This window comes from Prosthecobacter sp. (genome assembly GCF_044222565.1).
Lineage (GTDB): Bacteria > Verrucomicrobiota > Verrucomicrobiia > Verrucomicrobiales > Verrucomicrobiaceae > Prosthecobacter.
Window position 1 is genome coordinate 115,034 of record NZ_JBGANA010000010.1, and the last position, 113,281, is coordinate 228,314.

Annotated in this window: 101 protein-coding genes and 2 pseudogenes (2 of these 103 cut by a window edge); 47 read left to right on the forward strand and 56 right to left on the reverse strand. The window is 60.0% G+C overall.

The genetic code is table 11. From position 1 onward, the window contains the following. Positions 1 to 128 carry the 5' portion of an ABC transporter ATP-binding protein gene (locus ACILSR_RS16140; protein WP_395750820.1) on the reverse strand. It extends 2,092 nt beyond the left edge of the window, so 128 of the gene's 2,220 nt are visible here — the first part of the coding sequence; it begins with the start codon at positions 126 to 128; its stop codon lies beyond the left edge, outside the window. A 180-nt stretch (positions 129 to 308) separates the two neighbouring features. Between ACILSR_RS16140 and cphA the strand changes: the two genes are divergently transcribed. The 6 genes from cphA (at position 309) to ACILSR_RS16170 (ending at position 7,424) form a co-directional block, all read left to right on the forward strand. Beyond that, positions 309 to 2,915, forward strand: a complete 2,607-nt coding sequence (gene cphA, locus ACILSR_RS16145; protein WP_395750821.1) for a cyanophycin synthetase — start codon at positions 309 to 311, stop codon at positions 2,913 to 2,915. 74 nt (positions 2,916 to 2,989) lie between these two features. Further along, entirely contained in the window at positions 2,990 to 3,640 is a 651-nt protein-coding gene (gene plsY / locus ACILSR_RS16150) for a glycerol-3-phosphate 1-O-acyltransferase PlsY (protein ID WP_395750822.1), read from the forward strand. Further along, the gene (locus tag ACILSR_RS16155) at positions 3,637 to 4,638 is read left to right on the forward strand and encodes an NAD(P)H-dependent glycerol-3-phosphate dehydrogenase (protein ID WP_395750823.1); all 1,002 of its coding nucleotides are present in this window, start codon (positions 3,637 to 3,639) and stop codon (positions 4,636 to 4,638) included. Before plsY ends, ACILSR_RS16155 begins: the two co-directional genes overlap by 4 nt. A 7-nt stretch (positions 4,639 to 4,645) precedes the next feature. Beyond that, positions 4,646 to 5,503, forward strand: coding sequence for a class I SAM-dependent methyltransferase (locus ACILSR_RS16160; RefSeq protein WP_395750824.1), 858 nt, complete (start codon positions 4,646 to 4,648; stop codon positions 5,501 to 5,503). 42 nt (positions 5,504 to 5,545) lie between these two features. Next, positions 5,546 to 6,466 (forward strand): ABC transporter permease, encoded by a 921-nt coding sequence (locus ACILSR_RS16165; RefSeq protein ID WP_395750825.1) that lies wholly within the window; start codon positions 5,546 to 5,548, stop codon positions 6,464 to 6,466. Further along, complete coding sequence (locus ACILSR_RS16170; RefSeq protein ID WP_395750826.1) at positions 6,459 to 7,424, forward strand: ABC transporter permease; 966 nt, start codon at positions 6,459 to 6,461, stop codon at positions 7,422 to 7,424. Before ACILSR_RS16165 ends, ACILSR_RS16170 begins: the two co-directional genes overlap by 8 nt. A 27-nt stretch (positions 7,425 to 7,451) precedes the next feature. Here ACILSR_RS16170 and ACILSR_RS16175 read toward each other — a convergent pair whose 3' ends face one another. The 3 genes from ACILSR_RS16175 to ACILSR_RS16185 are packed head-to-tail and all read right to left on the reverse strand — an operon-like array spanning position 7,452 to position 12,627. Continuing rightward, on the reverse strand, positions 7,452 to 8,015 hold the full coding sequence (locus ACILSR_RS16175; RefSeq protein ID WP_395750827.1) for a hypothetical protein: 564 nt from the start codon (positions 8,013 to 8,015) through the stop codon (positions 7,452 to 7,454). Between the two features lie 60 nt (positions 8,016 to 8,075). Beyond that, complete coding sequence (polA, locus tag ACILSR_RS16180) at positions 8,076 to 10,889, reverse strand: DNA polymerase I (protein ID WP_395750828.1); 2,814 nt, start codon at positions 10,887 to 10,889, stop codon at positions 8,076 to 8,078. Between the two features lie 43 nt (positions 10,890 to 10,932). Beyond that, positions 10,933 to 12,627, reverse strand: a complete 1,695-nt coding sequence (locus ACILSR_RS16185; protein ID WP_395750829.1) for a cation:proton antiporter — start codon at positions 12,625 to 12,627, stop codon at positions 10,933 to 10,935. 118 nt (positions 12,628 to 12,745) lie between these two features. On the opposite strand from ACILSR_RS16185, the pseudogene ACILSR_RS16190 reads away from it, so the two are divergent. Further along, positions 12,746 to 13,501, forward strand: a pseudogene (locus ACILSR_RS16190) (class I SAM-dependent methyltransferase); the annotation flags it as partial. Between the two features lie 4 nt (positions 13,502 to 13,505). Here ACILSR_RS16190 and ACILSR_RS16195 read toward each other — a convergent pair. Together ACILSR_RS16195 and ACILSR_RS16200 are read right to left on the reverse strand one after the other, a co-directional pair. Next, positions 13,506 to 15,413 carry an ABC transporter ATP-binding protein gene (locus ACILSR_RS16195; protein ID WP_395750830.1) on the reverse strand — a complete coding sequence of 636 codons (1,908 nt, stop codon included), beginning with the start codon at positions 15,411 to 15,413 and terminating at the stop codon, positions 13,506 to 13,508. Between the two features lie 58 nt (positions 15,414 to 15,471). Then, positions 15,472 to 16,593, reverse strand: a complete 1,122-nt coding sequence (locus ACILSR_RS16200; protein ID WP_395750831.1) for a glycosyltransferase — start codon at positions 16,591 to 16,593, stop codon at positions 15,472 to 15,474. Positions 16,594 to 16,977: 384 nt separating this feature from the next. Between ACILSR_RS16200 and ACILSR_RS16205 the strand changes: the two genes are divergently transcribed. From ACILSR_RS16205 to ACILSR_RS16220, 4 genes are read left to right on the forward strand one after another with little or no spacing between them, the layout of a single operon-like run. After that, entirely contained in the window at positions 16,978 to 18,273 is a 1,296-nt protein-coding gene (locus ACILSR_RS16205) for a nucleotide sugar dehydrogenase (RefSeq protein WP_395750832.1), read from the forward strand. Continuing rightward, on the forward strand, positions 18,270 to 19,220 hold the full coding sequence (locus ACILSR_RS16210) for an SDR family oxidoreductase (protein WP_395750833.1): 951 nt from the start codon (positions 18,270 to 18,272) through the stop codon (positions 19,218 to 19,220). The genes ACILSR_RS16205 and ACILSR_RS16210 overlap by 4 nt, the downstream gene beginning before the upstream one ends. Before the next feature lie 21 nt (positions 19,221 to 19,241). Continuing rightward, a complete protein-coding gene (locus tag ACILSR_RS16215; protein WP_395750834.1) occupies positions 19,242 to 20,288 on the forward strand; it encodes an N-acetylneuraminate synthase family protein in 1,047 nt (348 codons plus the stop codon). Then, positions 20,288 to 21,670 carry a hypothetical protein gene (locus ACILSR_RS16220; protein WP_395750835.1) on the forward strand — a complete coding sequence of 461 codons (1,383 nt, stop codon included), beginning with the start codon at positions 20,288 to 20,290 and terminating at the stop codon, positions 21,668 to 21,670. Before ACILSR_RS16215 ends, ACILSR_RS16220 begins: the two co-directional genes overlap by 1 nt. Here ACILSR_RS16220 and ACILSR_RS16225 read toward each other — a convergent pair. The 17 genes from ACILSR_RS16225 to ACILSR_RS16305 all read right to left on the reverse strand — a co-directional run bounded on the left by ACILSR_RS16225 (position 21,667) and on the right by ACILSR_RS16305 (position 42,001). Next, complete coding sequence (locus ACILSR_RS16225; RefSeq protein WP_395750836.1) at positions 21,667 to 22,551, reverse strand: class I SAM-dependent methyltransferase; 885 nt, start codon at positions 22,549 to 22,551, stop codon at positions 21,667 to 21,669. The two genes, ACILSR_RS16220 and ACILSR_RS16225, sit on opposite strands and share 4 nt — an antisense overlap. Further along, entirely contained in the window at positions 22,548 to 23,708 is a 1,161-nt protein-coding gene (neuC, locus tag ACILSR_RS16230; RefSeq protein ID WP_395750837.1) for a UDP-N-acetylglucosamine 2-epimerase, read from the reverse strand. The genes ACILSR_RS16225 and neuC overlap by 4 nt, the downstream gene beginning before the upstream one ends. After that, on the reverse strand, positions 23,705 to 24,448 hold the full coding sequence (locus ACILSR_RS16235; protein ID WP_395750838.1) for a cytidylyltransferase domain-containing protein: 744 nt from the start codon (positions 24,446 to 24,448) through the stop codon (positions 23,705 to 23,707). Before ACILSR_RS16235 ends, neuC begins: the two co-directional genes overlap by 4 nt. Beyond that, positions 24,445 to 25,443 carry a Gfo/Idh/MocA family protein gene (locus ACILSR_RS16240; protein WP_395750839.1) on the reverse strand — a complete coding sequence of 333 codons (999 nt, stop codon included), beginning with the start codon at positions 25,441 to 25,443 and terminating at the stop codon, positions 24,445 to 24,447. The genes ACILSR_RS16235 and ACILSR_RS16240 overlap by 4 nt, the downstream gene beginning before the upstream one ends. Further along, a complete protein-coding gene (locus ACILSR_RS16245) occupies positions 25,440 to 26,996 on the reverse strand; it encodes a thiamine pyrophosphate-binding protein (protein ID WP_395750840.1) in 1,557 nt (518 codons plus the stop codon). Before ACILSR_RS16245 ends, ACILSR_RS16240 begins: the two co-directional genes overlap by 4 nt. Positions 26,997 to 27,419: 423 nt before the next feature. Then, positions 27,420 to 28,277: a hypothetical protein gene (locus ACILSR_RS16250; RefSeq protein WP_395750841.1), complete on the reverse strand. Its 858-nt coding sequence runs from the start codon at positions 28,275 to 28,277 to the stop codon at positions 27,420 to 27,422. Beyond that, positions 28,267 to 31,386 carry a TIGR02597 family protein gene (locus ACILSR_RS16255; protein ID WP_395750842.1) on the reverse strand — a complete coding sequence of 1,040 codons (3,120 nt, stop codon included), beginning with the start codon at positions 31,384 to 31,386 and terminating at the stop codon, positions 28,267 to 28,269. The genes ACILSR_RS16250 and ACILSR_RS16255 overlap by 11 nt, the downstream gene beginning before the upstream one ends. Before the next feature lie 283 nt (positions 31,387 to 31,669). Continuing rightward, the gene (locus ACILSR_RS16260) at positions 31,670 to 32,629 is read right to left on the reverse strand and encodes an NAD(P)-dependent oxidoreductase (RefSeq protein WP_395750843.1); all 960 of its coding nucleotides are present in this window, start codon (positions 32,627 to 32,629) and stop codon (positions 31,670 to 31,672) included. Positions 32,630 to 33,286: 657 nt separating this feature from the next. After that, positions 33,287 to 34,102 carry a hypothetical protein gene (locus ACILSR_RS16265; RefSeq protein ID WP_395750844.1) on the reverse strand — a complete coding sequence of 272 codons (816 nt, stop codon included), beginning with the start codon at positions 34,100 to 34,102 and terminating at the stop codon, positions 33,287 to 33,289. 15 nt (positions 34,103 to 34,117) lie between these two features. Further along, entirely contained in the window at positions 34,118 to 34,873 is a 756-nt protein-coding gene (locus ACILSR_RS16270; protein ID WP_395750845.1) for a crotonobetainyl-CoA--carnitine CoA-transferase, read from the reverse strand. Positions 34,874 to 34,994: 121 nt separating this feature from the next. Further along, a complete protein-coding gene (locus ACILSR_RS16275; RefSeq protein WP_395750846.1) occupies positions 34,995 to 35,921 on the reverse strand; it encodes a hypothetical protein in 927 nt (308 codons plus the stop codon). Then, positions 35,918 to 36,841 (reverse strand): GDP-L-fucose synthase family protein, encoded by a 924-nt coding sequence (locus tag ACILSR_RS16280; RefSeq protein WP_395750847.1) that lies wholly within the window; start codon positions 36,839 to 36,841, stop codon positions 35,918 to 35,920. The genes ACILSR_RS16275 and ACILSR_RS16280 overlap by 4 nt, the downstream gene beginning before the upstream one ends. 7 nt (positions 36,842 to 36,848) lie before the next feature. Further along, positions 36,849 to 37,877: an NAD-dependent epimerase/dehydratase family protein gene (locus ACILSR_RS16285; RefSeq protein ID WP_395750848.1), complete on the reverse strand. Its 1,029-nt coding sequence runs from the start codon at positions 37,875 to 37,877 to the stop codon at positions 36,849 to 36,851. Continuing rightward, entirely contained in the window at positions 37,870 to 38,751 is an 882-nt protein-coding gene (locus ACILSR_RS16290; RefSeq protein WP_395750849.1) for a transketolase family protein, read from the reverse strand. Before ACILSR_RS16290 ends, ACILSR_RS16285 begins: the two co-directional genes overlap by 8 nt. Then, positions 38,748 to 39,536: a transketolase gene (locus ACILSR_RS16295; protein WP_395750850.1), complete on the reverse strand. Its 789-nt coding sequence runs from the start codon at positions 39,534 to 39,536 to the stop codon at positions 38,748 to 38,750. The genes ACILSR_RS16290 and ACILSR_RS16295 overlap by 4 nt, the downstream gene beginning before the upstream one ends. A gap of 243 nt (positions 39,537 to 39,779) precedes the next feature. Then, on the reverse strand, positions 39,780 to 40,862 hold the full coding sequence (locus ACILSR_RS16300) for a glycosyltransferase family 9 protein (RefSeq protein ID WP_395750851.1): 1,083 nt from the start codon (positions 40,860 to 40,862) through the stop codon (positions 39,780 to 39,782). Further along, on the reverse strand, positions 40,859 to 42,001 hold the full coding sequence (locus tag ACILSR_RS16305; RefSeq protein WP_395750852.1) for a glycosyltransferase family 61 protein: 1,143 nt from the start codon (positions 41,999 to 42,001) through the stop codon (positions 40,859 to 40,861). The genes ACILSR_RS16300 and ACILSR_RS16305 overlap by 4 nt, the downstream gene beginning before the upstream one ends. Positions 42,002 to 42,130: 129 nt before the next feature. Here ACILSR_RS16305 and ACILSR_RS16310 point away from each other — a divergent pair, with 129 nt between their 5' ends. Then, complete coding sequence (locus ACILSR_RS16310; RefSeq protein WP_395750853.1) at positions 42,131 to 43,249, forward strand: glycosyltransferase; 1,119 nt, start codon at positions 42,131 to 42,133, stop codon at positions 43,247 to 43,249. Positions 43,250 to 43,519: 270 nt separating this feature from the next. On the opposite strand, the gene ACILSR_RS16315 is transcribed toward ACILSR_RS16310, so the two are convergent. The 5 genes from ACILSR_RS16315 to ACILSR_RS16335 form a co-directional block, all read right to left on the reverse strand. After that, the gene (locus ACILSR_RS16315; RefSeq protein ID WP_395750854.1) at positions 43,520 to 44,944 is read right to left on the reverse strand and encodes a glycosyltransferase; all 1,425 of its coding nucleotides are present in this window, start codon (positions 44,942 to 44,944) and stop codon (positions 43,520 to 43,522) included. After that, the gene (locus ACILSR_RS16320; RefSeq protein WP_395750855.1) at positions 44,941 to 45,900 is read right to left on the reverse strand and encodes a GDP-mannose 4,6-dehydratase; all 960 of its coding nucleotides are present in this window, start codon (positions 45,898 to 45,900) and stop codon (positions 44,941 to 44,943) included. The genes ACILSR_RS16315 and ACILSR_RS16320 overlap by 4 nt, the downstream gene beginning before the upstream one ends. Positions 45,901 to 46,302: 402 nt before the next feature. Further along, entirely contained in the window at positions 46,303 to 48,339 is a 2,037-nt protein-coding gene (locus ACILSR_RS16325) for a hypothetical protein (RefSeq protein ID WP_395750856.1), read from the reverse strand. A gap of 126 nt (positions 48,340 to 48,465) precedes the next feature. Beyond that, the gene (locus tag ACILSR_RS16330) at positions 48,466 to 49,005 is read right to left on the reverse strand and encodes an acyltransferase (protein ID WP_395750857.1); all 540 of its coding nucleotides are present in this window, start codon (positions 49,003 to 49,005) and stop codon (positions 48,466 to 48,468) included. Between the two features lie 19 nt (positions 49,006 to 49,024). Beyond that, positions 49,025 to 50,041 (reverse strand): NAD-dependent epimerase/dehydratase family protein, encoded by a 1,017-nt coding sequence (locus ACILSR_RS16335; protein WP_395750858.1) that lies wholly within the window; start codon positions 50,039 to 50,041, stop codon positions 49,025 to 49,027. A 221-nt stretch (positions 50,042 to 50,262) separates the two neighbouring features. Here ACILSR_RS16335 and ACILSR_RS16340 point away from each other — a divergent pair, with 221 nt between their 5' ends. The 3 genes from ACILSR_RS16340 (at position 50,263) to ACILSR_RS16350 (ending at position 53,786) form a co-directional block, all read left to right on the forward strand. Next, positions 50,263 to 51,129 carry a class I SAM-dependent methyltransferase gene (locus ACILSR_RS16340; RefSeq protein ID WP_395750859.1) on the forward strand — a complete coding sequence of 289 codons (867 nt, stop codon included), beginning with the start codon at positions 50,263 to 50,265 and terminating at the stop codon, positions 51,127 to 51,129. Between the two features lie 136 nt (positions 51,130 to 51,265). Next, positions 51,266 to 51,670, forward strand: a complete 405-nt coding sequence (locus ACILSR_RS16345; protein WP_395750860.1) for a type II secretion system protein — start codon at positions 51,266 to 51,268, stop codon at positions 51,668 to 51,670. 58 nt (positions 51,671 to 51,728) lie between these two features. Further along, entirely contained in the window at positions 51,729 to 53,786 is a 2,058-nt protein-coding gene (locus tag ACILSR_RS16350) for a prolyl oligopeptidase family serine peptidase (protein WP_395750861.1), read from the forward strand. A gap of 15 nt (positions 53,787 to 53,801) precedes the next feature. On the opposite strand, the gene ACILSR_RS16355 is transcribed toward ACILSR_RS16350, so the two are convergent. Both ACILSR_RS16355 and ACILSR_RS16360 read right to left on the reverse strand, forming a co-directional pair. Beyond that, entirely contained in the window at positions 53,802 to 54,020 is a 219-nt protein-coding gene (locus tag ACILSR_RS16355; RefSeq protein WP_395750862.1) for a transposase, read from the reverse strand. A gap of 284 nt (positions 54,021 to 54,304) precedes the next feature. Next, positions 54,305 to 54,826, reverse strand: a complete 522-nt coding sequence (locus ACILSR_RS16360; RefSeq protein WP_395750863.1) for a pentapeptide repeat-containing protein — start codon at positions 54,824 to 54,826, stop codon at positions 54,305 to 54,307. A 177-nt stretch (positions 54,827 to 55,003) separates the two neighbouring features. On the opposite strand from ACILSR_RS16360, the gene ACILSR_RS16365 reads away from it, so the two are divergent. The 8 genes from ACILSR_RS16365 to ACILSR_RS16400 all read left to right on the forward strand — a co-directional run bounded on the left by ACILSR_RS16365 (position 55,004) and on the right by ACILSR_RS16400 (position 61,317). Continuing rightward, positions 55,004 to 55,978: a hypothetical protein gene (locus ACILSR_RS16365; protein WP_395750864.1), complete on the forward strand. Its 975-nt coding sequence runs from the start codon at positions 55,004 to 55,006 to the stop codon at positions 55,976 to 55,978. A gap of 9 nt (positions 55,979 to 55,987) precedes the next feature. Beyond that, positions 55,988 to 56,224 (forward strand): hypothetical protein, encoded by a 237-nt coding sequence (locus ACILSR_RS16370; protein WP_395750865.1) that lies wholly within the window; start codon positions 55,988 to 55,990, stop codon positions 56,222 to 56,224. A gap of 109 nt (positions 56,225 to 56,333) precedes the next feature. Beyond that, complete coding sequence (locus tag ACILSR_RS16375; protein WP_395750866.1) at positions 56,334 to 56,648, forward strand: hypothetical protein; 315 nt, start codon at positions 56,334 to 56,336, stop codon at positions 56,646 to 56,648. 144 nt (positions 56,649 to 56,792) lie between these two features. Next, positions 56,793 to 57,248 carry a CARDB domain-containing protein gene (locus ACILSR_RS16380; RefSeq protein ID WP_395750867.1) on the forward strand — a complete coding sequence of 152 codons (456 nt, stop codon included), beginning with the start codon at positions 56,793 to 56,795 and terminating at the stop codon, positions 57,246 to 57,248. An 895-nt stretch (positions 57,249 to 58,143) separates the two neighbouring features. Beyond that, positions 58,144 to 58,572 (forward strand): hypothetical protein, encoded by a 429-nt coding sequence (locus ACILSR_RS16385; RefSeq protein ID WP_395750868.1) that lies wholly within the window; start codon positions 58,144 to 58,146, stop codon positions 58,570 to 58,572. Positions 58,573 to 58,715: 143 nt separating this feature from the next. Beyond that, complete coding sequence (locus tag ACILSR_RS16390) at positions 58,716 to 59,153, forward strand: SMI1/KNR4 family protein (protein WP_395750869.1); 438 nt, start codon at positions 58,716 to 58,718, stop codon at positions 59,151 to 59,153. 54 nt (positions 59,154 to 59,207) lie between these two features. Then, the gene (locus ACILSR_RS16395) at positions 59,208 to 59,564 is read left to right on the forward strand and encodes a hypothetical protein (protein ID WP_395750870.1); all 357 of its coding nucleotides are present in this window, start codon (positions 59,208 to 59,210) and stop codon (positions 59,562 to 59,564) included. 937 nt (positions 59,565 to 60,501) lie between these two features. Next, positions 60,502 to 61,317, forward strand: a complete 816-nt coding sequence (locus ACILSR_RS16400; protein WP_395750871.1) for a hypothetical protein — start codon at positions 60,502 to 60,504, stop codon at positions 61,315 to 61,317. 212 nt (positions 61,318 to 61,529) lie between these two features. Here the strand turns inward: ACILSR_RS16400 and ACILSR_RS16405 are convergent, their stop codons facing one another. Both ACILSR_RS16405 and ACILSR_RS16410 read right to left on the reverse strand, forming a co-directional pair. Continuing rightward, a complete protein-coding gene (locus tag ACILSR_RS16405; RefSeq protein WP_395750872.1) occupies positions 61,530 to 62,090 on the reverse strand; it encodes a J domain-containing protein in 561 nt (186 codons plus the stop codon). A 5-nt stretch (positions 62,091 to 62,095) separates the two neighbouring features. Beyond that, entirely contained in the window at positions 62,096 to 62,464 is a 369-nt protein-coding gene (locus ACILSR_RS16410; RefSeq protein ID WP_395750873.1) for a HesB/IscA family protein, read from the reverse strand. A gap of 133 nt (positions 62,465 to 62,597) precedes the next feature. On the opposite strand from ACILSR_RS16410, the gene ACILSR_RS16415 reads away from it, so the two are divergent. From ACILSR_RS16415 to ACILSR_RS16425, 3 genes are all read left to right on the forward strand, one after another. Further along, complete coding sequence (locus ACILSR_RS16415) at positions 62,598 to 62,918, forward strand: hypothetical protein (protein WP_395750874.1); 321 nt, start codon at positions 62,598 to 62,600, stop codon at positions 62,916 to 62,918. A 5-nt stretch (positions 62,919 to 62,923) separates the two neighbouring features. Further along, complete coding sequence (locus tag ACILSR_RS16420; RefSeq protein WP_395750875.1) at positions 62,924 to 63,430, forward strand: hypothetical protein; 507 nt, start codon at positions 62,924 to 62,926, stop codon at positions 63,428 to 63,430. A 111-nt stretch (positions 63,431 to 63,541) separates the two neighbouring features. Next, positions 63,542 to 64,915 (forward strand): Gfo/Idh/MocA family protein, encoded by a 1,374-nt coding sequence (locus ACILSR_RS16425; RefSeq protein ID WP_395750876.1) that lies wholly within the window; start codon positions 63,542 to 63,544, stop codon positions 64,913 to 64,915. A 15-nt stretch (positions 64,916 to 64,930) separates the two neighbouring features. On the opposite strand, the gene ACILSR_RS16430 is transcribed toward ACILSR_RS16425, so the two are convergent. The 3 genes from ACILSR_RS16430 to ACILSR_RS16440 all read right to left on the reverse strand — a co-directional run bounded on the left by ACILSR_RS16430 (position 64,931) and on the right by ACILSR_RS16440 (position 67,482). Continuing rightward, entirely contained in the window at positions 64,931 to 65,185 is a 255-nt protein-coding gene (locus ACILSR_RS16430; RefSeq protein ID WP_395750877.1) for a chaperone modulator CbpM, read from the reverse strand. A 1-nt stretch (position 65,186) separates the two neighbouring features. After that, positions 65,187 to 66,149 (reverse strand): DnaJ C-terminal domain-containing protein, encoded by a 963-nt coding sequence (locus tag ACILSR_RS16435; RefSeq protein WP_395750878.1) that lies wholly within the window; start codon positions 66,147 to 66,149, stop codon positions 65,187 to 65,189. Between the two features lie 76 nt (positions 66,150 to 66,225). Next, entirely contained in the window at positions 66,226 to 67,482 is a 1,257-nt protein-coding gene (locus ACILSR_RS16440) for an MgtC/SapB family protein (RefSeq protein WP_395750879.1), read from the reverse strand. Between the two features lie 89 nt (positions 67,483 to 67,571). Here ACILSR_RS16440 and hisC point away from each other — a divergent pair, with 89 nt between their 5' ends. The 3 genes from hisC to ACILSR_RS16455 all read left to right on the forward strand — a co-directional run bounded on the left by hisC (position 67,572) and on the right by ACILSR_RS16455 (position 70,835). After that, entirely contained in the window at positions 67,572 to 68,666 is a 1,095-nt protein-coding gene (gene hisC / locus ACILSR_RS16445) for a histidinol-phosphate transaminase (protein WP_395750880.1), read from the forward strand. A gap of 39 nt (positions 68,667 to 68,705) precedes the next feature. After that, positions 68,706 to 69,194: a Uma2 family endonuclease gene (locus ACILSR_RS16450; protein WP_395750881.1), complete on the forward strand. Its 489-nt coding sequence runs from the start codon at positions 68,706 to 68,708 to the stop codon at positions 69,192 to 69,194. A gap of 162 nt (positions 69,195 to 69,356) precedes the next feature. Continuing rightward, complete coding sequence (locus ACILSR_RS16455) at positions 69,357 to 70,835, forward strand: LysM peptidoglycan-binding domain-containing protein (RefSeq protein ID WP_395750882.1); 1,479 nt, start codon at positions 69,357 to 69,359, stop codon at positions 70,833 to 70,835. A gap of 25 nt (positions 70,836 to 70,860) precedes the next feature. Here the strand turns inward: ACILSR_RS16455 and ACILSR_RS16460 are convergent, their stop codons facing one another. Continuing rightward, complete coding sequence (locus ACILSR_RS16460; protein WP_395750883.1) at positions 70,861 to 71,637, reverse strand: glycosyltransferase; 777 nt, start codon at positions 71,635 to 71,637, stop codon at positions 70,861 to 70,863. Between the two features lie 140 nt (positions 71,638 to 71,777). Between ACILSR_RS16460 and ACILSR_RS16465 the strand changes: the two genes are divergently transcribed. After that, complete coding sequence (locus tag ACILSR_RS16465; protein WP_395750884.1) at positions 71,778 to 72,539, forward strand: DUF3313 family protein; 762 nt, start codon at positions 71,778 to 71,780, stop codon at positions 72,537 to 72,539. Positions 72,540 to 72,547: 8 nt separating this feature from the next. Here ACILSR_RS16465 and ACILSR_RS16470 read toward each other — a convergent pair whose 3' ends face one another. The 6 genes and pseudogenes from ACILSR_RS16470 to ACILSR_RS16495 all read right to left on the reverse strand — a co-directional run bounded on the left by ACILSR_RS16470 (position 72,548) and on the right by ACILSR_RS16495 (position 78,273). Then, positions 72,548 to 73,627: a L,D-transpeptidase gene (locus ACILSR_RS16470; protein ID WP_395750885.1), complete on the reverse strand. Its 1,080-nt coding sequence runs from the start codon at positions 73,625 to 73,627 to the stop codon at positions 72,548 to 72,550. A gap of 320 nt (positions 73,628 to 73,947) precedes the next feature. Further along, positions 73,948 to 74,730, reverse strand: a complete 783-nt coding sequence (locus tag ACILSR_RS16475; protein ID WP_395750974.1) for a YhcG family protein — start codon at positions 74,728 to 74,730, stop codon at positions 73,948 to 73,950. A 186-nt stretch (positions 74,731 to 74,916) separates the two neighbouring features. Next, positions 74,917 to 75,243 (reverse strand): annotated as a pseudogene (locus ACILSR_RS16480) (DUF1016 N-terminal domain-containing protein); the annotation flags it as partial. 180 nt (positions 75,244 to 75,423) lie between these two features. Further along, complete coding sequence (locus ACILSR_RS16485; protein WP_395750886.1) at positions 75,424 to 75,942, reverse strand: hypothetical protein; 519 nt, start codon at positions 75,940 to 75,942, stop codon at positions 75,424 to 75,426. A gap of 95 nt (positions 75,943 to 76,037) precedes the next feature. Then, positions 76,038 to 77,306 carry a glutamate-5-semialdehyde dehydrogenase gene (locus ACILSR_RS16490; protein WP_395750887.1) on the reverse strand — a complete coding sequence of 423 codons (1,269 nt, stop codon included), beginning with the start codon at positions 77,304 to 77,306 and terminating at the stop codon, positions 76,038 to 76,040. A gap of 43 nt (positions 77,307 to 77,349) precedes the next feature. Beyond that, the gene (locus ACILSR_RS16495; RefSeq protein WP_395750888.1) at positions 77,350 to 78,273 is read right to left on the reverse strand and encodes an alpha/beta hydrolase fold domain-containing protein; all 924 of its coding nucleotides are present in this window, start codon (positions 78,271 to 78,273) and stop codon (positions 77,350 to 77,352) included. A 112-nt stretch (positions 78,274 to 78,385) separates the two neighbouring features. Between ACILSR_RS16495 and ACILSR_RS16500 the strand changes: the two genes are divergently transcribed. The 5 genes from ACILSR_RS16500 (at position 78,386) to ACILSR_RS16520 (ending at position 84,494) form a co-directional block, all read left to right on the forward strand. Further along, positions 78,386 to 79,729, forward strand: coding sequence for a tetratricopeptide repeat protein (locus tag ACILSR_RS16500; RefSeq protein WP_395750889.1), 1,344 nt, complete (start codon positions 78,386 to 78,388; stop codon positions 79,727 to 79,729). 57 nt (positions 79,730 to 79,786) lie between these two features. Beyond that, on the forward strand, positions 79,787 to 80,296 hold the full coding sequence (lptE, locus tag ACILSR_RS16505) for an LPS assembly lipoprotein LptE (RefSeq protein WP_395750890.1): 510 nt from the start codon (positions 79,787 to 79,789) through the stop codon (positions 80,294 to 80,296). Between the two features lie 119 nt (positions 80,297 to 80,415). Then, entirely contained in the window at positions 80,416 to 81,090 is a 675-nt protein-coding gene (gene rsmI, locus ACILSR_RS16510; RefSeq protein ID WP_395750891.1) for a 16S rRNA (cytidine(1402)-2'-O)-methyltransferase, read from the forward strand. Between the two features lie 26 nt (positions 81,091 to 81,116). Next, positions 81,117 to 83,576, forward strand: a complete 2,460-nt coding sequence (locus ACILSR_RS16515; protein ID WP_395750892.1) for a glycogen/starch/alpha-glucan phosphorylase — start codon at positions 81,117 to 81,119, stop codon at positions 83,574 to 83,576. Between the two features lie 132 nt (positions 83,577 to 83,708). Further along, positions 83,709 to 84,494 carry a nucleotide excision repair endonuclease gene (locus ACILSR_RS16520; protein WP_395750893.1) on the forward strand — a complete coding sequence of 262 codons (786 nt, stop codon included), beginning with the start codon at positions 83,709 to 83,711 and terminating at the stop codon, positions 84,492 to 84,494. Position 84,495: 1 nt separating this feature from the next. Here the strand turns inward: ACILSR_RS16520 and lpxB are convergent, their stop codons facing one another. From lpxB to ACILSR_RS16555, 7 genes are all read right to left on the reverse strand, one after another. Then, entirely contained in the window at positions 84,496 to 85,626 is a 1,131-nt protein-coding gene (lpxB, locus tag ACILSR_RS16525) for a lipid-A-disaccharide synthase (RefSeq protein ID WP_395750894.1), read from the reverse strand. Further along, positions 85,623 to 86,576: a Gfo/Idh/MocA family oxidoreductase gene (locus ACILSR_RS16530; protein WP_395750895.1), complete on the reverse strand. Its 954-nt coding sequence runs from the start codon at positions 86,574 to 86,576 to the stop codon at positions 85,623 to 85,625. Before ACILSR_RS16530 ends, lpxB begins: the two co-directional genes overlap by 4 nt. A gap of 28 nt (positions 86,577 to 86,604) precedes the next feature. Further along, on the reverse strand, positions 86,605 to 88,038 hold the full coding sequence (gene ffh / locus ACILSR_RS16535) for a signal recognition particle protein (protein ID WP_395750896.1): 1,434 nt from the start codon (positions 88,036 to 88,038) through the stop codon (positions 86,605 to 86,607). Between the two features lie 92 nt (positions 88,039 to 88,130). Then, a complete protein-coding gene (locus ACILSR_RS16540; RefSeq protein WP_395750897.1) occupies positions 88,131 to 89,447 on the reverse strand; it encodes a polysaccharide deacetylase family protein in 1,317 nt (438 codons plus the stop codon). Positions 89,448 to 89,451: 4 nt separating this feature from the next. After that, complete coding sequence (locus ACILSR_RS16545) at positions 89,452 to 90,204, reverse strand: hypothetical protein (RefSeq protein ID WP_395750898.1); 753 nt, start codon at positions 90,202 to 90,204, stop codon at positions 89,452 to 89,454. An 11-nt stretch (positions 90,205 to 90,215) separates the two neighbouring features. Next, entirely contained in the window at positions 90,216 to 91,712 is a 1,497-nt protein-coding gene (locus ACILSR_RS16550; protein ID WP_395750899.1) for a thermonuclease family protein, read from the reverse strand. After that, positions 91,709 to 92,371, reverse strand: coding sequence for a hypothetical protein (locus ACILSR_RS16555; RefSeq protein ID WP_395750900.1), 663 nt, complete (start codon positions 92,369 to 92,371; stop codon positions 91,709 to 91,711). The genes ACILSR_RS16550 and ACILSR_RS16555 overlap by 4 nt, the downstream gene beginning before the upstream one ends. A 667-nt stretch (positions 92,372 to 93,038) precedes the next feature. Between ACILSR_RS16555 and ACILSR_RS16560 the strand changes: the two genes are divergently transcribed. The 7 genes from ACILSR_RS16560 (at position 93,039) to ACILSR_RS16590 (ending at position 101,132) form a co-directional block, all read left to right on the forward strand. Beyond that, positions 93,039 to 94,184 carry a hypothetical protein gene (locus ACILSR_RS16560; protein WP_395750901.1) on the forward strand — a complete coding sequence of 382 codons (1,146 nt, stop codon included), beginning with the start codon at positions 93,039 to 93,041 and terminating at the stop codon, positions 94,182 to 94,184. A 93-nt stretch (positions 94,185 to 94,277) separates the two neighbouring features. Further along, entirely contained in the window at positions 94,278 to 94,514 is a 237-nt protein-coding gene (locus tag ACILSR_RS16565; protein ID WP_395750902.1) for a hypothetical protein, read from the forward strand. 22 nt (positions 94,515 to 94,536) lie between these two features. Beyond that, positions 94,537 to 96,132, forward strand: coding sequence for an arylsulfatase (locus tag ACILSR_RS16570; RefSeq protein WP_395750903.1), 1,596 nt, complete (start codon positions 94,537 to 94,539; stop codon positions 96,130 to 96,132). 163 nt (positions 96,133 to 96,295) lie between these two features. Then, positions 96,296 to 97,936: a DUF1800 domain-containing protein gene (locus tag ACILSR_RS16575; RefSeq protein WP_395750904.1), complete on the forward strand. Its 1,641-nt coding sequence runs from the start codon at positions 96,296 to 96,298 to the stop codon at positions 97,934 to 97,936. A 15-nt stretch (positions 97,937 to 97,951) separates the two neighbouring features. Continuing rightward, complete coding sequence (locus ACILSR_RS16580; protein WP_395750905.1) at positions 97,952 to 99,220, forward strand: DUF1501 domain-containing protein; 1,269 nt, start codon at positions 97,952 to 97,954, stop codon at positions 99,218 to 99,220. 90 nt (positions 99,221 to 99,310) lie between these two features. Then, complete coding sequence (locus ACILSR_RS16585) at positions 99,311 to 100,339, forward strand: sugar phosphate isomerase/epimerase family protein (RefSeq protein WP_395739787.1); 1,029 nt, start codon at positions 99,311 to 99,313, stop codon at positions 100,337 to 100,339. A 67-nt stretch (positions 100,340 to 100,406) separates the two neighbouring features. Next, a complete protein-coding gene (locus ACILSR_RS16590; RefSeq protein WP_395750906.1) occupies positions 100,407 to 101,132 on the forward strand; it encodes a L,D-transpeptidase in 726 nt (241 codons plus the stop codon). On the opposite strand, the gene ACILSR_RS16595 is transcribed toward ACILSR_RS16590, so the two are convergent. Genes ACILSR_RS16595 through ACILSR_RS16605 form a run of 3 tightly spaced genes read right to left on the reverse strand, consistent with a single transcriptional unit; the run spans position 101,116 to position 103,424 of the window. After that, on the reverse strand, positions 101,116 to 101,748 hold the full coding sequence (locus tag ACILSR_RS16595) for an NAD(P)H-dependent oxidoreductase (protein ID WP_395750907.1): 633 nt from the start codon (positions 101,746 to 101,748) through the stop codon (positions 101,116 to 101,118). The genes ACILSR_RS16590 and ACILSR_RS16595 overlap by 17 nt on opposite strands. A 58-nt stretch (positions 101,749 to 101,806) precedes the next feature. After that, positions 101,807 to 102,193, reverse strand: a complete 387-nt coding sequence (locus ACILSR_RS16600; RefSeq protein ID WP_395750908.1) for a DUF2237 family protein — start codon at positions 102,191 to 102,193, stop codon at positions 101,807 to 101,809. A gap of 7 nt (positions 102,194 to 102,200) precedes the next feature. After that, positions 102,201 to 103,424: a polysaccharide lyase 6 family protein gene (locus tag ACILSR_RS16605; RefSeq protein ID WP_395750909.1), complete on the reverse strand. Its 1,224-nt coding sequence runs from the start codon at positions 103,422 to 103,424 to the stop codon at positions 102,201 to 102,203. A gap of 234 nt (positions 103,425 to 103,658) precedes the next feature. On the opposite strand from ACILSR_RS16605, the gene ACILSR_RS16610 reads away from it, so the two are divergent. Beyond that, positions 103,659 to 104,030 carry a VOC family protein gene (locus ACILSR_RS16610; RefSeq protein ID WP_395750910.1) on the forward strand — a complete coding sequence of 124 codons (372 nt, stop codon included), beginning with the start codon at positions 103,659 to 103,661 and terminating at the stop codon, positions 104,028 to 104,030. Positions 104,031 to 104,033: 3 nt separating this feature from the next. On the opposite strand, the gene ruvA is transcribed toward ACILSR_RS16610, so the two are convergent. Beyond that, positions 104,034 to 104,639 carry a Holliday junction branch migration protein RuvA gene (gene ruvA, locus ACILSR_RS16615; RefSeq protein WP_395750911.1) on the reverse strand — a complete coding sequence of 202 codons (606 nt, stop codon included), beginning with the start codon at positions 104,637 to 104,639 and terminating at the stop codon, positions 104,034 to 104,036. Positions 104,640 to 104,998: 359 nt separating this feature from the next. Further along, positions 104,999 to 106,837, reverse strand: coding sequence for a molecular chaperone HtpG (htpG, locus tag ACILSR_RS16620; RefSeq protein WP_395750912.1), 1,839 nt, complete (start codon positions 106,835 to 106,837; stop codon positions 104,999 to 105,001). Between the two features lie 156 nt (positions 106,838 to 106,993). Between htpG and ACILSR_RS16625 the strand changes: the two genes are divergently transcribed. Genes ACILSR_RS16625 through ACILSR_RS16640 form a run of 4 tightly spaced genes read left to right on the forward strand, consistent with a single transcriptional unit; the run spans position 106,994 to position 109,397 of the window. Beyond that, positions 106,994 to 107,470 carry a YidB family protein gene (locus tag ACILSR_RS16625; RefSeq protein WP_395750913.1) on the forward strand — a complete coding sequence of 159 codons (477 nt, stop codon included), beginning with the start codon at positions 106,994 to 106,996 and terminating at the stop codon, positions 107,468 to 107,470. Between the two features lie 51 nt (positions 107,471 to 107,521). After that, entirely contained in the window at positions 107,522 to 107,776 is a 255-nt protein-coding gene (locus ACILSR_RS16630; RefSeq protein WP_395750914.1) for a hypothetical protein, read from the forward strand. After that, a complete protein-coding gene (locus tag ACILSR_RS16635) occupies positions 107,773 to 108,183 on the forward strand; it encodes a type II toxin-antitoxin system VapC family toxin (RefSeq protein WP_395750915.1) in 411 nt (136 codons plus the stop codon). The genes ACILSR_RS16630 and ACILSR_RS16635 overlap by 4 nt, the downstream gene beginning before the upstream one ends. 23 nt (positions 108,184 to 108,206) lie before the next feature. After that, positions 108,207 to 109,397: an ABC transporter permease gene (locus ACILSR_RS16640; RefSeq protein ID WP_395750916.1), complete on the forward strand. Its 1,191-nt coding sequence runs from the start codon at positions 108,207 to 108,209 to the stop codon at positions 109,395 to 109,397. A 185-nt stretch (positions 109,398 to 109,582) separates the two neighbouring features. Here the strand turns inward: ACILSR_RS16640 and ACILSR_RS16645 are convergent, their stop codons facing one another. After that, positions 109,583 to 111,364, reverse strand: coding sequence for an ABC transporter ATP-binding protein (locus ACILSR_RS16645; protein ID WP_395750917.1), 1,782 nt, complete (start codon positions 111,362 to 111,364; stop codon positions 109,583 to 109,585). Between the two features lie 12 nt (positions 111,365 to 111,376). Continuing rightward, a protein-coding gene (locus ACILSR_RS16650) for a hypothetical protein (protein WP_395750918.1) crosses the window boundary here: on the reverse strand, positions 111,377 to 113,281 show its 3' portion. 291 nt of this gene lie beyond the right edge of the window; 1,905 of the gene's 2,196 nt are visible here — the last part of the coding sequence; its start codon lies beyond the right edge, outside the window; it ends in the stop codon at positions 111,377 to 111,379.

Consider the following 113,281-nt stretch of genomic DNA (forward strand, 5'->3'; position numbering starts at 1 on the left):
TGGCGGAAATGCAGCGCGGAGTCCAGGTCCGTCATCAGGCGGGCGACCGTACGCTCACCAGACACCAGCTTGGATTCAGCATGCTGCAGCAGGCGGTCAGGAGGGGCTTGGATGGGTGGACGCGGCAAAGTGGGGGAGGTCGGAACGTGTAATCAGCTGAAACTCCAATGTTACCGAAGGTTGTCAAACTTGTGCAATCAATTCGCCAAGGGCGGGCGCAAGAAGCGATACGCCCCCTCGTTTCACGCCCATGTTTCCCTTGACCTCCTGCCGGTCTGGGGACTATTCCGCGCTTTCTTTACTCCTGCGTGCCCTCATCAGCTACATCCTGCGAACTCCGCTCCACCATCGTTCGTAAAATTCTTGCTCTGCGCGGTCCGAATCTCTGGGCGCGCGAAACCGTCCTCGAATGCAAGGTGGAGTTTCCCGAATTGACGGACCACGTCGCCAACTGGCGCTCCTGGCTCCTGTCCTGGCTTCCAGGACTGGAGCAGCAGCTCAGCGAGACCAGTGTCACTCCCCAGCCAGAGTCCCTTGCGGCCCTGCTGCAGTCGATCACCCTGCATCTGCAAAGCCGCTCTGATCTCCAGGTCAGCTTTGGCAAGGTCATGCCCACTTCTGAGCCGCTGACTCTCCGCATCATCACCCAGTTTGATGAGGAAATCGTCGCCCGCGCCGCCTTTGAGCTCGCCCGGCGCTTGATCGATGCCGCCCTGTTTGGCCAGACCATGGACGTAAATGCAGCGATCACGGAGCTCAGCGAGCTGGCCCAGGACGTCTGTCTCGGTCCCAGCACTCGTGCCATGGTGGATGCCGCGCGCCTGCGTGGCATCCCCGTCCTGCGTCTCAATGAGGGCAGCCTGGTGCAGCTCGGCTGGGGTTCGAAGCAAAAGAAAATCCTCGCCGCAGCCACCAGTCAGACCAGCGCGATCGCCGAGGACATTGTGCAGGACAAGGACTTTACCCGTCGGATGCTCAACAAGATCGGCCTCCCGGTCCCCCAGGGCCGCCCGGTGAAAGATGCGGATGACGCCTGGGCCGCCGCCAATGAGATCGGCCTGCCCGTCGTCGTAAAGCCGCTGGACGGGAATCAAGGCCGCGGTGTCGCCTTGAACTTGTACACGAAGGAGCAGGTGGCCGTCGCCTATGCGGCGGCGCGAGAGGAAAGCCGCTCCGTCATCGTGGAACAGTTTGCGGAGGGCGAGGACTATCGTGTTCTCGTCATCGGCCGCGAACTCATCGCCGCCTCCCGCCGCTACCCCGCGCATGTGGTTGGCGATGGGGAGCACACCATTCAGGAGCTGATTGCCGAAAAAAATCGTGACCCGCGCCGCGCCGCCGACCATGCCGCTGCTCTGAGCCGCATCCGCATTGACGCCGTGGCCATGGCCGTGCTCGCGGAGCAGGGCGTCACCCCGGAGTCCATCCCCGAAAAGGACCGCATGATCCTGATTCGCCGCAATGCCAACCTCAGCACCGGCGGCACCGCCGTGGACTGCACTGCCGAGGTGCATCCCACCATTTGCGCCGCCGCCGTCGAAGCCGCGCAGATGGTCGGCCTCGACATCTGCGGCCTGGACATGATCGCGCCGGACATCACCCAGCCGCTGAGTCCGCGCAATGGCGTCATCATTGAGCTCAATGCACGCCCCGGGCTGCGCATGCACCTCTATCCTTCGGAAGGGGAGCCGCGCCCTGTGGGCAAAGCAGTGATCGACACCATGTTTGCCCCCGGGTGCCGTGGCCGCATCCCCATCGTCGCCGTGACCGGAGTGAACGGCAAGACCACCACCACACGCTTTATTGCCCATCTGCTTGCTCAAAACAAATGGCGTGTGGGCATGACGAGCACGGACGGTGTCTTCGTCGGTTCACGCATGATCGACAGCGGAGACTGCAGCGGGCCGAAGAGTGCCCGCAGCATCCTCTCCTACCCGCTGTGCGACGCCGCTGTTCTGGAAACCGCCCGTGGTGGCATCTTGCGCGAGGGGCTTGCCTTCGATCACTGCGATGTCGCGGTGGTCACGAACATCGGCTGTGGCGATCACCTCGGCATCAATGAAATCCACACGGTGGAGCAGCTGGCGGAAGTGAAGCAGTGCATCGTCGCCGCCGTTTCCGCAGAAGGCAGCGCCGTGCTGAACGCCGCCGACCCCTTGGTCGTGAAGATGTCGGAGACCTACCCGCGCAAGACGATCTTCTTCGCCCAGGATGGTGAAAACGCCGTCATCGTCCGCCACCGCATCAAAGGTGAGCGTGCCATTTTCGTTCGCAATGGCATTATCATTCGCGCATCCGGCCCGAATGAGGATGCCTTCATGCCCCTGAGCGAGGTCCCTCTTACCCATGGCGGCCGCATCGGCTTCCAGGTGGAAAACACCCTCGCAGCCGTCGCCGCGGCCTGGGCCCTGGGCATCGACGACGAGATCATCCGCCAGGGCGCGCGCTCCTTTGTGCCCAGCCTCGATCAAAACGCCGGCCGCTTCAATGTGCTCGACCTGAAGGGCATCACCGTCATCGTCGATTACGGCCACAATGTGGACGCCCTTCGTGCGCTGCTTGACGGCTTGCGCCAGTTTGAGAATGCGCGCCGTATCGTCGTCTATAGCTCCGCCGGCGACCGCCGCGACAGCGACATCATCGAGCAGGGCCGCATGCTCGGCACCGAATTTGACGAAGCCTGGCTTTACGAAGGCGACTACGTGCGCGGCCGCGACTCCGGAGAAATCATGAAACTCCTCGCCAACGGGCTGGAAAACGCCCCCCGCACCCGTCGTGTGGAGTCCATTCTGGGGCACCTGAAATCGGTCGATCTCGCCCTCGAATCGGCGCAGGCTGGCGATCTTCTCATGATCCAGGCGGACACTGCTGATGAAACGGTTCAGTATCTGAAGCAAAAGTACGGCGCGAAATGAGGGCGTGCGGTTTCGGACCGATGAAATGCTTGCCAGAGCATGCTTGATTCGGCTACTAGGAGACTGCTCAAGCCATGAACACCACCACCGCCACTCTCCTCAGCATCGCCTGCGGCTATCTTTGCGGCTCCGTGCCCTTCGGCTATCTTGCGGGCCGCCTGAAAGGCATCGACATCCGCCAGCACGGCAGCGGCAATATCGGCGCCACCAACGCCATCCGCGTTCTGGGGAAGGGGATCGGCATTCCCGTTTTCATTTGTGACATGATCAAAGGCTGGCTGCCCGTCTGGCTGGCCGCAGGCTGGATCGCGCAAACAGGCGCCGCGCCTGAAATGATCTCGCTGGGCAAAGTGCTGGCGGGCTTTGCCGCAGTGATCGGCCACATGTTTACCTTCTGGCTCGGCTTCAAAGGCGGCAAAGGCATCGCCACCACCGGCGGCGTGCTGTATGGCATCTCAAAGGCCGGCATGCTCGGCGGGTGGATTGGTTTTCTGACCTTCCTCTTTGCCTTCCGTTATGTCTCACTCGGCTCCCTTGCGGCTGCCATCGGAGTGCCCACGGCGATGGCCATTCAGATGTGGCGTGAAGGTCACTGGGATTTCGTCCTTCTCACCTTTGGCATTGTGGTGATGATCCTCGCTTTTGTCCGCCATAGCTCGAACATCAAGCGTCTGATTGCTGGAACCGAGAGCAAAGCCTTCACCAAAAAGAAGCCGCAGCCATGATGCAGTCCGCCACAGTCTTCGGTGCCGGCAGCTGGGGCACCGCCTTAGCCGCATTGCTGTCCTGGCGCGGACTCAACGTACAGTTCTGGGGCCGCGATTCCGAACTGATGGCGCAGATCCGTGACACCCGCCGCAACGCTCGCTATCTTCCCGATTTGGAGCTGCCCTCGCAGATCACCGTCACTTCCGACCTGAATGCATTGCAGCCCGCAGACATGCTGGTGTTTGTGATCCCATCCAAGGCCATGCGCTCCACAGCAGAACTCGTCGCTAAGTGCGGCGCTGCTTCCAAGGCCCGCGTGCTCGTCTCCTGCTCCAAAGGCATTGAACTCGAAACAGGCCGCCGCATGAGCGAGATCGTCGGTGAATCCATTCCCGGCATTCCGCTGGCAGTATTGACTGGCCCCAACCACGCCGAGGAAGTGGCGCGCAAACTGGCCACTGCCGCTGTGGTGGCCTGTGCCGACGACGAGATCGCCAAGGCCGTGCAATCCTGCTTCACGCTACCCTTTTTCCGCACCTACACCACGGACGACATCGTCGGTGCCGAGTGGGCTGGCGCCATGAAGAACCCCTACGCCATCGCCTCCGGCATCACGCATGGACTGAAGCTCGGGGACAATACTTTGGCGGCTCTCGTCACCCGGGCGCTGGCAGAAATGGTGCGTCTCGGTGTTGCTGAAGGCGGCAAGGTGGAAACCTTTTACGGTCTGAGTGGGGTGGGAGATCTCATAGGCACCTGCTATTCAGAGCACAGCCGCAATCACCGCGTCGGCGTCATGCTCGGCCAGGGGCTTCCGCTGGATGAAATCATCGCCAGCACACGCATGGTGGCCGAAGGCGTGCTGAACACGGCCAGCCTGCACCGCGCTGCCAAGGCAAGAGGTGTGCGCATGCCGCTGCTGGATGAAATCAATGCCGTGCTGCATCAGGGCAAATCCCCCAAGGAGGGAATGAAAGCCCTTCTGTCGCGCGACCCACGGCCCGAAGCTGATTAATATTCCCATGTCTGAAACCCACGGCTACGAACTCCTCGACAGCGGCTCCTTTCAAAAGTTGGAGCGCTTTGGCAGCGTCGTGCTCTCACGCCCCTGCGCCCAGGCCGTCTGGCAGCAGACTCTTCCCAAGGCTGCCTGGCAGAAAGTCACCGCCACCTTCTTCCGCGATGGCGGCAACCAGTGGCGCGGACGCGACAACCTGCCCGAGACCTGGGCCATCGAAGTCGATGGCACCAAGTTCCAGCTCAGCTCCACCGACTTCGGTCACCTCGGGATTTTCCCGGAGCAGCGCGACCAGTGGCGGCGCATCCGTGAAGTCTGCACCGAATACGCTAAAAAACACAACCGTCCGGTCCGTGTCCTAAATCTCTTCGCCTACTCCGGCGGCAGCACCTTGGCCGCGGCGCATGCTGGCGCGGAAGTCTGCCACGTAGACGCTTCCAAGGGCATGGTCGACTGGGCCCGCAAAAACGCTGCGCTGAACGGCCTCGAAGAAAAGCCCGTGCGCTGGATCGTGGATGATGTGACCAAATTCCTGGAGCGCGAGCTCCGCCGCGACCGCCAGTACGACCTCCTCATCCTCGATCCGCCGAGCTATGGCCGTGGCGCCAAAGGAGAGGTTTTCAAAATCGAAAACGACCTGCCGCCTTTGCTCTCGCTGCTCGGCAAACTGATGTCCGACCAGCCTCTCGGAGTGCTGCTCTCCTGCCACACTCCCGAACTGACCCCCATCTCTCTTCACCACCTGCTGGTTCAGCAGTTTGGTCAAAAGGGTGGCAAAGTGGAGCATGGCGAAATGCAGCTCCGAGGCGCCGCAAATGTCCTGCCGGTCCCCAGCGGCAGCTTTGCCTGGTGGCTGGCGTGATGTCATTCGACATTCTGCATTCGTCATTCGACATTTGCACCCATGCTCCCGTTCCTTCTTCGCCGCGCGTTTAGCAGCGTGATCGTGATCTTTTGCGTGATCTCGATTACGTTCCTGCTGGCACGCATCACGCCGGGCGGACCGTTTGACCGAGAAAAGGAACCTCCCCCTCACGTCAAAGAGGCCCTGGAGAAAAAGTACAAGCTCAGCGGTACCCTCTGGCAGCAGTACACTTCCTATGTTTCCTCGCTGGCGCATTTCGATCTCGGTCTGTCCACCAAGTATCGCGACTGGAGTGTTGCGGAGCTGCTGCGGCAAAAAATGCCCAACTCGTTTGCGCTGGGAGCGCTGGCCTTCGCCATCGCGAGCTGCACGGGTGTTTTCCTCGGCACTCTCGCTGCTATGAAGAAGGACACCTGGATCGATCACTCGTCCATGATCGGCGCGCTGCTGGCTATTTCCATTCCATCCTTCATCAGTGGCCCGTTCTTGATCGCGGTCTTCGCCCTTTGGCTCGGCTGGCTGCCGGTAGGCGGCTGGGGCACAGCGTGGCAGATGGTTCTGCCTGCCATCTGCCTTGCCGCGCCTTACATCGCCTACGTTGCACGCTTGATGCGCAACAGCCTTCTGGATGTGCTGAAGAGCGATTTCCTGCGCACCGCACGCGCCAAAGGCCTTTCGGATTATCAGGCCGTGACCAGGCACGCCGCCAAAGTCGCGATCCTGCCCGTCATCACTTTCCTCGGCCCCCTGGCGGCAAATTTGCTCACGGGCTCGATGATCGTTGAAGTCGTCTTCAACATCTCCGGGGCGGGCATGATTTTCGTGAACTCCATCCAGAACCGCGATGTGTTCCTGCTCGGCGGAGCCGTCATCGTGTACTGCGTGCTGCTCGTGCTCTTCAACCTTCTCGTGGACGTGATCTACACGCTGCTGGACAAACGCATCAAGCTCTATGCCTGAAGCCGCCGCTCCAGCCGCCATCGCCCGGCCGGACGGCTGGCAGATTCTGAAGCGCAATCGGGCTGCGCTCTTCGCACTCGGCTTTCTGGCGGCCTTGCTGCTCGTCGCCATCGTGGTGCCAATGCTGTTGCCCGAGGCGCTGAAACTCACCAGCAGCGAATCCTTCGTGCCGCCTTCAAAGGCACACCTTCTGGGGACGGACGTGAATGGCCAGGACATGCTCTACCGCCTGCTCTCCGGTGCGCGTGTCTCCCTCGGGGTGGGGTTGGTGGGCGCGCTGATCAGTCTCGGCATCGGCACCCTTTACGGCATGATCAGCGGCTATGCCGGCGGACGTGTGGATGGCGTGATGATGCGCACGGTCGAGGTCCTGCAATCCGTGCCGCGTATCCTCTTTATCATGATCCTCATCGCTGCGTTGGATGAATACGTGAAGGAGTGGTTCGACGGCTGGCGGCTCTCAGCGGAAAAACGCGAGTGGAATGAGCTGGCCAAACTCATGAACGATTTGAAAGCCTACACCAAGGTGTTGGTGATGGTCGTTTCGCTCGGCCTCGTCGAGTGGCTCACCATGGCGCGCATCGTGCGCGGTCAGGTGCTGGTGCTGCGGGAGATGACCTTCGTCACCGCATCACGCGCCATGGGCCAGGATGCGAAGGGCGTGCTGCTCCGGCATCTGCTGCCAAACCTGAGCACCATCATCCTCACCTACCTCACGCTCACCATTCCCGCGGTCATTCTCGACGAATCCTTTCTCAGTTTCCTCGGCCTCGGCATCGAAGACCCCGCCGCAAGCTGGGGTTCCCTCCTCAAAGACGGCGCCCAGGTCATCAATCCGCTCGAAAGCAAATGGTGGCTCCTCGTTTTCCCAGCCCTTCTCATGGCCGCCAGTCTTCTCGCCCTCAACTTCCTCGGCGATGGCCTGCGCGATGCGTTTGATCCGAAGAGCGGGGAGTAGAAACGAAGCGAAACGCCCTGCGGAAAATCAAGGCTCGTCTTTGGCCTCATCCTCATCCTCGAAATTCTGCTGGTCGAGGGCTTTTCCCAAGTTCTCCATATACGTGCCCATGTCCGCCTCATTGATCGCCTGCTGCGCGGCATGCTCGTCGGGATCCAGCACCCAAAGGCGCTCGGAGGCTGTAATCTCGCAGTCTGTCGTCTGGATCACCACTCGACCGTTGAAGTCGCTGTACCACTCCAGGTAGAGAGCGTTCGCCCACACCCAGGGGATCTCATGAAACCGGTCCTCCTTGATTGCCAGCATCCATTCCTCATCGGGCACCAGCAGCTTCTTCACCCTCTGCGAGGCCGTGATGTCTCCCACCGATCCCGTCTGATTCACGCGCAGCCCTTCATACTCCGGCTGCGCCACGGGGTTGGGATTCACAAACGTAAGCTTCGAACCCGCCACATCCGGCCACGCATCGCCGCTCAGATCAAGCACCAGCGGCTCCGCAAGCCCCAGCAGCCAGATGCGCCCGGTCACACGTCCTCTCACTGTGTTGTCAATTTCGCCACAAACGATGCATTTGCTGGGTCGCCAGGCCATACGGAAAAGTAAAACGGAAGATTAATGGACGATATTTTCAGTATTGTGGATCGAAGGACATCAATGCGCCTGCAGCCAGTTCAAGCCGGTGCCCGCTTCGACCTCCGAGGGAACACCCTCCAGCGGCAGGGCATTCTGCATGGCTTCCAGAATGATGGCCTTTGCCTGCTCGACCTCGCTTTCGGGCATTTCAAAAAGCAGTTCGTCATGCACCTGCAGGAGCATGCGGGTTTGCAGGCCTGCTTTCGTCAGCGCGGCGTCCACGTTGACCATGGCAAGCTTGATCATGTCTGCAGCAGTACCTTGGATCGGCGTGTTCATGGCCACTCGCTCAGCGGCGCCACGTACAGTGGCGTTGCCACTGGTGATGTCCCGGATGAGGCGGCGGCGGCCCGTGAGAGTTTTGACGTATCCATGCTCCTTGGCATCGACGATGATCTGCTCCATGAAGCGCTTCACACCGGGGAACTGCTTGAAGTAGTTTTCAATGATGGTGGCCGCCTCGCCACGTGGAATGCCGAGACGCTGGCTCAGTCCAAAGGCGGAGATGCCGTAGATGATGCCAAAGTTCACCATCTTGGCGGTCCGGCGCATCTCCGGCAGCACACCATCAAGTTCCACACCATAGACTCTCGCGGCGGTGGCCTGATGAATGTCCAGCCCGCTGGCAAAGGCCTCTATCATGGCTTTGTCCTTGCTAAGCGCGGCCATGACGCGGAGCTCGATCTGCGAATAGTCGGCGCTCATGAGCACCCAGCCTTCAAATCCGGGCACGAAGGCCTTGCGAATCTCACGCCCGAGATCGCTGCGAATCGGGATGTTTTGCAAATTCGGATTCGTCGATGCCATTCGACCGGTGGCGGCCATGAGTTGATGGAAGGTGGTATGCACACGTCCGGTGACTTTGGAAACTGCATGCGGCAGCGCCTCCACATAAGTGCTGTTCAGCTTGGTCACCTCACGGTAGTCGAGAATGTCCTGAATGATGGGATGCAGACCCATCAGCGACTGCAGCACCTGCTCATTGGTCTGATACTGCCCGGTGGCGGTCTTCTTCGGCTTCTCGAGCAGCTTGAGACGTTCAAAGAGCACCTCGCCGAGCTGCTTGGGACTGTTGAGATTGAAAGGTCCGCCCGCGTTTTCTTGAATGCGCTTTTGCAGTTCAGCCGCTTTCCGGTCCAGTTCGAGTCCATACTCGCGCAGCGCCTGCACATCGATCTTCACCCCGTAGTTCTCCATCTTGGTGAGCACGGGTAGCAGCGGGCATTCGATCTTGTCGAAAACGTATTGCTGCTCCTTGAGTTCAGGACGCATCCTGGCGGCGAGCTGCCACGTCACATCCGCGTCTTCGGCGGCATAATCCGTTACTTTGCGTATGTCTTGTTCAGCCACGTCAGCCATCGTCGCCTGGCTGAAGAGATCATTTTTCTCTGTGCCAATCAGGTTGGTGATCGGCACCGGAGTGTAGTGCAGGTAGGACTCCGCAAGGTAGTCCATGCCATGGCGTTGCTCGGGATCGATAAGCGAATGCGCCAGCATGGAATCAAAGAACGGCCCCTTGACCTCGACGCCATGCGCCAGCAGCACGCTGAGATCGAACTTCAGATTGTGGCCGACCTTTTCGACGCCTTCCTTCGTCAACACTGCACGGAACTCTTCCAGCACCGCCTTGGCGGCAGCTTTTTCGCGCGGGAAATGGGCGAACCAGCCTTCATGCTCCTGCCATGAAAGCGCTATTCCGACGATTTCCGTGTCGCGTGGATCGAGCCCGGTGGTTTCCAGGTCAAAGCAGAACGACTTCAGCGTCGCGAGCTGCGCGATGAGCTTCTGCCGGTCCTCCGCCGTCTGCACCAGATGATACACATGCGGTGTGTCCGTGATGGTGCTGAGCTTTGCGGGAGCCACAGGCGCAGGGGCGGCAAAAAGATCATCTGCACCCGCCCCCGTTTCAGCCGACGGAGCGGCCCCTTGCTCTGCCTTCCGGCCCCGCCCCGCTTTGAAATCGTCGCCAAACAGCCGGCGGCCAAGCGCATTGAACTCGAACTCGGTGAAGAAAGCTTTCAGCGCATCATCGTTGTGCGGCTTGATGACCAGGTCGGTCACCTGCGGTTCATAAGGCGCATCGTGAAAGATGGTGGCCAGCTTCTTTGACATGAGGGCGTCTTCTCGGCTGGCCTCGAGTTTTTCCTTCTGTTTGCCTTTGAGCTGTGCCGTGTTGGCCAGCAGATTTTCCACGCTGCCAAACTGCTGAATCAGCGCGGTGGCGGTTTTTTCACCAAAGCCTTTCACTCCAGGGATGTTATCGACGGCATCTCCCATGAGCGCGAGAATGTCGATCACCTGCTCCGGGCGCTCGATGCCCCAGCGCTCGCAGACTTCCTTCACGCCGAGGATTTCCACGTCGCTGCCCTGGCGGCCAGGCTTGTAGATTTTCACGTGCTCAGAGACGAGCTGGCCGAAGTCTTTGTCCGGCGTGACCATGAATGTTTCGATCCCTTCTTTCTCAGCTCTCTTGGCCATGATGCCGATGATGTCATCCGCCTCATAGCCATCACGCACGAGGATGGGAATGTTCATCGCCTCCATCAGGCGCTTGATCTGCGGAATGGCCATGCTGATGTCCTCAGGCATCTCCTCGCGCTGGGCCTTGTAGGCTGGAAACATCTCGTGGCGGGGAGTCGGCGCAGAGGTGTCCAGCGCCACCGCCAGGTGGGTCGGCTGCTGGTTTTTGATGATGTCGAGCAGCGTGTTGGCAAAGCCGTAGAGCGCGGAAGTGTTCACGCCATCGCTGGTGCGGATGGGGGCTTTGATGAAGGCAAAGTGCGCGCGGTAGAGCAGCGCCATGCCGTCGAGGAGAAAAAGGCGTTGGGACATTTGCCCTCAGCCTAGGCGGCAAGCAGTCGGGCGCAAACGATGCTCATGCTCCTTGCAAAGTGATCGCCGCATCCTCCATGGCGCGGCTGGCCTCCGTCTCGTCATTCACCACCTGCGTGGCGCCCAGGCGCTTCAGCCGCTCCACGTCTGAGTTAAACCGGGCGCGGGCCAGCACGGAAATGTCCGGACGGTGTTCGCGGATCATCGCGAGAGCCTGCGCATTGACCGTGGCGTCCGGGAAGGTCAGGGCGACCATGCGCGCATGCTTCAGCTGCGTGAGCTCCCAGGTTTCCTGATGGCTCGCGTCCGCAAACAGCACGGCCTGGCCCTGCCGCTTGAGTTTTTGCACAGTCTCGGCGTTCAGTTCGACGACAAGCGTGCGCACACCGGAGTCTAACAGCGCTTTGTTGAGCTTCTCACCCACAGGGCCATGGCCGCAGATGATGGCATGGTCCGTGAGGCCGCTGATTCTCTGGCGCAGATTGCCGGCATCCATCTTGACCGGCTTGCCGCGGCCCCAGCCGCGCTTCACCAGCCAGTCGCCGAGAGGAATGCCAAACTTCAGCAGAGCGGGCAGCAGTCCCATGGAAAGCGCACTCGCGGCCAGCAGCGTCTGCTGCGTGGCGTTGCTCCAAAGATGTGCGCCGCCCGCGTTTTGCAGCAGCACGAGCGAAAACTCCCCCGCGCTGCACAGGCCTATCCCCGCCATGAGCGCCTGCTTCTGCGCCAGACCGAGACGCCTTGCGATGGCCGTGATCATCCCTGCCTTCACGAGCATCAGCGCCGCCGTGATCAGGCAGATGGGCAGCCACAGAACCATGGCGGCTTTAACGTCAATCATGAGGCCCACAGACACAAAGAACAGCGTGAGAAAGAGGTCTTTGAGCGGCATCACATCCGCCAGAATGCGGTGCTTGAAAATGGATTCGCTGACGGCCAGTCCCGCAACAAAGGCGCCCAGGGCAAGCCCGAGGCCGAGCAGCCCCCCGATGAAGGCCAGTCCAACACAGCTGCCGATGACTGTCAGTGTGAAAAGTTCTCGGCTGCGTGTCCTCGTCACCGCGTTCAGGAGCCACGGGATGATCCATCGCGCGGCCACTCCCGCCAGAATCACAAAAGCACCGCCGCGCAAAACCAGAGAGCCCAGCCGCGGCATCAGCGCTGTGGCTTCTCCCTCATGTGGCAGCAGCAGCGGCAGAAACAGGAAGAAGACGATGATGAAAAGGTCCTGAAAAATCGCCACGGCCAGAGCCATGCGGGCTCCCGGACTTGCCTCGAGTTCGAGATCCTGAAAGCTCTTCAAGCTGACTGCGGTGGAGCTCAGTGAAAGCGCGACCGCAAGAATGACCGCTCCCTGCCACGAAGTGGAATGCAACGCGCTTGAAACCGCCGCCACCACGAGCGCGCACAATCCCATCTGCCAGCCTCCACCCACAAAGGCGAGGCGGCGCAGAAAGCGCAGCTCTCCCAGGGAAAACTCGAGTCCCAGGGTGAACATGAGCAGCACCACTCCAAACTCCGCCATCTGCGAGACCTGCACGTGCGACTCACCCCCGCCCAGCCATCCCAAGATTCCTGAATTCGCAATCAGCACTCCACAGATGAAATACCCTGCCAGCATTGACTGCCGCAGCTTCAGCAGCAGAAGCGAAACCAGCACCACGCCGGCAAGCATCAGCGCCAGCAGCGCAAACAGCGGCGGAATGGCGGACGCGGCGATGGTGACGGTTTGAAGCATGCAGGAGTTTTCCTTCGGCCCTTAGTTTTCATAGATCAAGCGCCTGCTGCCTGCATGATCCGATTTTGTGGCGGCGCCATGACAAAAAAATCAGGTTGCCCATGCTTCCTGCTACGATAACCAGCCATACTTCATGTCTGTTGATCGCATTCATAAAAAAGCTTTGGAATTGGTTCTTTCTGAACCCCGCTGCCACCAGTGGAAACATCATCTGGACATCGGCGCAGGTCATGGCGGGCTGATCAAGCGGGTCAAAGCGGCCTTGAAGGTCCAGTCGAGTGTCTGCGACTACACCGATGCCCTGATGAAACTGCCCGATCAAAAGGTGGACATCGCCAATCTCAACGTTGAGCCGCTGCCCTATCCCGACGCCACCTTTGACCTCGTCACGGCCACGGAGGTGATCGAGCATTTGGAAGACTACCGCCAGGTATTGCGGGAGATTTACCGCGTGCTGAAACCCGGTGGCGTTTGTATTTTGAGCACCCCAAACATCTTAAATCTCAATTCGCGCCTGCGGTTTCTCTGGTTTGGGTTTTGGAATCTGTTCGGTCCGCTGCCAGTGAAAAACAGCGCGCTTTATTCCACCGGCGGTCACATCAACCCGGTCTCTTGGTTTTATGTGGCGCACTCCCTGCTGGATGCCGGTTTTGCAGACGTGTCTCCGCACATTGACCACCGTCAGCGCTCCGGCATGGCGAAGCTTGTCTTTTGGTATCCTCTGATCATGCTCATGGGTGGCCGGGCCTTATACAAGGAGCGCCATCGCGTTAAAACTTTAGACGAGGCCAATGAACCCTTGGTCCGTGCCATGAACAGCATGGACCTGCTGCTCGGCCGCACCATCATCACCTTGTCTCACAAGGCGGCGTAGGGCTTCAGGCCTGCCGCTGCTCTTCGCTGCTGAACTGCAGGTTGTAGAGGTTTTGGTAGATCGCATTGCGGCTCAGAAGCTCTGCATGCGGGCCGCGGTCCACGATGCGGCCCTGATCCATGACGACGATCTGGTCTGCTTCGAGGATGGTGGAGAGACGATGTGCGATGGCCACCACCGTCTTGCCTTCGGAAAGGGTGTGGATGGCATCCTGCACGATCTTTTCGCTCTCGGTGTCGAGCGCGGAGTAGGCTTCATCCAGCAGCAGAACCGGAGCGTCACGCAGGACGGCGCGCGCGATGGAAATACGCTGACGCTGCCCGCCGGAAAGATTGCAGCCCCCCTCGCCAACCACGGCATCGTAGCCGTTGCTGATCTGTTCGATGAATTCATGCGCATGCGCCTTTTTCGCTGCGGCGATGATCTCGGCCTCGGTGGCGTCCAGCCTGCCGTAGCGGATGTTTTCGCGGATGGTGTCGTGGAAGAGGAAGGTGTCCTGGCTGACCATGCCGATGTTCGCACGGAGGGAGTGCTGCGTGCAGGTACGGATGTCCTTGCCGTCCAGCAGCACGGCGCCCTGGTCCGGATCGTAGAAGCGCAGCAGCAGGGAGAAGAGCGTGCTCTTGCCCGCGCCGCTTCGGCCCACGAAGGCATAGAATTTGCCCGGTTCGAGCTGGAGATTGATGTTCTGCACGGCGGGCACGTCTTTTTTGACGTCGTCCTTGTCGCGGTAAAAGAATGTGATGTCTTTGAAGGTCACCGCGCCAGATGTCCTGCCGAGAGCGGTGGCGCCCGGCGCATCCTGGATGTCTGGCTGGCGGTCAAGGATTTCAAACACCATGCCGGCGGCGACGGTGGTCTTTTGGAGAAAGAGCTGCACCTTGCTGAGTTCCTTCAGCGGCGGATAGATCTGCGTGAGCGCCATCACCAGCAGGAAGAACGTCTGGGCTTCGATGCCACGGTCCCAGGCATAGATCAGCCCCGCGGCGATGCCCAGTGAGGCCACAGTTTCCACGATCGGGCCGATGAGTTCCAGCGCCTTGGCCCATTTGACCATGTTCTTGGTCATGCTTGCGTTGGAGCGGTCAAAGCGCTGCATCTCGTGGTCCTCGCGCCCATAGGCCTTTACCAGACGGATTCCGGCGAAGGACTCCTGCATGGAGGCCATTAGGGCGCGGGAGTCATATTCCTCCTTGGCACCCACCTTGCGCACGCGTTTGCCCAGCCGGATGATCGGGTACAGGCACGCGGGAAAAATGACCAGGGACATCAGGGTGAAAAACCAGTCCATGGCAAACAGAGGAATCAGAGTGCCCAGGATCGCCACCGGGCGCTGCGCCAGCGTCTGGATCAGCAGCATGGCATTGCGCTGCACCACTCCCGTCTGGCTGATCACGGTCTGCATGAGCTCACCGGTGCGGGCGTTGTTAAAATAGCCCGGTGACTGACGGATGATGCTGCGGAAAGCGTCGTTGCGGATCTGATACACCACCTTGCTGGTGACCCAGGCCTGCATGTAACTGGAGAGATACCCCAGAAAACCACGAATAAAGATAAGCGCCGGAATGAAGGCGCAGGCAAAGGCGACTCCCGTCATGCCCACCGGCGTGTCTGAGGACACACCGAGGATTTGCGCTGGATTGATCGCGCCGATGACCGGCAGGGGGATGTCTTCGCCCAGAGTGGTGGTTTTACCCTTGAGAACCAGTGAGAAAATGAGCTGAAAGCCAATGATCATCACCCCATAAAACAGGCCGCTCAGGATGCCCAGCACCGTGCTCAGGATGAAGCGCCCTTTGTAAGGAAGCACGTACTTCCAGATGGCCCTGAGAGTTTGCACCACCATCGCTCGCAGTTCGGGATCGGCGAGATTGATTTTGGCTGGAGGTTTGGGAGCGGAAGGTTGGGACATGAAAATGACGGAACCCGATCAGTGCCGCAGCATCACCATTCTCACAACTGGGAAGTCATCAACCCAGGTGCTGATGATAGATGGCCTCCAGGCGGTCCAGCATGTTTTCCAGGCTGTGCTCGCGTTCGATGAAGCGGCGTCCCTCGGCGCACAAGGCCTGCGTTTTTTCACGCTGCTCCAGAGTGTCGCGGATGGCCTGCGCCAGAGCGGCAGGATCCTTCATGGGGACCAGGCGGCCGGTCTCCCCGTCTTTGATGATGCTGGGAATGCCGCCAATGTTGCTGGCCACCACAGGCACGCCGGTTGCCAGGGCCTGCAGTCCCGACTGCGGGATGGCTTCATGAAAGGAGGGGATTGCCACGATGTCGAACGCACGCATGATGTCAGGCACATCCTCGCGGTGTCCGGTAAGGGTGAAAAGATCCTGCACCCCAAGCTTTTGAACCGCCTCCTCCAGATGGGCGCGCCAGGGGCCGTCCCCGACAATGACGCAGTGGATGCGTAGCCCCTGCTCCCGCAGCAGCCCTGCGGCTTCAGCGAGAATTTGCGTCCCCTTGGCGTAGCGGATGACAGTGATCATGCCGACGAGCGGCGTACCAGCAGGAAGTGCCGGCAGCGGCAGCGCCGCCCGGGGCCCGTCTGGTCGGAAGCGCTGCAGATCCACCCCGGTGGGAATTGTGCATACCTCCGAAGGGTCGAGGTCAAAGGTGGTCACCAGCGTGTCGGTGATCTTTGGACTGGTGGTGATGATGTGGTGGCTCCACTCCTTGTACATCAGGCGGCTGAGCGACTTGTTGGGAATCGGCACGTCAAAATGGCGGCTGCGGATGATCAGCGGCACCCGTGCGATGCGCGCTGCCAAAGTCAGCAGCCACCCGTCCCGCGAGCTGTGCGGGTTGACGATCTCAATCCGGTGCTTTTTCAGCCACCTCGCCATTCGCATCACGTGAAGCGGCAGCAGATAGCGCTGATTGAAGTACTGGGCCCGTACTGGAATCCCCGCCTCTGCGGCGCGCTGATAAAGCTGGCTGTTTGGAGGAGCCACCAGCCAGACCTCGCTGCCCCGGCCGCGAAATCCCTTCATCTCGGCCAGAATGCGGTGCTCCTGCCCTCCCCAGCCGAGGGAGGCTTCAGAGTGGGCGATGCGCCAGATGCGTTTGGTGGGGATAGAGTCTGCCATGGAGTCCGCACTGCTCTATTGGCCCAAGCAGCGCCGAACTAAACCTTTTTTTGACCGCAAGTTTAAGGGCCGCCGCCCGACGGTGGAGGTTGCGGGTTAGATTTATTTGAAATGGAGCAGGGTATCGGCGGCGACGCGCCAGATCCCTAACCGGGTGTCTTGTTAAGTCGGGAGGCTCCCGATCAAGATTTCCCGGTCAGTGGCCACGGCACATTCCACCTCACGACCTTTTAACATATATAATATCTAAAAATAAGTTGCATATAATTGTAGCGGAGGATTCTTCATTCATTGGGACGAAGCTCCTTTTATGGAAAAAAGTTCTGGCAAGGCTCCTGCCTTGCCGTCATATCCAATTTTTTCTTCACACCTCCGACCCTTTACATGACGTCATCGACCATCGGTATCATTGGCTTGGGCTATGTGGGCCTGCCCTTGAGCCTTCAGTTTGCCCGCACGGGCAGCACCGTGCTGGGATTCGACATCGATCCTGCCAAAATCAACAGCCTGGAAGCGGGAGAAAGCTACATTCTGCACATCACGGCTGAGTCTGTGAAGGCACAGCGGGATGCTGGACGCTTCTCCGCCACCACAGATTTCGCACGGGTGAAGGAATGCGAGGCCATCATCATCTGCGTGCCCACCCCGCTGGCAAAGCACCGTGACCCCGACCTGACTTACGTTCTGAACACCGGCAAGGCTATCGCCCCTCATCTGCAGAGCGGGCAGCTCGTAGTGCTGGAGTCCACCACCTATCCGGGCACCACGGACACCGAGCTCCGTGAGGTGCTTGAGGCGGGTTCGAACCTCAAGGCGGGTGTGGATTTCCACCTGGCATTCTCTCCTGAGCGCGAAGACCCCGGCAATCCGCAGAGCGATGTGGCGCTGATTCCAAAAGTCGTGGGCGGTCTCACGCCGGAATGCCGGAAGCACGCCATGGAGGTTTACGGACGTGCAATTAAGACTTTGGTTCCGGTGGAGTCCTGCCGTGTGGCCGAGGCCGTGAAGCTGACCGAAAACATCTTCCGTGCGGTGAACATCGCCATGGTGAACGAACTCAAGGTCGTCTATGCCGCCATGGGAATCGACATCTGGGATGTCATCGAGGCGGCGAAGACCAAGCCCTTCGGCTTCATGCCCTTCTATCCTGGACCCGGCCTCGGCGGACATTGCATCCCCATCGATCCTTTCTACCTCACCTGGAAGGCGCGCGAGTACGGCCAGGAGACGCGTTTCATCGAGCTTGCTGGAGAGGTGAACACCGCCATGCCCTCCTACGTGATCAAACGTGTCGGCGAGGCGCTTTCCTCCCTCCATCTGACCATCAGGGACAGCCGCATCCTCATGATCGGCATCGCCTACAAGTCCAATGTGGACGATGACCGCGAAAGCCCTGCCTACGTGCTCTGGGAGCTTCTGGAGCAGCAGGGCGCGGAAGTGGACTACCATGATCCCCACGTTCCCGTGATCCGCCCCTCGCGCGAGCACGCGCACTTTGCCGGAAGGAAAAGCGTGGCGCTCACCGCGGCCGCTCTTTCTGAATACGATCTCGTTCTGGTGGCCACCAATCACAAGGCGGTGGATGTGGCCCTCGTGGCCGAGCATTCCCGGCTGGTGGTGGACTCCCGCAATGCGCTCAGTGCCTTGATGAAGGGCAAACCCAATTATTTCAAAGCATGAAGGCTCTCGTTACTGGTGGTGCAGGTTTTATCGGTTCCCATATCACGGAGGCCCTCTGCCGCAAAGGCGCGGAGGTCATCGTGCTGGACAACCTCTCGCTCGGCAATCCGAAGAACCTCGATTGGAAAAAGCCCGGAGACAAAGTCGATCTCGTCGAGGGAGACATTCGCGACTGCGAATTGCTGGCCAGGCTGATGCCCGGCGTTGACTGGGTCTTCCACCAAGGCGCTTTGCCTTCGGTGCCTCGCTCCGTGGCCGAGCCTCTGGAAAGCAATGCGCAAAACCTCGACGGCACTCTGAATGTCCTGCTCGCCGCCCGGGATGCCGGCGTGAAACGCCTGATGTTTGCCTCTTCGTCCTCCATTTACGGCAACTCCGACGCGCCATCAAAATCCGAAGGACTGCCCGTGCAGCCGCTGTCTCCTTACGCGCTGCAAAAGTACGGTGGCGAGCGTTACTGCCAGCTCTTCTACCAGCTTTACGGCTTTGAAGCCATCGCGCTGCGCTACTTCAACATCTTCGGCCCCCGGCAGGCCTTTGATTCGCCGTATTCCGGCGTGATCGCGAAGTTCTGCACCTTCATGCTCGAAGGCAAAGCCCCCGTCATTTTCGGCGATGGCAGCCAGGCGCGTGATTTCACCTTTGTGGACAACGCTGTCTCCGCCAATTTGCTGGCCGCCGAAGCCCCTGCTGAGAAGGCTGCGGGCAAAGTCTTCAACGTGGCCACCGGGCACTCGATCGACCTCATCCGCTTGGTGAAGGACATCAACAAGCTCACCGGCCAGGATCTGCAGCCGCGCTTTGAGCCTGCACGCGTCGGGGATGTGCTGAACTCGCTGGCAGACATCAGCGCTGCGCGCGAAGGCCTGGGTTACGAGGTGAAAGTCTCCTGGGAAGAAGGACTGCGCCAGACGCTGGAGTTTTACCGCCAAGGCCAGGCTGGGTGATCGCAGCCGCTGTTTTCTTTCATGCCCCAACCTCGCGACATCAACGACCTCTGGCAGAATCCCGCTGCGCCAAGCTTCATCATCGCTGAAGTCGCCCAGGCCCACGATGGCAGCCTGGGAACGGCGCACGCCTACATCGATGCCGTGGCCGCCACGGGGGCGGATGCAGTCAAATTTCAGACCCACATCGCCGCAGAGGAAAGCTCCGAGCTGGACACCTGGCGCGTGAAATTCAGCAAGCAGGACGCCACCCGCTACGACTACTGGAAGCGCATGGAGTTCACCGAACCGCAGTGGATCGAACTCAAGCAGCATGCCGAAGAAAAAGGCCTCGTGTTTCTCTCTTCGCCTTTCTCGCTCGCCGCCATCCGCATGCTGGAGCGCCTCGGCATGTCCGCGTGGAAGGTCGCATCTGGTGAAGTGACCAACCGCCTGTTTCTCGATGCCATGATCGATACGGGCAAGCCCGTGCTCGTTTCCAGCGGAATGAGCTATTTGGAGGAAATGGACGCCACCGTAGCGCATTTGAAGGCAGCAGGATCCTCCGTGGCGGTGTTTCAGTGCACCACTGCCTATCCATGCCCCCCTGAGAAAATCGGACTCAATCAGATCACCGAACTGGCACAGCGCTACGGCTGTCCGGTCGGTTTGTCCGATCACTCCGGCACGCCATACCCTTCGTTGGCCGCAGTCACGCTTGGAGCAAAACTGATCGAAGTGCACATCACCTTCAGCCGCGAGATGTTCGGGCCGGATGTGTCTGCCTCGCTTACGACCGACGAGTTTAAGCAAATGGTGGCAGGCGTGCGCAGCATCGAGATGATGAAGGCGAATCCTTTTCCCAAAGACTCGGTCGCGGAAGCGCTGGAACCGCTGCGCCGCATGTTCGGCCAGAGCCTTGTGGCCGCGACAGATCTCTCGGCAGGCACGCTGATCACGCGCGAAAACCTCTCCTGCCGCAAACCGTGTCACGGCATCCCGGCAGCTGATTACACTTCAATTCTCGGCAAGAAGCTCAAGCATGCCGTCAAGTCCGCCCAATTCCTGCAGCTGGAAGACTTCGAGTGATGAACCTGATTCTAATTGTCGATACGGTGCAGTTTTACCGGGATGTGTTTCGCAGCCGGTTGCTTGAAGAACTGCTCGCAGACGGCACCACACGCCTGACCGTCTATTGCACCTTTAATCTGGAAGCGACGGCGAAGGAGTTTCATCATGAGCGCATGCGCATCGTTGCGCTGAAACGCAAAAAACCGACCTGGTTTTCCTCGCTGCTCTTTTCCTGGGCCAAGGATTTGTGGACCGTCGAGCAGCCGGACAGCAGCTTCACGCAGAAGCGCATGGTGGAAGCGCTGGCCAGAAAAAGGAAGAACCTGGACTTTCGTCTCGGCATCGCACGCCTGGCGGTGAAAATGGGCCTCACCTCCCAAGGCATCATCCGCTTCATGGAACGCTTTGGTCATGACGCCGATTTTGAGAAGCTCATTCGCGAAGTGAAGCCGGATGCCGTGGTGTTTGCCAACATGATTCCCTCCGACTTGGAGTGCCTTAAGGAAGCACGACGGCACAAAATTCCGCTCATTCTCGCCGTGGCCAGCTGGGACAACCCCACCTCCAAAGGGCCGCTCACCGTCATTCCGGACTACACACTGGTCTGGTCCACCGAGATGAAGGGGGAGATGGCACAGTGCCATGGCATGCCGGCGGACAGCATGTCCATCGTGGGCGTCATCTATTTTGAAAACTACTTCTCACCCGAGAAGCTGATGCCGCGTGAGAAATTCTGTGAACAACTTGGCATTTCGCCGCAGACGAAGATCATCCAGTTTGCCACCGGGGACAGCGCCGTCATCCGCTGCAACCAGCCCTTTGTGCGCTTATTGCAGCACATTGTTGGAGAACAGCCCTTTGAGCATCCCTGTCACCTTCTGGTGCGGGTGAGTCCGAAAGACATCTACACTCTGTACAAAGAGTTTGAAGGACTGCCGCATACCACGATTCAATACCCATTGGGGGAAGGGGCTGCCTACGGACGCCATTCTTGGATTCCCTTGGCAGAAGAAGACTACGAACGGGCTTCTACCTTGAAAAATACGGATGTGCTGCTGACGAGCGGTTCATCCATCATTCTTGATGCGGCTTGCTTCGACGTGCCGGTGGTGAACCTCGCGTATGATTGCGGCCTTGATCTGCCGCCGTGGTTGTCGGTGGTGCGGTTTTTCAAGTATGTGCATGCACAGCCGGTCATCCAGGAAGATGCGACGTGGATGGTGCATAATGACGAAGATCTGCGCGAAGCGTTGAAGGAATGCGTCAATCATCCCGAAAAACGCAGGGAAGAGCGCCGCCGCTTATTGGAACGCGCGGTGACGCATACGGATGGGCAGACCTGCAAAAGGTGGCGAGAAGCTGTCACAGGTTACCTGGCGGCGGGTGCGCCGAGGCGTTAGGCCGGCTTCTTGAGGGTGGCGTAGAGGTAGTCGCTGGCGCCCTGGGAGATGAGGGATTCGCGCCAGGCGGCGTTCAGGGCGGGGTCGAAGGGGATCTTGGCGTTGCCGGTGGGGCGTTTGTCGCGCATCCAGACCATGGCGTTTGAGAGGTCAAAACGGTGGTCAAAAACGACGACTTGTGTGTCGAATCCGGCAATGGAGGCGAGTTTTTGAAGGGCGGTGGCGGTGAAGTACCAGAGGTGGACTTTGCGGTAAAAGAAGGCGGCGTAGTCGGGGCTGTTGGCGACCATCCAGTCGTCGGCATTCGGGGTGCTCAGGGACAGGGTGCCGCCGGGTTTGAGGAGGCGGTGGATGTCCTGGAGGAATTTGAGCGGGTCTTCGACGTGCTCGAGGACGCTGTAACTGACGGCGGCATCGACGGTGGTTTCGGCGGGGACATCCTGGGCCCAGGTATAGACTTCATGGCCGCGCTGGCGGAGGGAGTCGTGGTAGCATTGATTGGGTTCAATGGCGATGGTCTTGGTGGCGATGCCTTTGACGAGATCGAGGAAGGGGCCGGCTCCGCAGCCGATGTCGGCGACGGTTTTGCCGCGCAGGTTGTGCATGCCAATGAGATCGAGGCGGTGGGGCTGGTCGTTGTCGTTGACTTTGAAGTAGGCGTCTGCGGCGTTGCCCTGACTGAGATCGTCGCGGTATTCGCCGGACTTGTAGTAGGCCTCGATGTCGGCCATCACGGGGGGCAGATGGCGGGCGCCACAGCCGGCGCATTCCCAGATGTCGAGGTCTTCGGGAGACTTCTTGCCAAAGGAGCCCATGCGGATGGAGCCGTGATAGCAGCTGCTCCATGAGGTGGCGTTGCAGATGGGGCAGGGGGTGTTCATGCTTGGCGTTTGACGTAGTGAAGCTGCTTCTGGGCGTAGGGTGTGAGCTTGGCGACCTGGGCGGCGATGCGTGCGGCCACGCCGGGGCCACCATAGAGATCGGAGGCTTCGTAGCGGCCGTGGGCGAGTTGATTGCGCGTGGCGGCTTCGATTTCGGGCTGCAATGGCTCCACGCGGATGACGGAGGGGGACCACTCGCGGCCGTCCTGGCGGGAGCCGACGAGGACGACGGGGGTGCCGAAGAAGGAGGTCTCGCGAACGAAGGAGGAGGAGTTGCCGATGCAGCAGGCGGCGTGGTTGAGCAGCGGGATGTAGATGTCCGGCGGCAGGTTCTTGTAGGCATGCAGCGGGAACTCGTGATGGAATTCGCGGAAGCGGCGGATTGCCTGAGAGACGAGGTCGGAACCGGCGTCGATGTTGGGCCAGAGGAGGACGGTCTGGATGTTGAGGCGGCGGACGGTTTCGAGAACGGCCTCCATCTGCTCTTCCTGGTGGCCGATGTCGGTGGTCACGGGATGGAAAAGGACGAGGAGGTAGGGCTTGGAGAAATCAATCGAGGTACCGACGCCGAGACGGCCGAGCACGTCCTGCGGGAGATCGTTGGATGCGGCCAATACCACGTCGCTGGTGGGGCAGCCGAGGGGGAAGACGGTGTCCGGGTCTTCACCCATGGCGACGATGTAATCCGCGGCGCGCTTGGTGGCGGGGAAGTGGTAGTGCGCCAGCTTGGTGATGGCGTGGCGGGTGGATTCGTCGATGGAGCCGGAGATTTCGCCACCTTGAAGGTGGATGAGGCAGATGTTTTGATAGGCAGCGGCGATGGCGGCGGCCATGGCTTCGTAGCGGTCGCCGATCATGAGCACGAAGTCGGGCTTCATGCGGTTGAACTCGGAGGCGAACTCGATGACGGCGAGGCCGATGGATTTCACCATCGTGATGGGCACGGAGCCTTCGAGCTGGAGATAGACTTCGGCATCGATGGGGAAGCCGTCGGCCTCCACCACATTGCGGGCGCAGCCGTAGCGGTCCAGCAGCATGGATCCGGCGCAGATGGTCTGCATGTCCACGTCAGGCTCCTGCTTCAACGCCTGCATGACGGGCTTCATGCGCGCGTAGTTTGCGCGGTTGACCAGGACGACGGCGATTTTCTTTTTCATGCAGATGCGTGTTTATAGCCGACGGGCAGGTGGCGTGTCTCGGCATAATAACGGGCCAGTTCGATTTCCTCCGGCTCGTCGATGTTGATGAGCAGGCGCTCCACCAAGTGGGCGCGGGTGCCTGTGGTGAAGATCTTCTGCTCATCCATGAGGCAGGAGCGGCTGAGGGCGTAGGCGGCGCCGTTGCGGTAGAACAAAGGCTCCAAAGACTGGCGCTGTTTGACGCCAGCACCGGCTTCATTGTAGAAGGTGATGACGTCGTCGCTGCTGACACGCAGGACTTTGTGCGGATGGAATTTGGTATCCACACGGCTCACGGTTACAGCGGAGCCTGCATCTGTTTCTGCCAGCAGGTCCATGACGCCATTGACGTCTTCAGGCTGGCGGAAGGGGCAGGTGGGTTCGACGATGAGGACGACGTCGTAGGTGACGCCGTCGATGCGCTCCATTTCAGTGACGGCATGGCAGAGGGTTTCGACGGCACCGGCGGTGTCGGAGCTGAGTTCGGGGGGACGGAGGAATGGGGCATGGAGTCCGTGTTTGCGGCCTTCTTCGGCGTAGCGTTCGGAGTCGGTGGAAATGATGCGGCGGTCGATCCAGTCGCAGGCGGGTGAGTTGAGCACTTCGCCGACAAGGGCGATAAGCGACCTGCCTGCGATCTGTTGCATGTTTTTGTCCGGGATGCCCTTGCTGCCTGCACGGGCGGGCACCACGGCGAGGATGCGACGTCCGTGTTTCATGGGAGAACTCGGATGGACTGGCCGCTGGCGGAGCTTTGACGGCAGGCGTCCACGACTTCGAGGGCGGCGATGCCATCCTCAAGGGAGCAGGACGGGGCGTTGCGGATGCCACGGATGAGATCCAGCAGTTCGATGGCGGCACCGATGAACATTTCATTGCGCTCGCAGGTGAAGACCTGGTCTGCCCAATTCAATTCGCCGGTGCGTGAGAGCTTCACGGCGTTCTCTTCGTAGGACCACATCAGCGTACCGGTCTCGCCCACGGCGATGATGTGGCGCTGATGCGGACGGCCGATGAGGTCGAGGTGGAGATTGGCCTTCATGCCATTGCTGAAGGAGGCGATGACATCGACGTTGTCATCGGCGCTGATGTCGAGATCGGAGATCTTATCGACGGAGGCCATGACGGACTGTGGTTTGCCGGAGATCCAGAGGAGGAGGTCGAGGAAGTGGCTTTCATCGAGCAATGCGCCGCCGCCTTGCTCCTTGTTGGCCATGAAGAAGTCCTGGTAGCGCTCCCAAGGGTGCCAGTCGGCGAGATGGGCGCTCATGACGAAACGGATGTGACGCACCGCGCCGATTTCACCGCTTTGCAGACGGCGGCGGAACTCCGCCACTGGGGGCCACCAGCGGTAAGTGTAGCCGAGCAGGACTTTGGCACCGGCGGCTTCAAGACGGCGGCAGCTTGCGGCATTAATGCTCAGCGGCTTTTCGCAGAGAATCCAACGCCCCGTGGCACCTGCGGCGATGATTTGATCGACGTGAAAGGATGGAGGCGAGGCGATGACAAAGCCGTCATAGACGGTGGCTGCGAGTGCTTCGTTGAGATCGCTGAAAGTGGACTCAAGCGGGCCTTCGGCGGCTGCTTCTTCCTGGCGGTCGGCGCGCGGATCGAAGCCGCTGACGGTGCAGCCGAGGGCGCGCAGATTGCGGGCATGGCGTTTCCCGGCGGAGCCGAGACCAATGACGAGAAGGTGAAGGTTGGGGGCGCTCATCGAAGCTGTTCAGTCATATCCACGTAAATGTCCGGCGCGAGGTGATACTCGATCAGGGCGGGTGGGTTGCCTGCGTGCTGCCATTGCTGGATGGCAGAGTCAAGCGCGACTGTGGTCGGTGCGTCCCAGGTGGCGAGGCCCATGGCCTCGGCGACGCGGAGGAGACGATGATCTGGCAGGGTCAGGGGCTGCTGGGACCAGCCCAGCTTGCGCGCACGACCGCGAATGCTGCCCAGGTAGCCATCGCGCATGACGAGGACGAGGAGAGGCAGCTTTAAATCCACCGCGAGGGAGAGTTCCGCGAGGTTGGCGCGGATGCCGCCATCGCCGATCCACAACACGGAGGCTTTGGGCACACGTGCCAGGGCAGTGCCGAGGGCGTAGCCGACGCCTGCGCCGAGGTATCGGCCATTGGGGGTGCCGGTGAGATCGAGGTGATGCTGCACGCGGAGGAAGTGCTCGGCCCAGACGGTGAAGTTGCCGGTATCGACGATGTGGGCCGCGTCTGGCAGGCGTTCGGAGACTGCACGCATGGCGGTGCGTGGGGAGTCGTCCCAGCCGGCCATGGCGTTGTCCAGCACGGCATGGGCGGTGATGGTCGCTTCGATGCCCCAGCTTTTTTGCCGCAAGGCACCGAAGAGTTCGGTGGCATCGGCATCGCTCAAAGCGCTGGCACGGGTGCCGAAGACATTGTCAGGGAAGACGCGGGACTCATGGAGACCGGGGGCGTCAAACCAGAGGGTGTTGGCATGCGGCGGGGAAGGGGAGAGCATCTCGCCGCTGCGGACGCCGAGGCAGATCAGAAGATCGGCCTGCGGGAGGAGCGTTTTTTCGGGCGTGTTGGGTTTGCCATCGCCGGTGCAGATGCCTGCGCAGTGAGGCAGGTGCTCGGACAGTGCTCCTTTGGCGGCGGCGGTGGTGAAGACGGGGATTTGCAACGCGGCAAGGCGTGCGCTCCAGGCGCTGCGCGTGGCCCAGGTGCCCACGAGCAGCGCAGGGCACGAGGCGGCAGCGAGCTGCTTGCGCCAGTCGGGCTGCGTGGGGTTCACCATGCTGCGTGGCAATTCTTGAACGGATTCGGTGCGCGGGACCAGATCTGTATGCACCGGGCCGGGGCATTCTTGGGTGGCTTCGGACCACAAGGACTCCACCGCACCGTGGATTTCGCTGAAGCCATGGATGCCGCGCAGAAAGGAGGAGGCGACGTCGAGATGGTTCAGCCATTTGTGCCTGCGACCGGTGGATTCATCCGGCGGATAGGCCTCGGAGATGGAGAGGCAGGGATAGCCCTCGTAGCTGTTGCACAGCAGGCCGGGGGAGAGGTTCATGAAGCCCGGGCCTTTGATGGTGACGCAGGCGGCGGGCTTGCCTGTCTGCCGTGCATGAGCACCGGCCATCAAGGCGGCGACGGCTTCGTGACCCGTGGCGAGGAACGAGCCTCCGGCGGCTTCGATCTGAGTGATCAGCTCCAGGCTGGGGCCGCCACCGGGCACGCCAAAGACACGACGACCGCCAAGCGCGGCGAACTGCTGAGCAAAGGATTCATAGGCCATGCGGGGTCTGGGGGGCGGGGAAGGCGGAGGGTGAAAAGGGTGGGGGGACGTGATTCTTAATGGGGGGGCAAGAGGCTGTAAAGGGGGCTTGTGAGGGGCGTCGAGGTGCCGCGCCGCCGATTGCCCGAGTGCCACGTGATCGAGGATTTGTGGGGCTGCGAAGGTTGGCGGCAGCGATGGTGCGATGCAACCGCTGCTGGTGGGTGCGGTGGGTGTCGAAGGTGCCCGTTCTTCGCTAAAGCTTCGATGGGCAAATTGGGTTTGACCCGGATTGTTATGTCTTACCCATGGCGGCATCGCTTAGGCTCGGCAGACCCTGGCCTGCGATAGTACGCATCTTTGGTGCTGAGATGGCGACAGCAACCTCAACCAAACATCAGCATAACCGAATGCCATTCATTACAGGCACTTTTTGCGCCACGTTCACGAGCGCCGCTTGAGCAGCAACAACAGCAGCGCAATCAATGACATGACCAAGATCACAAGCACACTCCACGGCATTGATGAAGATGGTTCTTCGCTCGGTGTCGATGTCGTCGGCTTGGTTTCTGGCGCCTTCTTCGGTGCGGGTGGTTGCAAAACTGGAGTCGGCTCTGTAGATGAACCCTCTTGTGGAGGGGCAGCGCTGCTGCCAGCAAATCGCACCGAGTCCAGCGCCCCAGCACTTCGCTCGAACCAGGTGTAAATAGTTTCAAATCCGGGTATTGGCGGGGGCAGTTCCTCGCCCATTTGAGCAGCCAGCTCCCTTCTGAGTCTGTTTGCTGCCGGACTGATTTCAGACTTCTCCTCCTCAAGTCTCAGCAACACGGCTTTGGCCATTGTGGGGTCAATTGCGCAAAGAGCTTTAGCGGCCGCAATCCTAGAGTAAGGATTGGAATCGGTTGCCAGCTTTTGCCATTCAGCAGCACGTTCGCTAGGTTTGGCAGTCGCAAGCTCAGACTTAACCTGTCCTGTCTTGAGTACTGAGTCCACGATCAAGCTTCGCCTAGTGTCCGAGGCAACCAATTTGACAAGTAATGCTCGTGACTGTTCGCTGTTGATTCGCTGTAGGAAAAGTGTTGCAACTGCCACGGAAACATCATCGCCCGACGCCAGCGATTTCTCGATCACCGCCCATTGCTCGGCCGACAAAAGATTAGAACGATCTATAACGGAACTAATCTTTTCCAATTCCAAGAGACGCTGTGCCGCATCAGAATCGATAGGCTTTGAACTGCAATCCAGGCCCAAACCGATTAATAGCATTAAAAGCGAGATTTTCCGCAGAATTCTAGTCATCATATTTGTCGAGAGTTTTGTGCTGCATGCCAGGATTCGCCCAGTCATTGGAATGGTTTCCCTTTACTGTTGTGTGTCTCTTGCATGTGTAGTCTTCCGCATCATCGAGAATATTCGAGGGAGTTCCTGGTAAGTTGCTCAAACCGTTCGACCAGTCGTATCGATCACCAGCATCAAATATTTTGTTTAGATTCAAGTCCTCAATGTAGTTTGGCAGGTAATCACTTCCATTTCTTGAGGTTGTCTGAGGATCCTTGTTGTCGCTAGGACCGTCTTGCCCATAAGCAGCCTGCCACTTCGTTATTCCCTGTGTTTCGACATTCCAATAATCACACCAGTCTTTGTAGTGTTGGGATTCGTGTCTGGCTGTCCATGCAAAGTTGTCGATGCCTTGCAATGGATTGTTTGCTCCATAAGGAGCGTTGTAACTCAGCCTATCTCCATCGCTGAGTGCAAACTTATTTGTATTCGGGTTGTAGACGCTTCCACTCGTTGAATACTCGACCACCGGATTCGGTCCCAACAAGGTTACTGTTTGGAGCCAATAGTAAAACCAGTTAGGATCAGTTCCGGAACCTTTGCCGGGGTGATTTTTTTCGTCCCTCATAAAGAACACCTCGAACTTTGCGTCTTCCACCACATAGCCGTCAAAGTTGAGGCGGACGGTCTTCGTGCCAAAATCGGAGTTGTTCTGCGGCAGACCGGTGAAAATGGCGGTTGCGATAAGGTATTCGCCGCTAACAGCGGCCTTGCCCCCGGCGTTACCAGGCGCCCAAGTGAGCACCGAATTGCCAATCGCATCCACGTCAAAGGTGTATTTGGCCTGCTCTGCGGCGGATTGATCAACGATGCCGGGCATGTGAACTTTGAGATTCAGGGTCAGTACTCCTGCTGAGGCATTTGAAAAGGTAAATTCATTGGCACCGTCCGGAGTGTTGGTGGGATCTGTGCCAGCATCCACAGGAAGCTTCACGGGATCACCTGCTGGGGTGATGAATAGGACCGTCGCGACTTTGGCGGTAGTCAGGAAGTTATCGTCGGCTTCATCCGGCTGTAGAATCGTTACCGCCGTCTCTTTTGCATTGGCTGGCAGCGTTAGGGTTCTGACCTGGCTGCTCGTGACCACCGGATTCCCATTTCCACGGTATCCTGCGAGGGCTAGCTCATAAATGATGGGTTGCTTGATCCTCTGCTCCACCACCTTCACGGTGCGGGCATTGCGCGAAGGGAAACTCACCTTGAGCTTGTATTTGGCTGCGGTACCGTTGAGCCAGCTGGCGTGCCCGATGACCGTTGCGCCTGTGAAAAAACCTGGCCCGGTGGTATCTGCATTCACAAGCCTCTGAAGAGTAGTGCTTTGAGAAAGGCCCGAAAGGTAGTAGGTGCTCCAGGTGTTAAGGCTCGAATCGGCGTCTGGTCTGGCGGGCAATGCAGGTACACTTGGCATGTTGCCCGATGCTACGTAACTGCTGGTATAAAAGCTGCCCGGCATGACGCTGGTTTCCGTAACCAGCCAGTCGGTAGGGTTGTACTCAGACTGGAGCACCTTGTTGCCAGCACTGTAATACGGGACAGAGGGGCTGGTGAGCAGGAACGCTGACAGTATGATAGGTGGATCATACCAGGCCGCTCCGGGATTGTCCGTGGCGGACTTGGGATCCGTGCCAGCCAAGGCCTCGACGCCATCGCTGAAACCATCGCCATCTGTGTCGGGATTGAAAGGATCGGCTCCTGCATCCAGTTCCTGCTGGTTGGCAAGTCCATCACCATCAAAATCTGCCGCCGCAGCTCCCGAAAAACCGTTGGTGCTCGCATCGGTGTATTTCAGCCGCCAGAACTGGCGGCTGTCTGTGCTGGCGAAGTTCAGGCTGTCCGGGCTGCCCGCACCGTCACGCACAACGGGCACGTAGTTCCAATCAACCAGATTGCAGGACTGCTGAACAAAGTAACTGCGCCCTGGCGTCCCATACCATGTAAGCACTTGCGCGCCTGGGGAGGCGTCTGCCGTCACACGCACACCTTCGTTCGGGTCAGTGGCGGTTTGCGCTTGCGTACCTGCGGGAAGGACGTTCAGGGCAGGGTGCTGGGGAGCAACCCAATCGAAACCACTCCCACTAACTCGATTGATAAACATAGCGGTTCCTGGAGGAATCGAAGTGGTAGCCGCATCCATAAACGACGAAGATGTTGATCTCCATCCCGTCCCACCCAGACCCGGTGTGTTTTTGTAATAGTAAGTGTCGTATCCGGACACCGCAGGATTCCAGATAAGGATCTGGTCCGCCGTGGTCGAAGTGCCGGGGGCCACGCCGGTAGAGGCGTTTCCCGTATAAAGACCTGAACTCTGCAAGGTCATTGGTGCAGCATAGACATTGCCCAGCAAGGTGTAGCCACTGAAGGCAGGAATGGAGGTCTGGCCAGTCTTGACCGCGCCAGCAACCGTGAGGGTGAAATCGGCGGATTGATTGCGCACAATGATAAAACCATCATCAGGATAGATCACTGATGCGCTTGCATCCACTGTGGGGGCGCCGAAGTTTCGCCAGCCAGTGCCTCCAGCGCCAGACGTCTTGTAGTAGTAAGTGGCATATCCTTGAATGGCCGGATTCCAAACAAGGATTTGGTCCGCAGTAGATGAATTGCCACCCGCGAGTCCGTTTTGATTGGTGGCACCAAAGACGCTGGCGATGGTCCAGTGAGGACGGATTTTGTAGGAGTCACCGGAGGCGACGCCTGTGGCAAGCGCTTGAGTGAGGGTGAGGGACTGGCTTGCGGCGGAAGTGGCTGTGATGTCATAGGTAGTCCCCATGCGAGCGCCAGAGGTGATCTCGACATAGTAGGAAATGGCGCCTCCAGCACCATTGTAAGCGTTGTCAGCCCAGGTGGCATTCGGATCGACCAACGTGGTGGAGCCTGCGGTGGATGTCGTGGTGGACTGATAGGCGACGAAATTAGTCATGCCGAGGGTTGCGAAGGTGTACTTGGGCTGGCCTGAGCCACCGTTGCCGCTGACAGCGATGGTGGTATAGCCAACGGGATCCGTCGTTTCCTGGGCCTCGGCAATACTAGCAAGCAGGAACAACGAAATTAGAGTGCGATAGGAGATTTTCATTGCTGTGAAAGACGGAAATTAACAGGTCTAAGTAAAATAGGTAGTACAAAATGCCTGCAACGTGCAAGTTTTAAGGTGAGTGTGCCTGAACAAGGTACTTACGCCATCCAGTTCTTGTCCCTAACGACCGTCCAAGGACCCATGGATGAATGGGGATAGATGACAGTTGGCATGGAAATAAGATTTAAGAAAAATACCTAAAACAGGTGGGCATGAAATCCAAACATATGTTTTAGCGTCGCTGTAGGGCGGCGAGGATTGGAGCTGCCGGGGGAGAGGGAGCTCAGCTTTGCGAAGCGAAGAAGTCGCGGATGCGGGTGGCGGCGAATTTGAGGACGATGTCAACGGCGTCGGGGCTGAAGCCGCCGATGTGGGGGGTGATGAGGCAGTTGTCGTGGGTCTGGGCGTACTGCCAGATGCGGCTGGTCTGGATGGCGGGCTCGCCTTCGAGGACGTCGGTGCCGTAGCCGGCGAGGTGGTTGGTTTCGAGTGCCTGCAGGAGGGCGTCTTCATCGCAGATGGCACCGCGGGAGGTGTTGATGAGGATGGCGCCGGGGCGGAGGAGGGCGAACTCGCGGGGGCCGACGAGGCCGCGGGTTTCATCGCTCAAGTGGACGTGGATGGAGACGGCGTGAGCGTTTTGCAGCAGGGTGTCGAGATCGGTGCGCTCGATGGTGGCGGGCCATTCGGACTCTGGAAGATAGGGGTCATGGCCGATGACGCGCATGCCGAAGGCGGTGGCGTAGCGGGCCATCCAGCCACCGATGCGGCCGCAGCCGATGAGGCCGAGGGTGCGGCCTTTGAGGAGCATGCCGGGGAATTGTTCGCGGTCCCAGAGGCCGGCTTCGACGTGGCGATTGGCGGCGCGGAGATGGCGGGCGCAGGCCATGAGGAGCATCCAGCTCAGCTCGGCGGCGGGGGTGAGTTCGTTGAGCACCTGCTTCTGGCCTTTGAGGGTGAGCAGGGGGATGTTGCGCGCGGCGAGGGCCTTGGAGTCGATGTGATCGGCGCCGGTGGTGGCGGTGGCGATGAGTTTGAGGTGCGTGGCGGTGTCGAGGTCTGCTTGGCGCAGCGGGACCTTCATGGAGGCATCGAGAATGGCGTGGACCTGGGGGAGGAGGGGCAGGACGGCCTCGGGGATGGTGGCGGGTGAGAGGACCTGGTAGCCGCTGCCGAGGGTGGTGGTGACGGCGGCGATGCCGGAGGCGGGGCCGAGGTAGAGGATGGGGAGGGCGGCGGACATGGTGTTATTCAGGCGAGATGAACGCGATTTGAGTTTTAGGGAGACCCTGATTTACAACGCAAGAGATTAGAAGACCGCAGAGAACCTGAATTCAAGGTGGCTTGATTGAGGAACGGGGAGTAACTGCGGAGGCTATTCGGGAAAGGGTGCGCTGTTTTTTGGCAAAGGAATGAAGGGCAACGTGAATGGCCGGAAATTTGCACCGCAAAGATTTGGAGAACGCAGAGATTCCAGATTTGAGTGCCTACGGAACACGCGGAATACACGGAAGGAGGATCAGACGGAATGCAACTGTGAAAAGCGGGCGCTGTTTTTTGGCGGAGAATGACCGGAGATCTGATTGGTGGGAGGCTGGTGAGAACGCAGAGAGGGCCGGAAATTGGAACCACGGATGGCACGGATTGACACGGATGCCGGAACGGATTTGAGGCTGGGGCGAGAAAAGGTGCTGTTTTTTTGCGGGGGATGGCCGGAGATTTTCCAGAATGGGTTCAGAGCCGGTTTGCGATGTCGTTACTCAGGAGGTTTTACCAAGCCGCCGCTTGTTGCTCCTCAAACTCAGGATCCACAACGCGAATGGGCGCGAATATCCGCGAATTTTTAGGAATTAAGAGTCCAAGCAATGGTGTTGAAGTGTCTTAATTTAACGGCGTTGATTTAACTCAGCGGTTTGACCACGGTGGTGCCTTCGCTGGACATTTTTTCGGAGCGCTTGCGGAGCCAGTTTCGGAAGCTGCGTTTTTTCCAGCTGCGGATGAATTTGGAAATGGGGTCCTGGCCTTGGGGGGGGCAGGGGCGGGGGGTGGCGCTGAGGGGGACTTTTTCTTTTTTGAAGAAGTCGAGCGTGGAGGGTTTCCAGAAGAGGCCTTTGATGGATTCCTGGTAGGTCATGAGGGCCTTGCCTTCCGGGCCAATGTAGAAGTGGCCGGTCTGATCCTCGCGGGCGAGCTGCTTGGCGCGGTTTTCGGCCTGCCAGATGTTCATGCCGGGGGAGTTGGCGACGGCTTGCAATTGAGCGGCGCTCCAGATCGTGGCATTGAGGCCGACGCAGGGGGGCTCGGGCAGGATGGCGTGCCAGGTGGTGCCGGGAATGGGCGTGCCCTGCTTTTTGAAATGATCGATGCCGAGGTAGCGGCCGTTCATCTGGCGGAAGCGCTGCACGGCCTCCTTCACGTCTTTGGTGATGACGGGCTGGTTGAGGAAGAAGTCGTCCAGCAGCATGAGGAGGACATCGCCGGGGACTTGGGGGAGGGCGGCGCGGAGGTTGTCGCCCCACTGGTGGTCATCGCCCACTTTGATGGTGTGGACGCGCGGGTCGTCATAGCTGAGGTGGTTGGACAGGAGGTAGATGGGCGCGGGGATGTCGGGCCAGTACTTGAACAGGAAGTGGAAGAAGTAGGGCCAGGTGTCCGAATAGAAATCGCACGAAGGCACGACGAGCGTGAAGGCGCTGTCCGGCTGGGAGTCCGTCATGGTGGCGAAGAGGGTTTACTCGATGACGCAGTAGCTCGTGCGCGAGGTGTAGGGCAGGCGGCGCAACGCGATATTCCCCAAGCCGAGAGCCTCCATGACGGCGAGTGTTTCACCGGGAGTGGCGTGCTCATTGAGTTCATCGAAGCCGAGGACGCTGCCTTTGGTGAGGCGGGGCTTGAGGAGTTCGAGGCACTTCTTGGTGGGTGCGTAGAGATCGAGATCGAAGTAGGCGAGGGCGACGATGGTCTCCTGGTGCTGTTCGAGATAGACGGGAAGGGTTTCGCAGACGTCTCCCTGAACGAGTTCGAATTTGCGGATGTGGCCGAGGGGATTTTCCGCCTCATGGAATTCCATGATCTTGGTGAGGTACTCTTTGTAACCGTCGGTCACGGAGTAGCCGCCCTGACGCATGATGCCGCCGTCGCCGTCCTGATTGGCGGTGTGGGGGAAGCCTTCGAAGGTATCGAAGGCGATGATCTTGCGATGACGATGGAAGGGCTCGTAGATGCCGCGCAGTGCGGCGAAGGTGGCGATGTTCTGGCCCCAGCGGGTGCCGAACTCCATGATGACGCCGGGGAGTTCGACGATCTTCTGGTACATGAAGTCCATGAACTTGAGGCGTGCCCAGGTCTTGGAGCTGAGGAAGAGGCCCATGTTGTCCATGCGCTCCTCGGGAGGAATGGGGCAGTTTTCGATGAGGCTGGTCATCGCCTTGCGGCGCTCGCGCTCATCGGGGGAGGCAAAATTAACGACGTTGAATGAATCGCTCATGAGATGGCTTTAGGGGAACTCGGATTTAACAACGCGAGAGATTAGAAGACCGCAGAGAAAACATTCAGAGTCTGAGTTTTGGGATGTTCAATTCTGTGCAGCGAGATTGGTTCAGGCTTTCCTAGCGGTTGGGGGACCAGACGATGAGCGAATGCCCTTCGATGAAGAAGCTGCCGCTGTGGACGCGCTGCTTGCGGTGGATGGTGAGCTTGCCTTCGCGTTCGAGTTCTTCGAGGCGGGGGAGGTAGCCGCGGAGGTAGTTGCGCTTGTTTGAGTACAAGACGGAGAGCTGGTCGTGCAGGTCGTCTTTTTCGAGGACTTCGTCGATGGGCTCAAAGTGGACGATGAGGCCCGGCTTCTTGCGCAGCATGAACTGGATGAACTCCTCGTGGCGGGGGCCGATCTGCTCCAGCGCGGCGACGCTGTAGGCGACGCTGTTGGGGAGGAACTCCAGCGTTTCGTCGGGGTGGTAGAAGTCGAAGTTGCGGCCTTCGAGATTGGGATCGATGCCGCTCGCTGCCATGCCGTTGAGGATTTTCTGCGAGGCGGTGGTCCAGTCGAGGCCGACGAGATGGGCGGTGGGATTGATCTTGCGGGCGCGCAGGAGGTGGTAGCCGGGGCCGCAGCCGAACTCGTAGATGCCGGCGGCGTCCTTCATGTAACGCTCCATGGCGTACTCGACGAGGAGGCAGATGATGCGGTAGTCGAAGGATTCGGAGACCGGGCGCACCCAGCGGCGGCGGAAGCGGACGATGGGGTGCTTGCCAAAGTAAAGGGGCACAGCGGCGTCGGGATTGCCGGTTTTGCAGAAGATGTCGAAGTTCTCGCCCCAGCCTTTTTCCCAGTCGCCGATGCGGTGCTCGCCTGCGACTTTGAGCTCGGGGTTTACCAATGCGCGCACGGCTTCCAGGATGTACTGGTCGCGCTCCTCGGGGGTGATCTCGGTGAAGCGCAGATCGAATTCGGCGAGACGCTTGGTGAGGCGCTCGGTGATCGGCTCGCCCAGGATGGCTTCGAGGTCGGCGGGCTGGATGGTTTGGACGGTCATTGGCGGATGTTGGGATAGTTGGCCTTGAACCACGCGACGCTTTTTTCGATGCCTTCGTCGAGGGGGGTGAACTGGAAGTCGGGGAGGTAGGTGCTGAGCTTGGTGGTGTCCGAGGGCTTGCGGAACTGGCCGTCGGGCTTGGTGGAGTCCCAGACGATTTTGCCGGTGAACTTCATCTTGTCGGCGACGATTTCGACGAGTTCCTTGATGCTGCGCTCGATGCCGGAGGAGAAGATGATGGGCTCCTCTTCGCGGTAGTTTTCCAAGGCCCAGAGGGTGAGGCGGGCGATGTCATCGACATACACAAACTCGCGCAGGGGGGAGCCGCTGCCCCAGGCGGGGAGGTCGGCGCCCTCCTGCTGGCGTAGGTAGCAGCGGTGGATGAGGGAGGGGATGACGTGGCCGCCTTCCATGGCGAAGTCATCGCCGGGGCCGTACATGTTGGTGGGGATGGCGACGATGAAGTCGCAGTTCCACTCCTTGCGGTAGGCGGAGCTTTGCACATCGAGCATGCGTTTGGCGTAGGCGTAGCCGAAATTGGACGGGTGCGGGGGGCCGTTGTGGAGGTCCTTTTCCTTGAGCGGGTATTCCGTTTTGTCCGGGAACACGCAGGTGGACATGAAGGAGATGAGGCGCTTCACGCCGGTCTGACGCGCGGCTTCCAGCACGTTCAGATTGATCAGGATATTGTGCCGGAAGTACTCGCCGGAGTGGATGCTGTTGCTGCCGATGCCGCCGACGACGGCGGCGCAGTGGATGACGAACTCGGGCTTGTGAATGCGAAAGAGGGCCATGGTGGCCTCAAAACTGGTCAGGTCTGCATCCTCCCGTGTCAGATACACCGCACCTTCTTCGCCCAGCAGACGGCGAAGCGAGGAACCCAACATGCCGGCGCTGCCGGTAACGAGATAACGAGCCATAGATCAATCAAGCACCGGCCGGTTTTTCCCGGCGGTGCCATGCGATGGTTCTACGAAGTCCCTCGTCAAAGTCAACGTATTTGAGGGGGCCGAACTCCCGCTCGTACAAGCCCATGTCGATGCCCACTTCCGCGGGGGCTCCTTCGAGTGGTTTGGCGGTCTCCGGCAGGCGCACGGGCACGCCGAGCTGGGCACCGATTTTCTCGGCGACTTCGCGGATGAGGAGGACGCCACGGCCACCGACATTGTAGATGGGTTCGCGGCCTTCCAGCACGGCGCGGAGCATGATGCGGACGGCGTCCGGGGCGTAGCAGTAGATGCGGCGGGCCTCGCCGTGATCCATCATGGCGATCTCGCCCTGATGGAGCGCTTTTTCGATGAAGGTGTAGAGGACGCGGCGGTCATGCGCATGCGCGCCGGGGCCGTAGGCGAGAGCGAGGCGGGCGGACACGGCCTGGATGCCACTGGAGCGGGCGGCGTTGCAGGCGGCTTCACCACAGCGCTTGCCCTCGATGTAGCAGGCGCGTGGATGGGTGGTGTTGGTGGTGCCGATGCGGTCTTCGCTGTTGGGTTCACCGGCGGGCAGGCCGACGTAGAGCTCGCTGGTGCTGACGAAGAGGAAGCGGCCGCCGGTGGGGACTTTTTCCAGAAGGTCCAAGGTGGCCTCGGTGTTGAGGCGGATGGTTTTGCCGGGGTTTTCCAGGAAGCGACCGGGCTGGCCGTAGCCGGCGGCGTGCAGGATGAGGTCGGCTTGATCGAGGCTGCGGCGGAAGGTGGGATCGGTCAGGTCGCCGCGACGGATGGAGATCTGCGGGTGATCGAGCATCTCGGCGATGACGCCGGTGACGGGGCTTTGAAAAGTGACCTGCAGGCGGAGTTTGGAGCCTTCGTCGATCAGGCGGCGAAAGGCGGCGGCCATGTGGATGCCGACGACGCCGGAGGCGCCGGTGAGGAGTACGCGGGCATCCTGCAAGGGTTCGCGAGGGACGCCGTCGAGGGCGATGCCGGCATCGGCGTGGAAGTAGGAACTAGACATGGAGAAGCTCGTCGTAGCGGGCGCGGATGTCCGCTGGGAGGAGGCCGCAGGCTTGATCGTGGTAGGCGGCGGGGCCGTAGGCGGTGAGGAACTCGCGAGGCACGCCCATGCTGCTGAGGGCGATGCGTTTGCCACGCAGGGCCTGGGTCACGCTGGCGGCGAGGGTGCCTTCGTAGAAGGGCTCGACGCAGAGGATGCGGCCATCGCCGGCATGCTGCTGGAGCGTGGCGGCGTCGAAGGGGGTGATGGTGGTGTAGTAGAGGATGGTGGCGTCGGTGCCTGCGAGGGCTTCCGTGACGCGATCCAGAAACGGACCGACCGTTACAACGGTGGGGCCCTTGCCGGTGTGAATAACTTTTGCGCTACCGAATGTAACGTCTTGAGCGCTACGATTGGAGCGCTCGGAGAGACGGTAGTAGGTGGGGTGGCCGCTGGCGTAGGTCTTCGACATCAGGGCGTCGAGTTCCGCGGGATGGCCGGGGACGATGATCTCGACGCCGGGGATGGCCTGCATGAGCGAGACATCGCCGGGGCAGTGGTGGGAGCAGCCGAGGGCGGCGTAGTCGTAGGAGCCGCCGACGGAGACGAAATTGCCGCCAAGGGACTGGTAGCCGAAGTCCACCTTGATCTGCTCGAAGGCGCGCTCGACGACGAAGGGGGCGATGCTGTGGAAGAGGGGGATGAAGCCCTCCTTTGCCAGACCGGCGGCGACGCTGACGGTGGCCTGCTCAAGGATGCCGATATTGATGATGCGCTGCGGGTGCTTTTTGAAGGCGTTGCGGAAGGCGAAGACGCCGATGTCGCCGAGGAGGACGACGACGCGCTCGTCTTCATCGAGCAGGCGCTCGGTGGTGGTGACAAACTGCTTTCTCATGTCAGTTGGGCGAGCAAAGCCTCCAGTTCGTCCGCCTTGGGGGCCTTGTGATGCCACGCGGGATTGTGTTCCATGTCTTTGCAGCCGTGGCCTTTGATGGTGTTGGCGATGACGGCGCGGGGGATGTCGCCGCCGTTCGGTGCGAGTGCGGCCTGAAGCTGCTCGTGGTTGTGGCCATCGACCTCGGTGGTGGCCCAGCCGAAGGAACGGAACTTGGCGACGATGTCGCCGAGCATCAGGGCGCGGTCGCCGGAGTGATTGTAATCGACGACGCAGGTGAAGTTGCCGAGCTTGTGATGGGCGGCGAGGAGGGCGCCTTCCCAGACTGCGCCTTCATTGCATTCGCCATCGCCGACGATGCAGACGACGCGGGAGGCGGAGGATTTGATTTTCAAGCCGAGGGCCATGCCTGCGGCCATGGGCATGCCGTGGCCGAGGGAGCCGGTGGAGGCCTCGACGCCGGGGACTTTGCGGGAGTCGGGGTGGCCGCCGAGTCGGCCGCTGGAGGAGGCGAAGGTATTGAGCTCTTCCTTGGGGAAAAAGCCGCGCTCAGCGAGGATGCCGTAGATGCCGAGGGAGGCGTGGCCCTTGCTCAGAACAAAGCGGTCGCGCTGCGGGTCCTGCGGCTGCTGGGGGTCATTGCGCAGGATGTTGTGATAGAGCACATACAGGATGTCGAGGATGGAGAAGGCGCTGGCAATATGCCCCTCTCCCGCGACGCTGGCTGCGCGGATGATGTTCTCTCGGATGCCCCGGATTTGGGCCTCTGTTTCGGGTTGATTCACTGGGCGGATACAAAGCCAGCAGGCAGGGTGCAGCAAGATGAAATCGTGAGAGAGGGTGGAATGGGAAATGGCGGGGGATTTATGATTTACGATTTATGATTTATGATTTGAGAGTGCCTGAAGTTGAGGGGGAGCTCGATTGTGAAAAGGAGATTCAGGGATGGTTCTCAGTTCGAGACTGACTCATAAAAGTGGTGAAAGCTATCGATGTAGCCTTTGCCTGGGCGGCGCTCTTGAGGGCTTTCAGCTTTGAGACCTGATTGATGAGTCCGAGGCTGGGAATCGTGACTGAATGGCGGCAGTCACTTCAGCGGTGGTGATGGCGCTCATGCATTTGACGATTTGCGTTTTGTCGCAGGCGAGTTCGGCGCCGCGGGCGGCGATGCAGGGGCAGTCGCGGTGGAGGATGATGTGCTGGTCGCCGAAGGGGCGCCAGCGTTTGACTTGGGAGGGGCCGAAGAGGATGACGGCGGGGAGGCCCACGGCGGAGGCCATGTGGGAGGGGGCGGAGTCCATGCCGAAGAAGAAGCGTGCCTGGCGCATGAAGGAGGCGAGGTGGCGGAGGCTCATGTCGCCGAGGCGGGAAAGGCAGGGCTGTTTCACGAGGCTGACGATGTTGCGGGCGCGTTTGAGTTCGTCGGCGGAAGGGCCGCAGGTGACGACGGGCTGCCAGCCCTGGGTGGTGAGCCAGTCGATGACTTCGGCCACGCGTTCGTCGTGCCAGCATTTGAAGAGCCAGCGGGAGGTGGGATGCACGACGACGAGTTTGTCGCGTTGGACGTTGTGCGTGGCGAGCCAGTCGCGTGCTTCTTGATCTTCGGAGGGTGTGGGCGGGAAATCCGGATGGATGTCGTAGTACGGAATACCCATGCGCATGAGGAACTCGCGCTCGTGCTCCATGACGTGGTGGCTGCGGTCGGGCTTGCCGCCGTAGCCGTTGAAGATGTGCGGCTTGAGCTTGGAGCCTGCGGTGACTTGAATGGCCCAGCGGCGGCTGGCGCGGCTGAGAGCGGCGTACCACATGGCGCGGTCGCTCCAGGTGAAGTCCACAACGAGATCGTAGCCGCCGGTGGCGACGGCGTGCGCGACGCGCAGTTCATCGCGCACGCGGGCGAGGCCTTTGAGTTTGCGGGGGGATTCGATGACGGCGTGAATCCAGTCGAAGCCGGCGATGAGATCGCGGCTGCCGGGGGAGACGATGACGTCTAGCTCCGCGTTTGGGAAAGCATTGTGCAGAGCACGGAATGCGGGCACGCCGCAGATGACATCGCCGAGATGCTTGTTTTTGATCGCGAGGATGCGTCGAGGCTGCCAGGGTTTGCTCACGTTGCGGCGGGTTTGATCCGGGCGGCTTCGGGTTGCTGCAGCAGGCGATCGAGCAGTGTGATGAAGCGCTCTTCAGGGAAGGTCCAGTCGCCACGCGAGGGGGCGGGTTCGTTGGAGAGGAAGGTGAGGGCTTCGTTGCCGCAGATGCGGGCAAGCTGGGCACCGTGGGAGGTGGTGTAGACCTGCTTGTCGGGCGTGCCGGGGGCGAGCATGACGAGCAGGGTGGTCTTGCAGAAGAGGACGTTGCAGATGCCCTGGCCGATGGCGCCCATGACAAGCGGCGCGGCGCGGAACATGCCGATTTGGTCGGGCAGGGGATGTTCGCCGAGTCGGATGAGATCGACGGGGCCGATCTTACTGCGGAGGATTTCGACGATGCGCTCCTCGTTCATGAGCTGCTTGTCGGGAGCGTCGCGGCGGGTGATGAAGAGGGGGCGGCCGGGGCCGTCGGGGACGGGGTAGCTGGCGGCGCAGTCGGAGAGTTCGTTGTAGAAGGGCGGCGGGCAGAGGGAGGACTTGCCGTAGAGATTGGGGATGAAGATGAGGTCATCCACCTGCATGGTGCCGCGGGTGCCTTCAACGAGCTTGGAGGGATCGAGTCCGGCCCAGGCGATGTAGCGGCCCTGCCAGCGCGAATGGCCGGGAGCGACGAGGATGCGGTAGTCTGGCAGTGACTTGAGGTAGTCGCGAGCGGCCATGAGGCGCGGCAGATGCTGGAGCATGAAGTGGCCGCGGTTTTCGTGGTTGCGGCCGGTGAGGTGGAAGACGGGTCCCTTGATCTGGGTAGCGCCGAGTTTCAGCGGCTGCGAGATTTTGAGCTTCGCTAGATTGTAGGGCCGCACCCACGGTTCGAAGAGGCTGCCGTCCTCGAGGAAGACCTGGCCTTGATCGCCGGTGAGCCAGACGTCGCGGAGCCGGAAGAGTTCGGCGGTGGGCCAGTCGAAATCGAAGGTGGCGGTCTCGGGGCCGTTGACTTTGATCTCAAGGGGATTGGTGTCGCTGCGGCTGCCGCCGGAGACGACGGTGCGGCGCTCCTGGAGGCCCACGGCTTTGTCAGCTTCCGACACTCGCAGGCGGCGGCCGCAAAGCCGGAGCAGGCGGTTGTAGGCGTCCAGGATGCTGCGGGCGTGGGACTTCATGAAAGAGGTGAAAACGTGCCTCTAATCCGCGTGGGGCGGGTGTGCAAATCAAATGCCGGACCGGTGGTTGCGCCACCATTTCACCGCGCTACGAGTAATCACCCGATACCCTCCCGACACACCCCATTCATGAGAGCAGCCCACGTATTCATCAGCATGCCAGTCGGCGGCGCTGAGGATATTGTGCTTTCGCTGGCATCTGCGGGAGTGCCGGGCGTGGAGATCCTGCCCGTGTGCCTGCGGGAACTGGGTGTGGCCGGTGCGGAGGCCAGCGAGGCGGGCGTGCCGGTGCAACTGCTGCGTGCCGCACGCAGCCGCCGCTTCAGTCTCTTGGGTGTGTGGCGTCTCTCACGCTGGCTGCGGGAGCGGCGGATCGATGTGGTGCACTCGCATGTCTACAATGCGCATGTGTATGCCGTGTTGGCGGCGAGGCTGGCGGGTCTGCCGGCAGTGATGCATCATCATAAGACTTTTAATCGGGAGCGGCGCAGGCGCTGGTTTACCCTGCGCATGCTGTCGAAGATCACGGCCGCGCAGATCACGCTTTCTGAGCAGACGCGGGACGACATCATCCTTGCCTTGAAGGTGCCGCGTGAGATCACTCACGTGATGGCGAACACGGTGGACACGCGTGTGTTTGCTCCGGTGAAGAACCGGGCTGCCTTGCGTGAATCGCTGGGGCTGGATGCGCAGGGGCAGATCGTTGGTGGCATCGCCTCGCTTTCTTCGCAAAAGAATCATTCGGCCACGGTGCGCATGATGACGGGCCTAAAAAAGGCGCTGCCGGCGTGTCGGGGGCTTATTTTTGGGGAGGGCATGATGCGTCCCACGCTTGAGAGTGAGATCGCGGCTGCGGGTGTGGGAGATGTGCTCAAGCTTGTGGGGAACAAGCGGCCGATCGCCCCGTGGTTGCAATCGCTTGATGTGCTGCTGCTGCCTTCGACGTGGGAGGGCCAGCCGATGGTGCTGCTGCAGGGGATGGCGTGTGGCGTGCCCATCGTGGCCAGCCGAATCGAGGGGAATGTGGCCGCGCTGGGTGCGGAGCATCCGGGGCTGTTTGATTTGAATGATGATGCGGACTATTTGCGCAAAGTGCAGCTGTGTCTGACGGATGGTGAGTTCCGCGGACGGCTGATGGCGTATCAAAACGAGCAGTGGGCGCGACAGGCGCGCATGGAGGATTATATTGAGGCGTTGCGGAGGCTGTATGAGGGCCTTTGCAACCCGGGAGCGAAGGCTGCGACGTAACGCGGGCAATCCTGCCCTGGGCCACGCGTTGTACACGGGCAGGATTGCCCGTGCTACTTTCAAGCGTATCAAAACGAGCAGTGGGCGAGGACGCTCTTACGCCACAGTGCTTGCGATGCGCTCTTAGACGGGCGGGCTGTTGCCACACCCATCCTACGGTCCAGCATGCGTCCGCTGTTTGAAATTTGTATCCGAGAACAACGCGACAGTTGCGGTGTCAGGCGAAGTGTTTGTGGGTGATCATAGACCCTTTTTCAACAGATCGTGGTATTAAGCAGGTTTCTGCCCGACGACGACGGCCTGGATGAAGATGTCGCGAGGGCCGAATTCGTAGCTCACGAATTTGTAGCCGGTGCGTTCGAGGAAGCCGCGGGCCTGGCTTTCGGACTCCACGAGGGAGGGTTCGGGCGGATGGAATTCGCCGGGCTTTTTGAGGATGTTGTCCAGAATGTAACGCCAGACTTTGAGGACGAAGACGCTGGTGGCCTTGCGATGAGGCCAGAAGATGACGATTTTGCCGCCGGGCTTGAGCACGCGATAAAACTCACGGCAGATGGTTTCGATCTGCTCGTGGGAGAAATGCTCCACGACGCCGAGATTGTACACGCCATCGAAGGTGCCGTCCGGATGGTGCAGGGCCAGCGCGCTGCCCTGCTCGAGGCGGTGCACCTGAGGATTGTAGCGCGAGTAAAGTTCAAGCGCCGCCAGCGAGATGTCGAGGGCGGTGATCTGATAGCTGGCGTGGAGGCTCACGTCGATCTGGCCGCTGCCGCAGCCGGCGTGCAGGAGGGCGGAGCCGGGACGGAACTCGCGGCGGATGGCGCGCTCGAGATTTCGGCGAATGATGAGACGGCGGTAAACTGTGGCAATCACCTCATAGACGAAGGCGCTGAGGCGGCTCTTTTGGCGCCAGTAGGGCTCCCAGTTTTGCGGATCGCTGAGGCCGGGCTCGATGCGGTCGGGATCGCGGGAAGGGTGGAAGCGGCCTGGGTTGACGATGTTTTCCAGGCAGAGGCGCACGAGGAAGGTGGCGCTGCGAGCCGCTTCACGCAGGCTCATCTTGGAGTGGCCGTAAGTGCGTGCGGAAAGGGTGATGGGCAGTTCACTGACCTTGTAGCCCTGTTTGATGAGGACATACAGGCTCTCAAAGAAGAACGAATAGCTGCGTGACTGGATGGGGCCGAAGGCGTGGTGGTTGATCCGCTTCAGATCGTAGGCGCGGAGGCCGCCACTGGCATCCTGCGGCAGGCCCAGCAGGTTGGAGGTGAGGAAGTGGCCGAAATGCGTGAGCATTTTGCGCGGCAGACTCCAGCCCTGGAGGCTGTCGGGGTTGCAGTAGCGGGAGCCAACAGCGATGTCATAACCCGAGAGTTTTTCGAGCAGGCGGGGGATGTCTGCGGGATTGTGCGTGAAGTCACAGTCCATGGTGACGAGGACATCGTAGCCCTGCTCGCACGCATGGCGGATGGCGGTGAAGTGAGCACTGCCGATGCCCAGCTTGCCCTCGCGGTGGATGACCTTCATGCGGGGGTCTCTGGCCGCCATGTCATCGAGAATTTTTCCGGTGCCGTCCGGTGAGCCGTCATCCATGAACAGAATGTCAAAGTCCAGCGGCAGCTTGCGCAGTTCCGCATGCAGCGGACCGACGTTTTCGTGTTCGTTGTACGTGGGAATAAAAACCAGCAGCCTGTTCATTGAATGTGTTCCTGAAGTGCGTGTTGAACCATGTTCTCAATCATTTGCGCGAAACTGGTTTCGGGCTTCCAGCCCGTGGCGCGTGTGAGACGGGAGGAGTCTCCTGCCATGGCGCAGCGCGAGCGGGTCAGCACCTGCCCTGCCTGGGCCTGGCTGACGTGGTTGCGGGAGTCCAGCCCGAGAGCGCCGAAGGCGGCGTCCACAAACTCCTGCACGGTGTGCAGCGTGCCGGTGGCGATGACGAAGTCATCCCCCTGCGGCAGGGCGCAGATGGCGCGCATGGCCTTCACGTAGTCCGGCGCGTAGCCCCAGTCCACCTGGGCGGAAAGGTTCCCCAGCACGAGATGATCCTGGCGGCCCTGCTTGATGCGCACGGCGGCATTGATGATCTTTTTGGAAACGAACTTCTCCTGCCGCAAATGGCACTCGTGGTTGAAGAGGATGCCGGCGGAGGCCGGCAGGCCGTCTTTTTCCCGATGCTTCTGGCAGAGGTGGATGCCAGCGGTCTTGGTGATGCCGTAGATGCAGCGCGGGCGCAGGGGCGTGTTCTCATCCTGCAGCACGGAGCCGTTGCCATCGCCAAAGACGAGTGCGGAAGCTGCGTAAAAGACGTGGCAGCCGGGGGCCTCGTGCTTGAGCGCGTCCAGAAAATGCAGCAGGCCAGTCACATGCACTTCCAGACTGGGTGTCATCAGCGCGGAGGCATCTGTCAGCGCATTTTCCTGCGAGGAATGGTGAAAGGAGGCGAGATAGTAGAGGGCAGAGGGCCTGGTCTCGCGCACGAGATCGCGCACGGATTTTGCATCGGCAATGCCGTGGAAAGGCGGGACTTCGCAGCCGTGCGACCTGACGCCGCCGCGGCCGATGCCCACCACGCTTTCTCCCGCCGCGACGAGCTGGTCATACAGCAGCCGGCCATCCTGGCCTTCGCTGCCAATGATGACGCTTAGGCTCATTGTACGGTCTTTCCTGGGTTGGGGCTGCTGATTTTCGCCACCCTGGCTTTAAATTTCAAAATGGGTGGGCCGCCGGAGATCCAATCACCTGAGACCGCTGCCGTCACCGAATTGAGTTCTCCGCCGCAAAAGCACGGCTTTGCCCATGGAGTCAATTCGGTTGCGTCACTCTGCATATATATAGGTGGGAGGCGAGCCGGGTGTATGGGGCATGCTCCCAAGCTGGATCGCACAAAAGAGCAAATGGCTTGGCCTCGTTGACATTGCAATGTTTTTCTGCCCCCGAAAAACAAGGGTTTGGCGGGATGGTTCCATCTCTTTGCATTCGAGTCGATTAAGACGCCCAAATCGCTGCAGCCGCGCAGGGGGAATGGCGGCGGAACGGTCCTTCTTCAGCTGCCGTCAGCGGGGTGTCTGACGCTGGTAAAAAATCAGGCCGGCCGAGTCATCCAGTGGAGTGATCGCAAATGGAGGTGGCGGCAGATTCACCGAGGCCTGAAGTTTAAGCGCGTGGTGCAGGTTGAAATCGACCGTGTACATTGGCGAGGCCCGCACATTGCGGGCTGCATAGCGCATGTTGAGCCCCGAATTCCAAGGCCAGTGAAGGCCGGCATTTGTGGCGGGCTCCCGGAGTCCCACCAGCCAGTTGCTTCCCTCCGGCAGCATGATGTCCAGGCGGTGGACGCCACTTCCCGACACGGTCCATTCAAGCCCTGAACTGCTTTGTTTGATGGTCAATACATCGATCGTCATCCTGCCGCCTTCATTGTCATAAGGGACAAAAAGAACCTGGCTCAGCTCCTCAGCGGAAAGGAATGTCAAGGTGAGGGCCGGCAGGGCACGGTGATCCTGGGCTTCGACCTGGATGGCGGAGCAGGCATCGAACGACACGCCCAACCGCATGCGTGAAAATCCCTGTGGGCGGATCATGGCCAGGCAGTTCAGTTCGCGCGGCGGAGCCACGATTCCCAACCAGTCACTCTGTTCCATCGCCACCTTCCACGGCTGCGGCTCTTTGGCATAGGCGGGCATCCAAATGACCTCCCGGTTTTCGCCGCCAGCCAGCATCGCCGCCTGCAGTGACTGTTCGCCTTCCACGACGAGGAGTTTTTCCGCTGGCTTATGCTGTTTGAGAACTTCGCCGGTACGGTTGAGATCAAATGCGTACCAGTTGAAATGCATCTGCTCTCCCATCTGCGTTCCCACCCATCGGGTGACCTGCATGGCGAAAAAAGCGCACACCGCCGCGCGCAGCCACCATGGATGGGACCGGTGGAACCATGCGCGCGCAGCCACTCCGCAGAGCACAAATGCTGAAATGACCAGCACACGTCCGAACAAATCCGCCTTATAGCCCGGCAGGTGATGAAGGAAGGTGGCGAGTGATGCCAGTCCCCAGGCCATGAGCACCCAGCACACACGCGGGGTGAAAAAGCGCCGCCGCAAACTGCCCGCCGCCACAAGCAGCAACAGCAGGACCGCGAGATTCTTTCTCAGCATATCATAGATAAAGCGGACCGATCTTTCGGCGTTCTCACCGACGTGGCTCAGCGTATGAGCCGCGCTGTGATATTCATTGGCGATGTTCATTCCAGGCACCAGCTTGTAAGCAATCAGCCTGAGCCCCACGGCGATGGCGGCGATGACGGCGAAGCAGGCGGCCCGCCCCTTCAAAAGAGGCTCGCGCCGGCGCCAGGAAATGACTGCGGCGAGCGCACCCAGGTAGGCCAGGAAAACAATGCCAATGGCGTGCACCAAAGAAAGGCAGATCGCGCCTGTGGCAATCCATCCCCAGGAGGGGCGTCCCACCCGCAGCAAGGCTCCGGACATCCACAACGTCAGTCCAGTCGCCGCCAGCGAGGCGATCATCGTGTCAATGCCCTGGCGCGGCAATATGATGACCGACATGGCGAGGAGTGCCAGCCCCGCGGCTCGCCGGCCAGCCAGGCGTCTGAGGACGCAGCCGGCGCCCGCCGCCACGATCAAGGCGGTGAGAGTCTCCACCAAGGCGTAGGCCAGCCCGTCATCCCGCACCAGCGCATGCATGCTGCCCAGCACCAGGTCAAACAGCGGCGTCGCCGAACCTTGAAGACGCGCATGAATGAACAGGGGAAACTCTCCATCGACGCCGAACTGCGAGTGATTTTCCGCAAGCTGCTGTTTGGCGGACTGCACCGAAGGCAGGTTGGTCGGATAGCCGAGCATGCAGTTGCGTGCATGCCACAGGTAGGTCATGGCATCGCCTCCGTTTCTGGCGGTTTCTCCGGTGAAATAGCCGCCCCAGATGCCGAGAAATCTCGACAAGAGGAAAATCACCAGCCCGCCGCCGTAAATGCGCTTCAACCAAGCCCTGCGCCAGGCAAATGTACCAGCACCCGCAGTGGCTGGGCTCTGGCCTTTACCCAAAGGGGGGCTGGCCGTTTCTGAATTCTGATTCATAGGGTTCCGGTGAATTGGAGACCGCTTTGTCTTGGTCGGATGCCCTTGCAAAGTCAAGCTTCAAAAATGCCGCAGGGACCGGGGCTGGATGAACCCTGCACACGCGCGAGGTGCGCAGGGGATGCATCAGTGCATCGCTTTGAGCAGCTTCGCGGGAACGCCACCGTAAACACTGTTGTCGGGGACATCCCGGGTGACCACGCTGCCGGCGCCGATGATGACGTTATTGCCGATGGTGACTCCGACTTTGATGAAAGAGTTGGCACCAATCCAGACATTGTTGCCGACTTTGACTTTGCCGTATTTGACCGGCTGCGCGGACATTGGCTTGGTCGGGTCGATGTAGCTGTGTTCGCGGCTCGAAATCACGCAGTTCGGGCCGATCATGATGTCATCGCCGAACTCCAACCCGCCGCCGCCGTCGAGATAACTGTTAACATTGATGGCGAAGCGGTTGCCAACGATGATCTTATGCGAAAAGGAGATGTGAACCTGCGAATAAATGATGGGCGACTTGCCACATTTGGCAAACAGCATGCGATAGAGCCAGGCGCGCAGCAAAAATCCCTCGGGGCCAGGGAGCAGCTTGAAAAGCCCGCCCACGTAAATTTCCGCCAGCATGACGAAGCAGCTTTTCAGGCCGTTGCGCTTCACAAATTGGAGCATTTCACCTATCAGCGACATCTTATGGGAGTCTTACCAGGAGTTCCTTGCAGGTGTCGGCAAATTTGCGTGGTTTAAAGTCAGGAAACAGTTCCGGCACCTTTTCCGATTCGCAATAATAAGCGTTGCTGGTCAGGAGGTACAGCTGCCACATCTTGTTGTACAAAAAGTGGGGAGCTACTTTTTCGAGTTTAAAAAACGCCCGGATGCCAACGCGGGCGAGCTGCCAGACAAAGGAGGGGACAACAATCCGCTTTCTCTTCACGCCAAGCGCGTCTGAAAAAGTCTGGGATATTTCATCGATGGAGAGGTTTTCCGCCACCGGATGCAGGAGCTCGACTTTTTTGCTCATCGGCATTTTTGCAGCGCGGATCAGCAGGTCGCTCAGATCATTGACATAAATGATTGCAACCTTGCCCGGGAAGTTGATGCGACCGAGCAAAGCCCCGTTTTTGGCCATGCTCGCAAACTGCCCGTAAAATCCTTTAAGGTTGTTATTGGCGCCAAACACCGCGCAAAAGCGAAACAGCACGAGTTCAAACCCAAGCTTTTCGCTTTGTTCGCGCAGGATCGCTTCGGTGTCTCGCTTCGCCCGTCCGTAAGTGTGAAACGGCCTTAACAAATCCGTGCTTTCGACCGCGGCGGCATTCATGTCGCGGCGGTTGTCGATCGTGGACACGGTGCTGGCAAAAATAAAGCGAGTGTGGGCGCCGACTGCCGTGCCGAGCAGCCTCAACAAATTGGCTGTGCCGATTTGGTTGATCGTGTGATCGGGGTCGCCAGTGTTGGTGATTGCCGCCAGATGGAAAATCGAGTGAACTGGTTCTGGCAAAACTAACGGTGCGCTGACGGTGTGCATCAAATCGACGAACCGGTATTCAACGCCTAAATCGTCCAGAATTTTCCGTCCGCTGCTTTCGAGCTCCGTTCCGTCATCCGGTTTGACCAGGCAGAGAACTTTCTGACCTGCCATTTTGTTTAGAATGTCAGCGATCAAAACGCGCCCAATAAACCCCGTTGCCCCAGTTACTATTATCATGACGTGCCTGTAAAAATTGCCACCTAAAAAATAAAAACCCAAGCAGTCATTTGCTGGGAATGCCGTCAATCATAGGTGATATGAAGGGGGTGTAAAGTTTGTTCTGTGGAAGGCTTCAGCTCTGCTGTGCGCGGCTCTTTTGGGACTGCCGCGGACAGTGGCGAGGGAGCAGCACTACGGATGCGGCGGGCGGCCACTTTGATCAATGGCATGAATCCTCCTTGTCTGCCACTCGCAGCCGTCCAAAGTCGGGCATGGCCGAAACCGAATCCGACCCAGAATCATATGCTCTCCTCGACAGCGGCGGCGGGCGCGTGCTCGAAAAACTGGGCACCCTCGTCTCCTCCCGCGCGAGTCATGCGGCGTGGTGGCGGCGCAAGCTGCCGGGCGGTGAATGGCGCAAGGCCGTGGATCTGAAGCGAGATGTGAAAGAGCCGATGAAGCTGCGCATTGGCAGCGTGCGCTTTATTCTTTCTCCCCAGGGCGGTGTGCGCGGCCTGGCCCCGGAACTGGAGGAGGAGTGGGAGCGTGTGAGCGCCGCGTGCGTGACCTTTGCCGAGCAGCAGCGGCGTCCGGCGCGGGTGCTGAATCTCTTTGGCGGAGCCGGTGGCTTCACTCTCGCGGCGGCGCAGGCCGGTGCGGCGGTGGCGCATGTGGATGCCTCGGCAGATGCCATCAAACGGGCACGCGATCATGCCGCGATCAACACGCTGGCGAATCGCGACATCCGCTGGGTGGTGGATGATCCGGTGAAGTTTGCCCAGCGGGAACGCACGCAGACGACGCGCTATGATTTGATCGTGATCGATCCGCATACGCCGAAGGACGCGAAGCGGGGATTTGAGATCGAGCGGGATCTTGGCGCACTGCTCGGCACGGTGAGCGGCCTGCTTTCGGACAAGCCGATTGGAGTCATCGTTTGCTGCCGGCAGGGGGTGGTTTCTCCCACCACGCTGCAGCATCTCATGCGGCAGGAGTTCAGCGTCTTTGGCGGCAGAGTCGAGAGCGGGGAGATTTTGCTCACGGGTGAGGCAGGGGTGCCGGAGGTTCCCTTTGGGACTCTGGCGCGCTGGCTTAAAATGGTGTGAATTAAAGGGGCTGATCATCAGCCGCGGTTAACGAGGTTTGAATATTCATGCAATGGTGGGCGCGTGGAACGAGGGGACCTTTGGGGGATTAAACTGTTGAAATGCAGTTGATTCCCCGAGCCACCTCCTCCTGCTCATGAAAACCACCCAGCCTGATCGTCGCCAGTCGGGGTTCAGCTTGATTGAACTCCTGACGGTGATGGTCATCATTGGTCTGCTGGCTGCGATTGTGATCCCGAACCTGAGTTTTCTCTCGGGCACGGCTGACAAGGTGAAGGACAAGCGCAATGCGCAGAACATCCTGCTGGCCTACACCACAGGCGCCGCGGCGGGGGTGAAATGGCCTGGGGGAGATGTGGCCACCCAGGTGGCGGCGGTGCTGGCAGGCCGGAAACCGAATGGTGGTTCGCTCGCCAACATGAATTTTCAATCGACGGTGAGCGCAGACCAGGTGGAGGGCACCTACATCTACATCGGGGTGCGTGCGACAGGCGAGCTGTTCTTTGATGCGCAAGGCGGGCAACCTGCCAGCGGACATTGATGTGTGTGGCTGCATCTGTTGGTTAAATTTGCCGGGAGACTGCGTTTAAGCTTCTCCCATGAAGCGTCTTCTTTTTCTCTCCCTGCTTGCTGTGACTGCCCAGGCGCAGCTCAGCCCGAATGGTGCCACGGCCTCCTTCAAAGGCAGTCTGCCGCCGAAACCCGCGGCGGCGCTTTCCGCAGAGCAGGAAGCGGGCATCGCCAAAGAACTGGCGGCAGTCACGAAATCTTTTCAGGCGGTGAAGAAACATCCGCGTGCGGCGGATGCGGACATTTTCCTCAAAGCAGTGCGCTATGCGCTGGAGTTCCATGAATGGTATGACAAGAAGCCGGAGGATGGCATCAAAAAGGCCACGCTTCTCCTCGACGAAGCGAAGAAGCGCATCGCATCGCTCGGTAAAAATGAAACGCCTTGGATGAATGGCAGCGGGCAGAAAGTGCTGGGTTTCTACTCAAAGATCGACGACTCGCCGCAGCCCTATGGCGTGGAGGTGCCGGAGGGGCTGGAGTTTGGTGCAGGGAAGAAGCCCGTGCCGATGTGGATCTGGCTGCATGGCCGTGGAGACACCGCCACGGACCTGCCGTTTGTGTATTCCAAGCTGACGGCAAAGAAGCCGGGGCAGTTTCAGCCTGCGGGCACGATAGTGATTCATCCCTTTGGCCGTTACTGCAATGGCTGGAAGAGCGCGGGTGAGACGGATGTGTTTGAATGCCGTGATGATGCGATGAAACGCTTCAACGTGGACAGCAATCGCGTGGCTCTGGCGGGTTTCAGCATGGGCGGCGCGGGCGCGTGGCATCTGGGCGCACATTTTGCAGACCAGTGGGCCTGTGTGCATACGGGTGCGGGATTTGCGGATGTGAAGCGCTACCAGAAGCTCACACCGGACAAATATCCCGTGGCGTATGAACAGACGCTGTGGGGTGTGTATGACGTGCCGGATTACGCGCGGAATTTCTTCAACGTGCCGCTGATCAGCTACAGCGGCGAGGTGGATGCGCAGCGTGACTCAGCGGAGTACATGATGGAGGTGCTGGCCAAGCAGGACATCCATCCGCCGCATCTCATCGGCCCCGGCATGCCGCACAAATACCATCCGGAAACGATCAAGGAGGTGCAGGCGTGGATTGAAAAGGCGGTGGCCAAAGGGCGCGATCTTTTCCCGAACGAAGTCCACATCCAGACGAAAACGCCTTTCTATGGCCGCATGAAGTGGCTGAACCTGCACGGGATGGAGGAAAGCTGGAAGGAGGCAAGGCTGGATGCGAAGGTGGTGGACGGGCAGACGCTGGAGATCAAAACGCAGAACGTGACGCGGATCGTCTTCTACCCGCCGCCGCAGCTTCGGCAGGGCGGGGGATCGCTGACGCTGAAGATCGACGGTGCGACGCTGACGCTGAAGACCGGCCCTGTGGCGCCGCAGTTTGAGACCTTCATGACGCCCGGGCCGAAGGTGGCCGGCGCCTTCTGCCGCCTGATCAAGGAGAACGGTCAGTGGCGTGACTTTGGCAATGCGGAGCCGTTTCAGCATGACACGCCCGCCGGCGGCAAGCCGGGGGCGCACCCCGGCCCGATGGACGCGAGTTTCCTGAAGCGCTTCCTCGTGGTGCTGCCCGATGGCAAATCCTCTTCGGCGGAAGTGGATGCCTGGGTGAAGGCAGAGTCCGAACACTTCATCCAGCGTTGGAGAGGCCTCATGCGGGGTGATGTGCGGGTGGTGAAAGCTGGGGATGTGGGAGATGTTTACGAGGCGGGCAAAACGCAGAGCCTCATCCTGTGGGGCACACCGGAGTCGAACTCCTGCATCAAGCAACTCGCCAAATCTCTCCCGGTGCAATGGAGTGCGGAGAAGGTGACCATGGCCGGACAGTCGTTCGATGCGAAGACGCATGTCCCGCTGCTGACTTATCCCTGCCTGAAGTCACCGGGATTTGAAGTGGTGATCAATTCCGGCCTCACCTTCCGGGAGGCGCATGACAAGACCAACTCGCTGCAAAATCCGAAGCTGCCCGACTGGGCCATCCTGGACATCACCCAGCCACCGAGCGCGGAAGCCGCCGGCAAGGTCGTGGCCGCCGACTTTTTCGATGACCACTGGCAGGTGAAGAGCAAGTAGCCTGCCTGCCAAACCTCACTGCGGGCATGCCGAGCGATTGCGCGGCATGCAGGGCGGCAGAGGCGGATAGAGCATGTCCAGCGTCGATTCACGAAGCCAGCCGCGCAGGGAGGGCTGGTTCACGCCCAGCTGATGGGCGATCTCCTTGCAGCTTTCTCCAAGGCGAATGCGGGAGCGGGCAGCGGCCACGATGGCGGCCTTTTCAGCGGGTGAGTAACGTGAGGCGCGGGGCATGATGTGGGGAAGAGAGGGGTGAGATGATGTGCGTAAAACCGAGCCCGGCTCTAATGTCCCCACCCGTCTGGAGACGAGGGCTGCCTTGTTCCATGATGTTGACGGGCGAGGTGCATGCGGGGGCCGATTTACCGCCCTTACGCTGAGCATATCCCAGCCCATCCATTCGATTTCGCAGACGCTAAATCGCGCAAAGAAGACGCTGTTTGTGCATGGGCGAAAAGCAGCCGAACTGGTGCGTTGCCCAGTCTGTCCAGAACTCCAGTTGCGGCGCAACTGGACAACTAAGCAGCGGTGCGGACGGTCTCCGGCCTGCTCTCCACCATTTCCACGCCCGTCAGATCCGCGCCACCGAGATCGGCACCCGCGAGGTTGGCGCGGATCAGGCGCGTGCCGCCCAGGTCAGCGCCGCAAAGAATCGCGTTGGCAAAATTGGCGCGACGCAGGTCGGTGTCATGAAAGTTGGCACGGCGCAGGTCCGCGCCCAGAAGCCGCACTCCGGTGCATTTAGCCCCGCGCAGGTCGGCACCTTCGAGGTTGGCAAGGCTGAGGTCCGCTCCGTTGAGGTTGGCACCGCGGAGATCGGCCAGGCTGAGGTCGGCGCCTTGCAGGTTGGCCAGACTGAGGTCTGCGCCATTGAGGTTGGCCAGATGAAGATCCGCCTGCGCCAGATTTACACGGCGGAGGTCTGCGCCCTTGAGATAAGCTTCGCTGAGGCAGGCCGTTTGCAGACCTTCGTCCAGAAGAAAGGTGTTCCAAGCGTAGGAACCCTGTTTCAGAATTTCCAGGCATGTCGTCTTTTCCATAGGGTAATTTTCACATCGCTCAGGCCCGGGTAAAGGCAGGTATTGTAATGTGTTTGTTTGAAATTTGTCTGCCCGTTCCCGGCTGATCACAGGGGGAGCGCCTACAAAATCAGTCGCGTTTCGTAGCTTTCCGGTGCGTATTTATGGCTGAGACTACTCCCGCCAACTTTTCCCATCATGACCACACTCCCACGCCTTTTATCCTTTCCCGTGCTTGCTGCCACGCTGCTGCTTGGCACCTCCGCTGTCCGCGCAGCCGGCGGCATCCAAGATGACGGCGCCTTTTTCTCCGAGTTCGCCAAGGTGAACGCCTCGGGGACGATCAAGGATGTCTCCACCCGGCTGCACAAGGACATCTCTGTGCAGACCTTTGCCGTAGTGCCTGAGGACATGAGGGCCAAGGTGCTGCTGGGCGACAAAGCGGCCATGAATCGCGGCTTTTCCCAGTGGGCCGAGCAGCTCGCCCGCTCCAAGGGCGTGAACGGTGTATTCATTCTCCTCGTCAAACAGCCCGCGCACCTGCAGGTCGTCGTGGGCAATGACACGCAGAGGCAGGCCTTCACGCTGCTGGATCGTGAGACACTGGTGCAGCGCATGATCAAGCAACTGCGGGACAAGAAGAACGATGAGGCGCTGATTGATGGTGTGAATTTCATCTCCACCACGATGACCTCGCATCGCGGTGGCAGCGCTGCTCCGACTACCTCCCATTCCAGGTCGGCTGCGGTTCAGCCACAGACGGGTTCTTCGTGGCTGGGCCCCATTCTTGCCATTGTGGCCATCATCGTGGTCTTCAATGTCATTCGCAGCCTCTTCCGCGCCATGTCCGGCGGTGGTGGCGGCACGATCAATGGTGGTATGGGCCAGCCTGGTGTGGGTGGTGGCGGCTTTTTGCAAAACATGATGGGCAGCATGTTTGGCGCTGCCGCGGGCATGTGGATGTATGACCACTTTTTCGGTGGCCACAGCAATGCCGCCACTTTCAATGATCAGCACCATTCAGACTTTAATCAAAACGACGGCGGCGGATTCTCCGGCACCGACACCGACTACTCCAGCTCTGGCGACAGTTTCGGCGGTGGAGATTCCGGTGGCGGATTTGGCGGCGGCGACTTTGGCGGTGGTGACAGTGGTGGCGGCGGAGATTTCTAAGTCGCTGCCATGGCCCGTTATGCCAGTAACCAGGACGTGGTGCGCTTCTTTGCCAGCCATGGCATCGAGGTGAGCCACGTCCGCCGCGAAGGCCCAGTGCGCCACTTGCAGGCCGCTCACAAGGCGATCACGCTGCCCATGGATGCGAGTCCTGAGGAGTGTTTGAGGATTGTGCGGGATGCGGTGGCGGGTGCGGCAATGCAGTTGCCTGTGACGCACGTTTGCGCGAAAAGCGAAGAGCCATGAGGCGCAACGTCTTTGGCACCCTGCAAATCTGTCGTCCATGTCGCAGATAAGGTACTCGACAAGACTGTCGGTCATCAAATAGTTCGGACAAATTCGAGAGTCATTCGCCATGCCAGGAAAGCCACTGAAGAAGATCATCGAGAGCTATTGCACAGCCCGTGGCATTGCTGTTCCTGCCGGTTTTGGCCGCCATCCGGCCTCGCGCTATGTTGTCATAAGGCGAGATGGAAATACCCCCAAGCTTGTCGCCAAGACGTGGTTCGCCCTGGAAGATGTCGTTTACTACCTTGAGCACCTTTTGCTACCCGAGCTTGGTGGCCAGACCGATGCTTTCGATGTCCTTGACTTCACCGACCTCAGGAGATTGCACTACAGAGGCAGTTCTCGGCTTGAGGTCGTTGGTTCATTCACCTTGGAGCCATGAGCAGTCACTTTCAACAACCAAGGACGAACAAAACGGATTCAGGCAACGGCTCGTATTGCATCCGTCGTATTAACAACGCTTCCCGCTCGCCGTCGCCTGATCCGGGGCGTTGGCCAAAATACCAAATCAACCAGTCACCTCACTATGAACATCAACATTCATCATGTCGTCCTTTCATTGGGAGTGCTTTTGCAGGCGGCCTGTTCACGATCATCTTCCTCAGCCCGATTGTCGTCCACACCCCCGGGTAACTACGATCTGGTGGCGGCCTCTGTGGACATGATGCCAGCCACGGTTCGTGTCGGCGATTCAATCACGGGTGAGCACATCATCCGTAATGCCGGAAGAGACATTATTCCGGGCGGGACGCACACGGTTCATTTCTACCTGGATGGCAAGTTGGTTTCCTTTGATCATGCGACGGGAGCTCGCCAGCCGGGAACATTCTCGAAGTATGGATGCTCGCCAGGGCATGAATACATGAAGGCGACCAAGCCGGGCAGGATCGCCTACCGCCTAGTTGTGGATGAAGAAAACAACGTTCCTGAGACAGACGAAACCAACAATGAAATCAAGGGTGAGATCGAAGTCATCCCCTAGCCATGAACTCGAGTGAACCACAAGAGGCCGAACAAAACGGATGCAGGCAACGGCTCGTATGGCACCTGTCGTGTCATCGACGCTTTCCGCTCGCCGTCGCCTGATCCGAAACGTTCGCTCAACTAAAACCACATGGCTGAGCCGTCTCCAGTGATTCCTGGCCTCGAGGAGTTCGATCCAAGGCGCAGAATGCCGTTCCCCGAGAACATCACGGGAGCGCGTGTCGAGATTTCGACTGAGCGAGACATTTACATGGGCATCGTCCCATTTTCGGATGCTGCCAAGGCTCCACTTCGCCATACTGAACTGACGCCTGAGCATCAACTGTGGGAGGAGGCGCAAGGGCTGGTGACCGCGAGACATCTGATGAGAGACTCTCAGTCTGTGTTTTGGGGATGCCCGCAAGGCACATTCTCATTAGCAGTCTCTGAGGAATCGTGCGAGGAATTGGAGTCCTATTCCCGCTGTTTTTCGGCCCGCCTCAACCTTAAGGGGAGAGTTTGCCTCACTCGGTCAAGCAACGTTGCAATTGTGTGTTCATATCCGAACACATTCTCCCATCCCGTAATGTCGGCTGTGCCTTCTTCCTATGACGACACTCCTCTTGCAGTTACAGCGGGCAGTTACGTGGTGACCGTGTCGCAGATGTTTCGGTGGCAAAAAGCTCAATTTGCCCAGACCAATCCAATGTTTCTACATTACCACATCGCGTTCCGTTCTATTTCCGCAGATTCAACTCCGTTGACGAGTGATATTCCATGGCTGAGCCTGCCACTACCAACATGAGCGAACAAAACGGATGCAGGCAACGGCGCGAAGCTGATCTGTCGTGTCAGCAACGTCTTGCGCTCGCCGTCTCCTGATCCGAGACGCCTAACTCCGGAAACCACACGCCATGACAGCCAAAGAAGAAGCCCAGCGACTGGTCGATGAGTCGCTCCCGTACGCTGAGGAACTACTCACGAAGTATAGCGAGTTCTTCCCATTCGGCAGAGTTATCGAGGTTGGCGGTGCTGTTGGGCATCATGCAGGTTATCCTGGCGGTGAGCAGCCGCCATCCAGTGAGGTGATTGACGTTCTTCAAAAGGCTTGGAGACAGATGGCGGCAGATGGCAGTATTAGGGCCACTGCCCTTACATACGACATTCGGACCATTCCACCGGGACGCTCAGAGAAGCAGGATGCGGTTTGCATCGCTATCGACCACCGAGATAGCTATTCAGTGCAGGTTATCTTCCCGTATCGGATAGTTGATGGAGTGCCGGACATTGAACCACCATTTGCAGTCGAGGGCAGCTATTCCATTTTCGGCACTCCAGCATGAGCAGTTGCCACGGACCAACGAAGGCGAACAAAACGGATGCAGGCAACGGCTCGAAGGCTATCTGTCGTGTCAGCAAAGTCTTGCGCTCGCCGTCGCCTGATCCGAGACTTTCGCCCAACCACTGAGCGCCCTCCTCATTCGTTATGAATTGGAAGTCACATCTTGCGAATCACCACCCAAAGCTCGACACTCGTCCAGCAACATCGAGTCAACGGGTGGCGGATGCATCGTCGCGGCTACGAGCAGCCTTTCCCGATGAGTTGGTTTCGTTGCTCACCACGACGGATGGACTTACTGGCGACTATGGGCTGGAGTTGATCTGGCCTCTGGAGGAGATCGTCAGCCGGAACGAGCACTTCCGGACATTCCCCGAGTTCCGTTCTCTTTACATGCCATTCGACTGCCTGCTCTTTTTCGGTGACGCTGGGAACGGAGATCAGTTTGGCTACAGTCTATGTGGTGGGGCGATTACGAGGACGGATATTTTCTGTTGGAACCATGAGGATGACAGTCGGACGTGGATAGCTCCTTGTCTTCCGACCTATCTCGATTGGTGGTTATCAGGGAAGATCAAGATATGAGCGGCAACCACACCCAACCAAGGGCGAACAAAACGGATGCAGGCAAAGGCTCTTATGGCATCTGTCCTGTCATCGACGCTTTCTGCTCGCCGTCGCCTGATGCGAAGCGTTAGGCGTCACCACAACACGAACACCACTATGCTACTAGAAAAGAAATCCAAAACGAACATTGGCGTTGGCCTCGGCATCATTCTTCAGATTGCTGGCCGCGCGATCATCTCCCCCGGCGATTCCGGGTCGATCCTCGGACTCATGCTGGTGTTGGCTGGAGCAGTGTTATTTATCTGGGGTTGTATGAATTACGCAGAAGGTAAAGGGCATTCAAAGTGGCTCGGACTGCTCGGGCTCCTCAGTTGCCTTGGCCTCATCATCTTGGTGGTCATGCCCGACCATCACAAAGAAAGCAAGTGACAAAGGCACCTGACGATGCGCTGCAGCGAACGGCCTCTCCGCCGTCTGTTCAAGCGTCGCGGGAGTTCGCGAGCGCACCGTGCGCTCCACCCGCGACGCCGAGGCCGTCGCTGAGCCTGGGTCGTTTGCCCAACTATCGATCACTACTCGCATGAAGAAGAGCCACGTTTCTGCAGCCTTGCTGGTGGCTGGAAGTATTTTGTTGGCGAGTTGCGTTCCATTTCCTTCGAATACGCCGGTTTTTCCTCGTTTATCGGGTTCAGTTGTTGATGCTCAGAGCAGGAGACCGATACCCTCAGCCGCCGTGTACGCAGTCCGAGCAGGATACACTCGTCGTACCTCGACATCGGTTTCGGGACTGTTCACCTTGCCTCCAGTATCGCAGTGGCATTATCTTCTCTACATCGGCAGTCCAGGCGTGGCGCCTGTGCCTTGGCACTTGCGGGATGTCCCAGCTTCATTGACGATCAAAGCATCTGCGCCGGGCTACCAGTCTTCATCACTGACGTTCGACGCCCGAGAAGAACATCGTCTCTTCCTGAAGCTTCCCGACCGTATTGAGATACCACTTCGGAGAAATGAGATCCGTCTATAATCAAAAAAGACCAACCAAAACGGAGGCAGGCAACGGCTCGAATAGCATCTGTGGTGTCATCGACGTTTTCCGCTCGTTGACGCATGATCTGGGAAGTCAGGCCAAATCACCTACATGCCTGAGAATCGTCCTGGTTTTTGAAGGTTTTTAGCGTGGTGCCCACGAAATGGACGACAAAGCGCAAAGGGGATTCGTCTCCTTTCTGGAGTGCTTTGTTTTACAAGCGGGTCGATAGATGGGGGGCTCTTGATATCGTTTTTATGACAAGCCCGCCAAGGCAGGGCTATAAAATTGCGACACGATCCGCTGATTCCATTTGCCCAAGTGAGGAAGGATAAATCAATGAAACTCGTCAGAACCGCTACGTTTGCCGCCGGATTGTTGAGCGTTTGTCTGTGGCCCCGCGTCGGGCTTGGCGACGAGGCGGCGGCGCGGCGCATGCCTGGGGAAACCTTCACGATCCCGTTCCCGGAGATGCCGCCGACCTACTGGTCAGTAGCGACCTCGAATCAAGGGCCGGCGCGATTGTCGATTTCGCTCCCCAAGAACTATACGCCGGGCGGCAAGTTTCCGCTCCTCGTCTTCCTGCACGGCGGCAGCGGTGGCAATGGGGGGCCCAAGACGGCCATCGTGTCTGCGATGACCGGGGATCAGGACTTTGTCTGCGCCTCCATGCCCTTCTTCAAGAAGATCGCTCCGAAGGACCCCGGCGGCAATGTCGTCATGCGGGATGAGGATGCCCGGCTCATGTGGCCTTTCTTCCGTACCATGCTCGCCAAACTCTTCGAGGTCGTTCCGAACATCGACAAAAGCCGCATGGTCATCGGCGGCTCCTCGAATGGTGCTCATGCCACCCAGGGCCTGATCGATGAGTCAGACGGGGAAATCACCAGACAGTTCTCCGCCTTTTTCTTCATCGAGGGCGGCGGCCGACTGAGGCATTACGAACTGCTGAAAGGGAAGCCGTATCTCATGGTCTCCAGCCAGGCTGCCTCTAAGCGTCGGGCGCAGGAGATCATCGACCAGGCCACGGCTGCCGGTGCCGCGACCACGTTTATCTTTGAGGATGCCGGCGGCCATACGATCCCGATGAAGGCAGCCCCCGCCATCCGTGCCTGGCTGATCGGACAGGCGACAAAGACCGCTTCACCGAAATGAGCCATCATCCCACAACCAAGGCGAAGCAAACGGATGCAGGCAGGGGGATTTAGGAGGCATCACGCGTTTGGCACTCCAGTGGGTCAAAATCATCGAGTCGGGACACCGGAGTACGTTAGTCCTGTGAGCTGGCGCATCAGGATTACGAGGCTGCAATGAAAATGTTGACGGGGGCGAGCCTTATCAAATGGACAGCGGACAGGAGAGCTGAGCTACATCAAACTCAGCAGCGCCTCACGCACCTGCGCCTGCCATTTGCCAAAGTAGGCCAGCCGCGCCTGCAGGATTTGCAGATCGGACAGTGCAGTGGTGTCGCCTGCGCTGAGTCGCGCATCCAATGCGGGCAGGTTTTCCAGCAGCGCTGTGCGGCTGGTATCGAGCGTGGTGCCGAGGGCTTCAAGATCCTCCCGCAGGCGCATCTCATCGGGGGCGAGGAGGGCTTTGGCGAGGGCGGAGGTGGCGGCCTGTTTGCGCTTGAGGAAAGCAGCGACGTTTTGCAGTGCCGGGCCCATCTTGCCGAAGAGCGACATCATCGCATCATCGATGGGAACGGTGCGCCAGGGAACCTCGTGAAGCTCCAGCAGATGCTTCAGGCGCTTCTCGGGGGCCTGCAGGGTTTCGTAGGCGGTGTTGATCTCGGCGGCGCGGGTGGCATCGCCTCCGGGCTGGTCGGGGTGGGCACTGCGGCTGGCGGCCAGCCAGGCCTGCTGCAGCGCCTCGTCATCGAGGGCGGCGATGCGTGGCAGTCCGAGGAGGGCAAAGGCGTTCGGCATTGGGCTCAGGCGGAGAAGCTTTCGCCACAGGAGCAGGTGACGACGGCATTGGGATTTTTCACCTTGAAGCCGCCGCTCTGGATGTCGTCGCTGTAGTCCAGCTCGGAGCCGGAGACGAAGAGGGCGCTCTTGGGGTCGATGACCACACGCACTTCGCAGGAGGTGACCATGATGTCGCGGTTGGCCGGGCCATCGACGAGGTCCATTTTGTACTGCAAACCGGAGCAGCCACCGCCGACGACGGCGACGCGCAGGGCGCCGTTTTCCGCGCGGCCCTGCTTTTTGAGCAGGCCGAGAAGACGGTTGGCGGCATTTGGCAGCACCTTGATGAGTTTTTCGTTGCCGATTTTGAAACTGGGAGCGACGGCGGTCATGGGGGGAGGGACAGATAATCCAAGGATGGAACGAAGGAAAGGGGCAGGGGGCCTCTATTTTGATGGGTGCGTGGATTCTGCTTGCCTCAGCAAGGTATTTTTGAGACGAAAGAGGCACAACACCCTTATCTCCATGAGCGAATCCGAGGTCTTACCTCTACCCCTGCAACTCTTCACCCTGAAAGATGGCGTCGTGGCCAGTGACAGCGGTCAGGAAGCCGTGAACAACTACGCCGCCGATTTCCAAGGACTGCGGCATTTTGGTCTGAAAGTGGGCGAGTGCCTCGAACTCGGCGCGCCCTGGATGGGATCGCTGCAGGAGGAGGACTTCACCCTGAACTTCGCGTATTTCGATGCTGGCACGGATGCCAAGGATCCTGGTGCCGGCGCGCTCATCGGAGAACGGGTGCCGATGTTTGAACTGCTCACCCGGGCCAACGCATTGGAGGCATAAACACCATGGCTGCATCCATCACTCCTTCTCTCCGCTCTGCTCTCGAACGTCTGAAGCACGCGGGTTCCGTGAATGGCCTGCTGCTGTGCTGGCGGCGGCAGATTTTGATCAATCTCCTACCCTTTGAGGAGTTCCGTGCCGAGCGTCTGCTGCAGGCGCTGCATGATGCGCGCGCGCACTTTGCCAGCGGTGGTGACCGGGACGTGAAAACATTCTGGTTCGGGTATGAGGGCGTGTTTGTGCTGGCCCTGTTTCAGGGGGAATGCCTCCTGATCACGCTTCACTCGCATGCTTCGGAGGTGGATTTCCTCCGTCGCGTGGGACTGACCTTTTTGGAAGACACCCAGCTCCTCGTGCAAACGCTGCTGCAGCCTTCACCGGATGACGAGATCAGCCGTGAAGAAACACAGCCGCTGGGAGCGCTGGACGATGACGGGCTTCCGCCGCATGCCTCCGGGCCGACGAACATCATCCATCGCCACGGCAGAGCAGAGCCTGGTTCGATTCATTAGCGGCTTCCTAACGCCGGCCCCGTCATCTTGGTTCGAATCTGGCCTTTCGCTGAAAGGTTTGGCGTCCCCATGCCGAATCACACTTCTGTTATTCAACCACCCTCCGCTCCCATGTCTGATCCAGCTGTTTCCGCCTTTTCGCGCCGCCGTTTCCTCAATGCCAGCGGAGGAGCTATCCTCGCCCCTGCCGTTCTCACTTCCGCAGGGAGTCTGCTGGCAGCAAAAAAAGCGGATTCAAACGAGACTTTGAAGATCGGCCTCATCGGTTGCGGCGGTCGTGGCACCGGCGCGGCGGCTCAGGCTCTGGGCGCGGATTACAATTCGAAGATTGTGGCCATGGCCGATGCCTTCGACACGCAGATCGAGAGCAGCATCAAGAACCTTTCCACCCAGTTTCCGGACCGCGTGGATGTGCAGCCGGACAAGAAGTTCACCGGGCTCGATGCTTACCAGAAGCTCATCGACTGCGGCGTGGACGTGGTGCTGCTCGCCACGCCCCCCGGATTCCGCCCGCTGCACCTGACGGCAGCAGTGGAGGCCGGAAAGCACATCTTCTGCGAGAAGCCGATGGCGGTGGATGCCGCCGGCTATCGCGTGGCCCAGGCCGCCGTGGAAAAGGCCAAGGAGAAGAAGCTCAATCTCGTGGCCGGCTTCTGCTGGCGCTACGCCACCAGCCGCATCGAGTGCTACAAGCGACTCCATGATGGTGACATCGGCGACATCACCGGCATCCTCGCGACCTACTACTCCGGACCAGTGAAGGTCATGCCTCCGGCCGCTGGCCGTCCCGCCGGCATGGGGGATGTGGAGTGGCAGGTGCGCAACTGGTACAACTTCTCCTGGCTCAGCGGCGACAGCCTCGTGGAGCAGGCCGTGCACAGCCTGGACAAGATCTGCTGGGCCATGAAGGACACTCCGCCGATCAGCGTCATCGGCACCGGCGGCCGCCAGATCCCTGCGGAAGACGGCAACATCTTTGATCATTTCCACTGCGCTTACGAATGGGACAACGGGCTCATCTGCCAGATCACCAACCGCCAGATCACCGGCTGCCACAATGAAGTCGCGGACGTCATCCATGGCACCAAGGGCCGTCTGGTCATTGGCAAGGGCCCCGCGCCTTACATCGACGGCGAGAAGCGCTGGCGCTGGCGTGGCGAGGAAAAGAACATGTACGATCTGGAGCATCAGGCGCTCTTCAATGCGATCCGCAAAGGCGAGGTCATCAATGACGGCGACCGCATGATGAGCAGCACCCTCATTGCCATCATGGGGCGCGAGGCCGCCTACACCGGGCAGAAAATCATGTGGCAGGAAGCCGCCGCCGAAGGTGGTGACAAGGATGCGAAGAAGGACAAGAAGTCCGACCGTGCTCCCCTCGCCATCCTTTCCTCCCAGCAGGATCTCGCTCCGGACAACCTCAAGTATGGCGACAAGTTTGTGCCGACGCCGATGCCACGCCCCGGCGTGACGAAGTTCGTCTGAGGCATCTGACGGATTTCAGCGTTTCGTGCGCAGTTCCTGCCGCAGCTGTTCGACTTCATCGAGCAGCTGTGTCAGCAGCTTGAGTCCATTGAGGTTCATCTCGCAGGTCTCTCGCAGATGCTCGATGCGGCGCAGGGCACGAACGGTTTCGTCGTTGTATTGAGGGCGGATGATGCCGTGCTCCTGGTAGGTGACGATCGTCTGAGTCGAGACACCGGTGGTCTCGGAGAGAATTTCCAGTGTGTAGGCTTGGGAAGAGGAGTCGCTCATATCAGGCGCGTGGGTTGAAGGTTGAGGCACTGCGCAGCTGTTCCCATAGCTTGCGCTCGGCATCGCTGGTCTTGTCTGGCAGCACGACTTGCAGCTTCACAAAGAAGTCGCCGCGTTCGCCGGTCTTGCCTTTTGGCAGTCCGCGGCTGCGCACTCGGAGTGTCTGGCCGTTTTCCGCCCCCGCCGGGATGCGCAGCTTGATGGAGCCATCCAGCGTCGGAACGATGACCTCCGCACCGAGCACCGCCTCCCACGGCGCCACATCCAGCTCATGATACACGTCCGCCTCCACGGTGGTGAAGTCTGGGTGTGCGGCATGGCGCACGCGCAGGAAAAGGTCTCCTGCTGCGCCTCCGTTCTGGCCGGGCTCTCCCTGGCCGGGCACACGGATGCGCCGGCCATCGGTCGCTCCGGGTGGTATGCGTACCTCGAAGCTGTGGGTCTGGACTTCGCCGGTTTGACGATTCGTCGTCTGCAGTGAGATGGGCCGCTGGGTGCCATGCATGGCCTCCTCCAGGGTGACGAGGATGTCTCCCTCAATGTCATGACCCCGGCGGGAACGGCTGCGCCTGGCGGTGCCGCTCGGTCCTTCCGGCTCAAAGTCCTGCGGGAAGCCATAGCGGCTGCCGCCGCTGAAATACTGCTCAAAGAAGTCGCTGAAGCCGGTGCCGCCAAAGTGGAACTCCTGTGCATGCCCATCTTCAGCTCCGGGGGGCGGCTGGTAATGGCCCTCGTCCTGCCAGCCAGCACCCAGGGTGTCGTACTTTTTGCGCTTCTCAGGATCGCTGAGCACTTCATTGGCCTCGTTGATTTCCTTGAACTTGGCCTCGGCGGTCTTCTTGTCCTTCGCCGTGTCAGGGTGGTACTGCCGGGCGAGTTTGCGGAAAGCTTTTTTGATGTCGTCCGCGCTGGCATCTCGTGCGACGCCCAGCGTGGCGTAGTAGTCTTTGAATTCGGCGGGCATGATGGATTAATGATTACGTCTCTCAGCAGCCTGTCGTTGTGATTCGTCCTGCATTCTTTGGGCGGATGCCCGGACTTCACGGCCAGAAAGCCAGAATGGCCGCGCCACCCGCGACTGAAAGCAGCAGCCCCAGCAGCGCCGGTTTCATGTAGGATCTCGAACCCAGGGCGATGACGAAAAACATTTTGAAGCAAAGGTTCGCCATGCCGCCCACGAGAATCATGCGCCAGGCGACCGAGGTTTCGAGATGGCCGGTGTTGACCAGGCGTGAGGTGGACAGAGTGATGGCGGACATGTCCGGCAGCCCGGAAAGGAAGGCCGCCATGTACAATCCGGACGAACTGCTGTGCTGGCGCGTGTAGGCCACCACGACGAGCACCAGAGCATACAGCAGGCCCAGCATGACCGCGTGCTTGAGTTCAGACGGCGGATGTTCATCCACCGGTTCCGAGTCGGCGTTTTCGGCAAACCGGTGCGCCACTGCGGCGATCAACCCCACCCAGAGCATCATGGCGACAAGCGGTGGCAGCAGCTCGCGAATGTGATCTGAGGCCACGATGGCCACCTCCCCCAGCAGGCGGACGAACGCCACAGCCGATGCGATCAGCGCCATGGCCGCCAGGGCCAGGCTGCCGCGGGCGGAAATCTTGCTGCGCCGGGCACTGCTGGCCGTGGTGGCTGTGCTGGACACCAGACCTCCCAGGATTCCTGCCACGGCGGCCCCTTTGGACCCACCCAGGTACTTTTCCGCCAGGTACGCCAGCAGGCTGATGCCGACGATCAGCACCACGATAAGCCAGATGGAAAAAGGATTGAGCACCCCCAGATAACCCATTTCACGATTCGGCAGCGCCGGCAGAATCACGAGCCCCAGCAGGACGAGGCGCGCGAGCGCACGCAGTTCTTCTTCGCCAAAATGCCGCGCCACGGCATGGAGCGCCTTTTTGCTTTGCAGGAGCGCCATCACTCCGCCGGCTATCATGACGGCGAGCAGGCGCTCCCCCATCATGGTGATGATGCCCGTGACAAACATCACCAGCATGGCCATTTCCGTGGCCAGGCCGGAGGCTGGAGCGCGTTTTGACTGCCGGATCCAGCTCCCCAGCACCACGATGCCGGCAAAGGTGATGAATCCCGCGGCAAGCACCCAGCTGCCATAGGTGTTTCCCAGCATGCCTGTGAGCGCGCCAAAGAGCGTCAGCAGCGCAAAAGTGCGGATGCCCGCGACGCGGTTTTTGGCCCACTCCCGCTGCAGACCGACGAGCAGCCCCAGGCCGGTGGCGGTGCCGAGGGAGAGCAGCAGTTCCGAAGTTTCAGGCAGCGTGGTTGGCATGGGAGGTAAACGAAGTCTCCGGAAGACTTTACACGGACTTGCCATCCTGGCCATCCCAGTCCAAGAAAAGGGCCTCCAAGCCACCAACCATGTCCATCTGGAACTACGCCAACCCACAGCTCAAAGACCTCGTCGCCTACGAACCCGGCAAGCCCATCGAAGACGTGGCGCGTGAACGCGGATTGAAGCCCGAGGACATCATCAAGCTCGCCTCCAACGAGAACCCGCTCGGCCCATCGCCCAAGGCCATCGAGGCCATGCGCCAGGCTGTCACCGAGGTAAACATCTACCCCGATGGCGCATCGTGGAAGCTGCGCAATGCGCTCGCTGAGAAGTTTGGCCTGGAAATGGGCAACATCATCATGGGCTGCGGCTCCAATGAAGTCATCGAATTCATCGGCCACGCCTTCCTCAAACCCGGGGACAACATCATCACCGCCGAGCACGCCTTCCTCGTTTACAAGCTCATGGCCAAGGTCTTCGGTGCCGAGACTATTGAAGTGCCGGACCCCGGCTATGTGCACGACCTCGACTCCATGGCCGCCGCCATCACGCCGAACACGAAGGAGGTCTTTATCGCCAATCCCAACAACCCCACGGGAACTCTCGTCACGCAGGAGCAGATCGACCGCTTCATGGCCAAGGTGCCGGATCATGTCGTCGTGGTGTTTGACGAGGCTTATTATGAGTTCCTCGACAATCCGCCGGACACGCTCAAGTACGTCCGCGAAGGCCGCAATGTCATCCTGTTGCGCACCTTCTCCAAGATCCAGGGCCTTGCAGGCACGCGCGTCGGCTACGGCATTGCGAACAAGGAACTGATCGATGTGCTTCAGCGTACCCGCCAGCCCTTCAACCTGAACTCCATCGCCCAGGCTGGTGCACTCGCCGGGCTGCTGGATGAAGAGCACCAGAACAAGACCAAGGCCATCACGGACGAAGGCCGAGCCTACCTGCAGAAGCAGTTTGGCGAGATGGGCCTCGAATACATCCCGAGCTTCGCCAACTTCGTCCTCGTCAAAGTGGGCGATGGCAATGCCGTCTTCAAAGCCATGATGGACAAGGGCGTCATCGTCCGCGCCATGGCCGCCTACAAGCTCCCCGAATGGGTGCGCATCTCCATCGGCACCATGCCGCAGAATGAGCGCTGCATCGAGGTGCTGAAGGGGGTGCTGGGGAAATAGGGGCTCGTCAGTCACCGGCTGAAGCAGTAAATATTCGTCATGAGCATCTGGGCTGACATTTGTGAGGACAAGTCCCTGCAGGACTTGCCCTACAAGATTGAAACCAATCGCTTTGATCAAATCGTCATGAGTCCCGCATCTGCATGGCAGAGCGATTTTCAGGGCGAGATTGGCTTCACTCTGAAACGTCTTATGCCGGAGGGAAGGATCCTTTCCGAGGCCGCCATTCAGACCACGGATGGAATCAAAGTGGCGGATGTTGCCTGGATCAGCCGTGAGCGTTTTGCACCTCATCGTCGTGAAGCAAGTCTGCCCATCGCTCCAGAAATCTGCGTGGAAGTTGTTTCACCAGGAAACCATCGCTTCGAGATGACGGACAAACTGCGTCTCTATTTTGCCAGCGGAGCCGAAGAAGTGTGGATGTGCGACAAGGAAGGGCGCATGGAATTCTTCCTGCGTGACGGTATTGATCCAGTGTCTCGCTCACGCCTCTGCCCGGATTGCCCATCGCGCATTGAGTGGGAATGATCATGGTTTCCATGATGAACCCAAGCTTGTGCAGCCGCCAAATGCGGATTGATTGAGCGCATGGCGCTGCAACTTTTTCCGTCAAAGCTCACGTGGGTTTTTCTTGTTTTTTTCGTCACGGCAGTTTGTCTCCCGGTCGCTGTCCTGGCGCAGAAGGAAACCGTGAAGGCTCCCATTCCTGTCATCGAGCCGGGACTGGAACAGGCGGTGAAATGGCCATGGCAGGTCGCACCCTCGGAGGCGGCGGCGTGGGGCATTCCGATCGATGCACCGCCTGAAGCGCCCGTCATCAACCCCGGGGTGTCAGCCACGCCAGAAACCATCGCCAAAGCTACTCCCGTCACCAAGGTCATCCCTAAAGGCCCGCCCGCACAGATGGTCGAGCACACGGTGGCAAAGGGCGACTCACTCACGAAGATCGGTCACACGTACGGCGTTACCGTGGATCAGCTCAGGAGCTTCAATGAGCTGAAGAATGACCGCATCGTCATCGGTCAGATCGTCAAGGTGCCCGGGGAGAATGACGTCAAAGCCCTGGTCGCCGCAGAGACCGCCGCACAAGAAGCTACCAAGGACAAAGCCAAAGAGGAAGCCAAGGCAGCGCCCAAGGAAGCAGCCAAGGCCAAAGAGAAGGCTAAAAAAAACGCACCTGCGCCGAAAGAAGAGCCGCCTGTGCTCATCGCTACCAAGCCGCATCGCCCTCTGCCACCTGCCGCGTGGAACGCTTCTCAGCTGGTGCAGATCCAGGCTTTCTTGGATCGCCAGGGCTTCACCATTGGCCCCATCGATGGCACAGCGGGCCCGGTGTACGACGCGGCCTACAAGGCCTTTGAAAAGGCCCATCCCGGCCAGCTCCACACGCCCGAAGGTTTGCCCTCGCCTGCCATGAAAGCTATTGGCGGCCCCTATGTCGAGTACGTGCTAACGGCGGCTGACATGCGCTGGATCTCACCCCGCGAGGGCAGCGCTCCTCCCAGCAAGTCCAGGGCAAAAGCGGTCGAGCCGCCGCCCACGTTTGACGAGCTGACACGCGAGACTTTCATGGCCTACCACTCCACCTGGGAATTCGTGGCCGAGCGTTTTCATGCCGCCGAGTCCTTCCTGCGCCACATCAATCCAGGTCTGAAAAATCCCAATGTGCCCGGCGCCATCTTTCTGGTGCCAAACGTCCTGCCCTTTGAAATCGAAAAAGCTTTGGAGGCGCCGCTGCAGCCCGCCGCCGATCCGGCGGCTCCCGTCTCTGCCAGCATGATCGGAGTCAACCGTCTCATCATTCACCGAGGCGACACCGTGATCGCAAGCATGCCCGTGTCTTCAGCCCGCCCTGGGCTCCACGGTCGCAGGACCTGGAAGGTCATGGAAGTCATCCCGCGCCCGCGCATGACCAGCACTGGCAGCGCCGCCGCACCGCTTCCTGCGCCCGCCACACTCGCTGCGGGACCCAACAATCCTGTGGGCATCGCATGGATCAATCTCGCCAAGAGCGGCGATCCCAAAATCCTGCCCTACGGCCTGCATGGCACCAGCATACCCGGCACCATGGCCAAGCAGGAAAGCATCGGCGGCTTTCGCCTGACGAACTGGGACATCGCCCGCGTGGTGCGCCTTCTTCCCGTGGGCACGGAATTGAAGTGGGAGTAAAAAAGCGGTCAAAGGTCAAGGGGGCTCAAGCATCGAGCCTTGACCCGCTTGACCAGCCTTGCCCCCCTGACTTTCTCCTGCTGCGAACCGCCAGAACATCCCGCGCCATGCGGACTGAATCACGCACCAGATGCACATGGCCGCCGGGCGTTTCATGCCAGGCGATCGAGACCTCTTCAAAATCGCAGCCGCTGTCATGCAGCGCGGCCAGCAGCTCCACATCAAATGCAAAACCATGGATGCGCAGGCCCGGGGCGATGCGCTGATACGCTGTGCGCGGGATCAGCTTGAGCCCGCACTGGCTGTCGTGAATGGAAATGTTCAGAAGTGTGGAGACCAGCGTACCAAAGATGCGGCCCATGAGCCGGCGCTTCCACTGCCGCCGCACCTTGTCTCCTGTTTGATCCCAGCGTGAGGCGAACAAGGCGGTCTGCGGCGTTGGCTGCAGGCGGGCTTTCCTGATGAGGTTCAGCACTTCCGCCGCGGAGCACGAGCCGTCTGCATCCACAAAGGCCAGCCAGTCCACGTCCGGCGCGGTATCCCAGCCGGCATACACGGCCCCGCCTTTGCCGCGGTTTTGCGGTAGAAACAGTGCGGGCCGCAAGTGAGCATGTCTGGCGCACAGCGGAGCGATGATGTCCCGCATGCGGGCGGCTTCCGCTGCGTCTGACCCGTCTTCGACCACCTGGATGGTCACGCCGCCGAGATCACGCGTCACTTCGCACAGTTCGTTCAAAAAGGGGCCGATGCGTCCGCTCTCCTGATAGCAGGGGATGACGAGGTGGACGGTGGCGGGTGGCATGAAAGGTCGGCTGTCGAATGTTCTGCAAAACCAGGTGGAGGTTAAAGACAAATCCGTGCGAGCGGATGATCTTTTGTGCCTCCGCGGCGGTCTGTCATTGCGGAGTAGTTGGCAGTGTCATTATCATCACGCTACCACTCATGCGTTTTCCGCATTCAATTTTCGTAGTGCTGATGATTTTGCTGTCCGCGTGCAGTTCGACGAACCGCATGCTCAAAGCACATCCCGCGCAGCTCTCTCCGTTTTTCGAGCAGCCAGCGCTGGCGCAGGATGCGGCGGCGCAGCTGGGATTTCAAAAGGTCTGGACCACGCCCGATCCCAAGGTGCTCGCCGCGGGAAAAGCAAAACGGAAGCTCTTCATCGCTCCGGTGACGCTGCGCTACCTGCGACCGCTGAGCCGCGGCCTTGCTTCCAGCGAAGTCGCCTGGGGCGGCGTGCAGCGCCGAGAGGCAGATGTCGCCGCGCGTCTGCGGGAGGAATTTGTCGCCGCCTTTCGTCACTCCTCCACGCCCCTGTATCGGCTCGCGGACCGCCCTGGCAAGGACACGCTCACCTTGCAACTCGCCATCATTGAGCTCAATCCCACCAGCCCGAAGGGAAACGCCGTGGTGACCGTGCTGAAGTTTGTGGCTACGCCAATGATGGGCTTTGCCGCCTACCTCACCAAGGGAAACATGGCCATCGAAGGAAAGGTCACGGACTCCATCACACACCGCCCATTCTTCCAGTTCGCCGACAACGAAAGCGACCAGCTGACCTTCATCAGCCTCCGCGACTATCAGCCCTACGGGCATGCCGTGAACACCATGCGCCATTGGGCCAGACAGTTTGAGCAGATGACCCGTTCTCCGCGAGGTTTGAAGGTGAGGGACTCAAATTCCATCACCCTGCGTCCCAACTGACACGCTGGCTATTTTCTACCAAACAGACGCGCAAAGAAGCCGCGCTTTGGACCTGGCGGCGGGGGAGGGGGAGCCGCGGGCTTGGCCTTGGCGATCACCACCGGCCGTGGTTCAGCGGCAGGTCCCTCAATGATCACCGTCATGCCCTGCGTGATCTGCTTCACCAGCCGCACCACATCCCAGTTGGCCGTGCGCATGCAGCCGTGGCTGGAAGTGCGTCCGATATTCTGCGGCGAGTTCGTGCCGTGAATGCCGATGCCCGGGCGGTTCAGCCCGATCCACATCACACCAACGGGATTGTTCGGGCCGATGGGAAGCTCATAGTAGTTGCCACTGCGTACGCCGTACTCCAGCACGCTTTTGTCCCAGCGAAAGGTCGGCATCTGCGTGATGCCCAGGATGCGCCAGGTGCCCGGAGGTGTGGCCAGATGTCCGGTGCCAGGCGTGATGGGCAGGCTGGCCAGCAACTTTTCCCCGTCCCACACTCCCAGCAGCTTTTCACGGGTGTCGATCTTGATGACGCGCGTCAGAAATTCCGGCACCTCCGGCAGCTTCGGGATCTCCGTCAGCTCCTCGATGAGAAACGGCTGCACGGCCGGCACCTTCACCACGTCCCCGGGTTTCAACGCCCCCATCTTCATCGGCTTGTTGATGAACTCCAGCAGCTCCGGCGCGCAGTGAAACCGCTCGGTCAGAAACTCCAGCAGCGAGTCATAGGGCAGATACTTCTTCTTGCTCTGCGCCGAAGGCTGCGTGGGAAGTTCACCCACGAACTTGAGGTCTTCCTCACGGATCGTGTAGTTCGTGTAAAGTTCCTTCACACTGGAGAGGTCCAGCGTGTTGTTTTCCACCTCGGTCTCCGGCAGGCCATGAGATGCCTCGTAACGCTTCAGCGCCTTCGTGGTGAACTCGCCGGGTCGGCCATCCAGCTTTCCCGGACCAAAGAGCTGCGCATCCAGAAAAATCTGCAGCCGCAAGATGTCGTCCACCGGTTCTGGCGCCTTTGGCAGCGGGTTCGGAATCACCGCCTGCGCGGAGGCACAGGCGAGAAAGAACAGGGGAAGAATACGTGAAAACAGCGGGTTCATAGGGGATTGAAAAACCTATCGCAACTGCGACGGCTTTTCGTGCATGTGAGCGCAGCAAAGAGAACGGGGACGAACGATCTCGCAAGCGAAGATGCGCGGCTAGTGCTTCGCGCGCATGAAAGATGCCATGGCCGAAGTCCAAATCGTGAGGTGATCCGCGCCCTTCGTGTGCGGTTCTCCGCCGCGTGCTGCCTGCGCACGTGATGACCCTGCACCCAACGGTTGAACCTGAATGACCCTCTGAACCCACCGCTGGTACTCCGGCGCCACTCGTTCGTCGGCTGCGTCACCCTTTTTGGCTCTTTGGGGAATTGACGGTCTTAGTCGTCATTGCCGTCATCCAGCTCGGCCTCGATCAGCCGACGTTCCTTCTCGATTTCCAGCCGCAGTTGTTCCTCCGTCGGCAGGCAGAGCATGTATTTGGAGGCGAAGATTTGCTTCCGGTCGCTCAGCACCGAGTAGCGGGCCACCGTTTCGTTTTTTTCGGTGCAGAGGATGAGTCCGATCGACGGGTTGTCATCGGGTGCCACAAACAGCCCGTCAAACATCCGTACATAGCCGTCCATCTGGCCGACATCTCCATGGGTCAGTTCACCCACCTTGAGATCAATGAGCAGGTAGAACTTCAGGCGGCAGTGGTAGAACACCAGGTCGATGTAGCGGTCCTGCTCCTCGATGCGGAGGTGCTTCTGCCGGGCCACGAAGGCAAAGCCGCTGCCCAGTTCCAGCAGGAAGCGTTGCAAGTGCGTGATGATGGCCCGCTCCAGGTCCGACTCGTGAAACGCCGCCACGTCAGGCAGCCCCAGAAACTCCAGCACATAAGGATGCTTCAGCGCCGCCACTGGCGAGGTGCCGGGGATTTGCAGCTTACGCCCTTCCGCCAGCATCTTTTCGGGCTTGGCACTCTTGAGCAGACGCTCGTGGTAGAAGGACTGAATCTGCCGTTCCAGTGTGCGCTTGTCCCAGCCGCCTGCGATGGCCTCGCGCTCGTAAAAGTCCCGCGCTTCGAGGTTCTCCACCCGCATCAGGGCCCGGTAGTGCGACCAAGTGAGCTGGGGCGAGAAGCCCTGCGGCGCTTCGCTGCCCGACGGGGCGCTTTTCACGGGTGAGGCCGATTTCCTTCCCAACGGGGAGGAAATTGATGACACCGTAGAATGTGCGCCCGATGGGCGCACAATTTGGGTCTCACCAGATTCTGTTCCCAATGGGTACAGATTCTCCTGTCCGATAGGAGGGGTTGCAGATCCTCCACCCAGTGGGTGGGGAATCTTGGACGACGACAATTCTCCACCCAATGGGTGGAGAATTTTAAGCCGATCTTTAAACGCAAGGTGGAACTGCCTGAAATACCAAAGATTTGAGACGGAATACCCCTTTCCATACCGTTCCGTCAGCCGTGCGGACAGGTCTTCGACGACCTTCTTGCCATACTTCGCCCGTTCCTCGCCGCCTTGGAATTCCTGGACGATTTCCCGTCCAATCAGCCAGTAGGCCAGCACCATGTTGGAGTTCACTGCCCGGACCACATTTCCCCGCGCCTGCTCCAAGATCAAGACGACGCGCCCAAAGAGCTCTTCTGGTTCCTTTGCGGTCACTTTCCGTTTCGGTCTGCTCATAGTTGGTTTCCAATGTTGAGTCCCTTCAACACACGCGCCGTCTGACTCCTACGCGTGTTGGACCAATCCAAGCGGGGAATGAATCCGAAGGCAAGGATTTGGGGTGGCTTTATCGAACCCGAGCGCCGCTAGGGTTCAAGCTGGCCGGTCCGCCGCCGCTGTTTTTTTGCCACCACTGGATTATTGGGTCAGTTTATTAAACTCCATGTTCTCACGGCTCCCATTAATGGCCGTGTTAATCCACAAGCTCACCCCGGCTTTGCGGCACGCGGCTGTCAGCTTGGCGATGTAGCTCCTTTCTGCTTCAAGCAACTTAGGGTCGGCAATCCTATTGGCTTGGAAGTCCGTCATGTGTGCTTTCGAAGATTCGGCATCTTTCAAATGGGCGAGGGAACCCCAGATATGGATCCCTTTCTTCTTTCTCTCCTGTGGCAGCTTGCTGAAATATTGAATGAGTTCTGCTGCGGTATCCCCGAGAGCTTCACTGGAGTTCTCGGGGGACATTGCCACCCAGCCCATATTGCCATCATCATCTCCCTCCAAACCGATCAGGCAAAACGGTATAACTTCACTCAAGCTCTTGGTCACCGTGGTGGCTGCTTTTGGAACATCGACAGCATTCGCCATTGTAAAAGCTGTCAATAAAAGAAGGAGTATCCTGTGTGTGGAATGAATCATATCGCCTGTGAGGTTGGTCATTGAAACGGCGGTCTGAAGCCACGAATAGGCCTCTTTGCAGCTACGCATAGCTGTAAAGGCTCCTTCGTAAAAGTGAAATCAAGTAGGTGGTATGCTTATCCACGCACCTGCCCATTCCCATCCACCAGATACTTGTAGCTGCACAGCTCCGCCAGGCCCATGGGTCCTCGCGCATGCAGCTTGTCCGTGGAAATGCCGATCTCGGCACCGAAGCCGAATTCACCGCCATCATTGAACCGCGTGCTGGCATTGTGCAGCACGACGGCGCTGTCGATTTCGTGCTGGAAGCGCTCCGCGGCGGGGCGGTCCTTGGTGATGATGCTGTCGGTGTGGTGGGAGCCGTAGCGGTTGATGTGGGCGATGGCTTCGTCCAATCCGCTGACGGTTTTCACGGCGAGGATGAGATCAAGATACTCCGTGCTCCAGTCCTCCTCCGTGGCCGGTTTGGCAGGAACGCCGAGGTGCAGGCGGGCGGTGTCATCGGCATGGATTTCCACTCCTGCCGCCAGCAGGTGCTGGCCGATGAGCGGGTAAAAAGTGGCCGCGAGATCTTCATGCACCAGAATGGTCTCCAGTGCATTGCAGACGCCGGGCTTCTGGCACTTGCTGTTGACGATAATGTTGGCGGCCATGTCGAGGTCGGCATCGGCGTGGACATAGACGTGGCACACGCCGTCGTAGTGCTTGATGACGGGCATGCGGGCGGTGGCCACGACTTTTTCGATGAGGCCCTTGCCGCCGCGGGGGATGATGAGGTCGAGGTACTGGTCCATCTGCGCCATGTGCTCCACGCTGGCGCGGTCGGTGAAGGGGATGAGCTGAATGCTGTCGGGGGGGAGGCCGGCGCGTTCGCCACCGGCCTGGAGGGCGGCGGCGAGGGCGCGGTTGCTGTCGATGGCTTCGCTGCCACCGCGCAGGATGGTCGCGTTGCCAGTTTTGAAGCAAAGAGAGGCGGCGTCCGTGGTGACGTTGGGGCGTGACTCAAAGATGATGCCGATGACGCCGATGGGCACGCGCACCTTGCGAATGTGCAGGCCGTTAGGGCGGGTCCAGTCGGTGAGCTTTTCGCCGACGGGGTCGGGCAGCAGGGCGACTTCGCGCACGGCATCGGCCACGGCTTTGAGGCGCTTCGGGTCCAGCGTCAGGCGGTCCACCATGGCTTTGCTGAGGCCGTTTTGGTGTGCGCGTTCGAGGTCGAGGGCATTGGCCGCGAGGATAGCCTCCTGCCGGGCCATGATTTCATCTGCCATGGCCACGAGGATGGCGTTTTTCTGCTCGGAGGTCAGCTTGACGAGGGCATAGGATGCGGCACGGGCACGGCGGCCCATGTCGAGGATGGCGGACTTGATTTCAGAATCGGTCATTGCAAAAAAGGGGAACGGCAGTCGGCTTGGTTGTTATTGAAATTCACTTTGAAGGAACGGCTCCTACGGGGATCTGGACGTCTTTGCCCCGCAGGTGGCGGGCGTTGAATGCCTGCATGCGCTCCAGCAGCCGCTCGCTCAGGAAGACATGGCCGCCATCGGTCCCGGTGAGGAGAATGGAGGGGATCTGCGCCGCTTTCAGCGCAGTGTCAAACTCCGTGGCCTGGGCGTAGGGGACTATGTTATCCTTGTCCCCGTGGATGATGAGGAAAGGTGCGTCGTCCGGGGTCAGGTAGGTCACGGGCGAGGCCTTGCGCGCTTCCTCACGCCTGTCTTTCAGCGGGCCGCCGATCAGCCTGGCTAGGGGACCATTCGGATCCTCCGGATCAATGACGCTGCCTTTGCCGCCAAAGGTGAGGAAATCGGACGGGCCGCAGAAATCCAGCACGCAGGAGACGCGGCTGCTCTGGTCCAGGTGCCTGCCGAGCTCGCCCTCCAGCTCCTTCACCCCGCCGGTAACGCCGAGCATGCTCACCAGATGCCCGCCTGCGGAGATGCCGAAAACAGAAATTCTTTCAGGATCGAGGTTGTATTCCCGGGCATGGCCGCGCAGCCAGCGGATGGCCGCCTTGCAGTCATGGATTTGAGCAGGCCACTGGGCCTGGCTGGTCAGGCGGTAGTTCAGACTAGCGCCAGCGTAGGGGGGGCTGCCTTGGATGAGTCCCAGCAGCACGGTGGCATCGTCTTTGCTCCCGGCCTGCCACCCACCGCCGTGGATGTAAACGATCAATGGAAGCGGCTTTTCGGATTTAGCCTCCGGCAGGTACAGGTCCAGCATCTGGCGCTTGTCCCCCGCGCCCACGTAATCCAGATCCCGCAAAGCCTTGAAGCCCGCGGGGGCGGAGGTGGCCTTCTGGCACTGGACCAAAAGGAGGATGCTGAGGGCGGCTAGGATCAAAGAGCGCATGGCGGGCGGTCCTTTAGACCGGGGAGAGCGGCAAAACAAGAGCCGTGAAGGCTTGGCAGACAGGCGCGTTGCCACCTTGACGCATGCTTAACTAGAACTTACTATAGACCTGATGAATTATTTCCACCACGCCCGCCTGCCAGTCTTTCTGGCATGTGCCGTTTCATTGTTCACGCTGACGACCTCCTCCTCTGCCATCTGGCCTTTTGCCAAGAAGGACAAGGTGGTGCCGGTGAACAGCGAGCGCGATTCCCAGGAACTCGCCGCCCAGGGAGTTCTGGCGCAGGCCCGGATGGCGGAAAATGCGGGCAAGACCAGCAAAGCTCAGGGCTTGTATCAGACCATCGTGAAGAGATACCCCTTCACCCCGAGCGCCGCGGAGGCGTCCTTCCGCAATGCCATCATTATCCGTCACAATGGCAAGATGGACGACGCCTTTGACGCCCTCCAGAACTTCATCGTTGCCTATCGGGACAGCCCCCATTTCACGGAAGCCATCGAACAGCAGTATGAACTCGCGGAAGAGGCCAAAGGAGGAAAAAAACAGCGCGGGTTCCTGCTTCTTCCCATGAAGATGAATTCGTCGGAAGTGATCAAATTTTACGAGAAGATCATCAAGAACGCCCCCTTCGGAAAATACGCTCCCCTTGCTCAGTTCAGCATCGCGGAAGTCCAGCAGGATCTGAAGGAAAAGGACAAAGCTGTCGCCGCTTACCAAAAAGTGGTCGAAAACTACCCGAACACCTCCCAGGCCGCTGAAGCTCAGTTCCGCATCGGTTCCATCAGCAACATCGCTGCCCAGCGCAGTGAGGACGCCTCCAACCTGCTGGCCGCTCGTGACGCCCTCCGCACCTACATCGCCACCCACCCGGAAGGTGACCGCAAGCAGGAGACCGAACTCATTCTGCATCAGGTCAATACCGCCGAGGCGAATCAATCGCTCACCGTGGCAAAATTCTACCAGCGCATGGGCAAGACCAAAGCTGCGGCCATTTACCTCAATGAGGCCCTGAAGTTTGGCTCTCCCAGTGTCTCTGCCGAAGCGCGGACCATGCTGGCTCAGCTTGCCTCAGCAGATCCGGATGGCGTGGCTGGTGCCAAGAAGGGACCCGGTCAGGACTACACCGCGCTCACTGCCGAAAACCTCAAGGCACGTGATGATTATGTGGGCCCGATGGCTCCCGATCTGGCCCGCCTCAGCCAAAAGCCCAAGATGCGCACGGGGGATGACACTTTCAGGCCCGTTCCGCTGGAGGAGCCGAACCTGCCGCTTCGCCCGGGTGCCACTCAGCCCGGGGCTGGTTCTCTGCTGCCACCCGTGCCTGAGACAGAGAAGCCAGCCTTGCTGCCTGTTCCCCCCACTCCGAATGTTCCCAAGCTGCCATCCATACCAGGTCCGGGAGTTCCTGTGCCTCCGGTCCCTCCCGTCCCGAGCACCACAAAGCCTGCCTCATAATTCTTGCGCAGGCATGGCAGCACGCCATTCTGGTCTCGTCACTTCTTATTTCTTTGGATGAAATCGCTTTTTCTTCTGCTGGCGTCCGCCTGTCTGTTGTTTTCCGGCTGTGCGGGATATACCTTGGGTGCGCACAAGCCTGCCCACCTGCGCCAAATCACCAAACTCGCTGTTCCGACGTTTGAAAACCTCACCTTGGAGCCTCGCCTGGCCGTGCTGGTGACCAATGCGGTGATCAAACAGCTGCAAAACCACGGCTCGTATCAAATCGTCAGCAAAAGCGAGGCGGATGCCGTGCTTGTGGGGAAGATTTCCAACATCAACCGCACCCAGTTTCGTTCTGACCTGAACAACGTCCTGCGCACATCCCAGATCATGGCGACTCTGGTCTGCCCCTTCACCATTCAGGACGTCTCCACCGGCAAGGTCATTCATATCGGCAACGCCTACGCCGATTCCTACATCATTCTCGACTCGAACCTGCAGCTCTCCGAGACCCAGCTGCTCGAAGATGCCGCACAGCGCCTGGCCAACAACGTGGCGGATCAGGTTTCTGAAGGCTGGTAACCGCACCTCCGCCCATGTCGTCGGAGCAGGACCCAGCCACAGAGCCGCAAGCCTGTGAGGAGGAGGAATCGTTGGAACCCGTAGCCCCCTCGGGGCGCCTGGCCCCAGGCCTCCATTTGGTGGCCACCCCTATCGGGAACATGCGCGACATCACCCTGCGTGCCATCGACACCTTGCGGCTTGCCGACTTGGTCGCGTGCGAGGACACCCGCCATTCCGGCATGCTGCTGAAACATCATGACATCCGCGCGCGGATGATCAGCCTCAATGAGCACAATGAAGCCCATCGCATCCCTCAGCTGATCGAGCACATCCGCCAAGGCGGCAGCGTGGCGCTGATCTCGGATGCAGGCATGCCCACGGTGTCAGATCCCGGGCAGCGCTTGGTGGGCGCTGTGGTGGCCGCAGGTTTGCATGTGGAAGGCATCCCCGGCCCGAGTGCGGTCATCACCGCCCTGGCAGCTTCAGGACTCCCCACGACTCCCTTTTATTTTGGCGGCTTTCTTCCCCACAAAAAAGGCGCCAGAACCACCGAGCTCACGGCGGCCCTTCAACGTGACTGCACCAGTGTTTACTTCGAGAGTCCCTACCGTCTGGTCGATACACTGGCCATTCTGGCGGAAGCTAAACCAGAACATCGGGTAGTGGTAGCAAGGGAATTGACCAAGAAGTTTGAAGAATTCAAACGTGGCCCGGCAAGCATCCTGCTATCTCATTACCAAACCAAAACGCCCAAAGGCGAAATCACCCTTCTCATAGCCCCGGTTGATCCTCCCAAATGGTTGACCTGGTAACGAAATCACAACCCGCCCACCCCTCCATGGAAGCTCTCGCCAACTGCGCCGTCCTCAATACCACCGACAGCCTTAAACTTTCGATCACCAATCATCTGCGCTTCACCCTGGGCGCCTACATTGAGACAGCCAGCGAAAATGACTGGTATGTGGCCACTTCCCTCGCAGTGCGTGACCGCGTCATGGAGCGCGCCACCCAGTCCCGCCGCCAGCACCGTGCCCAGGGCGTGCGCCGGGTGCATTACCTCTCTCTCGAGTACCTCATGGGCCGCCTGCTGGAAAACAACCTGCGTAATTCCGGCATCTATGACGCCACGAAGCAGGCCCTTTCTGAAATGGGCAAGGACCTCGACGCCCTGGTGCAGAAGGAGCCTGACATGGGCCTCGGCAACGGTGGCCTCGGCCGTCTCGCCGCCTGTTTCATGGACTCCCTCAGCACCATGGACCTGCCCGCCATCGGCTACGGCATTCATTATGAATTCGGCCTCTTCCGTCAGGAGTTCGTCAACGGCAAGCAGGTCGAGCATCCCGATGCCTGGATGCGCGATGGCAGCCCGTGGAAGATCGCCCGCCCGTCCTACCGCCAGTCGGTCAAACTGTACGGGCAGGTCATTCAAAAGTTCGATGAGTTTGGCCGTCCGCACCATGAGTGGATCGACACGAAGTGCCTGCTCGGCCTTCCGTGGGACATCCCCATCGTCGGTTATGACAGCAACACCGTGAACGTCCTGCGTCTGTGGCAGGCCCAGGCGGATGAAGACTTCAACTTCAAGGTCTTCAACGAAGGCAGCTACATCGAGGCCCTGCGCGAGAAAGCCATCGCCGAGACCGTCTCCAAGGTGCTCTATCCGAACGACGCCACGGAGAGCGGCAAGGAGCTGCGCCTCGTGCAGCAGTATTTCTTTGTTGCCTGCTCTCTGGCAGACATCGTCCGCCGATTCAAAGGCGGCTACGACCTGCCGTGGAGCGAGTTCCCCTCCAAGGCCGCCGTCCAGCTCAATGACACGCATCCTGCCGTCGCCATTCCCGAGCTCATGCGCATCCTCGTGGATGAAGAGAAGCTCGAGTGGAGTCAGGCCTGGGACATCTGCCAGAAGACCTTCTCCTACACCAATCACACCCTCCTCCCCGAAGCGCTTGAGACCTGGAGCGCCGCTCTGTTTGAGCGCGTGCTGCCACGCCACCTGCAGATCATCTTTGAAATCAACCGCCGCTTCCTCGATGAAGTCGAGGCCCGCTGGCCGGGAGATGGCGAGAAGAAACGCGCCCTCTCCCTCATCGAAGAAAGCGGCGGCAAGAAAGTCCGCATGGCCCACATGTCCGTACTCGGCAGCCACGCCACCAATGGCGTCGCGGCGCTGCACACCCGCCTGCTCTGCGAGCGCCTCTTCCCCGAGTTCTTTGAGCTGTATCCTGACCGCTTTCTCAATCTCACCAACGGCGTCACCTTCCGCCGCTGGCTGGACGTGTGCAATCCGGAGCTCTCCTCCCTCATCACCGAATCCATCGGCGCGGGCTGGCTGAAGGACTCCACCAAGCTCATCGCGCTCGACAAGTTTGCCGATGACGCCTCCTTCAAGGAAAGATTCCAGGCCATCAAGCGCGGCCACAAGGTGCGCCTTGCCAAGATCATTCAGGACACCTGCGGCGTCAGCGTCAGCCCGGATGCCTTGTTCGATGTCCAGATCAAGCGTCTGCACGAATACAAGCGCCAGCACCTCAACCTGCTGCACATCGTCAGTCTCTACCGCAAGATCATCGCCAATCCGAATTTCGACATGGCGCCCCGTGTCTTCATCTTCGGTGCCAAGGCCGCGCCGGGTTATTACCTCGCCAAGAACATCATCCACGCCATCAATGCTGTGGCCAACAAGGTCAATCACGACCCGCGGGTGAATGGCAAGCTCAAGGTCATCTACATTCCCAACTACGGCGTCTCCATCGCCGAGCGCATCATTCCCGCCGCCGATCTCTCCGAGCAGATCTCCACCGCTGGCAAGGAAGCCTCTGGCACTGGCAACATGAAGCTGGCCCTCAACGGCGCTCTCACCATCGGCACGCTCGATGGTGCCAACGTGGAGATCCTTGAGGAAGTCGGCCCTGAAAACATCTTCATCTTCGGCCTCACCGTCGAGGAAGTCACCGAGCTCTATGCTCGCGGTTACAATCCCTGGGACTTCTACCACGCCAGCGAAGACCTCCGCCTCAGCATCGACTGGCTCGCCTCCGATTACTTCACCGGCAACCAGGACGAGTTCAAGCCCCTGCGAGACAGCCTCCTTTCCCACGGCGATCCCTTCCTCGTCATGGCCGACTACGACGCCTACGCCAGGTGCCAGGCCGAAGTGGACAAGGCCTACCGCGACCAGCCTCGCTGGCAGAAGATGGCCATCCACAACACCGCCCGCATGGGCAAGTTCAGCAGCGACCGCACGATTCTGGAATACGCCAAGAACGTCTGGAATCTGCCGCAGATCGGCGCGTGAGGTGAAGTTCAGATTAGAGGCACGACAGGCGAACCTGCCTGTCGTTCAGGGCGGCTGGGCGTATGAAAAAAGCGCCCGTCGTGCCGCCGTTGAAAAAAGAGGGAAGCAGGGCATGTTGACCCTCCACCCGTCATGGAGGCCTCGCGGACATCTTCCAAGCAGCTGAAGCTCTTCCACCTTGAGAATCCGTTGTCGGTTCGTCTGGGTGCGGAGTTCTTTCGCGCTCTGCCCGCGGTGCCCGGCGTCTATTTCTTCTATGGGCAGGCCGGCGAGCTGCTCTACATCGGCCAGTCCTCAGATCTCAGGGCGCGTATTGGCAGTTATCGCCATGTCACGCCGGAGAAAAATCCGAAGAGAACGCTGCGCTTGGTTCATAGGATTGTCCGCATCGAATGGGAAGAATGCGCCACACCCGTAAACGCGATAGCGCTTGAGGCAAAGCTCCTTCTGGAACATCGCCCGCCGTTTAATCGCGCGGGTGTCTGGCAGGGAGAGCCATGGTGGCTGAAAATCGAAGCTTCATCAAACAAGGTGCTGCTGGAGCTGACGAGAGAAGAGTCGGGCACCGGTCCGCATCCAGCAGGTTTTCGCTATGTAGTGGGAAGCCTGGTGCGCTGTGCCTGTCGTGTCTTTCAGCCGCAGGCATCCTTATCCACCTATCCCCATGGAGTGTTCAATGCGTCGGTGCCGTTGATTCTCTCCCTGCCTCTTCCAGATGCGCCCGTCGTGGCAGCTCAGCTCAAAAGCTACGCCGAGGGACTTCATGAACCCTTCCTTTCCAAGCTCGAAGAAATGCCCTTGGGCGCCACCGCTTTGGAACAAGAATACTGGCAGGAGGAACTCGAACGCCTGCGGAAATATGCCAGCAAGATCCGCAAGCTCGGAGAAGCGAAAGTCGAAGCGGTCGCGTCTAAATAAGCTAGGCCGTTGCCATCGCTTCATGCACTGCCTGCGCCGCGCGTGTGTAAGCCCCACCGCTTCCCAGCGTGGCCACCACATCCGCCAGGTCTTGCTGCAGTGCTTCGCGTTTGGCGGGGCTCGTCAGCAACTCCAGCGTCGCCTTGGCCAGGGTCTGCGCATTGAGATTTCCCTGCACGAGTTCCTTCACCACTTCGCGCTTGGCGAGGATGTTGATGATGCCGAGATGCTTGATGCGCACCACCAGTTTGCCGATGACATACGTGGGCCAGCTGACGTTATAGACGAGCGTATAGGGCAGGCCAAAGCAGGCGGCTTCGAGGGTGGCGGTGCCGGAGGCGACGGCTCCGGCTTCGGCGCGTTGCATCAGGTCATAGACGGTGCCGGTTTCGATCCAGCGTTTGGCCTCGGGCATGCCGTGCTCATCGGCCATGTTGCGCATGAATCCAGCCAGCGTTTCGTTGGCGGCGGAAACGGCGAAACGCGCATTCGGCATCGCTTCCTTGATGACCTTCGCCGCGTCCATCATGATGGGAAACAGGCGGCGTACTTCGTTCAAGCGGCTGCCGGGAAACCAGCCGACGAGGCCGGGCTCGCGCTTCCATTCACGCTTCAGCGTCACCACGCGGTCCACCATGGGGTGCCCGCTGAATTCGGTGCGCAGGCCGCTCTTCTCATAAAAGTCTTTCTCGAAGGGGAAGATGCAGATCATGAGGTTCAGCACCTTGGCCATCGTCTTCACGCGGCCCTTCTTCCACGCCCACACCTGCGGGCTGATGTAGTAGAGAATCCGGCCCTTGTAGCCTGCTGTGCGCAGCCCGCTGGCCAGACGCAGATTGAAGCCGGGATAATCCACCAGGATCACCGCTTCGGGTTTTTGATCGAGAATGGAATCCAGCACGCCATTCATCTTCTCTTTGAAGTAGCGGTACATTTTCACCACTTCCCAGAGGCCCACGACGCCGGCGGTCTCGACCCAGTCTTCGACACCCTCGCCCACGACTTCACGCATCTTCGGCCCGCCGAGGCCGACCACTTTCATATCCGGCTCCAGCAGCTTCAGTTCACGCAGAAGTCCCGCGGCATGGGTGTCGCCACTGAGCTCTCCTGCGATGATGAAGATGCGGTTCATGAGGCCCCGAGTGCGGAGTTCTTTTCAATTTGATCCGTGATCTCCAGCGCGATGCGCACCGCCTCCGCGCCTTCCTGGCCGGTGACGACCGGACGGCGGCCATGGCGCGCGCATTCCACAAAGGCGGCGATCTCAAGCTTCAGCGGCTCATCCTTTTCCACCTCCACGGCTTCACGCACGATCTGCATGCCGTCCTTGCGATAGATCCAGCCGCTCTGCTCCTGGTAGTCCAGGCTCAGATAGCTAGCGCTCTGGAACACGCGAATCTTGCGCATCTTCTCCGGGCTGATGCGGCTGGCGGTGATGTTGGCGATGCAGCCGTTGGCAAACTTCAGGCGCGCATTCGCAATGTCCTCGCGTTTGGTCAGTACCGGAATGCCCACGGCATCCACTTGAATAAGTTCTGACTTCACCAAGTGCAGCACGATCTCGATGTCGTGGATCATCAAATCCAGCACCACGCCGATGTCGATGCTGCGGTTGGGGAAGGGGGAGAGACGATGTGCCTCGATGAAGCGCGGATTGTCCATGCGCTGCTCCAGTTGCAGCAGCACCGGATTGAAGCGCTCGATGTGCCCCACCTGCAGAATGACACTCTTGGACTTCGCCAGTTCGATCAGCGCCTGCGCTTCCGCATAGGATTCGCTGATCGGCTTTTCCACCATCACATGAATGCCCGCCTGCATCAGTGGCTCGGCCACCTTGCGGTGGAAGATCGTCGGCACAGCCACCGTGGCGGCATCCACCCGCGAGGCGAAGTCAGAGAGATCGCTCGCGGCATGCGTGCCATACTGTGCAGCGAATTCGGTCGCACGCGCGGGGTCGGCATCATAAACCGCTGCAAAGGTGATCGCGCCTTCGCTCTTCGCGGCGATCTCCGCCATGATGCGGGCGTGGTTTTTGCCAATGGCGCCGACTCCGGCGACTCCGATGCGGAAAGGGGAGCTCATGATCGAAAATTGAAAAAGAACGAAGAGGTTAGAACTTGCCAGGGAACTTCATGCCAGGTGGGAGCTTGGGCATTTTGCCTCCCCCACCACCGCCGAACAGTCCGCCAAGGCCTCCCATCCCGCCCATGCCTCCATCGCTGCCGCCACCACCCATCATGCCGCCCATCATTTGGGCCATCATGCCTTTGTTGCTCATGAGTTTCTTCATCATTTCAAACTGCTTGAGCAGCTGGTTCATCTCCATCACCGGACGCCCCGCACCCGCGCAGATGCGCTTGCGGCGCTGACCATTGATGATCTCAGGCCTTTGACGTTCTTTGGGAGTCATGGAGAGGATCAGGGCTTCCACGTGCTTCATGCGCTTGTCGGCATCGGGGCCGACCATGTCCTTCATCTTGCCCATGCCGGGCAGCATGCCGAGAATGCCGCCGATCGGTCCCAGCTTCTTCATCATGCGCATCTGTGCGAGCATGTCCGTAAAATCGAATTTGTTCGACTGCATGCGGGCGGCCAGCTTCATGGCCTCCTTCTCGTCGATCTCTTCCGCCGCCTTCTCCACCAGGCCGACCACGTCGCCCATGCCGAGGATGCGCTGCGCCATGCGGTCCGGGTGGAAAATCTCCAGCTGATCGACCTTTTCCCCCACACCGAGGAATTTCACCGCGCAGCCGGTGACCTGCCGCATGGAGAGCAGCGCACCGCCACGGGCGTCGCCGTCCAGCTTCGTCATGATCAAACCGGTGATGCCCACCGCTTCGTTGAATTTCTGCGCCACGCTCACCGCCTGCTGACCTGTGGCAGCATCGGCCACCAGCAGCACTTCATTCGGCTCCACGATGGCACGCACGCGCTTGAGTTCGGCCAGCAGTTCTTCATCGAGATCCTGGCGGCCGGCGGTGTCGAAAATGGCGATGCCGTTGCCCTGCTCCTTGAGCCAGAGCAGCGAAGCTTTCGCAGCCTTCACCGGATCGGTCTCTCCTTCCGCCGGGGCGAAGACGGGCACATTGAGCTGCTGTCCCAGCACCTGCAGCTGCTTGATGGCGGCCGGGCGGTACAAATCCAGCGCCAGCAGCAGCGGGCGGCGGCCCTGCTTCTTCAGCCAGTTCGCCAGCTTGGCGGAGGTGGTTGTCTTACCAGCCCCGTTGAGGCCGGTCATCAGAATGCGCTGCGGCGGGTCCACATTCAGCGCGCTGGCATCGCTGCCCAGCAGCTTGACGAGTTCATCGTGGAAGATTTTGACGATCTGCTGCCCGGGCGAAACCTTCAGCAGCACCTCCGCGCCGATCGACTGCTTGCTGACAGTCTCCACGAGATCTTTGGCGACCTTGAAGTCCACATCCGCCTCCAGCAAGGCCATGCGGATTTCCTGCATGGCATCGCTGACGTTGGATTCGCTGATGCGGGACTGGCCGCGCAGCTTTTTGAAGGCGCTTTCGAGTTTTTCAGAGAGGGCGGAGAACATCGGGAGAAAGGGAAGGGGGCAGGGGGATAGTCGGCAGCAGTCTCCGCATGGCAACTGCGAAGGCGTGGCTGATCAAAGCCTTGAAAACGAGATCACTGGGCGGGCAGATACGCCGCCGCAAGATCAATCTTGAAGTGCCAGCTCACCACTTCCACGGGCTGGGCGGCCGCGCGCTGAAAGCTGAGGCTCACGGCGCAGTCTTCACGGCGCAGTTTGTAGGGAAACTGAAAGCGCACCACCATCGTGGCCGGATCGTAATCCGCCGGTACGGTGCCCAGCCCTCCAATGCGCAGCTTGATGCTCTCCGGCACGATGGTGCCGAGCTTTTTCAAATCAGCCTCTATGAGCGGGCGCCGCTCGGTGATCGTGGCGTCCGGCCTGGGCTTGAGCTGGATCAGCTGCTCGCCTTTGTCGTTTTTGGCGTCGGCCACCAGGAACTTGTTGGACCCCACATCTCCGCGGCCGCGGAAGCTGGTGGCCAGCTTGAAATTGATGTCGTTGTCGCCGTGTACGATGTAGCGGCCCAGCTTGCCGTTGGGGGTGTCCCACGTGACCTTCTGGCCGTTCACCGTCACCAGGGATTCATAGCCGATCTGCAGGGCCGTCTCCATGATCGCGTCGTCAAAGTTGCCGTACGGGTACGCGAAGGAGGGGACTTTGACGTGGAGGTTTTGCTCCAAAAACTCGCGGGAATCTTTCAGTTCGCTCAATACCCACTGCTGCACGTCGGCATCTGTCTTGGCGTTCTTCGGGCGCTTCTTCAGGCTCTCATGCGAGACGCTGTGGCTGCCCACTTCGCAGCCGTGCTGCATCATCTCCTTGATCTGGTCCCAGCTCATCGAGCGGCCGCCGATGTTCACATACTTTTTGTACAGGTAGACCGTGAAAGGGAAGTTGTATTCGCGCAGAATTGGGTAGGCATATGTGTAAACACCCTCCCAGCCGTCGTCCATGGTGATCACGATGGACTCCTCCGGGATGTTCTTTTCGCCACGCTTCCACGCCATCACGTCACTGAGGGGGATCACCGGGATCTTGGAGTCTTTGATCGCCTGCATCTGTGCCTTGAACTTGGGTGCCGCGATGAGCATGGGACTGCCGCCACGGTCACGAAAATCATGGTAGCCGAGGATGGAAACGACGGAGGACTTGTTGATCTCCAAAACAGGAGCTGCAGGAGGTTCTGGCGGCGGCACTGCGGCTTCCACCAGGGCGGAATCCTGCAGCTTCTTTTCGATCGCCTGTTCTTCAGGTGTCAGAGCGGGCTCCTCCGGCTTGGGAGGAGGAGGCGGCTTCGGGGTGACGCCGCTCTGCTCCGCCAGGCGGCGCAGCTTGGCCTCGATGCGCTTGCAGGAAGGCAGGGCGCCCAGAGAGAGGAAAATGAGGAGAAAAGGTAAAGCGAAACGCATGGCGCTAGGGATTGGGTGCGGGAGGCCTTGGCCGGGTGATGAGCAGGCTCTTCACGATGAGCTGAGGACTGTTTTTGTCTCCAGCGGTCAGACGCAATGTTTCCCCACGGAGATCGCTGGTCAAGGTGAGGCTTCCGAGACGCAAAATGCGGAAAGTCTCCGCATCTCGCGTGGCACGGTCCACCTCCAGATCCTTTTCGAGGGTCTGTCCGTTGCACTCCACCTGGATCTTCAGCGGAGCCGTCAGTTCCGGGCAGGCATAGTGCAGGAGGATGTCATAGGTCCCTGCTGCGATGAATTCAATGCGCCAGCCGATCTCCCCGATGGTGGCCGTTCGCGCATCCGCAGGAGCCGTGGGGATGACCTCCTGGGCCAGTGCAGGAGAGAGGGCTATCAGCGCCTGCTTTTGCTCGATCGGCACCGGAGCCGGCATCGGTGCAGGCATGGGCATCGTCCCAGCCTGTGCCTGCTGCGTGGCGAGGAGGTCCAGCACCCCGCCCGCAGAGATGATCTGCTGGATGCGGGAGATTTCGGCATCATACGCCGGCTTGTCAGTGGGTGCCGCAGTGGCTGCCTGACGCTGCAATTCGAGGAGATACCTGCCCAGCAGGGGGATGTGCCGCGCGCTCAGCCCCTTCTGGTAGATGGTTTCCATCTGCTGCAAACGTGCCGCGGGAGGCGGGGCGGGCGCCGGGGCCGCAGGCGGCTGCTGTGCGGGAGACGGCCACCCCAGCATCAGCACACACGCGACGGTCATGAGCGGAAGCCTCACGGTTGTTTCCCCCCATTCGTCAGCGCCCAGGCTCCTGGGGCAGGTTTGCGGTTTTTGGCGGTGTTTTCGAGCGAGGTCAGGACGGAGATGAAGGCCCGCTCCATGGCGTTGTGCTGCTTGTCACGTGCTGGCGGCACCACGGCCGCCAGTCCATGATTGACCAGCACATTTTGGTACAGCCCAACATTCGGCAGAAACAGCAGCGCCGCCATGGTGCCATCCTTGTCGCGATCCGGGCGTATCAGCAGACGCAGCGGTTTGTCACGCAGGTAGCTCGCCGTGAATTCACGCGCGGCACGTCCCACCGCCAGCACGTCTTCCTCCTCAATGTTGAAATGCTTGGCGAACTTTTTCACGTGCGGGTCGTCGCTCTCCAGCGGCGCGCAGTCGATCCACAGCAGGCGCACCAGCATCGTCCGGCCTTCATGTACGACCTTGAATCGCTCGCCCGAAATCGGTTCTTCATCCGCGAGGCGGGCGTCGTTGATGTCTTCAAATCCGCTGAAACCGTCGCTCGTGGCGGTGATCGTCCGGACTCCCGTCGGCCCCGTTTTTTGTTCGCCTATCCGCTCCATGCGGCGGATCTCCACATCAATTTGTTTCTGCAGCGAGGCTTTGGTCACCGCCAGGTCTTTCAATTCATCGAGGTACTTGGCTGCAGCCGCCTTCCTGGCTGCGTCGATCGCCTCCTTCAGCGTCGTGGTGGCCTGCTGCATCGCGGTGGTGGAGTTGGCCGGTTGTTGCGGCGCCGCGCCTGCCGGGGGCGTGGTGGTTGTGTCCGTGACTGGCACCAGCCGCAGGTTGCGGATGCGGATGATGTTCGCCGGATAACCGCTTGTGGCGGCAAAGCGCAGCGTCAGGGGCGTGCGGCTGAAGTTCAGCGGCCCCACCCTCACGGTGGCAAAGGTGGTTTCATCCGTGCTGCGGGAAATTTCGAACGTTCGGTGGTTCTCCTCCGCCACGCCCAGCAGCGTGACCTCATCAAATTCAAACATCGCCGTCTGCTGCGGCTGAAATTTGGAGGAGGCATAGATGCTTCCCGCCACCGGTGCATCACTCATGTTGGCCTCAAATTCCAGGTGATAGCTCCCCGGCATGAGCCGGAAGTTTGCCCACTCCGCCCCGCTCCCGTTGGAGCGCCAGCCGCTCAATGTTTCACCGGACGCCTGGGCCGAGCCCATCATCCGTGCCTGCGTCAAAGGCAGCGACGTGGCAAGGCTGGAAACCGTGCCGGCGTAGAGCGCCTGCAACTGCTCCCGGCGCATGCGGATCGCCCGCGCTTCCTCATAATCCCCGGCGGCGGCCACTTCCATCTCCACCTTGGCCAGCGCACGTTCATACTGTTGCGTGAGCAGCTGGGATTCAGCCATCACCTGGCGCAGAAAAGTGGTGCGTGTCGTGGTCAGCGCCGCGGGTTCGGGCGCAGGCGTTTGAGCCTGCAGTCCCGTGCAGGTCTGCAGCATCAGCATCAGGACTGTCAGGGGCCGTTTCATCGAGAGGCTGGCACCAGCTCCACACCCAGCAGCTGCATCAGATTGTTGGTCACCAGCGCCTGCGCCGCCAGTGTGAGCGTGCCTGAGCCATCGCTGATTTTGAGTGTTCCCGCGCTGCGTTCCTCCGGACCTTTGAGGGTGGTTTCAATGGTCGCCAGCAGGGTGAAGCGCGCCTCTTTGATCAGCAGTTTGCCGCCCTCCGCCGGTCCGCAGCGGTATCGCAGCATCACTTCATATCCGCCTGGCGGCAGCCCGGGCAGTTTCCATGTCGCGGACGCCCCCACCTTGGACCATCCCACGATCGCACCGCCCTCGTGCCGCAGATCCGTCAGCGTCGCGGCATCCAGCGGGAGTTTGATGCGGTCGGGCAGCAGCGAAGTCTTCAGCGCCTGCTCGCGGCTTTGCAGCAGCAGCAGTTCCTTGTCCAGGCGCGCCAGTTCGTTTTGCAGTCGTTTGCGTTCATCCCGCGCGGTGATCGCCGCGTCATAATCCCGCTCGGTGGCGAACTGCTTTTCCAAGGTTCCCAGGGTCGTGATCTGTTCTTTCACCGGTGCCAGGCTGCCCTCGATCAGTTCACGCTCGTAGCTCAGCCGCAGCAGCGCGATCTCAGGGCTTGCGCCCGGGTCATCCGTGCGCTTTTCCGCTTTCGGGGCCGCCATGGCAAGCCCCGCGCAGAAAAATGCGCATGCGAGAACGAAACAGGGATTCAACTGGATCAAAGAGAGGGGTGAAATATGCAGGCTCATGCTAGCCGTACCCTCCCGTGAAACAAGCCCGAACTCAGGCGCTCTGTCATAGGCTTTTTGCTAATACTTCCACCGGTAAATTCAGCCGGGAGGCGGCTTGCAGCCATTGTCACCTTTTTCCCATCCGTTGCCTCCCTGCATTTCCAACCGGGCAGACCTCTTCGCTAACACTTCCGCAAGATTTGTCGACGTCTGCCTCAGCGGTGGAAATCATGTGCGCCAATGCACTCCTGGCTTCTGATCATTCAGGTTACATCGATCAAACCACCTGAACCAAAAGGCTAAATTTGCATTTAGCGTCATGCATTGTGGCCCGTATTCGGCAAACGCCCTATCCGGTCTTCTGTGCATAGGGTTGTAGGATTACTGTTGAGAGGGAGCAACTCACAACGCCGCCGCAAAAAATGATGCGGATTCTGAATTGAGACACGTAGTTTGTGTGGCACTTTGCCATCCCCCCAACACGAACCGAATGCAGAGTATCGAAGCAGCGTCGCCCAAGTCATCAAAATCAATCAAGAAAACCCTGCGGCACGCAGCTTTACTGATCATAGGCATAGTTCTAGGTGCTGCGCTCACGGTGTGGTTCGATCATGAGCAGGGAGATGAAAACGTGGTCGTCACCGCTCTTGGCAAACCTTTGCGCCCCGGACCTTGGGGAGATGTTTACTTCACTTCCTTCACCATTGCGGCCCCGGAGGAGTTGCTTCCTCTGCGCAAGCTCGAAGAATCTGGCACTCGCTGGGTCTTTCCCCGCGCGAGTTATTCGGAGGTTTCGCAGCTTCTCAAGTCCACCGGCATGCCTGTCACAATGCAGGCGGAGCTGATGGAGCCTGGAGTGCTGGTGCAGAACGCGGATGGAATGGAAATTCTGCCTCAGGCCAAGACTTTGATCGCATTGCCTCCGGAGGCGCGCAAAAAACTTTATCAGGCACTCTTGCGCTACCCTGAAAACCGTGGGCAGATCGCCTTCATTCACAAGGACACCCTGGGCGAACGTTTTGGCAAAAACCAAAACTGCGAACACACCCTGATGCTGTTCAAGCAGCTCTGCTGCGAGCACGGCGACTATCTGGTGTTCTGCGGCTATTCGGTGATGCTTTCCCAACTGCCTACCTATGAGGAGAAACGTGACTTCTTGCGGGGCCTGACCTCCCAGCGGACGCTGACATTGCGGCTTCTCATCAAACCCGGCTCCGACACCGCTCCCTTGGCGAACTACTGGGGCAGAGGACTCAAGTCCACGGATGTCCGTACCATCTTTGAATCGATCGCTCAGGAGCCCACGGGGGGCTCGCTCAGCGTCGTCAATGTGCTGCCATCGCTCCCGGCCTCACAGATGTATTTTTATCCAATGCCAGACAATCCTCTGAACGGTCCGGCCCCCCTTCGCGACTGTCATTGGACCTCGTTTAATTTCTTCCAGAGCTCTCCAAACGAACAGCTCAGCAAGCCAGATTTCTTCGTGGAGAAATTGAAGGAGGATTATCTGCCTGCCTCGGGAGATCCGCGCTATGGAGACATCGCCCTGTTTACCAAGCCCTCCGGAGACATCGTGCATTCGGCAGTTTATCTGGCGGATGATGTCCTCTATACCAAAAACGGTTCCACCTTCACCTATCCCTGGATGCTCGAGACCCTGACGGACCTGCTCAAGCAGTACTCCTTTCAAGTGGAGCCCGGAGAGAAGCTCGTGGTGAGCTATTTCCGCAACAAAAACATGTAGCTCACCGGCGGCCTGCTTCTGTGCTTCCTATGGTAGGGAGGACCAGTCGTGTTCTGATTGCATTTTTCCCATCACGTCGAATCCTCATCGCACATGTCCGCGTTTCTCCAGCTTCGCAACCTCCTCCAGCGCCGCCTCGATCTCATCGCCGATCATGCGTTTCGAGATCGCGACGCCGCTGCCCATCTTGAGGCTTTGAAACAGGTTTCAGAAGAAATCGCGGCCGAGCACGCCAGACTGCGCGCCCAGCTCCCGCCACGCCTGAACCACGTCCTCACCCAGGCCAGTTTTTCCAAAGCGCTGGAATATCTAGATAACTCCGAGGCTTGAGTGCGTTCAATGCGGTTCAACCATGAACCGCTTTTTCGTATTCACGACCCTGCTGTGCCTCGCCTTTGCCGTCTCCTCCCAAGCCGGCGACAAACCCAACATCATCTTCGTGCTCTGCGACGACCTCGGCTACGGCGATGTGAAATGCCTTAACCCCGACGGAAAGATCGCCACGCCCAGCTTTGATCGCCTCGCCAAAGAAGGCATGATTTTTACCGACGCCCACTCCGGCTCCAGCGTCTGCACTCCCACGCGCTACGGCGTGATGACCGGCCGCTATGCATGGCGGTCCAAGCTTCAAAGCGGCGTGCTCGGCGGCCTCAGCCCACGCCTCATCGAGCAGGGCCGCTTGACCGTTGCAAACATGCTCAAAGCCCAGGGCTACTCAACTCATTGCGTCGGCAAATGGCACCTTGGCATGGACTGGGTGCGCAAAGGAGACGTCGAAGCGCTCAACATCGAGAAGGCTGAGCAGGTGAACAACGTGGACTACACCAAGCCCATCACCAACGGCCCCACCAGCGTCGGGTTTGACACCTACTACGGCATCAGCGCCTCGCTGGACATGGTGCCTTACTGCTTCATCGAAAACGATCACGTCGTGGCGAATCCCACCGAGACCATGAAGCTCGTCATGAACAAAGGCGGCGCTGTCAGCTACACGCGCGAAGGCCCCGGCTCCCCTGGCTTCCGCGGTGAGGACGTGTTGCCCACCTTCACCCGCGAAGCGAAGAAAGTCATCGAGGCAAAGGCAAAAGCCGGCGCGCCCTTCTTCCTCTACCTGCCACTCAATTCCCCCCACACCCCCATCCTCCCCAGTGAAAAATGGCAGGGCAAAAGCGGCATCAGCCTCTATGCCGATTTCGTCATGGAAACCGACGACGCCCTTGGCCAGATCATGAAGGCCACGGAAGACGCCGGCATTGCCAAAGACACCCTCATCATCGTCACCAGCGACAACGGCTGCTCGCCCAGCGCCGACTACCCCAAGCTCCTCGCCGCAGGCCACAACCCCAGCTACAACATGCGCGGACATAAGGCCGACATCTTCGACGGCGGCCACCGCGTGCCCTACATCGTGCGCTGGCCTGCCAAGGTGAAAGGCGGCCAGACCTCCTCCCAGATCGTCTGCCTCACCGACTTCATGGCCACCGCTGCCGATATCACCGGCGTGAAGCTTCCCGAAACCGCCGCTGAGGACAGCTTCAGCATCCTTCCCGCGCTGCTCGGTGAATCCGGCAAACCCGTGCGCCAGAGCGTCATTCATCATTCCATCAATGGTTCCTTCGCCCTGCGAGAAGGAGATTGGAAACTCGAACTCTGCGCCGGCTCCGGCGGCTGGAGCGATCCCCGCCCCGGCAGCCCTGGCGAGAAAGGCCTGCCAGACACCCAGCTCTACAATCTCAAAACCGACATCGCTGAGAAGGACAACCTCGAGGCCAAGAACCCCGAAATCGTCACCAAGATGAAGTCTCAGCTCGACGAGATCATCATCTCCGGCCGCAGCACTCCCGGCGCCCCCCAAAAGAACGCCGTCGAAGTCGTCCTCCGTAAACCCACTCCTGCCGCCAAGCCCAACGCCAAAGGCAAAGGTAACGGCAAGAAAAAAGCCAAGTAGCAAGCGTCCGAGCAGTCCGGGGCCCACCCAGCGTGAAGTGGTCCGCACACTCCGTGTGCGGCTCGCTCCCGTATAAAACTCCCAATCCTCCCCGCCGCCGTCTGCGGGCAATCGCCCCCGCATTTGTGTTGCCGCCTGTAAACATTTGCGATTCACTCACTGCATGCCTGCCTCCGACTCGCCGTCAGACCTCCGCCGCTGGCTCAACCGTGCCACCTTCGGCGTCACCCCGGCGTTGCTTGCCGAAGTTCAGAGTGCCGGCTGGGAGTCCTGGGTCACCGCCCAGCTCGCACCCGATGAAAAAGCAGATGCCGACTGCCTCAAGCGACTGAGCAAACTTCGCCTCCACATCGAGTACGAAACTCAGCCCATGGCCACCGCTGCTGCCGCCGGCACCAAGCCGATGATGGCGGCCTCGGCACCGAAGAAGGTCAATGAAGAGCGCCCTCTCCGCCTCCTCGCCCAGCCCCTGGAGAATACATTTTCCATGTATGGCAAGGACGTGGATTATTCCGAGAAAAATCGCGCGATGGAGGAAGTGATGATGTCCGCCTTGCTGCGTTCCGTGCACAGCAAGTGGCAGCTGCGCGAGATGCTTGCGGAGTTTTGGCACAATCACTTCAGCGTGAATGCCGAAAAGGACGAGTCCGTTCTCCTCGCTCTGCCGTCCTACGATCGCGATGTCATCCGCGCCAACGCCCTTGGCAATTTTCGCACCATGCTGCAAGGCGTCGCTCAAAGCGCCGCCATGCTCTACTACCTCGATGGCGTGGAAAGCAAGGCCAGCCCCGCGAATGAAAACTTCGCCCGCGAACTCTTCGAACTTCATACCTTCGGCGCGCGCAAATACCTCAATCACCTCCACACCAAATGGCGCGATGTTCCCGGTGCGCTGGAAGGCAAACCGGCGGGCTACATCGATCAGGATGTCTATGAAGCCGCCCGTGCCTTCACTGGATGGACCGTTGAGAACGGCGCTGAAGATGATGACGGTGCCAAGCGTCCCAACACCGGCAAATTCATGGTGCGGGAGGCCTGGCATGATCCTTATCAGAAGCGCGTCCTCGCCACCGAGTTCGACTCCCAGCGTCCCGCTCTCGAAGACGGTCTGCGTGTCATTGACCTTGTTGCGCGTCATCCCGCCACCGCGCGTTTCATCGCTGAAAAACTCTGCCGCCGCTTCATCAGCGATGTTCCACCTGCATCTCTCGTCACGCAGGCAGCCGCCGAATTCACCGCTGCCTTGGACGCGCCCGATCAGATCGCGCGCGTCATGAAAGTGATCCTCCTCAGCACCGAGTATCGCACCGCTCCCGCTACCAAGTTCAAGCGCCCGTTCGAGTTCCTCGCCAGCTACCTCCGCGCCACGGGTGCCGACTTCGCCCCGCGCATGGACGTCGTCTATCAGCTCGATGAAATGGGCCAGCGCCTCTTCCGCTGGCCCACGCCCACCGGCCGTCCCGATACCAAGGACTACTGGCAGAGCGGCACCTTCCTGCTGCGCCGTTGGAATCTCCCTCTCGTCCTTCGCGATGACAGTTGGAAGGGCATCGCCTCCTTCCATTTCCTCACGCTCACACCGCCCGACTGCACCACCGCTGGGCAGGTGCTCTCCTTCTGGAGCCAGCGCCTCCTCGGGCACGATTTGCCGGAAAAAAGCCGCTCCGTCCTCCTGCAAATCCTCACGGATGACGACGCTGCAAAAGCCGATTCCGAATTCACCGGCGACGACAAAGACCGCGACATCCGCATCGCCTCCTGCACCGCTCTGCTCGCCGCTTCTCCAGAGTTCCAGTATCGCTGATCAAAGCCCACGCTCATGCACACGACTCCCACCACTCTCACTCGTCGTTCACTGCTGCGCCGTGCCCTTGGCGCCTCATGCCTCACTCTCGGTGGCGGCGGCATTCAGCGCCTCGCCTTTGCCGAAGACAGCGCCGCCGCAAGCGGTCGCGATCTCCTCGTGACCATCTTTCTACGTGGCGGCTGCGATGGCCTCGGCGTTCTCGCCCCTGTCGATGATCCGCATTACCGCGCCGCCCGTCAGGCTCATTTGCGCATCGTAGAAAACGGTGAGCGCCCCGGCCTCTCGATCAAAAATGGTTACGCAGGCCACGACTGGCGCCTGCACCCCGACGCCGCACCTTTGCGGGAACTCTACACGCATGGCGATCTCGCCCTCATCCACGCCTGCGGTTTGAAAAACGGCACCCGCAGCCACTTCGATGCGCAGGACATGATGGAGCGCGGCATCAATGAGCAAAAAAATCTTGGCCTCTCGACTGGCTGGCTCACCCGCCTGCTCGACTCCCTTCCCGGCACCGGTCTCCTTCCCGGCCTCAGCGCAGACGATGCCATGCCCGCCTCACTGCTCGGCAGCGCCCGCGCCGCCGCCATCGCCAATCTGCAGGACTTCAGCTACTACGGCGACGATCGCCAGATGAAAGCCCTGCGCCTCATGCACTCACAGAGCGGCGAACTCGGTGCCGGAGGCCAGCGCATGCTCTCCCTCCTTCAGGAAGTCACCAAAAAGCTGCCCAAGAAACCCGACGGAGGCATCGCCGAATACACACCCGCCAAGGGCGTCACCTATCCCGAGCACGATTTCTCCAACTCCCTCAAGACCGTGGCCCAGCTCGCCAAAATGGAGATCGGCCTTCAAGTCGCAGCGCTCAATTACGGCGACTGGGACACCCACACCGGGCAGGACTATCGCCTCAACGACCTCGTCACCAATCTTGTGGGACCGCTGCGGGCCTTTTACGAAGACATCTCTGCGCAGCGTCAGCGCGCCACCATCGTCGTCATGAGCGAGTTCGGCCGTCGCTTGAAGGCAAACGAAAGCGGCGGCACCGATCACGGCCATGGAAATCTCATGTTCGTCCTCGGCGCAGGCATCAAAGGCGGCCGCTGCCACGGCATCTGGCCCGGCCTCGCCAATGACAAGCTCGACGAACACGCCGACCTCGCCATCACCACGGACTACCGCCAGGTGCTCAGCGAAGTCCTTCAGAACCGCATGCGTGGCGCTGAGGTGCCGAAAGTGTTCCCGGGATTCACACCGGGGCCGCCCCTAGGGCTGGTGTAGGCCTTTGACCGAAATCCGCAACTTTTTTCGTGCGTTCCAAATCTCACCCGCTAACCTCGCGGCCTCGTTTCCCAAACCAAAGCAATCACCATGAGCTACTCCTCTCCCAAACTTCACAATGCAATGTGGCCCGGTCTCGTCGGCAAAGGCGATGGCGAAGGCCAGGAACCGGCGATCAGCCTCGAAAAAATGCTCGATCTTACCGCCGCCGCGGAAGTGAACGGCCAGAAGTTCGAGGGCATCGACTACTTCCTCTTCCTCCCTCACACCAATCCCGAGGCCAGCGACGACGAGATCAAGAAGATCGCCGACCTCATCGCCGGCAAGGGCTTCAGCGTCGGTTCCCTCGTGGCTCCAGTGTGGCCCGGTACCGTCGGTGACTCCGCCATGGGCGACGACGCCCAGCAGGAAAAATTCCTCAGCGCCGTCAAGATGGCCTGCCGCATCGCCAAGATCTTCAACAACCACGGCGTCCGCAAATACGGCGTCATCCGCATCGACTCCGCCGAGTTCGGCATCGCCAAGTGGCGCGAAAATCCGAAGGCAAACACCGCCCGCATCGTGGACACCTTCAAGAAGGCCGCGCAGATCGCCGCAGACAGCGGTGAGCGCCTCGCCGCCGAAGGCGAAATCTGCTGGGCCGGCATGCACTCCTGGAAAGACATGCTCGATGTCCTCGAAGGCGTCGGCATGCCAAACGCCCTCGGCTTCCAGGCCGACCTCGCCCACACCTACCTCTACACTCTTGGCTACAATGCTCCTGAGCACGCTCTTCTCAAAGAAGGCTACAGCGACGCCGAGTTCTGGGCCGCTTATGAAAAGATGACCGATGCCCTCCGCCCCTGGACCATCGACTTCCACGTCGCGCAGAACGACGGTACTGTGCACGGCGCCGGCTCCCACGACAAGACCGGCAAGCATTGCCGCGCTGACGATCCAAACGGCAAGCTCGACATCACCAAGGCTTCCGGCTACTGGCTCAAAGACGCCGCCTCCCGTGGCATCAAGCACATCTGCTGGGATGGCTGCATGTTCCCGAACGCCGTGCTCGAAACACCGGACACCTGGAACAAGATCCTCGCCGCCATGATCAAAGTGCGCGACGCCCACGGCTGGTAAGAGTCAGCCGCACATTCGTTCTTCAGCGCCGCAGAGTTTCACCCCTCTGCGGCGTTTTCATTTCATCATGCATCGTCTGCTTGTCTTGTTCCTCACACTCGCCTCCTGTGCGCAAATGCATGCCCCCGTGACCGTGACGCTCCCTCCTGAGATCACCTCTGTCTTGCCTCAAAGCTGCAAACAGGTGCTCTACGTCACCGCCGCAGACATGCACACCACCGCGGCCGAAGTCCGCATGCTGGAGCGCACCTCGTCAAACACGTGGCAGTCCGTCAGTGCCCTCATCCCCGCCCGTATCGGTCGCAACGGCCTCGCCTGGGGCCATGGCGAGTTCGCCTTGCCAGCCCCAACCGGTTTACGCACGAAAAGGGAAGGGGATGGCTGCGCCCCCGTCGGCATCTTCCGCATCCCCCAGGCCTTCGGCAGCGACCCCAAACCCTCTGCGATCAAGCTCCCTTACATTCACTGCACCCCACATCACTGGGGCATCGACGACATCCGCTCAAAGCATTACAACCAGATCGTCGATGACCGCACCGTGTCCTGCGATTGGACCGGTCCCGAAACCATGATTCCGGGTGGCGGCCTCTACAAACTGGGCGCTGAAATCGCGCACAATCCACACCGCACCCCCGGCCTCGGCTCCTGCATATTCCTCCACATCTGGCTCAGCCCAGACACACCCACCTCCGGCTGCACCGCCATGTCAGAATCCGACCTTCTTTCAGTTCTCACCTGGCTCGATCCCACCGCCGATCCCTGTCTGGTGCAATGGGTCACCGGTGCTCGATGACATCGCTGCTCTTGAACCTGACCTTCGGCAGCACCGCATAGCGGTCATCTGCGTGCCGATACCCCGCCGGGCACAGCACCGCAGCCGTAAAGCCCTGCGCCTCCAGCCCCAGCACCTCGTCATATTTGTCCGGCCTGAATCCTTCCATCGGGCAGGTGTCCACCCCCAGCAGCGCGGCCGCCGCCATGAACTGCCCCAGCGCAATGTACGCCTGCATCTTAGCCCACTCCGGCGTCATGTAGCCCTGCGCCAGCGTGCCGGTCAGCATCTTGCGAAATCCCGCCAGTGAGTCCGGCGTGCCCCCGCGAACTTCCGCGATGCGCATCAGGTTCGCGTCGATTTCCGCTTCAGACATCGTCCGCTTCGTAGCCATCACCACCAGATGCGAGCAATCCACCACCTGCCGCTGCTTCCATGAATGCCCAACCAGTTCCTCCCGCAGCTCCTTGTCCTGAATGATGATGAACTTCCAGGGCTGCAGCCCATAGCTCGACGGCGTCAAAATCAGCGACTCCTCCAGTGCTGCCCAGATGTCCTCAGGGATCTTCTTGGTCGAATCAAAAACCTTCGTGGCATAGCGCCAGTTCAGCGCGGTGAGCAGTTCGGCAGTGGTCATGAGTCGCGGACTATGAGTGACATAGTTCCACCTTTAAAGTTTAAAATGGGCAAGGCGGCTATTCGTCGTCGATGGATTCGCCGGGGTCGTCGAGGGCGTGGGCTTTAAGGTCTTCGAGATCGACCCACTCGAGGGCGGATTCGTGGGTGGCGGAGAGGGCGACGGGAGGGGCGCAGCCGGCATCGAGGGCTTCTTTCCAACGGGTAACGCAGAGGCACCAGCGGTCGCCGGGTTTGAGGCCGGGGAAGTCCCATTCGGGGGCGGGGGTGGAGAGGTCGTTGCCGCTGAGGTAGGAGAAATTGAGGAACTCTTCGGTGGCCTCAATGCAGACGGTGTGCAGGCCGACATCGCCTGGGCCGGTGCGGCAGTAGCCGTCTCGGTAGAAACCGGTCATGGGTTTGCGGCAGCAGCAGGTGAGGGGCTTGCGGAGGACGTTGGTGCGCATTGGGCGATTACTTTTTCCAGGAGGGGCCGATGTGTTCTGCGGAGGAGGTCGGAGTGGCTTTCGGAAGCTCTTTGACTGTTTCGTTTTCCTTCATGATCACGCCATCGACGGGGCATTTGATTTCGAAGGCTTCGGCTTTGCTGGTCTGGATGGTGTTGCCCATGATGAGGGTTTCGATGGGAGGGAGCGTGGCTTTTTTGTCGCCCTGCATGCCGATGAGGATGTTGTGCTTGCAGTTGATGAAGGTGTTGCCGCCGATCTTGGCGCGCTTGACCTGGAAGTAGCCGTTGGGGACGGAGTCGGGGATGCCAAGCATGATGCAGAGGGCGCTGCGCTCGTCGTCGCCAGTGAGGTTTTCGAAGCGGTTGGCGGTGACGATGTGGTCTTCGCCGATGATGCGGACGCCACCGGCGCCTTTGGCGCCATCGCCGATAAAGGTGTTGTTTTCGACAGTGCAGCCGTTGCCGTGGCGGAGGGTGAGGGTGCCGGAGACGCCTTTGAAGATGTTGTGGCGGTAGAGGTTGCCGCAAGATTTATTGGAGATGCACTCGGCTTCGCCATCGCACTTCTCGAAGAGGTTGTGCTCGACGATGCAGGCGGCGGTTTGCATGGAAGTCTTGCTGTCGCCGAGGCGGATGGTTTCGCCGCCGTTTTTGCCGAGCTTCTGGCGGGGGCCGAAGTGGTTGTGATCGATCTGATGTTTACCCTGGTCTTTCGCGTCATTGGAGAGCCAGACGACCATAGTGGTGCCTTCGGTGGTCTTGCCGGCGATGTAGCAGTGGTCCACGCGATTGCGTGCACCGTAGATGGAGACAAACTGGGTGCTGCCTTTGGAGGTGAGCTGTGCGTCGTTGGTGACAGCGCAATGGGTGATGCGGGAGTCGGTGGCGAGTTGTTTGGAGTCTTTGCGGAGTTCGATGACCTGCTCGCTGGTGGGGTTTTGGAACCAGAGGCCGTCCACGATGATGTGGGATCCGCCGACGGAGAGACGAGATGCGCCGGTGAAGATGACTTTGCCAGGAGTCTGCGCTTTGATGGTGACCGGTTTTTCCGTGGAGCCTTCGGCGTGGAGCTTCAGCGTAGCATCTGCCCAGGTGCCGTCGGCGAGGATGAGGGTGTCGCCTGCGGCGACGTTCTTGGCGGCCTCTGCGAATGCGGCAGCATCTGCGACTGGGATATCTCTGGCGAGTGCGGGAATAGCGAGAGCTAAAGCGAAGAGGAGAGGGCGCATGGCGAGGCATGAGAGATGGGAGGAGGCCGAACGGCAAGGGGGATTTGTAATCGAGGCAGGCAGCGGGTCGCAAGATGTGAGGGGGGAGAGTAATGGGGCGGACGAGCCGCATAGGGACTGCGCGGACCACTTCGGGTTACGACCGTGCCGGAAGCTGCCCGGCGTGAGAGAGCCCGGGGCATTCATCCAAACCTGTAATTTGCTTTTGCGGCGCTGCCGATCAGTCTTGTGCTCATGAAACCCAACCTAGTCTGGTTTGACATACCGGCGGTCGATCTCGGCCGAGCGATGCGTTTTTACTCGGCCGTGCTGGGACGGGATATCGAAGAGGAAAATTTCGATGGCGTGCCGACAGCGATGCTGCCGACGAGCGATGGAGGGCAGCAGGGCTGTGTGGTGGTGATGAAGGATTTCAAGCCTTCGGCGGACGGCATCATGATTTACTTTGATGTGAACGGAAGGCTGAAGAAGGCGGTGGCCGCAGTGCGCGCGAATGGTGGAACGGTGCAGCAGGATGTACACTCGATCGGGCAGTATGGTTTCCGTGCGGAGGTGCTGGACTCGGAGGGGAACTGCATCGCGCTGCATTCGGAGACGGACAACTGAGGGTCAGTTCATGCTGCGCAGGGCTTCGCGGATGAGCTTGTCGGCGGTGTCCATGCCGGGCTGTTTTGCCAATTCGTTGACGGCTTTGATGGCTTCGGACTGTTTGTAACCGAGGGCGATGAGGCCAAGGACGGCGTCGGTTTGAGCCTCCTGTTTGGGATCGTGCGCGCCTTTGGCGGTGCGGGAGGCCTGCCAGGCATCGACGACGCCGACTTTGTCCTTGAGCTCGAGGACGATGCGCTCGGCGGTCTTGCCGCCGACGCCTTTGATGCGGGAGAGAGACTTCACATCTCCGCTGATGACGGCGTCTTTGAAAGCGGCGACGGGCATGCCGCTAAGGACGCTGAGGGCCATCTTGGGGCCGATGCCGGAGACGCGGTCCATGAGGAGGCGGAAGAGATCGCGCTCGTCTGCGGTGATGAATCCAAAGAGGGTGTGGTCGCGATCGGTGACGTGGTAGTGGGTGAGAAGCTGCACTTTTTCACCGGGATGCGGAAGCTTGTCGAAGGTCGTGAGAGGAATGAGGACGAGGTAGCCCACGCCATTGACGTCGATGGTGGCACGGTGCGGGAGAGCTTCGGCAAGGAGGCCGCGGAGAAAGGCGATCATGGGGCATGAAGGCGGGTGGAAGAGAAGGTGCAAGCGGAGGTTTGCTGCTTCTCCAGATCCTCGGTGCATGCATGCACATCAAAATGGAGCAGCCAAAGGCTGCTCCCATAGTGGTCCGCACAGTCCTCTGTGCGGTGCGCGCTACCCAGCATCACATTTTTCAACCAAATCTAGCGCGAGGCTCTTAGCGTGCCGCCACTCAATAAGCGATGGGGTTCTGCACAGGCGAATCGTAGCACGCAGCTCATGGGGCTCGCGAGCCGCACAGAGGACTGTGCGGACCACTTTGCTGACGCCCGCAAAAAGCACGCCCTGCGGCGATGGTTTACCGCAGGGCGCTCAGATCTTCCCCGGCAGTCTTACGCGGAGAGTTTCTCCATGAGCTTCTGCGTGCGCTCGATGATGCGCTGTGGCTCATCCAGCAGGCCGGCAGAAAGGAGGGCATTGTCCAGAATCTGCTCGGTGATGAGGCCGGCGGTTTCCGGATCCTTTTCGCGGAGGGCGGCAAGATTGCGGACGAGCTGGTGGCGCGGATTGATTTCGAAGATGACCTTCGAGCCGGGCATGTCGCCGTCCTTGCCCATGGCTTTCATCATCTGGCGGATCTGCGGGCTCATCTCACCTTCTGGGGTGAGTACGAGGGCAGGGCTGCCGACGAGGCGCTTGCCGGTGCGGACGGTTTCGACCTGGGTGGCGAGACGGTCTTTGATCCAGTCGCAGAGGGAGGTGGCATCGGCTTCGGGGAGGGCTTCGCCATCAGCGGTGGATTCACCGAGATCGATGTCGGGGGCGTTGACGGACTTGAGGTCCTTGTCTTCGAACTTGCTGAGGCTGGAGATGACGTATTCGTCGATGTGCTCAAACATGTAGAGCACTTCGAAGCCCTTGGCCTTGAAGGCGGCGACGTAGGGGCCGCTTTCGATGGTGCTGCGGGAGGTGGAGACCTGGTAGTAGATTTCCTTCTGGTCTTCCTTCATGCGCTTCACGTATTCGGTGAGGCTGACGGTCTCGCCAGGCTCGGTCATGCTGGACTCGAAGCGAAGCAGCTTGGCGATGGCATCGCGATTGGTGTGATCCGTGGCGATGCCTTCCTTGAAGAAGCGGCTGAAGCTGGCGTAGAATTCGTTGTACTTCTTCGGATCCTCGACGGCCTCTTTGTCGAGGTGCTTGAGCAGGCGCTTGGCGACGACGTCGCCGAGCTTGCGCACGAGGGCGCTGTCCTGCATGGACTCGCGTGAGATGTTCAGCGGAAGGTCTTCGCTGTCGATGACGCCCCGGACGAAGCGCATCCACTCAGGAAGGAGCTTCTTCGGTTTAGGGTCGATCAGGACCTTTTTGCAGTAGAGGCCGACGTTGGGCTCCATCTGGCCCATGCCGTAGGATTCCATGTTCTGCGTGGGGGTGAAGAGCAGCGCATTGATGGCGATGGGGGACTCGGCCTGGAAGTGCAGGCGGTAGCTGGGATCGTCAAAGGCGTGGGCGGCGAAGCGGTAGAATTCCGTGTACTGCTCCTCGGTGATGCTGTCCTTGGACTTGAGCCAGAGGGCCTCCACGGTGTTCACGCGCTCGGTGTCGAGGATGACGGGGAAGGTGACGAAGTTGGAGTATTTCTCCAGGATCTGCTTCACGCGGTATTTCTTGGAGAACTCGGCAGCATCTTCCTTGAGGTGGAGGATGATTTTGCAGCCGCGGGCCTCTTCGGAGGATTCGTCGATGGTGTAGCTGGTGCTGCCGTCGCTGGTCCAGACGAGGTGCTCGCCGTCATTGCGCCAGGAGTGGGTGTGGACTTCGACTTTGTCTGCCACCATGAAGGCGGAGTAGAAGCCGACGCCGAACTGGCCGATGAGGGAGGCATCGTTTTGTTTGCCTGCATTCTTCAGAGCAGCGGCGAAGGCTTTGGAGCCGGAGTGGGCGATGGTGCCGAGGTTTTCGACAAGCTCAGCGCGGGTCATGCCGATGCCGTGATCGGCGATGGTGAGAGTGCGGGCGGCCTCATCGGTGGTGATGGAGATTTCCAGAGCGGCGGAAGCGTCGAAGACTTCTTTTTCCGTGAGCTGGGTGAGGCGCATCTTTTCCATCGCGTCTGAGGCGTTGGACACCAGCTCGCGAATGAAGATCTCGCGGTCGGTGTAGAGGCTGTGGATGACGATATCGAGGACTTGTTTGACTTCGGCCTGGAATTCGTGGGTTTGGCTCATGGTTGGATTTTGGGGTTAAACAAGGTTTGGGGGCGGAGAAAGTAGCGGAGGTAAAGAAGTGGTCAAGAGGTCAAGGCCGCGCCGGTCAAGAGGTGGTCAAGTGTCGAGGAGTGGTGGGCCGAGGCTTGACCTCTTGACTCCTTGACCGGCGAAGCCTTGACATTCCCTTCCTCTCCCGCACACTCGGGGTTTCCTATGGGACTCTTTGATTCACTCGCAAAAAACGCGCTGGGCGGCATGCTCGGCGGCTCTGGTAAGATGGACCCGGCAGCGATGCTTTCGGGCATGCTGAGCGAAGCGGGAGGACTGAGCGGGATGATGGCGCAGTTTGAAAAAGCGGGCATGGGAGCCACCTTTTCCTCCTGGGTGGGAACGGGCAAAAATGAGCCGATCAGCGCCGAACAAATGCAGGCGGCCGTGGGCGTGGACCATCTGAACAATCTGGCGGCCAAGGTGGGCATGAACGTGAACACGGTGCTGCCGTTGCTTTCTCAATTTCTACCACAGGTGATCGACAAACTGACTCCGCAAGGGCACATCCATGAGGACCACCCGAGCGGGAGCCAGATTCAAAGCGTGCTGACGAGCGTGATCAGCAGCAGCTTTGGCGGACTGTTTGGCGGGGGGCGCTGAAGCGGAAGAAACCGCGTTGCAAACAGGGCGGATTTCCGGCATGGTGGTGGCGTGAACGCTTCCGTTGCCGACTTCCTGCTCAACACCGCCTCCTACCTGCGCAAGGTGATGGAGGGGGAGCAGGTCTGTCTCACCGATGATGGCCGTGTGCAGGCCCGCATCACGCCTGAACGCGAAGGCTCACGAGGACTGTCCGTGCATGAAAACATTGAGCAGGCCAGGAGGCTCAAAGCACAACTTACCGCCAAATACGGTGACGATGACTGGACAGCGCGGGATTATCTTGAAGCGGGAAGACGCGCATGATGACGCTTGTGGCGGACGCAAACGCGGCGCTGAGCACTGTGCTGCCGGGCCATGATGAAAAAGTGGCAGAAGCATTCCTACAGCATATCAACATTGGTGATGCCGTCTTCGTGCCACCGCTGTGGCTGCTGGAAACTCTCAATGTTCTGCTTGTGCGTGAACGAAGGAAGAAACTGGACGCGAGCGAGCGTGACCAGGCCATCGCCTGCATTCACGGCTATCCAGTGCGGGTGGATGAAGAACCGACTGCTCACATTGCCGACATCCAACGATTGGCGACAAAACATTCGCTCAGTTCGTACGATGCGGCGTATTTGGAGCTGACCTTGCGCCTGAAATGTCCGCTTCTTTCCAACGACAGCTCGCTATGTGCAGCCGCACGGGCAGAAGGAGTGACTTTGCTTTGAACAAATCTTCTCACTGATACCTCATGCTGCGACTTGCGCTCAAAATGCTGTTTGGTGACACCGCGAAGTACATGATGCTGGTCGCAGGGATCGCGGTGGCGACATTTTTGATGGCGCAGCAGACGGCGGTGTTTTGCGGGCTCATGAACTGGACGAAGTCGACGTTGAAGAATGTGCCGGCGCCGATCTGGGTGGTGGAGGAAAAGGTGGAGCAGGTGAATGAGACGAATCCGCTGCTGGACACGGATGTGGCGAGGGTGCGCAGTGTGAGCAGCGTGGCATGGGCCGCGCCGATCTATTCGGGCATTCAGCGGGTGCGGCTGGAGAACGGGAATTTTAAAATGATCCAGCTCATCGGCATTGATTCTAACACGCTGGCGGGTGCGCCGGCGAAGATGCTGGAAGGCGACCTCATGAAGCTGCGGCTGCCGCATTCGGTGATCATTGACGACCTGGGCGTGACGCGGCTGGCGCGGAAACGCGGCGAGAAGGTGAAGATGGGGGATGTGTTTGAATTGAATGACCAGGAGGCGCGCGTGGTGGGGATCGCGGATGCGGCGACTTCTTTCACCGGCGGGCCGTATGTGTGGACGACGTATGAGCGCGCACTGCAGTATGTGCCGGCACAGCGAAAGATGCTGCAGGCAGTCATCTGCGCACCGCGCGAAGGGGTTAGCCTGGATCAGGTGGCGGCGGACATCCGGAAAAAAACGGGTCTGAAGGCGTTCATCAATCGAGAAGCCAGCTTTGGTGAGTTCTGGAGTCAGCGAGGGAGCGGTGAGACGGACAACTTCAATGTGTCCACCGTGTGGTGGTATGTGAAAAACACGGGCATTCCCTTTTCATTCGGCATCACCGTGGTGATCGGCCTGCTGGTAGGGGTGGCGGTGAGCTGCCAGACTTTTTACTCGTTTGTGCTGGAGAACATGCGGCACCTGGGAGCGCTGAAGGCGATGGGAACCTCTAATGGGACGCTGTGCCTGATGCTGATCACCCAGGCGTTTACGGTCGGGTTTATCGGGTATGGGATCGGGCTTCTGGGGACGGCAGGATTTGCCATGGGCGCGCTCAAGAATGAGCAGCCGCCGTTTTACATGCCGGAGTTTGTGCCCTTCGTGGTGCTGGGCGTCGTGCTGGGAATTTGCACGCTGGCCGCGCTGCTTGGGATCTGGCGGGTGAGCAGGCTGGAGCCGGCGATGGTGTTCAGGAGCTGAGTGGCGAAGCGGGTGATGATTTGCTATCCGCAAAGAGGCGCGAGAAGACGCGAAAATGGGTGGGGGTGAGTGGTCCAGTCTGGAGTTCGATAGACACTCCTGTCGGTCGATCCGCACGCCCTCCCATTCACCTGCCCGCAGCAGTTCGCACATCCCTTGTGCGACCAGTGCCAATGCGCCTCCCTCTACTCCAGCTGCAGCTTCGCCAGCGAGCCATACAGGCTGCCTGGCTTTGCCACGAGTTCGTCGTGGGTGCCGCGTTCGAGGATGGCGCCGACGGACATGACGAGGATCTGATCGCAGCGGCGGACGGTGCTGAGGCGGTGGGCGATGATGATGCTGGTGCGGTTCTGCATCAGCTTGTCGAGGGCATCCTGTACAAGGCGCTCGCTCTCCGCATCAAGGCTGCTGGTGGCCTCATCTAGGATGAGGATGGCGGGGTCTGCAAGGATGGCTCGGGCGATGGCAATGCGCTGACGCTGGCCGCCGGAAAGCTGGGTGCCGCGATCGCCGACGAGAGTCTGATAACCATCGGTGAGGGAGGCGATGAAATCGTGGGCGTTGGCTTTTTTGGCGGCGCTGATGATCTCCTCTTCGGTGGCCTCGGGCTTGCCGTAGGCGATGTTTTCTTTGATGCTGCCGCCGAAGAGCAGGACTTCCTGCGGCACGAGGGCGAGATTGCGACGGAGCGTGGTGAGCGACATGTCGCGGATGGGCTGGCCATCGATGCGGATTTCTCCGGTGGTGGGATCGTAGAAGCGGAAGAGCAGGGAAATGCTGGTGGACTTGCCCGAGCCGCTGGGACCGACGAGGGCGATGCGCTGTCCGGCCTTGGCCTGGAGATTGAAATCACGCAGCACAATCGCCTCAGGACGGGTGGGGTAGGCGAAGCTGACATCGCGCATCTCGATCTCGCCTTTGAAGCGTTCTTTGGAAGCAGAGGCGGTGTCGTCGGGTTCGGTCTGATCGCTGAGGATTTCGCGGACGCGCTCGGTGGCGCCAAGGGAGCGCTGAAGCTGGGTGATGAGCTCTGGGAGCTGCATGAAGGAGCCGGCGATGACGCCGCTCAGGCCGGCGAACTGCGTCAGCTTTTGAGTGCTGATGCTGCCCTCATCGAGCATGCGCATGGCATACCAGGTGACGAGGATCACGGCCACGCTGAACGCAAAGATGATAAAGGCGATGAAAGACGCGCGTGGGACGGCGGCGCGCAGCACGGTGCGCAGGTACTCGCTGAGATTTTTGTCGTAACGGGACAGTTCATAGGCCTCGTTGCGGAAGGCTTTGACGCTGATGATGCTCTGAAGGCTCTCGTCCACCACGACCTGTGTGGCCGCGAGATTGTCCTGCGCGCGCTTGGTGAGCTTGCGAATGCGGGCGCCGAAGATGGCGATCATGATGATGACCACCGGAATGGTGCCGACCATGAAGAGGGAGAGCTTGACCGACATCTTCAGGATGAGCGCCAGGCAGAGCGTCAGCATGACGGAGTGGCGGATGAGCATGGGAATCGTGACCACCAAAGTCTCGCGCATGGCCTCGACATCATTGGCGAGGCGTGAGGCCAGCTCGCCGACACGACGCTGGTTGAGCGTGGCCATGGGCAGGCGGATGATGCGGCTGAAGGTGTCCAGGCGCAGTGCCGCGAGGGCACGCTCGGAGGCCTTGGCAAAAAGCATGATGCGGAAGAAGGCGACCACGGCCTGCACGGAAACGATGCCGACGAGAAACCAGACGCTGCGATTGAGCTCGGCCATCCATTCGGGGCCGCGGGCACCGCCAATGCCTTTGCCCGCGACGGCGGTCAGTTCATTGAAGAAAAGGATGGTGATGCTGCCAGTGATCGCCAGCGCAATGAGCGCGGGGATGAACACATTGTAGTGCGGACGCAGATAGGAGAGGAAAAAGCCGGCGTCTTTCCACGCCGCGCGGTCCCACAGTTTTTTGCTCGCTCGTTCTTCAGCCATGTTCTTTTTGCTCTACTCCACGCGCACCGTCCAGCGGAGCGTGGGTTTATCTGTCAGTTCCAGCACACCCAGGCTCTCTGCATCGTCACCATGACGGCTGCCGCGGGTGAAAAAGTACGCACGCCCGCCGGCCTTGAGGCGGAGATTTAGGCCCAGCTGGCTGTTGCCATTTTCGAGCGCCCATTCGTGCAGGTAGAGGTAGCTCTTGGGCAGTGCGATCGTGAGCCTGCGACCACCGCCCGCGGAACTGGTGACCGCCGCCTGGATGTCCTTGGTGTCAAAAAAGGCGGCATAACCATCGCCAAAAGCCCAGGGCGCAATCGGATCGATCACAGCATCGCCATCGGCCGCCTTGCCGGTGAAGCGGAGGGCAGCCGTACCGCCTGGTGTCAGCCGCTTGCCATAGCTGCGTGCATCGAGATTCAGCAGGAGTTCAAAGGCCTTGCCCGATTCATCATCGGCGAGATTGACCCCGGTCAGGTCAACGGTGAAAAACAGCTTCGTGCGGTCGGCATCCGCACGCAGGGTTACCGCGCTGGACTGGCCGTCTGCCGCGGTCATAGGCACTGCTTCCTTGAGCCCGATGTTGCGAATGACCTCGAGTTTGCGCTCAAAGCTTTGACTGATGCCGCCGGAGCTGACGTTTAATTTCAGGGGCAGGACCTGCCGCAGCGGCGCTTTACCGTCTGCAGGCATGGCGAGCGTGAACTTGAGCATTTCCGAGCCGCTGGCATCGAGGGAGACTTTGCCCGCCTGCTTGCTGCCATTCCATTCGGACTCCCAATCTGCGGAGAGGGCGGAGCCGGAGCTGTTTTCGAGTTCGAGATCCGGGGAAAACTCGGCTTCCTGATTGAATGCCACGCGCGCATTCCAGGTGATGCTGAAGGGCTGAAGGGGAACAACGATGGCCTCGATGCGGGACTGACTGGCCGAAACGATGAGGACGGGCAGGCGCATGCGGCCATCGGCAAGGGGCAGGCAGCGCGGATCTGTGATGGAATAGCTGACCTTCATCGCCTGCCTGGCAGCGGGAGCGATCTTGATTTCCGGATTGGTGTCCTTGGGCTTGAGGCCGGAGGGGACCAGAGGCAGAACGGTCAGAGACAAATCTTCGCGAAGGGTATTGCTGATCTGAAACTCGAGCGCAAGCGCGCCCTGCCCCTGCATGGTGGCCTTGGCTTCACTGATCTGCCAGGCGACTTCAGGAGAGCCCTGCATGACATCCTGGTAAAGGATGCGCCCCATGGCTGAGTGCATGGCCGCCGTGGGTGTGGCCACGGAGTTTGAGGAAGGCAGATTCAGGAGGCTTTGATACTCCTGCACCAGTGCAGGAAAAAGCTGGTCCGCGCCGTGTGCGCCAGGAGGTGTCTCAAGCAGCCTCGAAAGGTCTCCCAGGTCAGAGAAAAGAATGTTCTCCGCGGCACAGGCGTCTCGCAGCACGCTGGAGGGGCCGCGAGTGAGAGCCAGGCAGGCCTCCTCCGGCTCCGCTGCCTGAGGCACGGGACCGGCGACGAAGACTTCGAGGTGCCTGCCACGGGCCGTGTCAAGAAGGCTGCGAAATGCTGCCGCCACATCCGGAGCGGACACGCCCGCGAGTCCGTCTTCAAGGCCCTGAGCGAGCAGCACCAGATCCGGCTGGCCGGTAACGCCCTCCGAGGCCAGCGCCGCCGCAGCCGAAACAATGCTGGAGCAGCGAACCGGCTGAAGCAAAATTTCAGGCCCAAGTATTTTGGACTCCTTGCTGCGAAGTTTTGAACCGGGACGCACAACGCGCACACCGCCGGTGTAGTAAAACTGGGCCGCGAGTTTGCTGGCAAACACGCCCGCAAAACTCTTCAGCAAGGGGTCCTCGCCGGCATCCACCTTCGCTCCGTCGAGGATGGCATCTCCGAGCACAACGATCTGCACGCGCTCGCG

Bases quoted from the DNA above. Each gene is read 5' to 3' on its own strand.
- plsY (WP_395750822.1), top strand. From the start codon at position 2,990: ATGAACACCACCACCGCCACTCTCCTCAGCATCGCCTGCGGCTATCTT.
- ACILSR_RS16155 (WP_395750823.1), top strand. From the start codon at position 3,637: ATGATGCAGTCCGCCACAGTCTTCGGTGCCGGCAGCTGGGGCACCGCC.
- ACILSR_RS16160 (WP_395750824.1), top strand. From the start codon at position 4,646: ATGTCTGAAACCCACGGCTACGAACTCCTCGACAGCGGCTCCTTTCAA.
- ACILSR_RS16165 (WP_395750825.1), top strand. From the start codon at position 5,546: ATGCTCCCGTTCCTTCTTCGCCGCGCGTTTAGCAGCGTGATCGTGATC.
- ACILSR_RS16170 (WP_395750826.1), top strand. From the start codon at position 6,459: ATGCCTGAAGCCGCCGCTCCAGCCGCCATCGCCCGGCCGGACGGCTGG.
- ACILSR_RS16175 (WP_395750827.1), bottom strand. From the start codon at position 8,015: ATGGCCTGGCGACCCAGCAAATGCATCGTTTGTGGCGAAATTGACAAC.
- polA (WP_395750828.1), bottom strand. From the start codon at position 10,889: ATGTCCCAACGCCTTTTTCTCCTCGACGGCATGGCGCTGCTCTACCGC.
- ACILSR_RS16185 (WP_395750829.1), bottom strand. From the start codon at position 12,627: ATGCTTCAAACCGTCACCATCGCCGCGTCCGCCATTCCGCCGCTGTTT.
- ACILSR_RS16195 (WP_395750830.1), bottom strand. From the start codon at position 15,413: ATGTCCCAACCTTCCGCTCCCAAACCTCCAGCCAAAATCAATCTCGCC.
- ACILSR_RS16200 (WP_395750831.1), bottom strand. From the start codon at position 16,593: ATGGCAGACTCTATCCCCACCAAACGCATCTGGCGCATCGCCCACTCT.
- ACILSR_RS16205 (WP_395750832.1), top strand. From the start codon at position 16,978: ATGACGTCATCGACCATCGGTATCATTGGCTTGGGCTATGTGGGCCTG.
- ACILSR_RS16210 (WP_395750833.1), top strand. From the start codon at position 18,270: ATGAAGGCTCTCGTTACTGGTGGTGCAGGTTTTATCGGTTCCCATATC.
- ACILSR_RS16215 (WP_395750834.1), top strand. From the start codon at position 19,242: ATGCCCCAACCTCGCGACATCAACGACCTCTGGCAGAATCCCGCTGCG.
- ACILSR_RS16220 (WP_395750835.1), top strand. From the start codon at position 20,288: ATGAACCTGATTCTAATTGTCGATACGGTGCAGTTTTACCGGGATGTG.
- ACILSR_RS16225 (WP_395750836.1), bottom strand. From the start codon at position 22,551: ATGAACACCCCCTGCCCCATCTGCAACGCCACCTCATGGAGCAGCTGC.
- neuC (WP_395750837.1), bottom strand. From the start codon at position 23,708: ATGAAAAAGAAAATCGCCGTCGTCCTGGTCAACCGCGCAAACTACGCG.
- ACILSR_RS16235 (WP_395750838.1), bottom strand. From the start codon at position 24,448: ATGAAACACGGACGTCGCATCCTCGCCGTGGTGCCCGCCCGTGCAGGC.
- ACILSR_RS16240 (WP_395750839.1), bottom strand. From the start codon at position 25,443: ATGAGCGCCCCCAACCTTCACCTTCTCGTCATTGGTCTCGGCTCCGCC.
- ACILSR_RS16245 (WP_395750840.1), bottom strand. From the start codon at position 26,996: ATGGCCTATGAATCCTTTGCTCAGCAGTTCGCCGCGCTTGGCGGTCGT.
- ACILSR_RS16250 (WP_395750841.1), bottom strand. From the start codon at position 28,277: ATGATGACTAGAATTCTGCGGAAAATCTCGCTTTTAATGCTATTAATC.
- ACILSR_RS16255 (WP_395750842.1), bottom strand. From the start codon at position 31,386: ATGAAAATCTCCTATCGCACTCTAATTTCGTTGTTCCTGCTTGCTAGT.
- ACILSR_RS16260 (WP_395750843.1), bottom strand. From the start codon at position 32,629: ATGTCCGCCGCCCTCCCCATCCTCTACCTCGGCCCCGCCTCCGGCATC.
- ACILSR_RS16265 (WP_395750844.1), bottom strand. From the start codon at position 34,102: ATGACGGACTCCCAGCCGGACAGCGCCTTCACGCTCGTCGTGCCTTCG.
- ACILSR_RS16270 (WP_395750845.1), bottom strand. From the start codon at position 34,873: ATGAGCGATTCATTCAACGTCGTTAATTTTGCCTCCCCCGATGAGCGC.
- ACILSR_RS16275 (WP_395750846.1), bottom strand. From the start codon at position 35,921: ATGACCGTCCAAACCATCCAGCCCGCCGACCTCGAAGCCATCCTGGGC.
- ACILSR_RS16280 (WP_395750847.1), bottom strand. From the start codon at position 36,841: ATGGCTCGTTATCTCGTTACCGGCAGCGCCGGCATGTTGGGTTCCTCG.
- ACILSR_RS16285 (WP_395750848.1), bottom strand. From the start codon at position 37,877: ATGTCTAGTTCCTACTTCCACGCCGATGCCGGCATCGCCCTCGACGGC.
- ACILSR_RS16290 (WP_395750849.1), bottom strand. From the start codon at position 38,751: ATGAGAAAGCAGTTTGTCACCACCACCGAGCGCCTGCTCGATGAAGAC.
- ACILSR_RS16305 (WP_395750852.1), bottom strand. From the start codon at position 42,001: ATGAAGTCCCACGCCCGCAGCATCCTGGACGCCTACAACCGCCTGCTC.
- ACILSR_RS16310 (WP_395750853.1), top strand. From the start codon at position 42,131: ATGAGAGCAGCCCACGTATTCATCAGCATGCCAGTCGGCGGCGCTGAG.
- ACILSR_RS16315 (WP_395750854.1), bottom strand. From the start codon at position 44,944: ATGAACAGGCTGCTGGTTTTTATTCCCACGTACAACGAACACGAAAAC.
- ACILSR_RS16320 (WP_395750855.1), bottom strand. From the start codon at position 45,900: ATGAGCCTAAGCGTCATCATTGGCAGCGAAGGCCAGGATGGCCGGCTG.
- ACILSR_RS16325 (WP_395750856.1), bottom strand. From the start codon at position 48,339: ATGAATCAGAATTCAGAAACGGCCAGCCCCCCTTTGGGTAAAGGCCAG.
- ACILSR_RS16330 (WP_395750857.1), bottom strand. From the start codon at position 49,005: ATGCTCCAATTTGTGAAGCGCAACGGCCTGAAAAGCTGCTTCGTCATG.
- ACILSR_RS16335 (WP_395750858.1), bottom strand. From the start codon at position 50,041: ATGATAATAGTAACTGGGGCAACGGGGTTTATTGGGCGCGTTTTGATC.
- ACILSR_RS16345 (WP_395750860.1), top strand. From the start codon at position 51,266: ATGAAAACCACCCAGCCTGATCGTCGCCAGTCGGGGTTCAGCTTGATT.
- ACILSR_RS16350 (WP_395750861.1), top strand. From the start codon at position 51,729: ATGAAGCGTCTTCTTTTTCTCTCCCTGCTTGCTGTGACTGCCCAGGCG.
- ACILSR_RS16355 (WP_395750862.1), bottom strand. From the start codon at position 54,020: ATGCCCCGCGCCTCACGTTACTCACCCGCTGAAAAGGCCGCCATCGTG.
- ACILSR_RS16360 (WP_395750863.1), bottom strand. From the start codon at position 54,826: ATGGAAAAGACGACATGCCTGGAAATTCTGAAACAGGGTTCCTACGCT.
- ACILSR_RS16365 (WP_395750864.1), top strand. From the start codon at position 55,004: ATGACCACACTCCCACGCCTTTTATCCTTTCCCGTGCTTGCTGCCACG.
- ACILSR_RS16370 (WP_395750865.1), top strand. From the start codon at position 55,988: ATGGCCCGTTATGCCAGTAACCAGGACGTGGTGCGCTTCTTTGCCAGC.
- ACILSR_RS16375 (WP_395750866.1), top strand. From the start codon at position 56,334: ATGCCAGGAAAGCCACTGAAGAAGATCATCGAGAGCTATTGCACAGCC.
- ACILSR_RS16380 (WP_395750867.1), top strand. From the start codon at position 56,793: ATGAACATCAACATTCATCATGTCGTCCTTTCATTGGGAGTGCTTTTG.
- ACILSR_RS16385 (WP_395750868.1), top strand. From the start codon at position 58,144: ATGACAGCCAAAGAAGAAGCCCAGCGACTGGTCGATGAGTCGCTCCCG.
- ACILSR_RS16390 (WP_395750869.1), top strand. From the start codon at position 58,716: ATGAATTGGAAGTCACATCTTGCGAATCACCACCCAAAGCTCGACACT.
- ACILSR_RS16395 (WP_395750870.1), top strand. From the start codon at position 59,208: ATGGCATCTGTCCTGTCATCGACGCTTTCTGCTCGCCGTCGCCTGATG.
- ACILSR_RS16400 (WP_395750871.1), top strand. From the start codon at position 60,502: ATGAAACTCGTCAGAACCGCTACGTTTGCCGCCGGATTGTTGAGCGTT.
- ACILSR_RS16405 (WP_395750872.1), bottom strand. From the start codon at position 62,090: ATGCCGAACGCCTTTGCCCTCCTCGGACTGCCACGCATCGCCGCCCTC.
- ACILSR_RS16410 (WP_395750873.1), bottom strand. From the start codon at position 62,464: ATGACCGCCGTCGCTCCCAGTTTCAAAATCGGCAACGAAAAACTCATC.
- ACILSR_RS16415 (WP_395750874.1), top strand. From the start codon at position 62,598: ATGAGCGAATCCGAGGTCTTACCTCTACCCCTGCAACTCTTCACCCTG.
- ACILSR_RS16420 (WP_395750875.1), top strand. From the start codon at position 62,924: ATGGCTGCATCCATCACTCCTTCTCTCCGCTCTGCTCTCGAACGTCTG.
- ACILSR_RS16425 (WP_395750876.1), top strand. From the start codon at position 63,542: ATGTCTGATCCAGCTGTTTCCGCCTTTTCGCGCCGCCGTTTCCTCAAT.
- ACILSR_RS16430 (WP_395750877.1), bottom strand. From the start codon at position 65,185: ATGAGCGACTCCTCTTCCCAAGCCTACACACTGGAAATTCTCTCCGAG.
- ACILSR_RS16435 (WP_395750878.1), bottom strand. From the start codon at position 66,149: ATGCCCGCCGAATTCAAAGACTACTACGCCACGCTGGGCGTCGCACGA.
- ACILSR_RS16440 (WP_395750879.1), bottom strand. From the start codon at position 67,482: ATGCCAACCACGCTGCCTGAAACTTCGGAACTGCTGCTCTCCCTCGGC.
- hisC (WP_395750880.1), top strand. From the start codon at position 67,572: ATGTCCATCTGGAACTACGCCAACCCACAGCTCAAAGACCTCGTCGCC.
- ACILSR_RS16450 (WP_395750881.1), top strand. From the start codon at position 68,706: ATGAGCATCTGGGCTGACATTTGTGAGGACAAGTCCCTGCAGGACTTG.
- ACILSR_RS16460 (WP_395750883.1), bottom strand. From the start codon at position 71,637: ATGCCACCCGCCACCGTCCACCTCGTCATCCCCTGCTATCAGGAGAGC.
- ACILSR_RS16465 (WP_395750884.1), top strand. From the start codon at position 71,778: ATGCGTTTTCCGCATTCAATTTTCGTAGTGCTGATGATTTTGCTGTCC.
- ACILSR_RS16470 (WP_395750885.1), bottom strand. From the start codon at position 73,627: ATGAACCCGCTGTTTTCACGTATTCTTCCCCTGTTCTTTCTCGCCTGT.
- ACILSR_RS16485 (WP_395750886.1), bottom strand. From the start codon at position 75,942: ATGACCAACCTCACAGGCGATATGATTCATTCCACACACAGGATACTC.
- ACILSR_RS16490 (WP_395750887.1), bottom strand. From the start codon at position 77,306: ATGACCGATTCTGAAATCAAGTCCGCCATCCTCGACATGGGCCGCCGT.
- ACILSR_RS16495 (WP_395750888.1), bottom strand. From the start codon at position 78,273: ATGCGCTCTTTGATCCTAGCCGCCCTCAGCATCCTCCTTTTGGTCCAG.
- ACILSR_RS16500 (WP_395750889.1), top strand. From the start codon at position 78,386: ATGAATTATTTCCACCACGCCCGCCTGCCAGTCTTTCTGGCATGTGCC.
- lptE (WP_395750890.1), top strand. From the start codon at position 79,787: ATGAAATCGCTTTTTCTTCTGCTGGCGTCCGCCTGTCTGTTGTTTTCC.
- ACILSR_RS16515 (WP_395750892.1), top strand. From the start codon at position 81,117: ATGGAAGCTCTCGCCAACTGCGCCGTCCTCAATACCACCGACAGCCTT.
- ACILSR_RS16520 (WP_395750893.1), top strand. From the start codon at position 83,709: ATGGAGGCCTCGCGGACATCTTCCAAGCAGCTGAAGCTCTTCCACCTT.
- lpxB (WP_395750894.1), bottom strand. From the start codon at position 85,626: ATGAACCGCATCTTCATCATCGCAGGAGAGCTCAGTGGCGACACCCAT.
- ACILSR_RS16530 (WP_395750895.1), bottom strand. From the start codon at position 86,576: ATGAGCTCCCCTTTCCGCATCGGAGTCGCCGGAGTCGGCGCCATTGGC.
- ffh (WP_395750896.1), bottom strand. From the start codon at position 88,038: ATGTTCTCCGCCCTCTCTGAAAAACTCGAAAGCGCCTTCAAAAAGCTG.
- ACILSR_RS16540 (WP_395750897.1), bottom strand. From the start codon at position 89,447: ATGCGTTTCGCTTTACCTTTTCTCCTCATTTTCCTCTCTCTGGGCGCC.
- ACILSR_RS16545 (WP_395750898.1), bottom strand. From the start codon at position 90,204: ATGACCGTCGCGTGTGTGCTGATGCTGGGGTGGCCGTCTCCCGCACAG.
- ACILSR_RS16550 (WP_395750899.1), bottom strand. From the start codon at position 91,712: ATGAAACGGCCCCTGACAGTCCTGATGCTGATGCTGCAGACCTGCACG.
- ACILSR_RS16555 (WP_395750900.1), bottom strand. From the start codon at position 92,371: ATGGCGGCCCCGAAAGCGGAAAAGCGCACGGATGACCCGGGCGCAAGC.
- ACILSR_RS16565 (WP_395750902.1), top strand. From the start codon at position 94,278: ATGTCCGCGTTTCTCCAGCTTCGCAACCTCCTCCAGCGCCGCCTCGAT.
- ACILSR_RS16570 (WP_395750903.1), top strand. From the start codon at position 94,537: ATGAACCGCTTTTTCGTATTCACGACCCTGCTGTGCCTCGCCTTTGCC.
- ACILSR_RS16575 (WP_395750904.1), top strand. From the start codon at position 96,296: ATGCCTGCCTCCGACTCGCCGTCAGACCTCCGCCGCTGGCTCAACCGT.
- ACILSR_RS16580 (WP_395750905.1), top strand. From the start codon at position 97,952: ATGCACACGACTCCCACCACTCTCACTCGTCGTTCACTGCTGCGCCGT.
- ACILSR_RS16585 (WP_395739787.1), top strand. From the start codon at position 99,311: ATGAGCTACTCCTCTCCCAAACTTCACAATGCAATGTGGCCCGGTCTC.
- ACILSR_RS16590 (WP_395750906.1), top strand. From the start codon at position 100,407: ATGCATCGTCTGCTTGTCTTGTTCCTCACACTCGCCTCCTGTGCGCAA.
- ACILSR_RS16595 (WP_395750907.1), bottom strand. From the start codon at position 101,748: ATGACCACTGCCGAACTGCTCACCGCGCTGAACTGGCGCTATGCCACG.
- ACILSR_RS16600 (WP_395750908.1), bottom strand. From the start codon at position 102,193: ATGCGCACCAACGTCCTCCGCAAGCCCCTCACCTGCTGCTGCCGCAAA.
- ACILSR_RS16605 (WP_395750909.1), bottom strand. From the start codon at position 103,424: ATGCGCCCTCTCCTCTTCGCTTTAGCTCTCGCTATTCCCGCACTCGCC.
- ACILSR_RS16610 (WP_395750910.1), top strand. From the start codon at position 103,659: ATGAAACCCAACCTAGTCTGGTTTGACATACCGGCGGTCGATCTCGGC.
- ruvA (WP_395750911.1), bottom strand. From the start codon at position 104,639: ATGATCGCCTTTCTCCGCGGCCTCCTTGCCGAAGCTCTCCCGCACCGT.
- htpG (WP_395750912.1), bottom strand. From the start codon at position 106,837: ATGAGCCAAACCCACGAATTCCAGGCCGAAGTCAAACAAGTCCTCGAT.
- ACILSR_RS16635 (WP_395750915.1), top strand. From the start codon at position 107,773: ATGATGACGCTTGTGGCGGACGCAAACGCGGCGCTGAGCACTGTGCTG.
- ACILSR_RS16640 (WP_395750916.1), top strand. From the start codon at position 108,207: ATGCTGCGACTTGCGCTCAAAATGCTGTTTGGTGACACCGCGAAGTAC.
- ACILSR_RS16645 (WP_395750917.1), bottom strand. From the start codon at position 111,364: ATGGCTGAAGAACGAGCGAGCAAAAAACTGTGGGACCGCGCGGCGTGG.